General features: G+C 66.9%; 107 protein-coding genes (1 of these 107 running past the window's edge). 49 read left to right on the forward strand and 58 right to left on the reverse strand.

Annotated elements, in window-relative coordinates:
- A partial coding sequence (locus AC1D1G_RS03220; RefSeq protein WP_477951113.1) for an alpha/beta hydrolase family protein occupies nt 1-1,248 on the reverse strand: 1,248 nt, incomplete at its 3' end.
- Between the two features lie 215 nt (nt 1,249-1,463).
- Here AC1D1G_RS03220 and AC1D1G_RS03225 point away from each other — a divergent pair.
- Entirely contained in the window at nt 1,464-2,141 is a 678-nt protein-coding gene (locus AC1D1G_RS03225; RefSeq protein WP_283331992.1) for a GntR family transcriptional regulator, read from the forward strand.
- 63 nt (nt 2,142-2,204) lie between these two features.
- Here the strand turns inward: AC1D1G_RS03225 and AC1D1G_RS03230 are convergent, their stop codons facing one another.
- On the reverse strand, nt 2,205-3,392 hold the full coding sequence (locus AC1D1G_RS03230; protein WP_283331993.1) for a serine hydrolase domain-containing protein: 1,188 nt from the start codon (nt 3,390-3,392) through the stop codon (nt 2,205-2,207).
- Between the two features lie 225 nt (nt 3,393-3,617).
- Here AC1D1G_RS03230 and AC1D1G_RS03235 point away from each other — a divergent pair, with 225 nt between their 5' ends.
- From AC1D1G_RS03235 to AC1D1G_RS03255, 5 genes are all read left to right on the forward strand, one after another.
- Nucleotides 3,618-4,133, forward strand: a complete 516-nt coding sequence (locus AC1D1G_RS03235; protein ID WP_283331994.1) for a YlcI/YnfO family protein — start codon at nt 3,618-3,620, stop codon at nt 4,131-4,133.
- 73 nt (nt 4,134-4,206) lie between these two features.
- Nucleotides 4,207-5,052 carry a DUF4097 family beta strand repeat-containing protein gene (locus AC1D1G_RS03240; RefSeq protein ID WP_005260956.1) on the forward strand — a complete coding sequence of 282 codons (846 nt, stop codon included), beginning with the start codon at nt 4,207-4,209 and terminating at the stop codon, nt 5,050-5,052.
- Between the two features lie 30 nt (nt 5,053-5,082).
- A complete protein-coding gene (locus AC1D1G_RS03245; protein ID WP_283351436.1) occupies nt 5,083-6,039 on the forward strand; it encodes an ATP-binding cassette domain-containing protein in 957 nt (318 codons plus the stop codon).
- Nucleotides 6,036-6,866, forward strand: a complete 831-nt coding sequence (locus tag AC1D1G_RS03250; RefSeq protein WP_280781331.1) for an ABC transporter permease — start codon at nt 6,036-6,038, stop codon at nt 6,864-6,866. The genes AC1D1G_RS03245 and AC1D1G_RS03250 overlap by 4 nt, the downstream gene beginning before the upstream one ends.
- Nucleotides 6,867-6,908: 42 nt before the next feature.
- Nucleotides 6,909-8,135, forward strand: coding sequence for a cytochrome P450 (locus AC1D1G_RS03255; RefSeq protein WP_477951116.1), 1,227 nt, complete (start codon nt 6,909-6,911; stop codon nt 8,133-8,135).
- Here AC1D1G_RS03255 and AC1D1G_RS03260 read toward each other — a convergent pair.
- Entirely contained in the window at nt 8,110-8,928 is an 819-nt protein-coding gene (locus tag AC1D1G_RS03260) for an alpha/beta fold hydrolase (protein ID WP_283351434.1), read from the reverse strand. The two genes, AC1D1G_RS03255 and AC1D1G_RS03260, sit on opposite strands and share 26 nt — an antisense overlap.
- Nucleotides 8,929-9,005: 77 nt before the next feature.
- Between AC1D1G_RS03260 and AC1D1G_RS03265 the strand changes: the two genes are divergently transcribed.
- Nucleotides 9,006-9,917, forward strand: a complete 912-nt coding sequence (locus AC1D1G_RS03265) for an amidohydrolase family protein (RefSeq protein WP_283351433.1) — start codon at nt 9,006-9,008, stop codon at nt 9,915-9,917.
- Between the two features lie 80 nt (nt 9,918-9,997).
- Nucleotides 9,998-10,888 (forward strand): alpha/beta fold hydrolase, encoded by an 891-nt coding sequence (locus AC1D1G_RS03270; protein WP_283351432.1) that lies wholly within the window; start codon nt 9,998-10,000, stop codon nt 10,886-10,888.
- A gap of 9 nt (nt 10,889-10,897) precedes the next feature.
- Here AC1D1G_RS03270 and AC1D1G_RS03275 read toward each other — a convergent pair whose 3' ends face one another.
- The 4 genes from AC1D1G_RS03275 to AC1D1G_RS03290 form a co-directional block, all read right to left on the reverse strand.
- Entirely contained in the window at nt 10,898-11,350 is a 453-nt protein-coding gene (locus AC1D1G_RS03275; RefSeq protein ID WP_477951119.1) for a hypothetical protein, read from the reverse strand.
- A gap of 5 nt (nt 11,351-11,355) precedes the next feature.
- Nucleotides 11,356-13,302: a primary-amine oxidase gene (locus AC1D1G_RS03280; RefSeq protein ID WP_477951121.1), complete on the reverse strand. Its 1,947-nt coding sequence runs from the start codon at nt 13,300-13,302 to the stop codon at nt 11,356-11,358.
- Nucleotides 13,299-14,783 carry an APC family permease gene (locus AC1D1G_RS03285; RefSeq protein WP_477951123.1) on the reverse strand — a complete coding sequence of 495 codons (1,485 nt, stop codon included), beginning with the start codon at nt 14,781-14,783 and terminating at the stop codon, nt 13,299-13,301. Before AC1D1G_RS03285 ends, AC1D1G_RS03280 begins: the two co-directional genes overlap by 4 nt.
- A 169-nt stretch (nt 14,784-14,952) precedes the next feature.
- Nucleotides 14,953-16,458, reverse strand: a complete 1,506-nt coding sequence (locus tag AC1D1G_RS03290) for an aldehyde dehydrogenase family protein (protein ID WP_283332001.1) — start codon at nt 16,456-16,458, stop codon at nt 14,953-14,955.
- 422 nt (nt 16,459-16,880) lie between these two features.
- Between AC1D1G_RS03290 and AC1D1G_RS03295 the strand changes: the two genes are divergently transcribed.
- Nucleotides 16,881-18,335 (forward strand): APC family permease, encoded by a 1,455-nt coding sequence (locus AC1D1G_RS03295; RefSeq protein WP_477951126.1) that lies wholly within the window; start codon nt 16,881-16,883, stop codon nt 18,333-18,335.
- Nucleotides 18,332-19,087 carry an IclR family transcriptional regulator gene (locus tag AC1D1G_RS03300; protein ID WP_283332002.1) on the forward strand — a complete coding sequence of 252 codons (756 nt, stop codon included), beginning with the start codon at nt 18,332-18,334 and terminating at the stop codon, nt 19,085-19,087. Before AC1D1G_RS03295 ends, AC1D1G_RS03300 begins: the two co-directional genes overlap by 4 nt.
- A gap of 35 nt (nt 19,088-19,122) precedes the next feature.
- Here the strand turns inward: AC1D1G_RS03300 and AC1D1G_RS03305 are convergent, their stop codons facing one another.
- Entirely contained in the window at nt 19,123-20,481 is a 1,359-nt protein-coding gene (locus tag AC1D1G_RS03305; protein ID WP_477951129.1) for an LLM class flavin-dependent oxidoreductase, read from the reverse strand.
- Between the two features lie 221 nt (nt 20,482-20,702).
- Here AC1D1G_RS03305 and AC1D1G_RS03310 point away from each other — a divergent pair, with 221 nt between their 5' ends.
- From AC1D1G_RS03310 to AC1D1G_RS03320, 3 genes are all read left to right on the forward strand, one after another.
- The gene (locus AC1D1G_RS03310; protein ID WP_477951261.1) at nt 20,703-21,560 is read left to right on the forward strand and encodes an SGNH/GDSL hydrolase family protein; all 858 of its coding nucleotides are present in this window, start codon (nt 20,703-20,705) and stop codon (nt 21,558-21,560) included.
- A gap of 84 nt (nt 21,561-21,644) precedes the next feature.
- Nucleotides 21,645-22,628: an ABC transporter substrate-binding protein gene (locus AC1D1G_RS03315; RefSeq protein WP_477951131.1), complete on the forward strand. Its 984-nt coding sequence runs from the start codon at nt 21,645-21,647 to the stop codon at nt 22,626-22,628.
- A gap of 242 nt (nt 22,629-22,870) precedes the next feature.
- Nucleotides 22,871-23,176, forward strand: a complete 306-nt coding sequence (locus tag AC1D1G_RS03320) for a WhiB family transcriptional regulator (protein ID WP_477951132.1) — start codon at nt 22,871-22,873, stop codon at nt 23,174-23,176.
- Nucleotides 23,177-23,197: 21 nt separating this feature from the next.
- Here AC1D1G_RS03320 and AC1D1G_RS03325 read toward each other — a convergent pair whose 3' ends face one another.
- A complete protein-coding gene (locus tag AC1D1G_RS03325; protein ID WP_283351426.1) occupies nt 23,198-23,740 on the reverse strand; it encodes a PadR family transcriptional regulator in 543 nt (180 codons plus the stop codon).
- Between the two features lie 46 nt (nt 23,741-23,786).
- Here AC1D1G_RS03325 and AC1D1G_RS03330 point away from each other — a divergent pair, with 46 nt between their 5' ends.
- Nucleotides 23,787-24,353, forward strand: a complete 567-nt coding sequence (locus AC1D1G_RS03330; protein ID WP_477951135.1) for a peptide deformylase — start codon at nt 23,787-23,789, stop codon at nt 24,351-24,353.
- Between the two features lie 82 nt (nt 24,354-24,435).
- Here the strand turns inward: AC1D1G_RS03330 and AC1D1G_RS03335 are convergent, their stop codons facing one another.
- Nucleotides 24,436-24,744 (reverse strand): hypothetical protein, encoded by a 309-nt coding sequence (locus tag AC1D1G_RS03335; RefSeq protein ID WP_280781315.1) that lies wholly within the window; start codon nt 24,742-24,744, stop codon nt 24,436-24,438.
- A 315-nt stretch (nt 24,745-25,059) separates the two neighbouring features.
- Between AC1D1G_RS03335 and AC1D1G_RS03340 the strand changes: the two genes are divergently transcribed.
- A complete protein-coding gene (locus AC1D1G_RS03340; RefSeq protein ID WP_477951137.1) occupies nt 25,060-26,679 on the forward strand; it encodes a protein kinase domain-containing protein in 1,620 nt (539 codons plus the stop codon).
- Here AC1D1G_RS03340 and AC1D1G_RS03345 read toward each other — a convergent pair.
- Nucleotides 26,657-27,091: a response regulator gene (locus AC1D1G_RS03345; RefSeq protein ID WP_283351424.1), complete on the reverse strand. Its 435-nt coding sequence runs from the start codon at nt 27,089-27,091 to the stop codon at nt 26,657-26,659. The genes AC1D1G_RS03340 and AC1D1G_RS03345 overlap by 23 nt on opposite strands.
- Before the next feature lie 54 nt (nt 27,092-27,145).
- Entirely contained in the window at nt 27,146-28,687 is a 1,542-nt protein-coding gene (locus AC1D1G_RS03350) for a GAF domain-containing sensor histidine kinase (RefSeq protein ID WP_477951263.1), read from the reverse strand.
- 257 nt (nt 28,688-28,944) lie between these two features.
- Here AC1D1G_RS03350 and AC1D1G_RS03355 point away from each other — a divergent pair, with 257 nt between their 5' ends.
- Nucleotides 28,945-29,178 carry a hypothetical protein gene (locus AC1D1G_RS03355; RefSeq protein WP_280781313.1) on the forward strand — a complete coding sequence of 78 codons (234 nt, stop codon included), beginning with the start codon at nt 28,945-28,947 and terminating at the stop codon, nt 29,176-29,178.
- Here the strand turns inward: AC1D1G_RS03355 and AC1D1G_RS03360 are convergent.
- The 7 genes from AC1D1G_RS03360 to AC1D1G_RS03390 all read right to left on the reverse strand — a co-directional run bounded on the left by AC1D1G_RS03360 (nt 29,175) and on the right by AC1D1G_RS03390 (nt 36,239).
- Entirely contained in the window at nt 29,175-29,774 is a 600-nt protein-coding gene (locus AC1D1G_RS03360; RefSeq protein ID WP_283332011.1) for a condensation domain-containing protein, read from the reverse strand. The genes AC1D1G_RS03355 and AC1D1G_RS03360 overlap by 4 nt on opposite strands.
- Before the next feature lie 19 nt (nt 29,775-29,793).
- Nucleotides 29,794-30,456: a TetR/AcrR family transcriptional regulator gene (locus AC1D1G_RS03365; protein WP_283351423.1), complete on the reverse strand. Its 663-nt coding sequence runs from the start codon at nt 30,454-30,456 to the stop codon at nt 29,794-29,796.
- An 89-nt stretch (nt 30,457-30,545) separates the two neighbouring features.
- On the reverse strand, nt 30,546-31,688 hold the full coding sequence (locus AC1D1G_RS03370; RefSeq protein WP_283351422.1) for an acyl-CoA dehydrogenase family protein: 1,143 nt from the start codon (nt 31,686-31,688) through the stop codon (nt 30,546-30,548).
- 11 nt (nt 31,689-31,699) lie between these two features.
- On the reverse strand, nt 31,700-33,379 hold the full coding sequence (locus AC1D1G_RS03375) for a class I adenylate-forming enzyme family protein (RefSeq protein ID WP_477951141.1): 1,680 nt from the start codon (nt 33,377-33,379) through the stop codon (nt 31,700-31,702).
- On the reverse strand, nt 33,376-34,140 hold the full coding sequence (locus tag AC1D1G_RS03380) for an SDR family NAD(P)-dependent oxidoreductase (RefSeq protein ID WP_477951143.1): 765 nt from the start codon (nt 34,138-34,140) through the stop codon (nt 33,376-33,378). Before AC1D1G_RS03380 ends, AC1D1G_RS03375 begins: the two co-directional genes overlap by 4 nt.
- Before the next feature lie 29 nt (nt 34,141-34,169).
- Nucleotides 34,170-34,964, reverse strand: a complete 795-nt coding sequence (locus AC1D1G_RS03385) for an enoyl-CoA hydratase-related protein (protein ID WP_283332016.1) — start codon at nt 34,962-34,964, stop codon at nt 34,170-34,172.
- 123 nt (nt 34,965-35,087) lie between these two features.
- Nucleotides 35,088-36,239, reverse strand: a complete 1,152-nt coding sequence (locus AC1D1G_RS03390; RefSeq protein WP_283332017.1) for an acyl-CoA dehydrogenase family protein — start codon at nt 36,237-36,239, stop codon at nt 35,088-35,090.
- Between the two features lie 141 nt (nt 36,240-36,380).
- On the opposite strand from AC1D1G_RS03390, the gene AC1D1G_RS03395 reads away from it, so the two are divergent.
- From AC1D1G_RS03395 to AC1D1G_RS03435, 9 genes are all read left to right on the forward strand, one after another.
- A complete protein-coding gene (locus AC1D1G_RS03395) occupies nt 36,381-37,331 on the forward strand; it encodes a hypothetical protein (protein ID WP_477951145.1) in 951 nt (316 codons plus the stop codon).
- A gap of 313 nt (nt 37,332-37,644) precedes the next feature.
- On the forward strand, nt 37,645-38,712 hold the full coding sequence (locus AC1D1G_RS03400; protein ID WP_283332019.1) for a beta-keto acid cleavage family enzyme: 1,068 nt from the start codon (nt 37,645-37,647) through the stop codon (nt 38,710-38,712).
- Nucleotides 38,713-38,847: 135 nt separating this feature from the next.
- Nucleotides 38,848-40,185: an MFS transporter gene (locus AC1D1G_RS03405; RefSeq protein WP_477951148.1), complete on the forward strand. Its 1,338-nt coding sequence runs from the start codon at nt 38,848-38,850 to the stop codon at nt 40,183-40,185.
- A 14-nt stretch (nt 40,186-40,199) separates the two neighbouring features.
- On the forward strand, nt 40,200-40,799 hold the full coding sequence (locus tag AC1D1G_RS03410; RefSeq protein WP_477951150.1) for an RBBP9/YdeN family alpha/beta hydrolase: 600 nt from the start codon (nt 40,200-40,202) through the stop codon (nt 40,797-40,799).
- Nucleotides 40,796-41,563, forward strand: coding sequence for a CoA transferase subunit A (locus tag AC1D1G_RS03415; protein ID WP_317569032.1), 768 nt, complete (start codon nt 40,796-40,798; stop codon nt 41,561-41,563). The genes AC1D1G_RS03410 and AC1D1G_RS03415 overlap by 4 nt, the downstream gene beginning before the upstream one ends.
- Nucleotide 41,564: 1 nt before the next feature.
- Nucleotides 41,565-42,227, forward strand: a complete 663-nt coding sequence (locus AC1D1G_RS03420; RefSeq protein WP_283332023.1) for a 3-oxoacid CoA-transferase subunit B — start codon at nt 41,565-41,567, stop codon at nt 42,225-42,227.
- A 30-nt stretch (nt 42,228-42,257) separates the two neighbouring features.
- Complete coding sequence (locus AC1D1G_RS03425) at nt 42,258-43,835, forward strand: long-chain-fatty-acid--CoA ligase (RefSeq protein ID WP_283332024.1); 1,578 nt, start codon at nt 42,258-42,260, stop codon at nt 43,833-43,835.
- A gap of 31 nt (nt 43,836-43,866) precedes the next feature.
- Nucleotides 43,867-44,253, forward strand: a complete 387-nt coding sequence (locus AC1D1G_RS03430; RefSeq protein WP_283332025.1) for a carboxymuconolactone decarboxylase family protein — start codon at nt 43,867-43,869, stop codon at nt 44,251-44,253.
- Nucleotides 44,254-44,336: 83 nt separating this feature from the next.
- Nucleotides 44,337-45,161, forward strand: coding sequence for an SDR family NAD(P)-dependent oxidoreductase (locus tag AC1D1G_RS03435; protein WP_477951154.1), 825 nt, complete (start codon nt 44,337-44,339; stop codon nt 45,159-45,161).
- Between the two features lie 231 nt (nt 45,162-45,392).
- On the opposite strand, the gene AC1D1G_RS03440 is transcribed toward AC1D1G_RS03435, so the two are convergent.
- The 3 genes from AC1D1G_RS03440 to AC1D1G_RS03450 form a co-directional block, all read right to left on the reverse strand.
- Nucleotides 45,393-45,515 carry a hypothetical protein gene (locus AC1D1G_RS03440; RefSeq protein ID WP_477951156.1) on the reverse strand — a complete coding sequence of 41 codons (123 nt, stop codon included), beginning with the start codon at nt 45,513-45,515 and terminating at the stop codon, nt 45,393-45,395.
- A gap of 132 nt (nt 45,516-45,647) precedes the next feature.
- Entirely contained in the window at nt 45,648-48,935 is a 3,288-nt protein-coding gene (locus AC1D1G_RS03445) for a protein kinase domain-containing protein (protein WP_477951158.1), read from the reverse strand.
- 336 nt (nt 48,936-49,271) lie between these two features.
- Nucleotides 49,272-50,339, reverse strand: a complete 1,068-nt coding sequence (locus AC1D1G_RS03450) for an AraC family transcriptional regulator (protein ID WP_477951160.1) — start codon at nt 50,337-50,339, stop codon at nt 49,272-49,274.
- Between the two features lie 274 nt (nt 50,340-50,613).
- Between AC1D1G_RS03450 and AC1D1G_RS03455 the strand changes: the two genes are divergently transcribed.
- Both AC1D1G_RS03455 and AC1D1G_RS03460 read left to right on the forward strand, forming a co-directional pair.
- A complete protein-coding gene (locus AC1D1G_RS03455; RefSeq protein ID WP_005250938.1) occupies nt 50,614-51,225 on the forward strand; it encodes a TetR/AcrR family transcriptional regulator in 612 nt (203 codons plus the stop codon).
- Nucleotides 51,226-51,316: 91 nt separating this feature from the next.
- Nucleotides 51,317-51,967, forward strand: coding sequence for a TetR/AcrR family transcriptional regulator (locus AC1D1G_RS03460; protein ID WP_477951163.1), 651 nt, complete (start codon nt 51,317-51,319; stop codon nt 51,965-51,967).
- Here AC1D1G_RS03460 and AC1D1G_RS03465 read toward each other — a convergent pair.
- The gene (locus tag AC1D1G_RS03465; RefSeq protein ID WP_477951165.1) at nt 51,964-52,431 is read right to left on the reverse strand and encodes a DUF6069 family protein; all 468 of its coding nucleotides are present in this window, start codon (nt 52,429-52,431) and stop codon (nt 51,964-51,966) included. The genes AC1D1G_RS03460 and AC1D1G_RS03465 overlap by 4 nt on opposite strands.
- Before the next feature lie 181 nt (nt 52,432-52,612).
- Between AC1D1G_RS03465 and AC1D1G_RS03470 the strand changes: the two genes are divergently transcribed.
- Nucleotides 52,613-53,152 (forward strand): nitroreductase family deazaflavin-dependent oxidoreductase, encoded by a 540-nt coding sequence (locus AC1D1G_RS03470; protein WP_283332063.1) that lies wholly within the window; start codon nt 52,613-52,615, stop codon nt 53,150-53,152.
- Here AC1D1G_RS03470 and AC1D1G_RS03475 read toward each other — a convergent pair.
- A complete protein-coding gene (locus tag AC1D1G_RS03475; RefSeq protein ID WP_283332301.1) occupies nt 53,130-53,690 on the reverse strand; it encodes a TetR/AcrR family transcriptional regulator in 561 nt (186 codons plus the stop codon). The two genes, AC1D1G_RS03470 and AC1D1G_RS03475, sit on opposite strands and share 23 nt — an antisense overlap.
- 250 nt (nt 53,691-53,940) lie before the next feature.
- On the opposite strand from AC1D1G_RS03475, the gene AC1D1G_RS03480 reads away from it, so the two are divergent.
- From AC1D1G_RS03480 to AC1D1G_RS03495, 4 genes are read left to right on the forward strand one after another with little or no spacing between them, the layout of a single operon-like run.
- Nucleotides 53,941-55,179 carry a cytochrome P450 gene (locus AC1D1G_RS03480; RefSeq protein ID WP_477951168.1) on the forward strand — a complete coding sequence of 413 codons (1,239 nt, stop codon included), beginning with the start codon at nt 53,941-53,943 and terminating at the stop codon, nt 55,177-55,179.
- Between the two features lie 26 nt (nt 55,180-55,205).
- Nucleotides 55,206-55,832 (forward strand): TetR/AcrR family transcriptional regulator, encoded by a 627-nt coding sequence (locus AC1D1G_RS03485; protein WP_025433299.1) that lies wholly within the window; start codon nt 55,206-55,208, stop codon nt 55,830-55,832.
- 33 nt (nt 55,833-55,865) lie between these two features.
- Entirely contained in the window at nt 55,866-57,575 is a 1,710-nt protein-coding gene (locus AC1D1G_RS03490) for an AMP-binding protein (protein WP_477951171.1), read from the forward strand.
- Nucleotides 57,572-60,793 (forward strand): acetyl-CoA carboxylase family protein, encoded by a 3,222-nt coding sequence (locus AC1D1G_RS03495; protein WP_477951173.1) that lies wholly within the window; start codon nt 57,572-57,574, stop codon nt 60,791-60,793. Before AC1D1G_RS03490 ends, AC1D1G_RS03495 begins: the two co-directional genes overlap by 4 nt.
- A gap of 21 nt (nt 60,794-60,814) precedes the next feature.
- Here AC1D1G_RS03495 and AC1D1G_RS03500 read toward each other — a convergent pair whose 3' ends face one another.
- From AC1D1G_RS03500 to AC1D1G_RS03545, 10 genes are all read right to left on the reverse strand, one after another.
- Nucleotides 60,815-61,816 carry an MDR family oxidoreductase gene (locus AC1D1G_RS03500; RefSeq protein WP_477951175.1) on the reverse strand — a complete coding sequence of 334 codons (1,002 nt, stop codon included), beginning with the start codon at nt 61,814-61,816 and terminating at the stop codon, nt 60,815-60,817.
- A gap of 88 nt (nt 61,817-61,904) precedes the next feature.
- Nucleotides 61,905-62,975 carry an L-idonate 5-dehydrogenase gene (locus AC1D1G_RS03505; RefSeq protein ID WP_477951177.1) on the reverse strand — a complete coding sequence of 357 codons (1,071 nt, stop codon included), beginning with the start codon at nt 62,973-62,975 and terminating at the stop codon, nt 61,905-61,907.
- Between the two features lie 35 nt (nt 62,976-63,010).
- Entirely contained in the window at nt 63,011-63,949 is a 939-nt protein-coding gene (locus AC1D1G_RS03510; protein ID WP_283332070.1) for a sugar kinase, read from the reverse strand.
- The gene (locus AC1D1G_RS03515; protein WP_477951180.1) at nt 63,949-64,563 is read right to left on the reverse strand and encodes a bifunctional 4-hydroxy-2-oxoglutarate aldolase/2-dehydro-3-deoxy-phosphogluconate aldolase; all 615 of its coding nucleotides are present in this window, start codon (nt 64,561-64,563) and stop codon (nt 63,949-63,951) included. The genes AC1D1G_RS03510 and AC1D1G_RS03515 overlap by 1 nt, the downstream gene beginning before the upstream one ends.
- Nucleotides 64,560-65,939: an MFS transporter gene (locus AC1D1G_RS03520; protein WP_280781293.1), complete on the reverse strand. Its 1,380-nt coding sequence runs from the start codon at nt 65,937-65,939 to the stop codon at nt 64,560-64,562. Before AC1D1G_RS03520 ends, AC1D1G_RS03515 begins: the two co-directional genes overlap by 4 nt.
- Nucleotides 65,940-65,989: 50 nt before the next feature.
- A complete protein-coding gene (locus AC1D1G_RS03525; RefSeq protein ID WP_477951182.1) occupies nt 65,990-67,525 on the reverse strand; it encodes a mannitol dehydrogenase family protein in 1,536 nt (511 codons plus the stop codon).
- 5 nt (nt 67,526-67,530) lie between these two features.
- Nucleotides 67,531-68,748 carry a D-mannonate dehydratase ManD gene (gene manD, locus AC1D1G_RS03530; protein ID WP_477951184.1) on the reverse strand — a complete coding sequence of 406 codons (1,218 nt, stop codon included), beginning with the start codon at nt 68,746-68,748 and terminating at the stop codon, nt 67,531-67,533.
- Nucleotides 68,745-69,749 (reverse strand): 2-hydroxyacid dehydrogenase, encoded by a 1,005-nt coding sequence (locus AC1D1G_RS03535; RefSeq protein ID WP_477951186.1) that lies wholly within the window; start codon nt 69,747-69,749, stop codon nt 68,745-68,747. The genes manD and AC1D1G_RS03535 overlap by 4 nt, the downstream gene beginning before the upstream one ends.
- Nucleotides 69,750-70,766: a LacI family DNA-binding transcriptional regulator gene (locus AC1D1G_RS03540; RefSeq protein WP_005250920.1), complete on the reverse strand. Its 1,017-nt coding sequence runs from the start codon at nt 70,764-70,766 to the stop codon at nt 69,750-69,752.
- Nucleotides 70,767-70,879: 113 nt separating this feature from the next.
- Entirely contained in the window at nt 70,880-71,854 is a 975-nt protein-coding gene (locus AC1D1G_RS03545; RefSeq protein ID WP_477951188.1) for an MsnO8 family LLM class oxidoreductase, read from the reverse strand.
- Between the two features lie 141 nt (nt 71,855-71,995).
- Here AC1D1G_RS03545 and AC1D1G_RS03550 point away from each other — a divergent pair, with 141 nt between their 5' ends.
- The gene (locus AC1D1G_RS03550; protein ID WP_477951190.1) at nt 71,996-73,123 is read left to right on the forward strand and encodes a nitric oxide synthase oxygenase; all 1,128 of its coding nucleotides are present in this window, start codon (nt 71,996-71,998) and stop codon (nt 73,121-73,123) included.
- Here AC1D1G_RS03550 and AC1D1G_RS03555 read toward each other — a convergent pair.
- On the reverse strand, nt 73,111-73,581 hold the full coding sequence (locus AC1D1G_RS03555) for a group II truncated hemoglobin (RefSeq protein ID WP_164060417.1): 471 nt from the start codon (nt 73,579-73,581) through the stop codon (nt 73,111-73,113). The genes AC1D1G_RS03550 and AC1D1G_RS03555 overlap by 13 nt on opposite strands.
- 70 nt (nt 73,582-73,651) lie before the next feature.
- Between AC1D1G_RS03555 and AC1D1G_RS03560 the strand changes: the two genes are divergently transcribed.
- Nucleotides 73,652-74,230 (forward strand): helix-turn-helix domain-containing protein, encoded by a 579-nt coding sequence (locus tag AC1D1G_RS03560; protein WP_283332081.1) that lies wholly within the window; start codon nt 73,652-73,654, stop codon nt 74,228-74,230.
- Between the two features lie 8 nt (nt 74,231-74,238).
- Here AC1D1G_RS03560 and AC1D1G_RS03565 read toward each other — a convergent pair whose 3' ends face one another.
- Nucleotides 74,239-75,663, reverse strand: a complete 1,425-nt coding sequence (locus AC1D1G_RS03565) for an MFS transporter (protein ID WP_477951193.1) — start codon at nt 75,661-75,663, stop codon at nt 74,239-74,241.
- Nucleotides 75,660-76,112 carry a MarR family winged helix-turn-helix transcriptional regulator gene (locus tag AC1D1G_RS03570; RefSeq protein ID WP_280781284.1) on the reverse strand — a complete coding sequence of 151 codons (453 nt, stop codon included), beginning with the start codon at nt 76,110-76,112 and terminating at the stop codon, nt 75,660-75,662. The genes AC1D1G_RS03565 and AC1D1G_RS03570 overlap by 4 nt, the downstream gene beginning before the upstream one ends.
- 259 nt (nt 76,113-76,371) lie before the next feature.
- On the opposite strand from AC1D1G_RS03570, the gene AC1D1G_RS03575 reads away from it, so the two are divergent.
- The 6 genes from AC1D1G_RS03575 (at nt 76,372) to AC1D1G_RS03600 (ending at nt 83,107) form a co-directional block, all read left to right on the forward strand.
- Complete coding sequence (locus AC1D1G_RS03575; RefSeq protein WP_477951195.1) at nt 76,372-77,568, forward strand: L,D-transpeptidase; 1,197 nt, start codon at nt 76,372-76,374, stop codon at nt 77,566-77,568.
- Nucleotides 77,569-77,577: 9 nt separating this feature from the next.
- On the forward strand, nt 77,578-78,987 hold the full coding sequence (locus tag AC1D1G_RS03580) for an FAD-binding oxidoreductase (RefSeq protein WP_477951197.1): 1,410 nt from the start codon (nt 77,578-77,580) through the stop codon (nt 78,985-78,987).
- 61 nt (nt 78,988-79,048) lie between these two features.
- Nucleotides 79,049-80,029: a quinone oxidoreductase family protein gene (locus AC1D1G_RS03585; RefSeq protein ID WP_477951198.1), complete on the forward strand. Its 981-nt coding sequence runs from the start codon at nt 79,049-79,051 to the stop codon at nt 80,027-80,029.
- A gap of 111 nt (nt 80,030-80,140) precedes the next feature.
- Nucleotides 80,141-81,061, forward strand: a complete 921-nt coding sequence (locus tag AC1D1G_RS03590) for an LLM class flavin-dependent oxidoreductase (protein WP_317569067.1) — start codon at nt 80,141-80,143, stop codon at nt 81,059-81,061.
- A gap of 7 nt (nt 81,062-81,068) precedes the next feature.
- Nucleotides 81,069-82,397 (forward strand): PucR family transcriptional regulator, encoded by a 1,329-nt coding sequence (locus tag AC1D1G_RS03595; protein ID WP_477951201.1) that lies wholly within the window; start codon nt 81,069-81,071, stop codon nt 82,395-82,397.
- Complete coding sequence (locus AC1D1G_RS03600; protein ID WP_477951202.1) at nt 82,394-83,107, forward strand: SDR family NAD(P)-dependent oxidoreductase; 714 nt, start codon at nt 82,394-82,396, stop codon at nt 83,105-83,107. The genes AC1D1G_RS03595 and AC1D1G_RS03600 overlap by 4 nt, the downstream gene beginning before the upstream one ends.
- Before the next feature lie 4 nt (nt 83,108-83,111).
- Here AC1D1G_RS03600 and AC1D1G_RS03605 read toward each other — a convergent pair whose 3' ends face one another.
- The gene (locus AC1D1G_RS03605) at nt 83,112-83,909 is read right to left on the reverse strand and encodes an SDR family NAD(P)-dependent oxidoreductase (protein ID WP_169693966.1); all 798 of its coding nucleotides are present in this window, start codon (nt 83,907-83,909) and stop codon (nt 83,112-83,114) included.
- Nucleotides 83,910-84,031: 122 nt separating this feature from the next.
- On the opposite strand from AC1D1G_RS03605, the gene AC1D1G_RS03610 reads away from it, so the two are divergent.
- Nucleotides 84,032-85,072 carry a phosphotransferase family protein gene (locus AC1D1G_RS03610; protein ID WP_477951205.1) on the forward strand — a complete coding sequence of 347 codons (1,041 nt, stop codon included), beginning with the start codon at nt 84,032-84,034 and terminating at the stop codon, nt 85,070-85,072.
- Between the two features lie 10 nt (nt 85,073-85,082).
- Here AC1D1G_RS03610 and AC1D1G_RS03615 read toward each other — a convergent pair whose 3' ends face one another.
- Nucleotides 85,083-86,075, reverse strand: coding sequence for an NADPH:quinone oxidoreductase family protein (locus tag AC1D1G_RS03615; RefSeq protein ID WP_477951207.1), 993 nt, complete (start codon nt 86,073-86,075; stop codon nt 85,083-85,085).
- Nucleotides 86,076-86,093: 18 nt separating this feature from the next.
- Entirely contained in the window at nt 86,094-86,546 is a 453-nt protein-coding gene (locus AC1D1G_RS03620; protein ID WP_169693963.1) for a MaoC family dehydratase, read from the reverse strand.
- 150 nt (nt 86,547-86,696) lie between these two features.
- On the opposite strand from AC1D1G_RS03620, the gene AC1D1G_RS03625 reads away from it, so the two are divergent.
- The 3 genes from AC1D1G_RS03625 (at nt 86,697) to AC1D1G_RS03635 (ending at nt 90,373) form a co-directional block, all read left to right on the forward strand.
- Complete coding sequence (locus tag AC1D1G_RS03625) at nt 86,697-87,938, forward strand: acyl-CoA dehydrogenase family protein (RefSeq protein ID WP_317569073.1); 1,242 nt, start codon at nt 86,697-86,699, stop codon at nt 87,936-87,938.
- 129 nt (nt 87,939-88,067) lie between these two features.
- Entirely contained in the window at nt 88,068-89,360 is a 1,293-nt protein-coding gene (locus tag AC1D1G_RS03630; protein ID WP_477951209.1) for an MFS transporter, read from the forward strand.
- On the forward strand, nt 89,357-90,373 hold the full coding sequence (locus AC1D1G_RS03635; RefSeq protein ID WP_477951211.1) for an Rv3169 family protein: 1,017 nt from the start codon (nt 89,357-89,359) through the stop codon (nt 90,371-90,373). The genes AC1D1G_RS03630 and AC1D1G_RS03635 overlap by 4 nt, the downstream gene beginning before the upstream one ends.
- A 48-nt stretch (nt 90,374-90,421) precedes the next feature.
- Here the strand turns inward: AC1D1G_RS03635 and AC1D1G_RS03640 are convergent, their stop codons facing one another.
- Nucleotides 90,422-90,973, reverse strand: coding sequence for a TetR/AcrR family transcriptional regulator (locus AC1D1G_RS03640; RefSeq protein ID WP_064080329.1), 552 nt, complete (start codon nt 90,971-90,973; stop codon nt 90,422-90,424).
- A 45-nt stretch (nt 90,974-91,018) separates the two neighbouring features.
- On the opposite strand from AC1D1G_RS03640, the gene AC1D1G_RS03645 reads away from it, so the two are divergent.
- Nucleotides 91,019-91,540 (forward strand): thioesterase family protein, encoded by a 522-nt coding sequence (locus AC1D1G_RS03645; RefSeq protein WP_477951214.1) that lies wholly within the window; start codon nt 91,019-91,021, stop codon nt 91,538-91,540.
- A gap of 42 nt (nt 91,541-91,582) precedes the next feature.
- Here the strand turns inward: AC1D1G_RS03645 and AC1D1G_RS03650 are convergent, their stop codons facing one another.
- From AC1D1G_RS03650 to AC1D1G_RS03700, 11 genes are all read right to left on the reverse strand, one after another.
- On the reverse strand, nt 91,583-92,911 hold the full coding sequence (locus AC1D1G_RS03650; RefSeq protein WP_317569078.1) for an MFS transporter: 1,329 nt from the start codon (nt 92,909-92,911) through the stop codon (nt 91,583-91,585).
- Between the two features lie 138 nt (nt 92,912-93,049).
- Nucleotides 93,050-93,571, reverse strand: coding sequence for a hypothetical protein (locus tag AC1D1G_RS03655; RefSeq protein ID WP_054245972.1), 522 nt, complete (start codon nt 93,569-93,571; stop codon nt 93,050-93,052).
- A 1-nt stretch (nt 93,572) separates the two neighbouring features.
- Entirely contained in the window at nt 93,573-94,739 is a 1,167-nt protein-coding gene (locus tag AC1D1G_RS03660) for a phosphotransferase family protein (RefSeq protein WP_477951217.1), read from the reverse strand.
- 65 nt (nt 94,740-94,804) lie between these two features.
- Nucleotides 94,805-95,824 (reverse strand): DUF7064 domain-containing protein, encoded by a 1,020-nt coding sequence (locus AC1D1G_RS03665; RefSeq protein ID WP_477951219.1) that lies wholly within the window; start codon nt 95,822-95,824, stop codon nt 94,805-94,807.
- 57 nt (nt 95,825-95,881) lie between these two features.
- Nucleotides 95,882-97,330 carry an aldehyde dehydrogenase gene (locus tag AC1D1G_RS03670; RefSeq protein ID WP_477951221.1) on the reverse strand — a complete coding sequence of 483 codons (1,449 nt, stop codon included), beginning with the start codon at nt 97,328-97,330 and terminating at the stop codon, nt 95,882-95,884.
- Between the two features lie 30 nt (nt 97,331-97,360).
- On the reverse strand, nt 97,361-98,488 hold the full coding sequence (locus AC1D1G_RS03675; RefSeq protein WP_477951223.1) for an NAD(P)-dependent alcohol dehydrogenase: 1,128 nt from the start codon (nt 98,486-98,488) through the stop codon (nt 97,361-97,363).
- A gap of 160 nt (nt 98,489-98,648) precedes the next feature.
- On the reverse strand, nt 98,649-99,410 hold the full coding sequence (locus AC1D1G_RS03680; RefSeq protein ID WP_477951225.1) for an IclR family transcriptional regulator: 762 nt from the start codon (nt 99,408-99,410) through the stop codon (nt 98,649-98,651).
- Between the two features lie 109 nt (nt 99,411-99,519).
- Entirely contained in the window at nt 99,520-100,533 is a 1,014-nt protein-coding gene (locus AC1D1G_RS03685) for a DUF7064 domain-containing protein (protein ID WP_477951227.1), read from the reverse strand.
- 5 nt (nt 100,534-100,538) lie between these two features.
- Nucleotides 100,539-101,870, reverse strand: a complete 1,332-nt coding sequence (locus AC1D1G_RS03690; protein ID WP_477951229.1) for an MFS transporter — start codon at nt 101,868-101,870, stop codon at nt 100,539-100,541.
- Between the two features lie 36 nt (nt 101,871-101,906).
- Nucleotides 101,907-102,455, reverse strand: a complete 549-nt coding sequence (locus tag AC1D1G_RS03695) for a hypothetical protein (protein ID WP_477951231.1) — start codon at nt 102,453-102,455, stop codon at nt 101,907-101,909.
- The gene (locus tag AC1D1G_RS03700) at nt 102,455-103,699 is read right to left on the reverse strand and encodes a phosphotransferase family protein (protein ID WP_477951233.1); all 1,245 of its coding nucleotides are present in this window, start codon (nt 103,697-103,699) and stop codon (nt 102,455-102,457) included. The genes AC1D1G_RS03695 and AC1D1G_RS03700 overlap by 1 nt, the downstream gene beginning before the upstream one ends.
- Nucleotides 103,700-104,047: 348 nt before the next feature.
- Here AC1D1G_RS03700 and AC1D1G_RS03705 point away from each other — a divergent pair, with 348 nt between their 5' ends.
- From AC1D1G_RS03705 to AC1D1G_RS03720, 4 genes are all read left to right on the forward strand, one after another.
- On the forward strand, nt 104,048-104,854 hold the full coding sequence (locus AC1D1G_RS03705) for an enoyl-CoA hydratase-related protein (protein WP_317569090.1): 807 nt from the start codon (nt 104,048-104,050) through the stop codon (nt 104,852-104,854).
- An 86-nt stretch (nt 104,855-104,940) separates the two neighbouring features.
- Nucleotides 104,941-106,077 carry an acyl-CoA dehydrogenase family protein gene (locus AC1D1G_RS03710; protein WP_317569091.1) on the forward strand — a complete coding sequence of 379 codons (1,137 nt, stop codon included), beginning with the start codon at nt 104,941-104,943 and terminating at the stop codon, nt 106,075-106,077.
- Nucleotides 106,078-106,105: 28 nt separating this feature from the next.
- Entirely contained in the window at nt 106,106-107,002 is an 897-nt protein-coding gene (locus AC1D1G_RS03715) for an SDR family oxidoreductase (protein WP_477951235.1), read from the forward strand.
- 60 nt (nt 107,003-107,062) lie between these two features.
- Nucleotides 107,063-107,911 (forward strand): PaaI family thioesterase, encoded by an 849-nt coding sequence (locus AC1D1G_RS03720; RefSeq protein ID WP_477951237.1) that lies wholly within the window; start codon nt 107,063-107,065, stop codon nt 107,909-107,911.
- A 67-nt stretch (nt 107,912-107,978) separates the two neighbouring features.
- Here AC1D1G_RS03720 and AC1D1G_RS03725 read toward each other — a convergent pair whose 3' ends face one another.
- From AC1D1G_RS03725 to menB, 6 genes are all read right to left on the reverse strand, one after another.
- On the reverse strand, nt 107,979-109,013 hold the full coding sequence (locus AC1D1G_RS03725) for a phosphotransferase family protein (protein ID WP_477951239.1): 1,035 nt from the start codon (nt 109,011-109,013) through the stop codon (nt 107,979-107,981).
- A gap of 36 nt (nt 109,014-109,049) precedes the next feature.
- Nucleotides 109,050-109,901 (reverse strand): enoyl-CoA hydratase/isomerase family protein, encoded by an 852-nt coding sequence (locus AC1D1G_RS03730; protein ID WP_317569100.1) that lies wholly within the window; start codon nt 109,899-109,901, stop codon nt 109,050-109,052.
- Nucleotides 109,902-109,906: 5 nt separating this feature from the next.
- A complete protein-coding gene (locus AC1D1G_RS03735) occupies nt 109,907-110,716 on the reverse strand; it encodes an enoyl-CoA hydratase/isomerase family protein (RefSeq protein ID WP_005250880.1) in 810 nt (269 codons plus the stop codon).
- Nucleotides 110,717-110,797: 81 nt separating this feature from the next.
- Complete coding sequence (locus tag AC1D1G_RS03740) at nt 110,798-111,985, reverse strand: CaiB/BaiF CoA transferase family protein (RefSeq protein WP_317569101.1); 1,188 nt, start codon at nt 111,983-111,985, stop codon at nt 110,798-110,800.
- A 119-nt stretch (nt 111,986-112,104) separates the two neighbouring features.
- Nucleotides 112,105-112,890: an enoyl-CoA hydratase-related protein gene (locus AC1D1G_RS03745; protein WP_477951242.1), complete on the reverse strand. Its 786-nt coding sequence runs from the start codon at nt 112,888-112,890 to the stop codon at nt 112,105-112,107.
- Nucleotides 112,891-113,006: 116 nt separating this feature from the next.
- On the reverse strand, nt 113,007-113,693 hold the 3' portion of the coding sequence (menB, locus tag AC1D1G_RS03750) for a 1,4-dihydroxy-2-naphthoyl-CoA synthase (protein WP_477951244.1). Its footprint extends 171 nt past the window's final position; the window shows 687 of its 858 coding nt (coding positions 172-858); its start codon lies beyond the right edge, outside the window; the stop codon is at nt 113,007-113,009.

Consider the following 113,693-nt stretch of genomic DNA (forward strand, 5'->3'; position numbering starts at 1 on the left):
GAGGTAGAGCGAATAGTCCTGGCCTACCGCGATATCCGAGGATTCGGCGTACGCGGGTGCGGCGTTGCCGGTGTAGTCGACCCAGTTGCGGAAGTAGCTGAACACCGGCCCGGTGTCGACCGCGCGATCCTTCAGGTAGTGGTCGAACCAGTCGACCATCCGGCCCGTCTCGTACTGGGTGTCGGGGTTCGGATCCTTCATGCTGATCTCGCCCTCGGCGGGAGTGAGATCGGAATGCCCCCAGCTGTGCCAGATCATCTTCACGTCGTTGCCTTGCGCCTGCAGGGTCTCGAACGTGGCCGTCGCTTCGTTGAGGTCGAAGAGGGTGTCCTGCTGACCCTGCATGATCAACGCCGGAATCTTCACCCGGTCCGCGTACGACACCACGGACGACTGGCGCAGGAAGTCGACGGACCCCGGGTCCGGGTAGCCCTGCACCGCTGCCTGCGTCAGCGCGGGGCACGCGGGGTCGGCGAAATTGGGGCAACCCAACGCCCGCACAGGGTCCTGCGCGTAGCCCTCGGCCCGGGGGTTGGTCACGCCGATGGCCCCGAACATGAGCGACCACACCACCTTCGACGCACCGGGAACCGACGTGCTGACCCCGGTGATCTGGTCGGTGCCGTTGGGCGCGAGGGAGTAACTGAGGTCGTTCCACGTGATCATCGGGATAATCGTGTCGATCCGGGGGTCCACCGAGGCCGCGGCGAACTGTACGGCCCCGCCGTAGGAGCCGCCGACCATGCCGACCCGCGGATCGTGCGCCGCGGCGACGCCGTGGTGAGCGGTCCGGTCCTGCACCACGTAGTCGAGTCCGGGGACGGGGACGGTGTGCGCGGGATCGACGAACGCCATGCCGTCGCGTCCGCCGAGGAAGCTCACCAGTTCACTCGCGGCGCGCCCGTCGTAGTCGGGGTTGTCCATGTGAATCTTGCAACCGGAACCGCCGAAGCCCAGTCCGGAGTACGCGAGCACCGCGTAGCCGCGGGACGCGAGGAACGACGCGATGCCGGCCTGATCGTTCTTGGAACCGCCGAAGCCGTTGGTGGTGAGCACGGCGGGCACCCGGTTCGACGCCGACGCCGAGTCGGGCTTGTACACGTCGCCGATCACGTCGCACGGCTCGTCCCGGTTCGGTCCGACGAGAACCTGGAAATGGAGCGTGGTCTTCGTGAACCCGAGCGGATCGGCTGTCACCGGGGCCGACGCCGCGATCGGTGTCAGTACCGCGGCCGCCGCCGTCACCACCGCCAGAGTCGATCTACGCGCCCTGTGTTTCACAGCCCACCCGCCGTCCGTCACTCCGCCCCGAGCACCTCCGACGAGCGTAAACGCTCTGGACGCACGACCAACTCAGGCTGCCGGTGTGTCGCGGCACCGGTGTGCGGCGCGGCGCGCAGACTCGCGCAGGTCGTCTGGCGCACGGCTGCGCCCCTCGTGCGGTTTATATTTGAGCTGTGGTAATGACCAAGCGCGCCGAAACGTCCCTGTTGACCGACCAGGTCTACGAGACGATGCACGAGGCGATCATGAACGGCGATCTGCCTGCAGGCTCCCGCCTGCGCATTCGCGACATCGCCGCGCAGGTCGGGACGAGCGTGATGCCCGTGCGCGAGGCGATCCGGCGGCTCGAGGAAGCCGGTCTGGCCGAGCGCGTCCCCCACAAGGGCGCGGTCGTGAAGGGCTTGACCTTGGCCGAACTGGTCCACGTCTACGACGTGCGACGGTTGCTCGAAGTGGAAGCCGCACGATTGGGCGCCCAGCAGATCAGCCCGGCGGACGTCGACCGGATGCACGCCGAGTACGAACTCATGCAGACCGCCATCGCCGAACGCCGGGTGGTGGCGCTGCTCGATCACGACGAGGCGCTGTTGACGATTCTCTACGAAGCATCAGCGAACCCCGTGCTGGTCGACTCCATCCGTACCCTGTGGCAGCACTGCCGTGCCTACAAGATCGTCGGTGCGCAGGGCACCCTCGACACGCCGGGGGACGACTCGTTGTGGAGGTACCAGGAACGTCTCGTCGAGGCCGCCCGCAAGGGCGACGCCGACGCTGCGGCCGCCGTCAACAACGAGTCGTTGATCAACGCGACGTCGCGGATCAGGGTGCAGCTCGCCGCCCAAGAGGATGCCGGTTAGCCCGTAGCGACAACGGTTTTCGCGGACCCGCCGGGTGCAATCCGTCCACCTCCACGGTGAGCGTCAGGGCACCTTCGGCGGGTTGTCGGGGAAGAGGAGGGCGCCGATCTCCTTGCCGATCGGCACCGTGTTATTGGCGTTGGCATTGGCCGTCGGTCCGAGCGTGGCGTAGACGACGATCGTGGTCTTCGACTCCGTCTCGTAGAGGGCGATGCCGTTGTAGCCCCCGAACGCCGGGTTCATGAGCAGCCAACTGCCCAGGTGAACGGTTCCGAATGCGAAGTACTTGTCCGCAGTCAGCGGGCCCAGCCCGGCGGTCTTGTCCGCCATCATCTCCGTGAACGCCGTGTCGGACAGGAGTTCGCCGGTGCCGAGCGCACGAACCCACCGCGCGACTTCGGCCACCGTCGAGTTCATGTTGCCGCTGTTGAGGAACGCCGTGGGATTCCAGAACGTGGAGTCCTCGAAGACGCCACGTTCGTTGGTATAGCCGTGCAGGATCGGTTCACTCATCTGAGGTGTCAGCACCACGCTGCTCGCGTCCATCCCCAGCGGCGTGAAGATCCGCTCCTTCAGGAGGTCTCCCAACGGCTTTCCCGCCGCCTTCTCGAGTACCACACCGAGCAGGCACAGGTCGCTGTGCGCGTAGGCAAAACTGGTCCCCGGTTCGAACAGCGGCGGGCGGGCGTTCGCCAAGTCGAAGATCTCCTGAGACGTAAAGCCTTTGATCGGATTTGCGTAGAAGATCTTCAGGAAATCGGGGTTGGTCACGTAGTCCGAAATGCCGGTGGTGCTGTTGGCGAGCATCCGCGGGGTGATCTTGTCGGCTCGCGGAAAGTCGGGCACCCACTTGGCGATCGGCTCGTCCAGGCTCAGCGTTCCGGCCTCGCCCAGCTGCAACAGAATTGTCGACAGCATCGGTTCCATCGGCTGGCCGACTCGCAATTGCATGTCACGCGTCGCGGGAACGCCGAGCGGAGACTCCCCCACCGCCCCGGCGGCGATCTCCTCGTCGCCGCGCCACACACCGAATACGGCGCCGCTGAGATCGAGCTCCGTCAGCTTGTCGCGAACGATAGCGGCGATCTTGTCGGCGTTGGGATCATCGGTGTGCGCGACGTCGGGACCGTTTTCCGCTGATTGCTGTTCGCCGCTGCGACCGTCCGATCCGCACGAAACGGTGGCGAGGGCAAGAACGATGCTGAGCGCGGTGGCCGTTCGACGCAGCCGGCTACGAGTCGACAAGCTCATGGGGTCGATCCCTTCGTACGCAGAGGTCGAGTGGGAGTCGCTGCTCACTGGGATTCTAGGCGCAGACCGTCGTTGCCCAGGGAGGTTCCGGCCGTTATCCGATCGGCTGGTCGAGCGGCAACAACCAGCACTTTTCATCCGAGAACGGCCAGGTGGTGCCATGTGGCACCACATTTGAGCCACTAAACCCTTGCCATGGTGCCATTGCTGTGCCACGATGGCACTATGGATTTGACACCGTATGTGAGCAACCTCGGACGTGAATTCGCCACCCTCGCCGAAGCCGGCGGTGACGAATCCCGTGCGTTGGTCGAGCGCCTGACCGGGTCGCTCGAGTCTGCGATCCGGATGACGTTGCTGGACGCACTGTCCGCCGCCACGGACGAGATCACCCAAGATCTGGCCCCGGGATCGGTGGAGCTGCGCCTGCGCGGACGCGACCCGAACTTCGTCGTGACCGCACGGCCCGCCGAGCCGATCGAAGACGCGACCGAGGACGATGCCGCACCGGCGGACGGCGGCACACCGATCGCCGAGGACGGCCCGACCGCGCGGATCAACGTGCGCCTCCCCGAACAGCTCAAGGCCGCGGTCGAGGAGGCCGCAGCCAAGGAGGGGCGCTCGGTCAACGCCTGGCTGGTCCGCGCGGCCTCGACCGCGCTGCAGCAACCGGACCGCGTCCAGCACGCCCAGCAGCGCGGCAAACAGACCAAGCAGAGCCTCACCGGCTGGGTGCGCTAGCCGCACCGCCTCACCTCACACCACGTCCCCGACCTGCGGGGATGTTTCACCAACTCATCCCGAGGGGACAGCTATGCCCAATTTCGATACACCCGAACCGATTTCCGTCACGCTCGAACTCGGCGTCGGCAATGTGCGGATCACCGCGAGCGACCGCACCGACACCACCGTCGACGTGCGCCCGAGCGACGCATCCGATGAGTCCGACGTGCAGGCCGCCCAGCGGGTCCGCGTCGACTACGCGAACGGCGTGCTCCAGGTCATGGGACCGAAAGCGCGCGTACTCGACTTCTCCCGCAAGTCCAGGTCGGTGGAGGTGTCCATCGACCTGCCCAGCGGTTCGCAGGTTTCCGGCGAGGTGCAGGTGGGAGACCTCAGCGGCACGGGCCGGCTCGGGCAGTGCCGGTTCAAGACCTCCACCGGGAACGTCCGGCTCGAGCAGACCGGTCCGTTGCGTGTGGACACCGCGGCCGGTCACGTCACCGCGGACGGCGTCGCGGGCAACGCCGAGATCCGCACCGGCTCCGGGAAGGTCCGCATCGGCGAGATCGAAGGCTCCGCAATCGTCAAGAACTCCAACGGTGACACCGCGATCGCCGCGGTCACCGGCGACGTCCACGTGCGCTCGGCGAACGGCGACATCTCCGTCGACCGGGCCGGCGCGAGTGTCGAGTCGAAGACGTCCAACGGCAGCATTCGCCTCGGCGAGGTGGCCCGCGGTTCGGTCGAGCTCGGGACCGCGATGGGCGACCTGGAGATCGGCATCGCCGAAGGCACCGCCGCCTGGCTGGAGGTGAACACCAAGTTCGGGCAGGTACGCAATCTGCTGGACAACACCACCCGGCCCGAGGCGTCCGACGAGACCGTCGAGGTCCGCGCGCACACCTCGTTCGGCGGCATCACGATCCGTCGTTCCTGATCCACTTCTGGACCTCGAGAAAGGGAAACCATGACCACTAGGCAATCTCAGCCGGCCATCGCGGTGACCGGGTTACGCAAGTCGTTCGGCGACCACGTCGTGCTCGACGGCATCGATCTGACCGTCCCGCAGGGAACGGTCTTCTCCCTGCTCGGCGCGAACGGCGCCGGGAAGACCACCACGGTCAACATCCTGTCCACCTTGATCAGCGCCGATGCCGGTTACGCCCGAGTCGCCGGCCACGACCTCACCCGCGAATCCGACGCGGTGCGCGCCGCAATCGGTGTCACCGGCCAGTTCTCGGCGGTGGACAACCTGCTCACCGGTAAGGAGAACCTGCTGCTGATGGCGGATCTGCACCACCTCGCCCGCAGCGACGGCCGGCGGCGCGCCGCCCAGCTGCTCGAACGGTTCGACCTGGTCGACGCGGCCTCGAAGCCGGTCTCGACCTACTCCGGAGGCATGCGGCGGCGGCTCGACCTCGCGATGACCCTGGTCGGCAGCCCGCGCGTGATCTTCCTCGACGAGCCGACCACCGGCCTGGACCCACGCAGCCGCCGGGCAATGTGGCAGATCGTCCGGGACCTGGTGGCCACCGGCGTCACCATCTTCCTGACCACCCAGTACCTGGAGGAAGCCGACGAACTGTCCGACCGGATCGCGGTCCTCGACCACGGCCGCCTGGTCGCCGAGGGAACCGCGGACGAGCTCAAGCGCCGCATCCCTGGGAGCCACGTCCGCCTGCAGTTCGCCGACCCACGCGGCCTCGAAGCGGCCGAGCGCGTCCTCGACCAGGTCTCGCGCGACCCCGACGCACTTGCCCTCCGCGTGCCCAGCGACGGCGGCCTCCGCTCGCTCAAGACCCTGATCGACCGGCTCGACGATGAGGCCATCGAGGTCGACGAGCTGTCCGTGCACACCCCCGATCTCGACGACGTCTTCCTCGCCCTCACCGGCAACCCCCACAACGAGAAGGTGACCTCATGAGCGCCCCCGCCCCCACTCTCGCCGGGCCGGCCCCGGCGGACCTCCGGTTCCACCCGCTGCGCGACTCGGCAACGATGCTGCGCCGCAACCTCAATCACATGCTGCGGTACCCGTCGATGACCGTGACTCTCGTCGGAATGCCGGTCGTCTTCCTGCTGCTGTTCGTCTACGTGTTCGGCGGGACGTTGGGCGCAGGGCTGGGCGGGGTGTCCGGCGGGCGCGCCGAGTACGTCAACTACGTTGTGCCCGCGATCATCCTGATGACCGTGACGGCCGCGGTGCAAGGGACAGCGATCTCGGTCGCGATGGACATGACCGAGGGCATCATCGCCCGGTTCCGCACCATGCACATCGCACGCGTCTCGGTGCTGACCGGACACGTGCTGGGCAGCGTGATCCAGGCGATGCTCAGCGTCGCGATCGTGATCGGCGTGGCACTGCTGGTCGGCTTCCGGCCCACCGCGGGGGTGGGCGCGTGGCTGGCCACCGTCGGCTTCCTGGTGGTGGTGACGTTCGCGCTCGTCTGGCTCTCCGTCGCGCTCGGCCAGGTGAGCAAGACCGTCGAGGCCGCGAGCAATGTGGGTATGCCGCTGGTTCTGCTGCCCTTCCTCGGCAGTGGGTTCGTCCCCACCGACTCCATGCCTGCCGGATTGCGCTGGTTCGCGGAGTACCAGCCGTTCACCCCGATCATCGAAACCCTGCGCGGCCTGCTGATGGGTACCCCGATCGGGAACAACGCATGGATCGCGCTCGGCTGGTGCGCCGTCATCGCCCTCGGCGGATACCTCTGGTCGAAAAGGCTTTTCAACCGCGAGTACTCGCGATAGCGGCACGGCCCCGCAACTGACACTGCCACGAAAGGACATCCGATGAGTAACACGGTCGCCGTCCCGTACGGCCTCCCTATGGAACGCGATGCGGGCCCCTTCGACCCGCCCCGGCAGATCACCCGGCTGCGCGAGACTCGTCCCGTCAGTCCCATGGTCTTCCCCGACGGTCACGAGGGCTGGCTCGTCACCGGCTACGACGCGGTCCGCCGGCTCATGGCCGACACCCGGTTCAGCTCCCGCCAGGACATCGGCATTCTCCACGTGCCGTACGAGACCCCCGGCATGCCCACCGCCACCGAGCCGTCCCCGCAGATGCCGGGCGTGTTCATCGCCATGGACCCGCCGGACCACACCCGGATGCGGCGCACACTCACCGGCGCCTTCACCGTCACACGCATGAAGCAGCTCGAAGACCACATCATCGACGTGGCCGAGCGGCAACTGGACGAGATGGCGCGCCTGACCCCGCCGGTCGACCTGGTCAAAGAGTTCGCGCTGCCGGTGCCCTCGCTGGTGATCTGCGAACTGCTCGGTGTCCCCTACGCGGACCGGGACACCTTCCAGGTCAACTCCGCCAAGTTCCTGATCAAGGACCAGCCTCTCGACGAGAAGATGGCCGCGTACGGCGCACTGAGCACGTACCTGGCCGAACTGGTCACGCACAAGCGCGCCGCCCCCGGAGACGACATACTGTCCGATCTGGCCCGCGATGACGACCTCACCATCGAGGAGCTGACCGGCGCCGCCTTCCTGCTGCTGCTGGCCGGCCACGAGACCACCGCCAACATGCTGGCGCTGGGCACCTTCGCGCTGCTGGAGAACCCCGAGCAGCTGGCGGAACTGCGCGCCGACCCCGACCTGCTCCCCGATGCCGTCGAGGAACTCCTGCGCTACCTGTCCGTCGCCGACATCTTCTATCGCTACGCCACCGAGGACATCGAACTCGGCGGCGAAACAATCGGCGAGGGATCGACGGTCGTCGTCTCGTTGCTGGCCGCCAACCGCGACCCCCAGCGCTTCGACAACCCCGACACCCTCGACATCCGCCGCAAGGCCCGCGGTCACCTGTCCCTGGGCCACGGCGTCCATCTGTGCCTGGGCCAGCAACTGGCCCGCCTCGAGATGCGCGCCGGATTCGAGGGACTGCTGCGCCGCTTCCCGACCCTGGGGCTCGCCATCCCCGCCGGCGACGTGAAACTCAGGACCGACATGAACATCTACGGCGTCCACGACCTGCCGGTCACCTGGACGGAAGCGTCCCGGTAGAACCGTCGGCCGAGCGCGTCAGCCGATCCAACCAGTCGCCGAACAGAGCGGCAAGTAGTTCGGGCCGCTCGTGCATGAGTGCATGACCGACGTCCTCGACGACGGCCAGGGTGGCGTGCGGGTAGCGCTCGAGCAATTCGGCCGCGTCGGTGTACCCGACGACCGAATCGCGGCGGCCCGCCACGATCAACGTCGGCCCCGGGAACGCATTCGATCCGACGTCGACCGTCCACCCGGCGAAGATGCGCCCGAGAGCGTCCTCGTCGACGAGCGTCGTACCCGGCAGAACATGGTCGCGGTAGCGGCGAGCGGTGGCCGGCGTGCGCACGACGAAGTACTCGTCGAACCCCGCCCACTGTGCACGTTCGAGTTCGTCGTAGGCATCGGCGTCCTGGCGAACCACGGCGTGGTCGGGCACGTGTCGTGACCGCTCGGTGACCGGGCACAACAACGCCAGGCCGAGCACCGTGTCCGGTCGCTGTGCGGCCACCCCGCGTGCCAGGTAGGCGCCGTAGGAATGTCCGACCAGCATCACCGGGCCCACGCCCAGGCTGTGGATGAAGTCGCCGAGCAGCGTCACCACATCGTCGTTGCAGGTCAGGCCGTCGGCTGTCGACAGGCCCATCCCCGGCAGGTCCGGGTAGATCCGTCGGTATCCCGTGCCGGGAACGACGGCCTCGATTGCCGCCTCGATCTCACGATGATCGACGCCGGCGCCGTGCAGAGCCACGAGCGGCACGCCGGTGCCGTGCTCGACGTAATGGACCAGGGCTTCGTCGATCCGGCGTTCCATGTCGACACCTTAACGATCCACGCGACTACAGGAGCCGCGCTCGACCAATTGCCCGATCCCCCGTCGACGACTGAAATATGCTGCGTGAGGTGGACATTGTCGATGCTCATCATCATTTCATCAACCTGCCCGATCTCGCGTACCCGTGGATCGACAGTCGCCCACCCGCGCTCACCGCCTTGCTGCCGAACTACTACGACGCTGCGCACCGGTACCTGCCGCACGACTATCGGGCACAGCTCGAGGGGACGCCCGTCACGGCCTCGGTCGCGTGCGAGTTCGGTGCTGCAGACGGAGTCGCGGAGGCCATCTGGGTTCAGCATTGCGCCGACCGCGTCGGTGTTCCGAACGCCTTCATCGCGGCCGTGCAGCTCGATTCAGGCGATCTGACAGGCGTTCTCGCGCAATACCGGGATCTCCCGGTGGTCCGGGCTGTGCGTCAGCCGCTGTACTGGGCGGCCGACCCGATCAAGCGCCTGGGTGCGCGCGGCGACTACCTGTCAGACCCGGCCTGGTTGCATGGATTCGAGCAGGTCGCCGATGCGGGGCTGGTGTGGGATCTGCTCGTCTACGACGAGCAGTTACCCGCCACGCACGAACTCATCGCCGCGTTTCCCGACACCACGTTCGTGCTGGAGGCGGCCGGTTGGCCGGTCGATCTCACTGCCGAGGGCTTCACCCGGTGGGAAGAACGCCTCACGGCGGTGAGTCAGTTTCCGAACGTCGTCCTCAAGTTGCAGGGAATCGCCCTCATTTTCGGAACATCCCTGGAGGCGATCGGTCGGTGGGTCCGGACGGCCCTCAGCATCTTCGGCGCCGGGCGATGCATGTTCGCCTCGCATTACCCGATCGACCATCTGGTGTGGGATACCGAAACCATGGTGTCCACCGTCCAGGCAGCACTCGGCGACTTGTCACCGTCAGAACAAGCGCGCTTCTTCGGCGAAACCGCACGACGGGTGTACCGCCTGCACGCCGGTGACACCTAGTATTAGGGAGATCGGAGTACCTGCAGTTTCGACGCCGCCAATCCACTTTCGGCGTCCGGCCCACACTGTGAGGAGTCCACGTGACGCAAGAGGGCAGTATCCGGGTCGGCGACCGGACCATCACGTATCTCGAAGCCGGTGACCCGGGCGGACCGCTCGTGCTGCACAACCACGGCGGACCCTCGAGCCGGCTGGAGGCCGAACTGTTCGATTCGCATGCGAAGGCCAATGGACTGAGATTCGTGTGCGCGGACAGGCCGGGCATGGGCGGGTCCGATCCTCAACCGGGCCGCACCTTCGAAGGCTGGACCGATGACCTCCTGCTGCTGGCCGACTCCTTCGGCGCACAACGATTCGCGGTGACCGGCTGGTCCGAGGGTGGACCGTGGGCACTGGCGGCCGCCGCGTATCTGGACCCCGCGCGCCTGGCCGATGTCGTGTGCATCGCCGGTGGCAATTACGGAACGTTCGGATCGAACTGGGCCGCGAAGTATCTCAGCAGCGTCGACGCGCTGGGCGGCCGCCTGGCACTTCACTTCCACCCCGGTTTCACACTGATGTACGACGTGCTCGGTATCAGTGCCACCCACTTCGCGGATCGCTACGCTAAGGCGATCACGCAGTCGGCGTGCACCGCGGACCGGGAGGTGCTCGCTGACGAGAAGGTCCTCGACGCGTTCCTGAGGGCAGGGCGCGAGTGCTTTCGGCATGGCGCGGACGGACTCGTCGTCGACGCCACGATGCTCTACAAGGCCTGGCCGTTCGACATGACGAAAGTGACGCGCCCCGTGCACTTCTGGCAGGGCAGCGCCGACACCCTGGTGCCTGAGATCATCAACAAGACGGTAGCGGACAAGACCCCGGGCGCCGTCTGGCACCCGATCAGCGGTGGTGGTCATTTCATTGCCGTCAGTCACGCGAACGACATTCTCGCACTGGTATCGAACGATCTTGCGCCAGTGCAAAACTGACCCTCTAGGTCAGGCCGGGATTTCTCGGGCGTCGAACCGAGTCTGATAGAACAGCACCGTCACGGCGACGATCGCTTCGAGTGCGGCCGTCGCGAGTGCCGCCGCCATCGGAGTCGACATCGAATGACCCATCGGAGCCGACGCCGCTGCGTGCATCGCGTGCCCGTGGTGACCGCCACCGGACCCGGGACTCATCACGGTGACGTGCAACGCGATCATGCCGACGTTCATCAGCGCGACGAGACCCCAATCCCGTTGTGAACCACGCATCCACAAGTGCCGGGCGCAGTACAGGCATCCGAAGATCATCGCGGCGGTCACCATGCCGACCATCGGCGACGACGTCGCATGCTCACCGAGCGACGCGGCGTGGAGCGCTGCCGCGGCAACCGCGAGGGCCGCGGCCGCCCGCCGCAACCAATGACTGGCGCGGCGGGCGATCGGAGAGAAGACGGCGGACACGACTTCTAGCCTTCGCAGCAGTGCGTCGCGGTGCTCGCCGGCACGTCGAGCGCGGGGTTGCGGTCGAAGAATCCGACCGGCTTCAGCGTGAACCCGGCATAGTCGACCGGCATGACCGGCCAGTCCTCGGGCCGGGGGAAGTGCGTCAGCCCGAACGTGTGCCACAGCACCAGGTCTTCGCCCTCGATGTCCCGGTTGCCCGCCACGAACGTCGGCAGACCCGCCTGGCCTGGGTGCTGGTTGACGAAGTCGCCTGCGGGATAACGCTCGGACTCGTCGTATTGCGTGACCCACAGGTGCTTGGTCGCGAACGCGGCACGGGAGGCGATCGAACTGGACGGATCCGCCAGGAGCACCGGCTGACCTTCGGGGTGCAGCGCGTACCCGACGTCCTGCCCCAGCCGGTTCTGCTTGGTGGGATTGGTGATGTGCCAGACCCGGGCCTTGAGGTTGTCGGCGGTGCGTTGCCCCTCGGATTCGGTGGTCAGCTTGGTCTTCTGGCAGCGGAAGGCATTGCCCCACGGGTTCTCCGGACCCATCGGGACGGGCACGGCATCCACTTCCTCGACGGTGTTCACATTGCCGTCGACGGCCATGTCGAGCCGGGCGGAGAAGAGGTGCTGGTGGAACGGGGCGCCGAGCCCGGGCGCCATCTGGGTGGAGAATCCGTCGGCACCGCGGTAGGCGGAGGTGAAGACGATTCCGGTGGCCTTCGCCTCGAGTTCGATGGTGCCGTCGAGGTAGAGGTACCAGTAGAAGCCGTAGTCGTAGTTGCCGATGGTGAGGAAGAACGAGATGACGAGGCGGCGCGAGCGGCGGGTCTCGGTCATGCCGTTGAACATGTCCGTGTGCTTCCACAGGACGCCGTAATCCTCCTCGTGGAGGCAGATCGCGTTCTTCATGACGCGCGGGTCACCGGACTCGTCGGCGATCGTGACGTCGAAGTACTGGATCTCGCCGAGGCAGTCGCAGCCGAGTTCGAGCGAGTTGGTGTACCGGCCGAACAGGTACTCGCCCTGGTCGAAGTAGTTCTGCCAGTACCGGACCGGGGACGGATCGGCGTAGGGAACCACCATCTCGGCGATCGAGGCACGATAGATCACGGGACGTTCCACTCCCCCGTCGTCGAACGAGAGCTGGTGCAGCGTCAGACCTTCGCGCACGTCGAAACCGAAGCGGAACTTCCAGTCGGCCCAGGTGATCTCGTTGCCGTCGACGGAGAAGCTTGCTCCTTCGGGTTGGGTGATCTCGATCGGCTTGAGGTCGGTGCGGGTGGGTGTGGCGTGCGGTTCGGCGTTCCATTCGCCGCGCTCGGCTGGGACGGGTAGCTCGATCTCGTCGACCACCTTCACGACGCGACGCTCGGTGAGGTCGACGTAGGCTACGACCCCGTCGATGGGGTGAGCCCACGGCAGGTCCGCCTTGTCCTCCTGGTGGAAGGCGAGGACGCGGACGATGCGGTGCCCGACCTCGTCCTCGTGACCGAACACGCCCGCCGACAGGGGAACCGCCCGGACCTTCGACGGCTCGATGCCGCGCTTGGCCATCGCCGCGAGCCAGTCGGAGCTGCCGAGCAGGAACGCCTCGATGTCCTCGAACTCCTCGTCKAGGATCGGCACGTGGCCGTCGGTGGCGGAATCGACGGTGGCCCTGCTGATCACGCGGTTCTCCGTCACCGACACGACGAGGTCGGTGCCGATGCCGGTGGATCGGTCGAGCAGCAGGATCCGGGCGCGTCGCTCGATCGGGTCGCCCGGTGTGAACGCGAGGACCGTCGACTTGTGCGGCTCGGCGAGCGCGACGAAGACGAAGCGCACGTTCTCGCCGATCAGTCCCTCGTCGGTGAGGAGTGCCTTCGCCGAACGGATCTCGTCCGCAGACAACGGGGTGAGCGGATGATCCGGGGCGGCGGAACCGACGGTGGCCGGGGTCTCGGTGGTGGCGGTGCTCATCGTGCGATCTCCTTGTCGATGATGGTGTCGTGCTGCGGTAGAGCGGTGTCGTGGCGTGCGGCGTGGGGTCGGAGCACGGCGACGGCTGCTCCGCCGGCGAAGGTTCCGACGAGCAGGATCCCGATGACGGCGGCGAGAGTGCTCGACCCGCCGACGAGAAGGGGAAGGTTGGCGACGGTCATGATGAGAAGCCCGGCCAGGCCGACGAGGCCGAGCAGGGGTGCGATCACGGTGTTCCACACCCGCCGGTCCACCCGGGTCCGGCCGAAGTAGACGAGGACGGCCACGGAGGTCAGGGTCATCAGTGCAACGATGCCGACCGAGGACACACCGGCGAACCACGCGAACACCTCGGTCACCGGGTCGAGTCCGGCAACGGCGGACGCGACGATCAGGACGAGAGCCGATGCCGTCTGCACGACGGACGCGATGTACGGCGACGCGTGCTTGACGTGCGAGCGGCCACATCCCGCGGGCAGGGCCGCACTGTTCCCGAGGGAGAAGATGTACCGGGACAGCACGTTGTGGAAGGACAGCAGGGCCGCGAACAGGCTCGTGATCAGGAAGATCTGGACCAGGTCGCCGGCGATCGCGCCCACGTAGCGGGTGGCGGTCTCGGTGATCATCCCTTCCGGATTCTCGGTCGCGATGGCCACGGCACCCTCGTCGCCCCACGCACTGACCATCGCCCAGCTCGACAGTGCGTAGAAGCCGCCGATGACCAGCAACGCCAGGTAGGTGGCCCGGGGGATGGTGCGGCCCGGGTCCCGGGCCTCGTCACGGAAGACGGCGGTGGCCTCGAATCCGATGTACCCGGCGATGGCGAAGATCAGTGCGATGCCGGGTGCTCCGGAGAAGAACTCGGCGGGGTGGAACGCCGCCGTCGAGAATCCTTCGTCGCCGCCGCCGCCGCGGACGATGACGGCGGCGTCGATGACGAGGACGATTCCGACCTCGCAGACGAGTAGTACGCCGAGCACCTTGCCGGACAGGTCGATGTGCCGGTATCCGAGGATCGCGACCACGGCCGTCACGGCCAGGGCCCACACGTACCAGGGAAGTTCGGGGCCGCCGTGAGCGGTGACGAAATCGTTGACGGCGGCTCCGATGTATCCGTACACCGCGCCCTGGACGGCCGTGTAGGACACGAGCGCGAGGAACGCGGAGCCGAGACCGGCATGCCGGCCCAGGCCCTGCGTGATGTAGGTGTAGAACGCGCCGGCGCCGGGGAGGTGCTTGGCCATCGCCGTGAATCCGACGGCGAAGAACAGCAGTACCACCGTGCAGACGATGTACGACGCGGGGTAGGCGGCGCCGTTGCCCGCTGCGATGCCCAGAGGGACGGTTCCGGCGATCACGGTCAACGGGGCCGCCGCTGCGACGACCATGAACACGATGGCACCCGGACCGAGGGTGCCTGCCAGTCTGCGAGGGGCGCCGTCGCTGACCGCACTCGAGTGCGTGGGGGCGTTGGTTGTCATGGTTTCCTTCGACTTTCACGAGGAGAGGGCCTGCGTGGAGGCTCCGCGGTGAGCTCTGGGACGAGCATGCGACTGCGGGTTGTCGGCGCAGTTGCCGAAGCGTCACAGTCCGTCGACAGCAAATGAGAACGCACGCAGGACGATTCTCATTCGGGTCCGGTCGAGGAATCTAGAGGGCGATGTTGACGGACTTGCTCTGGGTGTATTCGGCGATGGCGCCTTCACCGAGTTCGCGTCCCCACCCGGACTGCTTGTAGCCGCCGAACGGAAGCGCCGTGTCGAAGGCATTGTGGCAGTTCACCCACACCGTGCCCGCCTTGATCTCGGCGGCCACCTCGTGGGCGCGGGACACGTCCCGGGTCCACACGCTGGCGGCGAGGCCGTAGGGGGTGTCGTTGGCGGCCGCGCGGACGCCTTCTTCCCGGTTGAACGGCACCGCCACCGCGACCGGTCCGAAGATCTCCTCCTGGTACACGCTGAAGTCACGGTTCACGTCGACCAGCAGGGTGGGCTCCACGTAGAAGCCGGTGTCGCCGTGCCGCTGCCCGCCGGAGAGCGCGCGAGCACCGTCGGCGAGTCCGGCGTCGATGTATCCGGTGACCTTGCCCAACTGCTCCTCGGAGATCAGCGGGCCGATGTCGTTGGTGGGGTCGAGTCCGGGTCCGATCTTCTGGGACTTCGCGAAATCGGCGACACCGGACGTGAATTCGTCGAAGATCCGGTCTTCGACGAGCAGGCGCGTTCCGGCCGTGCAGGCCTGGCCGTGGTTGAACAGGAAACCGCCGGCCACGCCCGGGATCGCGGCCTCGAGGTCGGCGTCGGAGAAGATCACCTGCGGGCTCTTGCCACCCAGTTCGAGGGACACCTTCTTCAGGTTCCCCGATGCGGCAGTGACGATCTTCTTTCCGACCTCGGTCGAACCGGTGAACGCGACCTTGTCGACGTCGTCATGGCTCGACAGCGCCGCGCCGATGTCGCCGAAACCGGTGAGCACGTTGAACACGCCGTCGGGGACACCGGCCTCGGCGATCACCTCGGCGAGGAGCAGCGCGCTGAGCGGTGTCTGCTCGGCAGGCTTGAGGATCATGGTGTTCGCGCAGGTCAGCGCGGGTGCCACCTTGAACGCGGCCATCACCAGCGGGAAGTTCCACGGGATGATCTGTGCGCACACACCGACCGGTTCACGGGTGGTGAAGGCGTGGAATCGGGCTCCGGGCGCCCACGGCACCGACACGGGGATGGTGCGGCCTTCGATCTTGGTGGCCCAGCCGGCGTAGTAGAAGAAGATCTCCGCCGCCCACGTCACGTCGACGGCCTTTGCCACCGCTACGGACTTGCCGTTGTCGATCGACTCGAGCTGTGCGAACTGATCGGCCCGGGCCAGAATCCCCTCGCCGATCTTCCAGAGGATCCGCTGACGTGCCGCGGGGGTGAGCGAGCGCCACGGCCCGGACTCGAAAGCCCGCCGGGCCGCCGCTACCGCCCGGTCCACGTCTTCGATTCCGGCGTGCGGCACTGTCGTGATCACCTGTCCGGTGGCGGGATCGACCGTCTCGAACGTCCTGCCCGACGCGGAGTCCACCCATCGGCCGTCGACGAACATGCGCTTCGGCGACGAAACGAAGTCGACGACCCGGGGGTCGAGTCCGGCGGGGGTGTGAACGACTGCAGTCATCATGTCCTCTTCGATGGAGTGAACGAATCTGTGAATGAATCCGGCTTCTGCAGAACACTTTTGGCGGAAGTTTTCGCCTCGTCGCGCTGCGGCCCGAACCCACGATAAACCCCGAATGTGTCGCCGGTCACTACTAAATCCGGATGGGAATCAGCGACTGCGGCATTCTCATTCGACTTTTCCGGCCACGACGGCGCCGATTCTCATTCCGGCTTTTCGGGTCGGTGCAGCTGATCCGCCGTGTACGCCGGCGCAGGCTCCGGAATCGGGAACGAATTCTCCGGCCATTCTCATTCGAGGTGATCGAAAATTAATTCCGATCGGCGCATCGCGCTCGTCTGCTGCGCTAGCGTGCAACTCATGCAGCCCCGGGTTGATCACTCGCGCGGGGCCGGCCGGAAAGTGTGGAGAGCAGGTGCGTGGTGTCCGGTACACCGAGAATCAGAAGTAGATCACCGGTCGCCGGTCTCGAGCGGGCGCGTCTGAGTTTCGTCCAGGTGCTCGGGCAGTCCGTTTCCGCGGTCGCACCGTCGGCCGTGATGGTCACGCTGCCTGCTCTCGTCATACCCGACGCGGGCCGGGCGACCATTGCGGTGTTCGTCGCGGCGGCGATTCTGATGACGGCGGTCGGCTACTGCATCGGACAGTTCGCCACCCGGATGGTCGCCGTCAGCGGTCTCTACAGCTACATCGTCAAGGGACTTGGGGCGGTGCCCGGTTTCGGCGGGGGCTGGTCGCTGCTCGTCGGCTACGCGGCCGCGGCCATGGCGAGCACACTCGGTGCCGCGAGTTACCTCGCCGCGCTGCTCGGCCGAGTCGGGCTTCCGGCGGGGTCGCCCCTCATCGCGGTCCTCGCGGCGATCGTCGGACTGCTCGCCCTTCTCCTCATGGTCCGGGGCGTGCAATTGTCGGCGCGAATCATGCTCGCCATCGAGGTCTTCGCAATCGTGGCCGCCTCCGCCGCGCTGGTGGTCGCGTTCGTGCAATCGGTCCGCGAGGGCGCGACCCCGTCCGCGGGCGGCGCGAAGTCAGGATCCGCGGTCGGGTTCGCCGTGCTGCTCGCGATCACGTCGTTCGTCGGATTCGAGAGTGCGGGCACGGTGGCGCGGGAAGCCCGCAACCCGTTCGTCGCCGTCCCCCGCGCCATCCGGTGGACCCCCATCGCGCTGGGCGTTCTGTACGTGTTCGCGGCCGCCCTGCAGTTGCCGGAGCCGGTGCGGCAGGGAGTCGACTCGCTGCCGATCGTCCTCACGCTGCCCGACACGTCCGGCGCAGGTTCGTCGACGCTGTCGATCGTCATGGAACTCGGCATCACCGCCTCCTGGTTCGCGTGCGTCCTCGGTTCGACGACGGCGCTGTCGCGCACCCTGTTCGCGATGGGCCGCGAAGGGGTGGTTCCGAGCGTGTTCGGCCGGACGCACCACCGGTTCCACACTCCGCACGTGGCATTGACGGCGGCGATGCCGATCGTGGTCGCGGTGCCCGTCCTCTACCTGTTCGTCAGCGGTTCGAGCCGCGACGTCCTGATCGGACTCCTCGCCGTGTCCGCCCACGGTTACGTCCTCGCGTACGTCCTGCTGTGCGTCGCGACGCCGGCGTTCCTCCGGCGGATCGGCGAACTGACTCTACTTCCCCTGATCGTCGGCGTGCTGACGGCGACCGCGATGGTCGCCCTCGTCGGGTGGGCGGCGTTCTCGCGCACATATGTCGCGGGCGCGGCGACCGCCGTCTACGTGCTTCTGATGCTTGTCGGCGCCGCGGTCTTCGCGATCCGCGCCAGGAGATCCCCCGGAATCGGAGAACGGATGGGTGTGTACGACGAGGCCGTGGCCGACGACCTGCTGGGCCGGTACCGCCCGTGGGAGGTCCGCCGGTGAGCCCCGACGACAGGGCCCTGTCGGGGCGGCAGCCGAAGGCCGTCACCAGCGCGCTGCGGGTGCTCGAGGAAGTGGCCCGCGCCGGCTCGGGTGTGACCGCGAAAGACATCGCGGCCCGCCTGTCGATGCCGTCGGCGACCACGTATCGACTGCTCAACATTCTCGTCGGCGAAGGCTATGTGGTGCGGCTCCCCGATCTGTCCGGGTTCGCGCTGGGCCAGAAGATCGGGATCCTCGTCGACGCCGCCGTCGTGCCCACCGTGTGTGCGGCGGCGCGTGAGGTTCTCGCCGAACTACGACTGTCGGTGCGCTTCGGGGTCCACCTGTTCTACTACACCAACGTCGCCGTCCGCACGGCCGACGCCGACCCCGAATACCCGCCGCCGGAGGACGAATCGTTTCTCAACCAGCACCTCTACGCGTGCGCGGTCGGCAAACTCCTTCTCGCGGAGAAGTCGGAACTCGAATCCGTGATTCCGCGTTGGGAGCCGCGGGCGCTGACGGCCCGCACGATCGTCGCGCGGAGCGAACTCCTCGCGAATTTGGACCTGATCCGAAGCCAGGGCTTCGCCACCCAACTCGCCGAGCTCCGGGACGCGTCGGCCTGCGTGGCCGTCCCCGTCCGGTCCGGAACGGGGTCGCTCGTCGGCAGTCTGGCCCTGTCGGGACACGTCGATCACGAACACCTCATGCTGCGCCACGTCCCGTCGCTGCGGGAGCATGCGGAGCGGCTGGCCCCGCTGATGGCCTAGCGCTCAGATCCCACCCGGCGAGGTAGCCGCCGACGTCAGGCGCCGACGGCCACTCCGCGCGGTGCGGGAGTGAGACTCGCGCCGCCCAGACCGAGGTGGTCACGCAGGGTACTACCGGTGTAGTCGGTGCGGAAGAGTCCACGCCGCTGCAACTCGGGAACGACGAGGTCGACGAAGTCGTCGAACGACCCCGGCGCCTGGGCCGCGGACAGGATGTACCCGTCCGCCTCCCCGCCGAGGAATCCTTCCTCGATCTGATCGGCGATCTGCGACGCCGTCCCGACGAACTGCGGCAGCAGCACACCCTGGGCATACAGCTTGCCGATGTCGCGCAACGTGAGGTTGTCCTCGACGCTGAGCCGGCGCGCGACGTCGAACAACCCCTGGGTGCCCGGCACGACGACATCCTCGATCGGGGCGTCGAGGTCGTACTGCGAGAAGTCGTGATCGGTGTGCACCGACAACGTGATCAGGCCGGAGATGGGGTCGGCGAGTTCGTTGTGGAACGCCTGCTTCTCCCGCGCGATCGACTCGGTCTCCCCGACGAACGGCACGAACGACGGGAAGATCTTGATGTCGTCGGGGTTGCGCCCGAAGTTCGATGCACGCGACTTCACGTCGTCGTAGTAGGCCTTGCGGCCCTCACTCGTCGGGTCGATCTCGAGGATCGCCTCCGCCCAGCGGGCAGCGAAGTCCTTACCGACCGAGGAGGACCCGGCCTGGATGATCACGGGACGGCTCTGCGGTGAGTGCGGCACCGTCAACGGTCCGCGCGTCTTGAACCACTCGCCCTCGTGGTCGACGGTGCGCACCTTGTCGGGATCGGCGAACACACCCGACGCCTTGTCCTGCACCAGGGCGTCACGATCCCAGCTCCCCCAGAGCTTGAATGCGACCTCGAGGAATTCCTGGGCGCGGTCGTACCGCTCGTCGTGACCGAGGTGGTTCTCGATGCCGAAGTTCTGGGCCTCCGCCTGATTGAGCGAGGTGACGACGTTCCAGCCCGCCCGGCCCCGGGACAGGTGGTCGAGGGTGGCGAAGATCCGCGCCACCTCGTACGGGTGGAAGTAGGTGGTGGACTTGGTGATCGCCAGACCGATCTTCTCGGTTACGTTGGCCAGGCCCGCCGCCACCAGCGAGGGGTCGATGGTCGCCGACGCCTGCGTTCCACTGCTCAGCGGGACACGGATGTCGTTGCCGTATCGAACGGGTGTGGCGAGGAGATCGGCGAAGAACAGGAAGTCGAACTTTCCGCGTTCGAGTGTCTGCGCCACGCGCCGGTAGTAATCGGGTCCGAGGTAGTCGGTCTCCGACGCCGGGTGCCGCCACGCGGCGTGGGAGTGGGTGACGTGCGAGGCGATGAGGAAGCCGGCGAGGTGCAGTTCACGAGACATGGTGTGGCTCCTTGATCGTCGGAAGTCTTAGTTCAGCCTTCAACAACGCGGCGATGGATGTCACCGATTGGACTCAGCGTGACGCGAAGTCCGCGACTTTCGCAGACTCGCATGGAGCCGAGTCCGTCGAAGTCAGGCGATATCCGGTGCGCGGAAATATGATGAGTGATGACGAAAAACCCGCCGGTCCCACACCATCCGGTCGTCCTCGAAGCGTTCCCGTGAAGTCGGCGCTGTCGGCGGTCCTCGCCGGGTGCGTGGTGGCGCTCGCACTCCCGTGGTCGCACGTCGCCATTGCCGACGCCGCGCCGGACTCCGCCATCCGGTACGTCGCGTTGGGTGATTCGCGGGCCACTGGGTCGCCTCACGACCCGCTGTCGATTCGAGACGGCTGTTTCCGCACAGCCGACGCGTACCCGCAGATCGTCGCCGACACCCTGCACGCGGAATCGTACGTCAGCAGGGCGTGCGCGGCAGCAAAGACCGAAAACATCACGGAAACACCACAATTCACCATCACCGGACCGCAACCACCGCAGATCGGGGCACTCCGGCCGGACACGACGTTCGTCACCGTCAGCATCGGGGGAAACGACATCGCGTGGTCATCGTTGGTGGAGCCCTGCTACACGCTCGCCCCGGGGCTCGACGCGACCTGTCGCTCCGACGCCACCACGGCCCGGCGCATGAACGACGCTCTCACCGTGCTCGGCCCGAAGGTGTCCGCCACCCTGGCTGCGATCACCGAGAAGGCCCCCGCTGCGACCGTGCTGCTGGTGGGGCACGGCGGCATCTTCGGCGACCGCGGTTGCTGGCCCTATATCCCCACGAGCGATGCTGACGCCGCCTTCGTGGTGCAGTTCTTCGTGAGTATGAACAGCGTTCTCGCCGGCGCGGCACGGAGTAACGGCGCGTACTTCGTCGACGTGGCCGCCGCCGCGGTGGGGCACGACGCGTGCGCTGGATCCGATCTACGGTGGTTCGAAGGCCTCGTCCCCCGATCGTTCACGATGCCCCTGCACCCCACGCACGAAGGACTGAGGGCGATGGCATCGCTCGTCGTCGCGGCCCGTCCATGACCTGCATCGCGGAATCCGGCTTGCGCCATTCCCCGGAGCGGTTAGCCTGCCCTTACAACGTCGTGGCGAGGTGAGGAGTGACGGATGCGGGTTGCAGGGATCATGGCGGCGGTTCTCTTGGTCGGAACGGTGGTCGCCGGGTGCGCGTCATCCGAGACGGACTCACCCGCGACCTCCGCGAGCAGTGATGCCTTCCCCGTGACCACGACGGGCGCGCTGGGGTCGGCGACGATCGACGAGCGCCCGGACCGCGTCGTCGCGTTGAGCTGGACCGACGCCGACATTCTGCTGTCGCTCGGCGTGACTCCGGTCGCAATCGGGAAGGCGCCGAACGAGTCGGGCGTGCAGCCGTGGACGGCGGATAGTCTCGGGGACGCCCACCCGGCCATTCTCCAGGGTGTCAACACCAGTGTCTCGGTCGAAGAAGTCGCCGCACAGGCTCCTGATCTCATCGTCGCCACCAAGTCATTCGGGCTCGACAATCAATACAGCCAACTCTCGGAACTGGCTCCCGTCGTGCACTATGCCGACACCCCCTCGGCCGAGACCTGGCAGGACGCGACGCAGACGATCGCCGCCGCGCTCGGTATCTCCTCGCAGGGAGACGACGTGGTGGCGCAGACCGAATCGGCTATCGACGACGCCGCCGCCGCCCACCCCGCCCTCGACGGCAAGACCTACACCTTCTTCGTGGGACCGCAGCCCGACTCGACGTACGTCGTCAACTCGACCGACGACGCCGGAGCGAAGTTCCTCGACCAACTGGGGTTGACGCTGACCCCGTTCGCCACGGCACAACCTGTCAGCAATATCCCCGGGCGTGCCCAGATCAGCACTGAACTACTCGCCGACACCGATGCCGATCTCATCCTGGCAACGAGTTCCAATGGCGCGTTGGAGAGTGTGGAACAGCAGCCGGCATTCCAGTCGCTCGGCGCTGTCGAGCGCGGCGCATACGTGCCGCCGGCACCGACGCTGGCGCAGTCGATCGCCTTCCCCTCACCGCCCAGCCTCGATTGGGCACTGGGACAGGTGGTTCCACTCCTCGACTCCGCCGTGCAACGCTAACGACCTCGGAAGCCACTCCCGACACACTCGTCAATCCGTCCGCAAGCACGTCGATGCACCGCCGCACCACTGGACATCCGACCCAGTGGCGCAGTCGTGTGGTCGTCCGGTATACCCTTAAACAGGCCGTCCGGTTTGTTAACGGGATAGCTCGTAACCGATACCGACGCTCACACGAAGAACATCGATATCTGTTTCCCGCCACGCGGTTCTGTTCCACGGGCGGGAACGGAAGGACCGCAGTGCTGTTGGCAGAAACGTCACGAACACCGGCCCCCGTGGCTGCACCCGATGCCGAGGACTGGCGCGAGCTGGCCTCATGCCGCGGAGTCGCATCGTCGGTGTTCTTCTCCCCCGACGGCGAACGCGGTCATGCGCGAGCCCGTCGCGAAGCGAACGCCCAGCAGATCTGCCAGGACTGTCCTGTGCTCGCCCAGTGCCGCGACCACGCCCTGGCCGAGGACGAACCGTACGGGATCTGGGGCGGGATGACCGAAGCCGACCGCCGACGGCACGCCCGCCGACTCCGTTCCGGCAGCCGCCGTTGACCGGTTCCTCCCCTCCGCGGATCACCGTGCCTCCAGCTTGTCGATGTCGGCGAGCACTTTCTTGTGCCAGGCGATCTCGGTCTGGATGCGCATCTTGGCGTGGGCGACGATGAGATCGTCCGCCGCACTCTGGTCGGGCCATCGACGATCGAGCTGGTGATCGAACTGCAGCTCGCGTGCCGCGAGGACTGCGATGCGGTCCTCGACGTAGCCGCGAAGTACCTCTCGGTCGAGATCCGCGCTCACAGCCAGGGCGAGGTCGACGGGGTCCGGTTTGAGTTCGAACTCGGTGAACGCCTCGTCACGAAGCGCTCGAAGCTCCCTGGCGCCTTCCGCCGTGATCTCGTACACGGTTCTGGCGGGCAGCGCACCGTCCTGCTCTGTTCGCAACGGCCGGATCAGACCCTCGTCCGCGAGCCGATGCAACGCACCGTAGAGCGACCCGGGCTTCACCTGTGACCACAATTCGGCTCGATCCAGACGCGCGTCGCGACGCAGCTGGTGACCGTGCATGGGTCCCCGCTTGGCGAGAGCGCCGAGGACGAACAGCCGCGTGGGATTCATGCCATCAGTTCTACCGGAGTACTCATATTTGAGTACTCTCTTTCGCATGGCTATTCGACCGATCCTCATTGCCGGAGACAACAGACTGACCACACCAGCGGTGCCGGTCACCGCGTTCGACAGCGCACTCGCCGCCTTGATCGACGACCTCTACGAGACCAACACCGCAGCTCACGGGGCCGGCCTGGCCGCCAACCAAGTCGGAGACCCGAGAGCGATCTTCGTGTACGACCTGATCGACGACACCCGACGGCATCGAGGGCACGTCATCAATCCGGTACTCGAGACTTCACCTCCGCCCGAGACCATGCCCGACCCGGACGACCTCGAGGGATGCCTCTCCGTTCCGGGCGAGCGTTACCCGACGGGCCGGGCCGACTGGGCGCGAGTGGTCGGCGTGGACATCGGCAACAACCCGATCTCCGTCGAGGGCACCGGTTACCTGGCCCGCTGCCTGCAGCACGAAACCGACCATCTCGCCGGGCATCTCTACCTCGACCGGCTCGTCGGACGCAATCACCGGGCCGCCCGCAAGATGATCAAACGGCGTCAGTGGACCGGCCCCGGCAACACGTGGGTACCCGGGGCGGACCGTGATCCTTTCGGTTGGTGACAGGCATGCCGTCCGTCACGAGGTCGATGGACTTCAGCGCCGCGGCGGCGATGGGCACGATCCGGCCGGGCGCCGAGGCCGGCTAGAACCCACCGTGGCCGCCGAAGTGACCGAAGTGACCGAAGTGACCGAAGCCGCCGAATTCGCCGAACCCGCCGTGGAAGGGCCCCACATCCTCGCGTCCGGGTCCGATAGGCCCGGTCGTTCCCGGCCAGCCCCACGGGAAACCCGAATCCGGAAGGTCCGTCACAGGACCCGCATCCGGCACGACGCGGGCGGCAGGAGTAGCCACATCGGGTACTGTTGCGGCGGAAGCAGTTCCGGCACCGAGGGCGACCAGGGGTGCGATTGCGGCTACGGCGACCGCCGCGCGGAGTGCGAACTTGCTCATTGTTCTCACCTTCATTTTCTTTCTGTGCCGCACCGACTTGTGCGGTGCAGGTGATGGGTTGATGATCGAACGACCATTGATGTAAATCGTCGTGGAAACGGGGCCCGGCGTCGCCACTGCCAGCAGGAGCTTCCGGATGCCACCAGCGCCAATCTCGGTCTTCCAGGTAGCTGCAATTCCATGACCGCTCGATGTGTGCGAGGCCGCGTCATGGCATGTCGGGCCCGGCACCGATGACGTATTCTCGAAGTCGGTCACTTCGACGGTGATCGCGCGCTTTTCTTTTCTCACGGACGGCGAAACTCGGGGTCGACGATGGCCGAATTCCATCCTCCGGCGACGCGGTCCGATCCGCTCGGGACGATTGCGGTAGAGCTGGCCGCGGCCGGCTTCGACGATGCCCACGAAGTCGGACGTGGCGGTTTCGGAGCGGTCTACCGCTGCTGGCAGCGCTCCCTCGAGCGCACTGTTGCCATCAAGGTGCTCACTGCCGCCGCACTCGACTCGGACAATCTCGACCGATTTCTCCGCGAACAGCACGCCATGGGCAAACTGTCCGGGCATCCCAACATCGTCAGCATCTTCCAGAGCGGCACCACGGGATCGGGCGCACCCTACATCGTGATGCAGTACCACCCGCGCGATTCCCTCAACGCGCTGATCCGCGAGGCGGGCCCGCTGAGCTGGCAGGAGTCGCTGCACATCGGGGTCAAGATCGCCGGGGCACTCGAGACGGCACACCGACGAGGCACCCTCCACCGCGACATCAAGCCCGCGAACATCCTGCTCACCGAATACGGGGAGCCTCAACTCACCGACTTCGGCATCGCGCGAATCTCGGGTGGCTTCGAGACCGCCACCGGCCTCATCTCCGGTTCCCCCGCGTTCACCGCACCCGAGGTACTCCAGGGACAGACCCCCACACCGGCGTCGGATCTCTACAGCCTCGGGGCCACGCTGCTGTGCGCGCTCAACGGTCACGCCCCCCGAGCCGAGCAGACGGCCACTCAGGTGCCGCAGACCACCGACGGAACGTTGCCCGGTGCCACGCAGACCGACATACCCGCCGACGTGCGCTCCGCCGTCAACCATGCGATGGCGGCCAACACCGAGGATCGTCCCGCGACCGCCGCCGAGTTCGGGCAGGAACTGCGGCGGATCCAACGCCGCCACGGCCTGACCGTCGACGACATGGCCGTGCCCACCGACACCGGCGACGACCACGCCCGCGAACACCCACAGTCGGCTCGGGCACCGGCGAGTTCGGCGAGCGGCCCGGTGACGACCCGCCTGCGCGTGATCCTGGCCGAAGACGACGTCCTGCTCCGCGAGGGTGTGGCGAGCCTGCTCACGCGCTCCGGCTTCGACGTCCTGGAACAGGCGGGCGACGCAACCACACTCCTCGACCTGGTCCGGGAGCGAGCGCCCGACCTGGTGATGGTCGATATCCGGATGCCCCCGACCCACACCACCGAAGGGCTCGACGCGGCCCGGGCGATCCGCGACGAATTCCCCGAAGTCGGAATCCTGGTCCTGTCGGCGCACGCCGACGTCGAACACGCGATGGAGCTACTGGCCAGCGGCCGGGGAATCGGCTACCTGCTCAAGAGCCGGATCACCGACGTGGACGATTTCATCGACACCCTCCAGCGCATCGCCGCGGGGGCCTCCGTCGTCGACCCCGCGCTGGTGCAGGAGTTGGTCTCCGCCCGCAGGCGCAATGACCCGCTCGCCGCACTCAGCGCGCGGGAGCGGGAGGTACTGGCCCTCATGGCGGAAGGACGTTCCAATGCCGGCATCGCCCGCCGGCTGTGGGTCACCGAGGGCACCGTCGAGAAACACGTGCGCAGCATCCTCACCAAACTGAACCTCCCGGAGACCGGCGACGATCACCGACGAGTACTCGCGGTCGTCACCTTCCTCGAGGCCCGCTGACCGGGGCCACCCGCTCCCCTTCGGTTCCGTCACCGGCGCGGAGCACATCCCGGATGGCATCGAACGACAGATCGGACTTCGACACGAAGCCCACCGCGGGGCTCCCGGAGATCAACTCCGCCAGGTCCTGCTCGGCGTGAGTGGAAATCAGGATCACCGCGGCCGGGTGCGCCTCGTCGTGGAGCCGCTCCGCGAGGTCGAATCCGCTCTCCGGTCCGAGTTCGACGTCGACGAGGATGACGTCGGGCTGCAACTCCGTGGCCGATCGGACCGCCTCGGCAGTGTTCGACGCCGTACCGACCACCGTGATCCCCTGCTGCTCGAGCAGTCGCCGGGCAATGTCCAGAAAACGTGGGCTGTCGTCGACGATCACGCACCGTAGACGACCGAGTTGCAACACCATGTGGTCCATGGTCGACCGGGTACCTGCCGGTACGCATTCCCGCTAGCAGGTAAATCCTCCCGGTCACTCGCCGGCGACCGGGATGGTGATGTCCAGCGTGGTCCCGTGACCGGGCGGGCTCGTGATCTGCATGTGGCCGCCGAGTGCCTCGACACGGTCCTGTAGTCCGATGAGCCCGGAGCCCGCACCGGACGAGGCACCGCCGACGCCGTCGTCCCCGATCACCACGTGCAGAGTGCCGTCCTCCGCCCGCAGGGACACTTCGACCTCGGAGGCGTGGGCGTGCTTGGCGGCATTGGTGAGCGCCTCGGCGACCACATAATAGGCGGCCACCTCGACCGATTCGGTGAACCGGCCCTCGATCGCGACATCGAGAGCGACGGGGACTGCGGAACGACGAGCCAGCGTCCGCACCGCCGATCCCAGCCCGCCCTTCGACAGGATCGCCGGATGGATTCCGTGCGAGAGTTCCCGCAGATCCTCCGACACGCCTGTGAGCCCCGACGCGATGGCCGACAGCTGCTCCCGCACGTCCACCCACTCGGCCGGCACCGACGCCTCCGCCAGCCGCACCTCGAGTCCCAGCGACACCAGCCGCTGCTGGGCCCCGTCGTGCAGGTCACGTTCCAGGCGACGCCGCGCGTCGTCGGCGGCTGCGACGATCCTGGCCCGCGAGGCGATCAGTTCGGCACGGGTCGCAGCATTGGCGATCGCGGTCGCGACGAGATCGGCGAAGTCACCGAGTCGGGTCTCGGTGTCCGCGGGCAGCGGCTCGGTGCGCCGCGATCCGACGATCGCGGCGCCCCACACCCGTTTGTCCACGACGATCGGGACTCCCACGATCGATCCGAAGCCTTCCGCACGAATGCGGGTGGCAACTGCCCCACCGACGTGTGCGTGGTTGTCGATCCTGGCGCCGCGGCCGGTGCGCAATACGATCGCCCCGACGTCGTCGCCCTCCGTCGAGATCGTGTCTCCGGTGACGGGCATCCGAGTTTCCCTCGGCTCGTATCGAACAGCGACCAATGTCCCGGTTCCGTCTCCCTCGTAGCGAATCAGCACGGCGTCGACCACATGCAGCCAGAGCGCGAGTTCTTCGGCCACCGCCGTGAACACCTCGGAGGGGCTCTCCCCACGGGCCGCCAATGTCGCCACCCGGCGCAGTGCGGCTTGGTGTTCGGCGAGGATCGCGAGTTCGTCCCGGCTCGCCTCCGCCTCCCGGCGGCGCAGAACCGCTTCCGCGGTGCGCAATCTGGCCTGGCCCGCCATGAGGTTGGCCACCAGCGCGACGGGCAGGAACACCACGACGGCTACCCAGTCGCCGGGTTTGGCCGGAAGCAGCGTGCCCTCCACCTGCAGGTGAAAGTAGACGTAGATGACGGCGCTCACCACTGTCGTCAGCACCGACAGCGCGAATCCCCACCGAGCCGAGACCACCAGAACCCCGAGCAGGAACACCGCACCGAAGGCGTTCTGCGGTGCCACCTTGTTCAGCTGATGCACCACAACGGTCTCCACGGTGATCACGGTGGCGGCGACCACGATCCCCAACCACAACGGAGGGGTGGTCGGTCGCACCAGGAGCGATATCAGACGCGCAGGCAGTTGGCGCGCGTCCGAATCGAAAGCTGCCCGGGGGGACGCCGCGCCGCGCCGGGACAGCGCTCCGATTGACCGCCGTGACCACTTTCGCGTCATCGTGCATGCTCGGATCAGTCGTGGGGTTCGCGGACAGACCTCGATGAGCATCATATCGAGCTGCCTGTCCGGTCTCACCCGATCGAGTTCCCGTCACTCGGCTGACACCCGCCGATGTCGCTACGCTGGGCCTAGGCCGATGCAGTAAACCTTGGGAGGAAGCGGTGGTAGCCGTACAGATACAGGTGGGCGATCTGGTGCAGGCGTCCGGTCACGCCGGTCCCTGGCTGGTGGTCGAGCTCAGCAAGGGCATGGCGTCGCTGCAGCATCCCGACGGACATCGGCTCTCGGTTCGGACGACCACCCTGTCCGTGGTGCACAAGGCGACGAGCCCGGCCGGCGAGGTCGAACCGGCCGACCGGGAACAGCCGGGAGAGGCCCCCACCCTCTTCGACTAGTCGACGATGGTGGTGACGATCGAGGTGACAGCCGGGGTCCGCGGCGTCGAGCCGAACCCGAAGCGGACGGGCGGATCCACGGGCCGCAGCGGGCCGAGGTCCCGGCCGCGCCAGGATGCGGACATTCCCACCAGCCGCCGCTGATCGACGGCGCCGTAGTACTCGCGACGCCCGTTGCCTGCGGTGCCACGGGTGCGCACACCACGGAGAGCGGCGCGGGCGATCGGGTCGCTGACCACACAGAACCACGGTGCACTCGCGACGGCCCGCGGGATCAGGTTCAGCAGGCGCCCGAGCGCGGTGCGGGCGCCGACCTCGACGCTCACGCGCAGGTCCCCGGCCTCGACTGTCCGAGTGCCGCCGGACCGCGAGCGCCGCACAGGCGTGATCACGGTTTCGTCGAAGACGTACGTCGCGGTGACGAAGTCGCGGACCGCGTCCGACGGGGCGAGGAGCACGCGGTGACCGTCGGCGAGTTCGACCATGACATCCGTGAACTCACCGAGCGGCGATCGCGACCAGTGTCCGACGACGATGCGCACGCCCGAACCGGTGCCCAGGCCCGTGATCTCCCCGTCGAACCGCCATCTGGTCATCCGGCCAGCGTATGCGCGGTCACTCCGTCAGGTGTCGGTACGCGGCGGCGCTCCGGTCCGACAGCACGGTGCGGAGAATGAATCGTGTTTGCGCCGTAACGTATTGGTCCACCGTGTAGCGGGCAGCGAAGTGCCAGTGCTTGAGCGCCCACCCGTGCGCGAGCATCATCATGTCGAACGTCGTCAGGTCGACGTCGAGATCGCTCGCGATACCCGCGGCAATCGCGGCGTCGAGGGCGTCGTGGAGCGGCTTGGACGTCGCCACCTCGAGTTCCTTGATCCGCTCACGCCCATCCTGGTCGAGTGTCCGACTCTCCCGGTACGTCAGCACGACGGCATCCAGATTCTCGTCGACGATCTCCACATAGCGCCGGAACCCGGCCACCAGCCGCTCGACGGGGTCGGTGCCCGCTGCGTCCATCGCGGGCTCGAGCTGATCGCGGAAGGCGTCGAGGATGTCGACGATCGTGGCGAGGAGGATGTCCTCCTTGCCACCGAAGTACTTGTAGATCAGTCCGACACTCACCTGGGCCTCGTCGGCCAGTGCCTGCATGGACATCTGGTGGAAGCCGGTCCGCTGCATCACCGTGACCGCGGCGTCGAGCACCTGGCGTCGCCTCGAGCTGACGCGGACGGCGCGGACGGCTTCGTCGAGTGAAACGGCGGACGTGTCCTTCGCCATGACAGATGACCTCTCCTTGCTGGCAGAACCTGCGGTGAACGAGTATTCACAGTATCCCGCGCGGGGCCGGAACCGCAGTCCGGCCCGGGTCAGATACCGAGATCCTTCGCCACGATGGTCTTCATGATCTCGGTGGTACCGCCGTAGATCGTCTGGATCCGGGCGTCCACGAACGCGCGCGCCACCGCGTACTCGCGCATGTACCCGTAGCCGCCGTGCAGCTGCAGGCAGCGGTCGGCGACGCGAACCTGCAGTTCGGTGGTCCACCACTTGAGCCGCGCCGCACGGGCCGGGGTCAGCTCTCCGCGTACGTGCTGCCGGATGCAGTCGTCGAGATACGTGCGGGCCAGATCGAGTTCCGTGGCCAGTTCCGCGAGAACGAACTGGGTGTTCTGGAAACTGGCGATCGGCTTTCCGAAGGCGCTGCGTTCCTTCACGTATTCCAGGGTCTGCTCGAGCACACCCTCGGCGGCCGAGACCGCGCCGACGGACAATGACAGGCGCTCCTGCGGCAGATTGTGGACGAGCTGATAGAAACCCTGCCCCTCCTCGCCGAGGAGGTTGGCGACCGGCACGCGCATGTCGGTGAACGTCAGCTCGCTCGTGTCCTGGGCGTGCAGCCCGATCTTCTCGAGGTTGCGGCCCCGGGAGAACCCCGGTGTGTCCGATTCGACGACGAGCAGCGAGAGCCCCATGTGTTTGTCCGCAGACGTGCGCACGGCGACGACGAAGAGCGTGCCGTTCTGACCGTTGGAGATGAACGTCTTGCTGCCGTTCACCACGTAATGGTCGCCGTCGCGCACTGCCGTGGTGCGGATCCCGGTGAGGTCGCTGCCGGTGCCCGGCTCGGTCATCGCGATGCCGAGAATCGTTTCACCGGTGACGGTTCCGGGAAGCCAGCGTGCTTTCTGCTCCTCGGTCGTCATGTCCGTCAGGTATGGCAGCACGACGTCGTTCTGCAGGGAGAACGCGATGCCCGCGGCGGCGGCGCCCGCGCGACTGACCTCGTCGACGACGATCGCGTTGTAACGGAAGTCCTCGACGCCGGGGCCACCGTAGGCTTCGGGAACCGGGAAACCGAGCAGCCCCTGCTTACCCGCGTCGGTGAACAGTGCCGGGTCGAGGCAGCTTTCACTTTCCCACTGCTCGTGCCGCGGGACGATCCGCTCGCGCACGAAGCTGCGGACACTGTCCCGGAACTGGTGGTGCTCGGACTCGAATTCGATGGTCATGACGGTGTCCTTTACGAACTGAGGGTGTGGGGTGCGCGGGCACTCGGGACCACGAATGCCCCGCTCTCGAATTCCCGGCGCGCGGTATCGGTGGCCTTGTAATGCAACTTCTTTCCCGTCGCCGACATGGGCAGTGACTCCACGAAGCGGTAGGCGCGGGGGCGCTTGAACTGCGACAGCATCGGGTGCCTGCGGCAGAAGTCGTCCAGATCGTCCGCGGACGGGACCGGTGCGGTGGTGACGACGTACGCGACGACGACCTGCCCCCACTTGTCGTCGGGAACCCCGACCACCAGCGAATCCGTGACCGACGGATGTTCGCCCAGTGCTTCCTCGATCTGCACGGGGTGCACGTTCTCGCCGCCGGACAGGAGCATGTCGTCCTTGCGGCCGACGATCGTCACGAACTCCTTGTCGTCCCACGTGGCCAGATCGCCGATGTGGAGCCAGCCGTTCCGGAACTTCCGTTTCTCCTGCTCCGGGGCGTCGAAGTAGGCGTTGGCGCCTTTCGGTGAGCGGACGATGACCTCACCGATCTCGGTGCCGTCCTTGGCTACCGTCTCGTGAGCGTCGGCGAGGCGGTCGTCGAACAGCCTGACCACGGCGACGTCGTCGTCGATGCAGGCCCGCCCGGCGGTCCCGGCCATCTCCGGCAGATCGGTGGGCCGGAGAAAGGTGTTCCAGAATCCCTCGGTGCTGCCGTACCCGTTGAAGATGCGGGGATTCAGCACCTTCTGATAGTGCAGTGCCGCTTCCCGTTCGAGGGGCGCGCCCATCGTCACGATGCCGTCGAGGGTCGACAGGTCCCGGGGCTTCTTCTCCTGTGCGCGAGCGAGCATCGCCAGGTTGGTCGGGGCACCGATCAGGAACGTCAGCCCGTATTCCTCGACATAGTCGAGGGTCACGTCGGCGTCGAAGCTGCGCTGCGCCACCAGCGAGGCGCCGAGATAGAACGTGGGATTCGGCCCGGCGCAGTACAGTCCGCCGCGGTGGAACCACGGAGTCATGTTCAGGGTCTTGTCTTCCGCGGTCAGCGGGAAGTGCATGATCACGTCGTGGGCGCTGAAGATCTCGATCATGCTGTTCAGCGGAACACCCTTGGGCATGCCGGTGGTTCCGGACGTGAAYAGCCGGGTGGTTTCGTCCCACACCGTGCGACTCACGTCCGGCGGCGACGCCGACTCTGCCACGAGTTCGTCGAAGCGAATCACCTCGAAACCGTTTCCCGGCAGCGGTTCTCCGGGTCCGACGGCAACGACGAGAGCGGGCTTGTGTGTGGCGCGCGACAAGGCATCCCGCACCATCTCGCCGATCTCGGTGTCGTAGACGAACACCGTGGGGCGGTTCGCGTCGAGGATGCACGCCGTCTCCCCGGATGCGAGCCGGAAGTTCATCGGCGCTCCGACCGCATCGCAGGCCTGCCCGGCCAGGTACAGCTGGGCGAATTCGGGACCGTTGAACAACTGGTAGGCCACGACGTCGCCCGGTGCGACGCCGGCGCGGGCGAGCCCGGTGGCGAGCCGGTCGACGCGATCGCCGAGTTCGGCGTACGTCCAGCTCTCGCCGGTCGACGGGGACTGCATCGCGAGTCGATCGGCATACCGGTGGGTGTTGCGCCGGAAGCCGTTCAGATAGGTGAAATCGTGCTCGAAGTACTGACGATAGGCGTGGGCATCGTATGTGTACGTCATGATGAGTCCTCCGTCCCGGTACCCGGTCRGCCGGCCATGGTGAGGCCACCGCTGACGCTGATCACCTGGCCCGTGATGAACGATGCGGATTCGGACGCGAAGAACAGGACCGGCGCCGCCACTTCCTCCGGGCGGGCGAGCCGCCGGAACGGAATGGACTTCACCAGAGCCTCTTTGAGCTTGTCGGCCTGAGCCTGGAACAGCGGGGTGTCGGTCGGGCCGGGGCACACGCAGTTGACGTTGATGCGGTATCGGGCCATCTCCCGGGCGAGCGACTTCGACAGCGCGATCACGCCCCCCTTCGCACCGGCGTAGATGCTCTCCCCCGCACTGCCGACACGGCCGGCATCGCTCGCGAGGTTGACGACGCGCCCGCCGTTCCCCGCCTCCACCATGCCGGGGAGGAACGCACTGCACATGTGCACGGGCCCGAGGTAGTTGATGGCGACGACCTTCTCCGCGAATTCGGTCGTGGCGTTGAGGAACTGGTCGGTGCGGTCCCATCCCGCCGCGTTGACGAGGACGTTCGCGACGCCGACCTCGGCCGTCACCCGGTCGCGCAGGGCGTCGACCTGCGCCCGGTCGGCGACGTCGACGGTCATCGGAAAGAGCCGGTCGGGCCGTTCGGCTGCCGTCTTCTCCGCGGCCTGCAGGTCGAGGTCGGCGACGACCACCGTGTCGCCCTGCTCGGCGAGCGCGAGGGCGATGGCCCGGCCGATGCCGGAGCCTGCGCCGGTGACCACTGCGATGGTGTTGCTCATGGTTTTTCCCACTTCCCGTGCTGTCGGACTCAGGCGTTCACGTACTTGGTGAAATCGGGCTTGCGCTTCTCCGCGAACGCCGCCGCACCCTCGAGACCCTCGGGCGAGTGCGTGAACAGGTCCAGCGCAGACATTGCGAGGTTGCTCAGTCCGGCCTGGTGATCGGTGTCGGCGTTGAACGACTGCTTCAGGAAACGCAGGGTGGTGGGGCTCTTCTCGGCGATCTCCGCGGCGACGGCCTTGGCCTCGTCGAGCAGTCGGTCGGCGGGGACCACCCAGTTGACCAGGCCCCAGCGTTCGGCGGTGACGGCGTCGTACTGGCGGCAGAGGTACCAGATCTCCCGGGCGCGTTTCTCGCCGACGACTCGCGCCAGGAAGGCGGACCCGAAGCCTGCGTCGAAGGAGCCGACGCGGGGACCTGCCTGGCCGAACTTCGCGGTCTCGGACGCGATGGTGAGGTCGCAGAGCACGTGGAGGACGTGGCCGCCGCCGACCGCGATGCCGTTCACCGCGGCGATGACGGGCTTGGGGACGTCGCGGATCAGCTTGTGCAGGTTGCCGATCTCGAACATTCCGCTCTCGGTCGGGCCGTAGTCGCCAGTCTCCGCGCGCTGCTTGACGTCGCCGCCGGTGCAGAACGCCTTCTCCCCCGCACCGGTGAGGATGATCGCCTGCACCGCGTCGTCGGCCCACGCCGAGCGGAAGGCCTTGATCAGCTCCTCGACGGTCTTGCCGCGGAAGGCGTTGTAGCGCGCGGGGCGGTTGATCGTCACGACGGCAGCCGGGCCGTCGACCTCGTAGGTGATGTCTTCGTAGTCGGTCACGGTGATTCCTCTCCTGGACTGTGCAATGAGGGTGTGTTCATGAAATATGAGTATCTATTCGATGAAAATGAACGTACATTCACGCCGAAGTGTGTGTCAAGGGTCACTCGACGCTCGGTGGCGCTAGAGGAAAGCGCTGACCCCGGTCTCCGCACGGCCGATCAGCAGTTTCTGGATCTGACTGGTGCCCTCGTAGAGAGTCATCACCCGCGCGTCACGCATGTATTTGGCGACGGGATATTCGTCGACATACCCGTACCCCCCGAAGATCTGAATTGCGTTGTTGGCGGCACGAACCGCGGCCTCGCTGCAGAAGTATTTCGCCTTGGACGCTGCCGTCCCGAACGGTTCACCGCGCTCGATCAGGTCGGCCGCCCGCCAGGTGAGCAGCCTCCCCGCGTCGGCGTCGACGGACATGTCGGCGATCAGATCCTGCACGAGTTGGAACGAGGCGAGCGGACGGTCGAACTGCGTGCGCTCGCGGGAATAGTCGACGGCGGCCTCGAGACAGCCCTGGATGATTCCGACGCAACCCGCACCCACCGAGACGCGACCCTTGTCCAGCGAGTGCATGGCAATTGAGAAACCCTGCCCCTCGGATCCGAGCAGGCAACTGGCAGGCACGCGCACGTCCGTCAACGACAACTCGGCCGTCGCCTGCCCACGCAGCCCCAGCTTTCCGTGGATCTCGCGCGAGTCGAATCCCGGGGTGTCCGTCGGAACCAGAAAGGCCGAAACCCCTTTGGGCCCCGGACCTCCGGTCCGCGCGAACACCAGGCACAGCTTCGCCCACGTGCCGTTGGTGATGAAGATCTTGGAACCGTTGATGACGTAGTCGTCGCCGCTGCGTACCGCCCTGGTCTTCAGGTTGCCGGGGTCGGAACCGTTGTCCGGCTCGGTGAGCCCGAAACAGGCGAGCGCCTCACCGGACGCGATGCGGGGCAGCCATTCGTGCTTCTGATCCTCGGTGCCGTGCGACAGGATCACCTTGCCCACGAGCCCCATCGACACCGACACGATGCCCCGGACCGCGGAGTCCGCCCGGCCGAGTTCCTCCATGCCGAGGCAGTACGTGATGTAGTCGCCGCCGAGGCCGCCGTACTCCTCCGGAATGGTCATGCCGAAGAAGCCGATGTCGGCGAGCTTCTCGACGATCGCGGTGTCGACCGATTCGGCGCGGTCCCACGCAGCGCGGTGTGGGACGACCTCCTTGTTCAAGAAGTCGCGGGCCAGCTGCCGGAACTCCTTCTGCTCCGCGGTCAGTGTCAGGTCCATGGATGCTCCTCGATGCCGTGTTGAATACACGATCACTATTTGTGAGTAACTACTCACTTCAAGTGAAGCTATATTCACTCCGGGGTGTCGTCAACCCCCGAGCACTGGCCCGGTGCCGCATCGGCTGAGTAGGCTCGACTCATGCCGGTCACCTGGTCGGACGAGGTCGATGACGTCATCGGCGGCGATCTGACCTGCGGGTTCACGTACATCACGCCCGCAGGCGGGGCCGTGGTGACAGCGGTGGCGCCCCTCGGGCTGCGCGACCGCGAGCGGGGAACGGTCGGCTTCACCACCTCACTGGGGTTCGGCCGCAAGCTCGAACGCATCACCGGTGAGCCCCGGGTCGCGCTCGCCTACCACGCCCGCGAGCACGGGATCGGCGACTCCACCAATCAGCGCTACGTGCTCGTGCAGGGAGACGCGACGTTCGACCCCACCCCCGACCCAGAACTGCTCGAAGACATCGGCCGGCGCTCGACCCCCTACACGGGCGAGCCACGCCGCGGCGTGTTCTGGGACCGGTGGCTCAGCGCGTACTACGCCGACCGGGTACCGGTGACCGTGACGGTAAGACGAGTAGTCGCCTGGCCCGACCTGCACCTGACCGACCCGCCCGAGGTGTTCGGCGCACCGCTACCCACGGTCGACGCGGAACCACAGACCCCACCGAAGAAGGGCACCGGCCCCCGCGTGGATGCGACCAAGACCGGGGAGCGCGCGGCGAAGCTGTCGCACCGGCTGCTCGCCTACCGTCAGGTGGACGGCTATCCGGCCGTCGTTCCGGTCGACGTGAGCTCGGCGAGCAGCGAGGGCGTGCGTCTGACGGTGCCCGCCGGAGTGCCGCAGGGCGGCCGCCGCGCAGGGCTGCTCGCCCACGCCTATCGCGCCGAACTCGTCGGCCCGGAGTCGCGTCAGAACACCGGCTGGATCGAGGTCACGGGCACCGAGGCGCTGTATGCACCCCATACCCAGGCCGGGTTCGCGGCGCCGCCCAACAAAACCCTCCTGCTCCTCGCCAACGGCTTTCTGGCCCGGCGCGGGCTGGCGAAGGCCCGCAAGGAGGGTCGGACCCAGGCCACGGGCGCCTGATTCAGATCCCGCCGTTGGCGAGACGACCTCGCCGCTGCCCCAGCACGCCGGGCCTGCGAGGAACGACACGACCTCGGCGATATCGGTTGACACGCCCACCAACCGCCCCAAATGGTCAAGTTTTCTGTCCCCTTTGGTCAAAAATCACCGTCCGGCGCCAGCTATCGTGACATCCATCACCTCAAGTGGTCTGGGCCGGGCAGGTCGCCGGAGATCGAGCATGAGTGGGCCGCTCCGATCTCCGCTGGAAGACGTCACCGGTGGCATCCAGCCGGCCCGTGCCAACCCTCACCCCTCTCGATTGGAGTTCTTCATGCATTTTCACGATGATGCCCTGTTCCCGGAGAACCAGGACAAGCTCGTTATCACTGTCGCGCCGTACGGCCCGGAGTGGGAGGTCGACGACTTCCCCGAGGACCTGCCGTTGTCGATGGACGAGCATGTCCAGCAGGCTGTGGACTGCTTCGAGGCCGGCGCGACCGTGCTGCACATCCACGTCCGCGAGCTCGACGGGAAAGGCTCCAAGCGGCTGTCGAAGTTCAACGAGCTGCTGGGCCGGCTGCGCGAGGCCGTGCCGGAGATGATCCTGCAGATCGGCGGCTCGATCTCCTTCGCCCCCGAGGGCGAGGGTGCGGAGGCGAAGTGGCTCAGCGATGACACCCGTCACATGCTGGCCGAGCTCGATCCGGCGCCGGACCAGGTGACGATCGCGATCAATACCGGCCAGATGAACATCATGGAGTTGATGACCGAGAACGACACGCGGGGAACGTCGTTGGAGCGTCCGGAACTGGTCGAGACCTACCGGGAGATGACTGTCCCGGCCGGCCCGACCTGGGTGGAGGAGCATCTGCGCCGTCTGCAGGCCGCGGGTATTCAGCCGCACTTCCAGCTTGGGAGCATTCCGCAGCTCGAGACCGTGGAGCGGTTGATTCGGCGGGGCTTCTACACGGGCCCGCTCAACATCACGTGGGTGGCGATCGGCGGCGGGCTGGACGGGCCGAACCCGTACAACATGATGGAGTTCATCCGCCGAGTCCCGGACGGCGCCTCGCTCACGCTCGAGACGTTGATGCGCAGCGTGCTGCCGGTGAACACGATGGCGATCGCGATGGGCCTGCACACCCGGTGCGGCAACGAGGACAATCTGTGGGCGCCGCGGGGCGGCAAGATCACTTCGGCGGAACAGGTGCGCCAGTTGGTGCGGGTTGCCGGTGAGCTCGGCCGGGACGTGGCCACCGCCAAGGAGGCCCGCGAGATCTACCGGATCGGTGAGAGCTACGCGGATGCGGACGAGACTCTGGCGCAGGCCGGTTACGCGCCGAATCGCCGGCCGGGGCAGGTCGGATTCACCCACTACGCCCAGCACCAGAACGCGTAGCACCACATCACCAGACGTTGGGGCATGGTGATTGCCCGTGCCCCCAACGCGCTCCCGGTCCGAAGGACCAGCCGATCGGCCCCGCGCTTTCGACACAATCTCGAACTTCTCGAAACAACCCCAAGGAAGTAGGCCATGGTGCTGCAAGATCAACCTGTCGAGGTCGACACCCCAACTCGCACACCCAGCCGGAAGCGACGGATCTTCCCCTGGGTGGTCTTGGCATTGACCTTCGGCCTACTGCTGTCGGACTACATGTCCCGCCAGGTGCTCAGCGCCGTCTTCCCAATTCTGAAGGCCGAGTGGGACTTGTCCGACTCGCACCTCGCCTCCCTGAACAGCATCGTTGCGCTGATGGTGGGCTTGCTGACCTTGCCTCTGTCGATCTTGGCGGATCGCTGGGGCCGGGTCCGGAGCCTGGTCCTGATGGCCGTGCTGTGGAGCGTCGCGACGCTGCTGTGCGCGATCGCCACCAGCTACGAGCAGATGCTCGGCGCCCGCTTCCTCGTCGGCGTGGGCGAGGCGGCCTATGGCAGTGTCGGTATCGCCGTAGCGCTCACCGTCTTCGCGCCCCGCGTCCACGCGGCCCTCGCCGGAGCTTTCATGTCCGGCGGATCGTTCGGTTCGGTGATCGGCGTCGCGATCGGCGGGTTCATCGCGGTCCAATTCGGCTGGCGCTGGTCCTTCGCCGCCATGRCGATCTTCGGCCTGATCCTGGTGGCGCTGTTCCGCGCCCTGGTGTCCGAGGGCAAGCTGGCCCGATATGCCATCGAGGGCCCGCCGACCGCGATCGGCGACCCACACAGGCCCGACGGTTACCGCGCCCCCCTCTCCAGCCTGTTCACCAACCCCGCAGTCGTGTGGACCTACGTGGGCAGCGGACTGCAGATGTTCCCGGCAGCGGTCCTGCTGGCCTGGATGCCGAGTTTCTTCAACCGGTACTACGGCCTGGCCCCAGACAAGGCCGGAGTGGTCGCGTCCGTCTTCGTGTTGCTCATCGGCAGCGGCATGGTGGTCTGCGGTGTCATCACCGACCGGGTCAGCCGCGAGACCCCGGCCACGAAGTGGACCTCGGCGATCATCTACTGCGTCATCGCGCTGGGCTGTCTGGGGCTTGGGTTCAGCATGAGCAACGGCCCCGTCCAGCTGGTCCTGATCGGCATCGGCGCTTTCTTCTCGGCGGGCTCCTCCGGCCCTGCCGCCGCGATGGTCGCCAACCTCACGCACACCACCCTCCGCGCCTCCGCGATGGGTGTGGCCACTATCGCGAACAGTCTTCTCGGCCTGGCCCTGGGCCCCTTCGTCATCGGGATCCTGGCGGACCACCTGGGCCTGCTCGACGCACTCAGGCTCTCGCCGCTGGCATACATCCTCGCGGCCTTGGCACTGCTACTGGGACGACGCCTCTTCCCCGCCGGCCTACGCAAGCTCCAGCAGCTGCGGCCCGGCGGCGTCTCGAACATCACCAACTAACTCCGGAGACCGCAATGGCCAACCCTGTCCCCACCGACCCCTCATCCCCCACAGTCGTGATCGTGCCCGGACTCCGGGACCACGTCGACGAGCACTGGCAGACCTTACTGGCGAACAAGCTCGACCGGGTCCGCATAGTGCCTCCTCTCGAGAACAACAAGCTCAGTGTGAGCGCGCGCACAGCGGCCCTCGACGCCGTCATCCAGGACATCGACGGTCCGATCGTGCTCGTCGCCCACAGCGCCGGCGTCATGATCGCAGTGCACTGGGCTCAGCAGACGACCCGGCCGATTCTCGGCGCCCTGCTGGCGACGCCCCCCRACCTGGAACAGCAACCCCCCGAAGGGTATCCGACACTGGAGGACCTCGACAGCAACGGCTGGCTACCCATCCCCCGCCGTAAGCTGCCCTTCCCGAGCATCGTCGCGGCCAGCACGAACGATCCGCTGGCCAGCCGCCGCAGAGTGGCCGGCATGGCGGAGTCCTGGGGCGGCCGACTGATCGACCTCGGTGAGGTGGGACACCTGAATCCGGCCTCCGGATACGGGAATTGGCCACACGCGGAGGAGCTCATCGAGGAGCTGCTCGAGGTTCGGAAGGTAGCCACCTCATGAGCAAGGTATTCGGCACAGCCTCCGCCGCGGTCGCAGACATCGAAGACGGAGCGTCCCTGGCGGTCGGCGGATTCGGCGCATGCGGCATTCCTGACGCGCTGATCAAGGCCATCGACGCGGCCGGAGCCACCAACTTCGAGGTGTTCACCAACAATTGCGGAGTGGAAGGCGTCGGTCTGGGAATCCTATTGGGGGGAAGAAAGATCCGCCGTGTAACGGCATCCTATGTCGGAGACAACAAGGACTTCGCCCGGCAGTATCTCTCCGGAGAGCTCGAGGTGGAGCTGACCCCACAAGGCACCCTCGCAGAGAAACTGCGCGCCGGCGGCGCCGGGATCCCGGCCTTCTTCACCCCCGCGGGCGTGGGCACCCCGGTCTCGGACGGCGGCCTGCCCTGGCGCTATCACGCTGACGGATCCGTTGCGCTCGCATCGCCGCCGAAGGAGGTCCGCGAGTTCGCGGGCCGGCAGTATCTGCTCGAGGAGTCCATCAAGGCGGACTATGCGCTGGTGCACGCGCTCGTCGGCGACACCGCGGGCAACCTCGTCTTCAGCAAGGCCGCGATGAACTTCAACCCTCTCGCGGCGATGGCCGCCAAGGTGTGCATTGCGCAGGTCGAGAGACTCGTCGCGCCCGGTCAGCTCGATCCGCACCACGTGCACCTGCCGGGAATCTTCGTCGACCGGATCGTGCAGACCGGGCCGCAGGAAAAACACATCGAAAAACGCATCGTAACCACCGCCAACGGCAGAAGGACCGCCTGAGATGACCACGATTGTCGACCCGGCGACCCCCGAGGTCGTCGGCTGGACGCGCGATGAGATGGCCGCTCGGGCGGCGCTGGAACTGTCCGAGGGACAGTACGTGAACCTGGGCATCGGGTTGCCTACGCTGATCCCGAACTACCTGCCGGCCGGTGTGACGGTCACCCTGCACAGCGAGAACGGCATCCTCGGAACGGGCGCCTATCCCACGGAGGACCAGGTCGACGCGGACCTGATCAACGCCGGCAAGGAGGCGGTGACCGTCAACCCCGGCGCCTCATTCTTCGATTCCGCGACCAGCTTCGGGATGATCCGCGGCGGCCGTATCGACGTCGCGGTACTCGGCGGCATGCAGGTCTCCACCACCGGCGACCTGGCGAACTGGATGGTCCCGGGAAAGATGGTCAAGGGCATGGGTGGTGCCATGGACCTGGTCCACGGCGCCGCCAGAGTGATCGTACTCATGGAGCACACCGACAAATCCGGCGCGCCGAAGATCGTGCCGGCCTGCACTTTACCGCTGACCGGGGCAGGCGTGGTACACCGCATCATCACCAACCTCGCTGTCATCGACGTCACCGACACAGGTCTCGTTCTGCGCGAATGCGCTCCCGGCGTGACCCAGACCCAAGTCCGTGCCGCCACCGCCGCCGCGATCGCGTGACCCCCGATTCGAGTCTTGAAAGTGGGCCTGATGCTCAATTTGTCTGTTTTGCTGGAAGATTCGGTCCGGCGATACCCGGACCGCGATGCACTCGTACTCCGCGAACAGCGACAGTCCTATGCAGAGCTGAATCGCCAAGCCAATAAGATCGCGAACCTGCTCGTGGCCCGCGGCGTCAAGCCGGGCGACAAGGTCGCGCTGTCCTGCCCGAACCTCATCGAGTTTCCCACGGTGTATTACGGGATCCTCAAGGCGGGCGCTGTCGTGGTGCCGCTCAACATCTTGCTCAAGGGCCGCGAGGTCGCCTACCACCTCAACGATTCCCAGGCGAGGGCCTACTTCTGCTTCGAGGGCGGCCCCGACCTGCCGATTGGCGAATACGGCCACGACGGCTTCCGCGATGCCCACGGTTGCACGGACATGTTCCTGCTCACCGCGGACCCGCACGCGCCCTCTCCGATCGCCGGCGTCGAGACAGCCGCCCAGGCCATCGCAGGGATGTCCGGTGAATTCGAGACGGTGGTGCGACAGCCCACCGACACCGCGGTGATCCTCTACACAAGTGGCACCACCGGACAGCCGAAGGGCGCGGAGCTCACCCACTCCAACATGGTGCTCAACGCGCTTTCGGCAAACCGTCTATTAGACAGCACGCCAACGCAACTCGATGTCTGTCTGGTCACGCTCCCCCTGTTCCACTCCTTCGGCCAGACCATCAGCATGAACTCCGCGCTCTGTGTGGGCTCGACCCTGGTGCTCATCCCGCGGTTCGAAGCCGCTGCCGCACTCGCCGTCATGGAGCGGGAGAACGTCACGGTTTTCGCCGGCGTGCCCACTATGTACTGGGCACTGCTCGGCGCGCTCGAAGGCCGCAACGCCGACGCGGACGTCGACAAGATCTCGCGGAACATGCGCAAGGCGATCTCCGGCGGCGCCGCGCTGCCGGTGGAGATACTCACTCAGTTCAAGACCAAGTTCGGCGTGCAGATCCTCGAGGGCTACGGGCTGTCCGAGACGTCCCCGCTGGCGCTGTTCAGCGACCCGGAACAAGACCCCCGCCCCGGCTCGATCGGATGCCCGGTCTGGGGCGTCGAGGCGCGGCTGGTGGACCAGAACTGGAACACGATCTCCGGCGAAGGCCAAGTGGGCGAGATCGCGCTGCGCGGGCACAACGTGATGAAGGGCTACTACAACCGGCCCGACGCGACCAACGAGGTGATCGACAACGGCTGGTTCCGCACCGGGGACCTGGCCCGCGTCGACGAGGACGGCTTCTACTACATCGTTGACCGTGCGAAGGACCTGATCGTGCGCGGCGGGTTCAATGTCTACCCCCGCGAGATCGAGGAGGTGCTGATGACCCACGCGTCCGTCTCGCTGGCAGCGGTGGTCGGACTGCCCGACGAGCGGCACGGCGAGGAGGTCAAGGCATTCGTCATCCTCGCGCCCTCGGCGCAGGTGACAGAGGACGAGCTGATCACCTGGTCGAAGGCACAGATGGCCAGCTACAAATACCCGCGCCGAATCGAATTCGTCGCGGCGCTACCGATGACAGCGACCGGAAAGATCCTCAAGCGCGAACTCGTCCGCGTTGAGGCTGCCCACTGATCCCGCACCACCCCACCGTTTCGGAGGAATGATGACCCAGAATGAAAACAGCTATCCCGTGGTGGAGGCGATGAAGGCCGGCGGCGGCTGGAATCCCCTCTGGGATGGGCTCAATGAGATGGACCCGGAGTGGACCGAGCTCTACATGAAGATGGCGATGCAGCCGTACCGGAGTGGAGTTCTCTCACGGAAGGTCATCCAACTGCTGTGCATCGCCGTCGACGCCGCCGCCACCCACATGTACGCGCCGGGCACCAGACGCCACATCCAGGCCGCCCTGGACATGGGGGTGACACCCCAGGAGATCCTCGAGGTGCTCAAACTGTGCACCGTCGTAGGAATCCACTCCTGCAACCTCGGCGTCCCGATACTCGTCGAGGAGATGGCCGCGCACGAACGCCGTCAGGCGGCCAGCTGAGAAACGATTGAGTGCCGCGGCGCGGCAGGGTCTTCCGGCTTCGAGGATTTACGAGAGCCGGCCATGGACGAGAGGAAATCGAGATGAAACTGCAAGGCAAGGTGGGGGTGGTGACGGGGGCGGCCCAAGGGCTGGGGAGAACCATCGCGGTGGCGATGGCCGAGGAAGGTGCGGACATCGTCGCGTGCGATATCCAGGAGGACAAGTTGGCCGACGTGGCGGGAGAAATCGAAGCACGCGGCCGGCAGTGCCTGCCCGTGAGCTGCGACGTCTCCGACAGTGCAGCGGTTCGAGAGATGTTCGCCCGAACCGCAGCCCGGTTCGGCTCCGTACACATCCTGGTCAACAACGCGGCTCGGGTACCGAACTCCCGTGCCGAGGAAGAGCGGCGCAACCGGCAATACGCACACCTGACCACGCCTACGCCGCGGCGGTCCCTCGGTATCACCAGCGACCTCACCGACGAGGACTGGCTCAAGTGGTGGGATGTCAACGTCCACGGAACCTTCTACTGCACGCGCGAAGCGTTGAAGTTCATGCAGGCGCAGCAGTACGGCCGGATCATCAACATCGCGTCGATCGCCGGCGTTTCCGCAGCCAGCACCCACAGCCCGGGATACTCCGCGAGCAAGGCGGCGGTCGCCAGCTTCACCAAGACCGTGGCACTCGATGTCGCCGGTGCCAACATCTGTGTCAACGCGATCGCCTGCGGGGCAGTGATGACACCATCGTTCGAGGAGTATCTCGCCCGAGCGACCGAACAGCAGAAAAATAGCCTGTACCAGATCATCCCGCTCGGCCGTCTCGGGCGCCCGGAAGAGTACGCCTCTCTCGCCGTCTACCTCGCCGAGGACTCTCACTACCTGGTGGGCCAGGTCATCAGCCCCAACGGCGGCGTGGTCATCTGACGGACGGTCCGCCTGATCTCGCAGGCGCAGAAGAAGTCCGGGTGATAGAGGTGGTTGAGTGCCGTACTCGTTTTTGCTGCGCTGAGGTTGGCGGTGTTCGTCGACCTCAACGGGTGCTGGGATATCGTCTACCTCGCCGCAGCGCTGGTGACGATCGTCGTCTTCTTCGTCCGAATACCCCTGGGAACCAACGAACACAGGTGCGGCACGGGCCGAACACACCCGGCATGTTCAGTCCGGAGTGAAGAACAGCTCCATCGACATGAAAATCCACGCCACCAACGCCACCACCGGCAGGAACGCGCACACCAACGGCAGGGCGAACTGGCGGGCGGCGCGCCAGGGAACCGTCATCAGTCCGCACGCCACCACCACAACGGCTGGTGATGCGGAACGTCCCCGTAGTGCTGCCACCGCAAAACCGCCGGCAGATAACAGAAAAACCACAGCAGCAGGCCCGCGATGACGCCCAAAGAAATCCGCCTGTCAGTGCTCGCTTCCCGCCTGCTCCGCTACCCAGGCGGCGATCTGAGCGCGGGAGGTGAAGCCGAGTTTGGCCAGGAGGTGCTCCACGTGGCCTTGTGCAGTGCGGGGTGAGATCACGAGTCGGGCCGCGATCGCCTTGTTGGTCAGTCCCTCGGCGATCAGGTCGGCGACCTGCCGCTCCCGCTTGGTCGCTTTCGCCGAGGTCCCGGTCGCCGAGGCAGGAGGGGCCGGAGGGGCCGGGGCGCGCTCGCCGAGGGCGAAGGCGATGGCTGCGTCGAGGCCCAGGCGTTTGCCCTCGCGGCGGGCCGCCTCGAGTCCTCGCTCGCCGAGTGCCCGGCGACTCGATCGCTCGCACTGTTCGTGGTAGGTGCGCAGGGTGGGGAACACGACCCCGACACTGCCGATAGAGTGCCCCAGCTCCTCGGCGGCCGCCACCAAGACGGTGGCACGGTGTGCGTCGTGCTCGTCGGCGGCGATCCAGCCCAGTGCGTCGAGGCAGGTGGCGACGGTGCGGGGATTGTTCACCTGGCGGGCCAGCCGCAGCGACTGCTCGAGCAGCCGAGCGGCCCGCACTGCGTCGCCCTGTTGCCACACGGCAATGCCCATGGCCGCCAGCGTGTACGCGCGATACATCGATTCACCGCGTGCTGTGGTGATGGTGAGCACCTGCTCGTAGCAATCGATGGCCTGGTCGATTTCGTCGAGGAGGTCGCGGGCCACGCCGAGCATGTATAGCGCCCCGACGTGCAGTGGGTGGCCCGTCCAGGTGGCGAATGTTTCGAGGGCGTGTTCCAGGTGCGAGGGTGCACGCCGAGGGTCCCCGCGCAGGAGTGCGAGTGTGCCATCGGAGTAAGCGACCAGGGCGTGGATCAGTGGGTCGGTCGACTGTTCGGCGAGCGTGCGCCCCTCCTCGACCAGTGCGGTCCCGTTCTCGAAGTCTTTCTGCATTGCGGCGAGCACGCTGTCGGCGTACAGCGCCTTGACCCTCTCGACGGTCGGTCGCCCGGGATCGTGGGCCAGGAGGCGGTCGAGGTGGTGCCGTCCCTCGCCGAACCAGCCCTGGGAGAGCCAGAACGGGAACAGGGCGGCGGCGATGCGCAGCCCGGTCTCGGGATTGTCCGTCGTGCAGAACTCGAGCACCTCCCGCAGATTCGATTCCTCCCGCCCGAGCCGGGCGATCCAGTCCAGCTGCCGCGAACTGATCCACTCGGTCTCCGCCGTGAGCGCCAACTGCTGGTACCAATCCCAGTGCCGCCCAAGCAGTTGCAGATATTCACCGCTCTGCTGCAGCTTCTCGCGCCCGTAGTCGCGCAGTGTCTCGAGCATCCGGAACCGGACCACTGTGCCGTGTTCTTCCCGGATCAGGATCGACTTGTCCACCAGTGAGGTCACCGTGTCGAGGAGCTCCTCCGGAACCAGGTCGCGACCACAAATCTGTTCGGCGGCATCGAGTTCGAAGCTGCCGGCGAACACCGACAGCCTCGACCACATCCGTTGCTCCCCCGGTGTGCACAGGTCGTAGCTCCAGTCGACACACAGCCGCAGAGTTTGTTGCCGGGACGGTGCGACCCGGCTGCCGCGCGTCAGCAGCGCGTACCGGTCGGTGAGCCGGTCCAGGATCTGCTCCGGCGACATGGCCCGCAGCCGGGCCGCCGCCAACTCGATCGGCAGCGGCAGCCCGTCCACGCGGTGGCAGATCCCGGCCACCGCGGTCTGGTTGTCCTCGGTCAGCTCGAACCCCGGGACGGCGGTGGCGGCGCGGTCGGCGAACAACGCCACCGCGTCGTAGCTGGGCAGTCCGGACAACGACGACTGCCGATCCGGGTCGGGCACCGTCAGCGGCGGTACGCGCAGCACCGCCTCCCCACCGATCCCGAGGGGTTCGCGGCTGGTCGTGAGAATCCGCAGGCCCGGGCAGGCTTGTAGCAGTGTTCCGGTCAGTTCGGCCACGGCGTCCACGACCTGCTCGCAGTTGTCGAGGACCAGCAGCAACTCCCGGGCGGCGAGGAACTGCAGGACCTCCTGCAACGGGGTCGCCGACCGGTCACGCAACCCGAGCGCCGCGGCCACCACATCGGTCAGCAACGACCCGTCGGACAGCTCGCCCAACTCCACCAGCCACACACCGTCGCCGAACGCTCGGTGCACGCTGTCTGCCGCCCTCACCGCCAGCCGCGTCTTACCGACACCGCCGATCCCGGTCAGTGTCACCAGATGCGAGACCGACAGCAATGCCTTGGCGTCGGCGAGTTCCCCCCGCCGTCCGACAAAACTGGTCAGCTCGACCGGCAGATTCCCGGCGGCGCCCCGAATGGCAGGCGAGGTCGGCGGGCGCTGCCCCACCGCGACGCGTGCGGATGAGGCTGGGGGAACCGAGGGGTCTTGCTGTGCGCCTGGTTCGGCATGCAGGGCCATCTCGTCGACGGGGAAGCCGTTGCCGAGCTGGATCCGCCGTAATTGGTCACCGAGTTCCGCAGCCGAGGGCCGGTCCAGCGGGTTTGCGGCCATTGCGCGTCCGATCGCCGCCGACACGTCGTTGTCGATGCCGTGTTCGCCCAGGCCCGGTACCGGCTCGGTGGTGATCCGCAGGAGCGGGGCCTGCTCCTGTTCGCCGCTTGGGCGCTCGGCGGCGGCGGGCCCGGTCAGGGCGCTGAACAAGACGGCACCGAGCCCGTAGATGTCCGACGCCGGGCTCGGTGGATCGCCCCGGAGCACCTCCGGGGCGATGTACGCCGGGGATCCGGTGCCGGTCCCGATGCTGCGGGAGATGTGCGCGATACCGAAGTCGCTCAGCGCCGGTCCGTCGTAGTCGGTGAGCAGAATGTTCGTCGGCTTGATATCGCGGTGCACGATCCCGAGTTGGTGCGCGGTCTGCACCACACCTGCTATTTTCACCCCCAGCTGCAGCGTCTCGTCCAGCGGGAGCGGGCCGTGCCGGCGGATCCGCGCCTCCAGCGAGTCCCGCGGGTGGTACTGCATCGCAATGTACGGCCGACTGGCCTCGGTCGCGCCGACCTGCAGGACGGTGACAATGTTCGGGTGCCCGCTCAACCGGCCCACAGCCCGCTGTTCCCGGAAGAACCGAGCCCGGTTCATCTCGTCCAGGTCGCGGGTGAGAACCTTCACCGCCACCAACCGGCCCAACTCGGCCTGAACGCACCGGTAAACGACACCGAAACCACCACGCCCGATCTCCTCGGCATCCTCGAACCCCGCCGCTGTCAGCTCCGCAGCGACCGCTGAGTCCACGCGGTGCTGCGTTGGGAGTCGATCATCATTTCCGGCCATCGGCCACCCAGCAATTCATCCGGTCCGCGACATCTTCACGGTCGAAACCGTGCGTACTCACCTCTCGAGGTGTGTCCTCAGGATATCGCTGCCCACACCCTGTCCCCCTGATCCTCGTATTCCATCAGCAAAACATCGTCGAGGCGCCCGCTGAACGACGCCTGGATGTGCCGGGTAGAAGCACCGCAGCCGCAATAGTCACTCGTCGAGGTGTGTCGACCGCGGCGACCTTGTACGGCCCCGCCGTGGGTAGGTCTACGACGCCAGGGTCTTGGCTTCTCGGCGGTGAACTCGTTTCTCGGTGAGCACGCTTTGAGCCCGGAGCTCTGCGAGCTGCTAGTCCGCCGGAAGTCGGGGGATGAGGGTGACGACCGCGGGAGACGTCGAATCCTGCGCTGCCTTCCATGCTTTCGGGCTGCACCCGAAGCGGTCTTTGAACCATCGCGAGAACGAACTGAGCGCGGAGAAACCGAGTTCACCGGAGATGTCGGTCAAGGATCGGGTCTGGCGGGCGACATAGCGTTGCGCCAGGTCGATCCGCACCGAATCGACCAGCGACGAGAACGTCTCGTCCGACCGGGCGAGGTGCCGGTGCAGCGTTCGCCGATCCATGCCGAGGCTGCGGGCGACATACGCGGCCGAGCACCTCTCGGTCGGCAGGAGCGACTCGATCATCGTTCGGACGCGATCAACGGTGGTCGTGTCCTCAGGCGGGACGAGGGCCTCCAGGTACTGCCGGGTGTACGGCCGCAGCAAAGGGTCGGACATCGCGTTGTCGGCATCGAGGTCGCGCGCGTAGACGACGATCCCGTTGAGTGTGTGCCCGAACTGGATTCGGGAGCCGAGGATACGGTGGTGTGTGCCGAGGACCGCCGGGGCGTCGTGCACGAAACACACCGTCAGCGGCTCCCAGTCGTCGTGGAGCAACTCCCGCAGGATCCGGCAGACCGAGGCGACGGCGATCTCGATGCCCTGCCGACCGAACGTGACACCCGGGGCAGTGTCGACCTGCACGGTGGCCAGCCCGTTCGCTTCGACCAGCCGGGCGCGCAGCGCCTCGTTGTGCAGATTGACATGCCGCAGAACCATGCCCAAGGCGCTGCGCACGTCCGGTTCCTCTCGCGCGATCAACCCCACCGGACCGAGGTTGGACATCCCTCGGGCCGCCGCCAGCCGAAGCCCGAAATCCTCGCACCGGGTTTCGGCGGCGGACAACTCGAACAGCCGCGACACCGAGTCGACGGACAGCCACCCGTCACCGGAACCGAGCGCGGCCGGATCGATCCCGACCGAGCGCATCACCGGGAGAGGGTCCTGCCCCAGTGTCAGCATGAGATCGACATAGCCGTTGAGCACGGCGTTCCGCACCAGATACTGCATCCTCACCCTGTCCCGAACAGTCAAGTCTCCTGACCCGTGAGGTCAATTGTAGTCGTTCTTGCTGGCTGAACTGGACCCGAACACCACCATCATCCGTTTCGACGTGCCCGGGTCGACGTCCCCGGAGCAGGCGGATCCTCGCCCTCGTGCGTGCGTGCCCTACCTGGTCGAGGCCGGCACGTGGTTCACCGCCGACGCGTCCGTCGCGGTATTCTCACCTCAACCGAACCTTCGGTTGGCTACCGTGGATAACGGCTCACCGATGCGGCGGAGTTCTGCACCTGGAAGGATTGCGCGCATGACTACGGCACGCCCCGCACGGAAGACCGGATCGCCCGGACGTCCCGGCTACGACCTCGACTCGCTGCTCGCCGTCGCTGTCAAGGTCTTCAACGACAAGGGTTACGACGGCACCAGCATGGAGGTGCTGGCCCAGCGCCTGGGAATCACGAAGTCGTCGATCTATCACCACGTGTCCGGGAAGTCGGAGCTCCTCGAACTGGCACTGTCGCGGGCGCTCAACGCCCTCTTCGCGGTCACCACCGAGGAGAAGGCCACAAGCGGCAGGTACATCGACCGTCTCGAATACCTCGTCCGCCGCAGCGTCGAGGTCCTCGCCGCCGAGCTTCCCTACGTGACGCTCCTGCTGCGCGTTCGCGGCAACACCGCGGTGGAGCGTCGCGCGCTCGCCCGCCGCCGCGAGTTCGACGCGTTCGTCAGCGATCTCGTCGTCGCGGCGGCGGAAGAGGGAGACCTGCGGCCAGGCATCGATCCCGCGCTCACCAGCCGGCTCGTGTTCGGCACGGTCAACTCGCTGATCGAGTGGTACCGTCCGCGCACCGGCGGGACGGTCGCCGACCTGGCGGACGCCGTCGTCGAGCTGACGTTCGACGGGCTGCGCCGCACCTGACCTGTCAGGCATTCCAGTCCGGCCTGCGCCCGAGGTACCGCAGGACCGGGGCCTCCCCGATCGCTACCCGGATCGATGAGACGATGACGAAGTGACCGACAGCGACAACCCTCGTGGAGCGCCGCGCAAATGGCGTGGCCGGGAGCCGGCCGACCGCCGCGCCGCGAGGCGTGCGGCACTGATCGAGGCCGGCCTGCAGATCATGGGAACCGAGGGAACGGCAGCGACGACGATGCGCGCGACCTGCCGACAGGCAGGCCTCACCGAGCGCTACTTCTACGAGAGTTTCGACAATCGCGAGGCGCTGCTCGTCGCACTCCTCGACCACGTCGTCCTGGGCGCGAGGGACACCCTGCTCAGGGCTCTCGAGACGGGTCCCGACGATCCGGGCGAACTCGTCCGCCACGTCGTGAAGGCGTTCACCGGCTACATCGCCCAGGACCGGCGGCGGGGACGCATCATGTTCGTCGAGTCGCAATCCGTGCCGGAATTGGCCCAGCGCGGCGAACAACTCGTCACCGAGTTCACCACTCCCATGACGGCGGCACTGACAATGCTGGGTGTCGACGGCGCACCCCGCGACGCCGTCAACACCCAGCTGAACGCGATTGCCCTGTTCGGGGCGATCGCCTTTCTGTACCAGCGCTGGCTCACCGGCAGCCCGAAGATCTCGCAGAAGCGGATCGTCGAGCACATCGCACTCACCATCGAGGCTCATGCGCCGGTGAACAGCACCCCCTAGACGTTCGCGGCGCGAACCAGCGGTCGCCGCATCGCTTCCAGGCCCGCGACGACCGCCACGGCGATCACCACGTGCATGACCGAGAGCGCGATGGTGCTGGCGGTGTCGAAGTCGGCCTGAATGGTCAGGGCGATCGTCGCGAGCGGCAGCAGGGCGCCGATCACTTCGGCCGGCCGGATGACGGCCACCCATTTCAGCGAGATCAGCGCGGCCAGTGTCATTCCGATCAGTATCGGAACGACCGTCAGGATGACGACACCGCCGGGCGCCACGCTGCTGGTCTTGCCGGCATCCGTCATCTCGAACGAACCGCCGGCAGCCAGTCCCAGCAGCCAGATCACCAGGTTGGGGACAAGCGCGCCGATCGTCGTCGCGGCGATCGCCCACGGGCGGCTCAGTTCGAGCGTCATCGGGTTGATCCGTGAGGTCGTGGTTGCAGAAATCGTGGTTCCGGTGCTGGACATGTTCGTTTCTCCCTGTCGAGTGGCTCGAAGTGCTACTGACCGATCCTGCAACCTCAACCATTGTTTGGGTCAAGGCTTGAAATCGAGGTCTTTTCGGTGAGACCCGAACAGGTAGACCCGGGCGGTACGCAAAACTCATCGCGGTCGGCCCCGGTCGGTCATCTGAGGGAAGATGGCGACTATGAACTCTGCCCCCACCACACCCTCCCGACCGCGGGGGCTCCGCAACCCCCTCCGCATACTCGCGCGCTGGCTCGGCACCCGCGAATGGGTGATGCGGATGGCGCCGATCATCATCTGGCTGGAGTCGCACCTGCGCGGGTGGACCGGCAACCGGGTGAGCCTGATCGGCATAGCCGGACTGCAGTCCGTGCAGGTGACGGTCCCGGGACGCAAGAGCGGCACCCCGCGCACGACGGCCCTTCTGTGCATTCCGTACGGGGACGGGTACATCGTCACCGGCTCGAATTGGGGACGTCCCGAGCATCCGACGTGGTCGGTCAATCTGCGTGCGGCGGACGAGGCCCAGGTGAAGGCCGGGTCGCACGAATCCCGGATGAGCGTCCGGATGGTCACCGGGGACGAACGCGAGAATCTCTGGAAACTGGTGGTCGACTACTGGCCCGGCTACCTCATGGAGCATCGACGGTCCGGCGGACGTGAGTTCCGGCTGTTCGTGCTCGAGCCCACGCGACCGACTACGGAGTTTCGCGAATCCTGAAGACCGGCTCCACGAAGCGTTCGACGGCGTGACGCTCGGCGGCCGCGTCGCCCAATGGCCAGGTCAACAGCGACAGGACGATGCGCACGATCCACCCCGCCGCCTCCTCGTCGGGCGCGATGCGGGTGAGCGAGATCGCCACCCGGCCGAGTTCGGGTGCGCGGGCCAGGTACTCGTCCGTACTTCTCGACCGTGACCCGGTGAACCACCGGGCCAGTGTCGGCTCGGCGCGGATCGCGGTCACCGACGCGAGTATCGCCTCGACGATCCGCTCCGAGTTCTCGAACGGTTCCAGCGACTGCTCGACGTGGTCCGCCACGGCTCCGGCGGCGCGGGACATCACGGCGTCGACGAGCGCCCGCTTGCCGCCGACGTAGCGATAGAACGTCGCGCGCGAGCACCCTGCCCGCGCGGCGACCTCGTCGACACCCACGCCGTCGATGCCCCGCTCGCGGATGAGGTCGGCCGCGGCGGCGTGAATCCGCTCGACGGCGAGCACCCGCCGGTTGCCGCCGGTCAACCAATCCGCGTGTTCCACCCGCTCCACCGTTCGACACGTCATTCTCACTTTGTCTCACCATGAGACGGATCTCCACACAATTCTAGAACATGTTCTTCAATTTGCATCCGTGATCAGCGACGATGTTTCCGGATCCACTCGTGGTGAGACATCGGGAAATTTGCGGCTGAACAGCGGCATCGCAGTCTTCTGGCCACCCTTGACAGCACCCTCCTTCGGCGCGAACTGTGATCATCTGTAACAGGTTCTCGTCAACAAGGAGTCCTCGATGGCCCACTCGCCGACCCACGGAATCGACATCTTCGATCCCGTCCATCTCGACGAACCGAACGAGCTCTACCGGATCCTCCGCGAACACTCCCCCGTCCACCGGGTCGCCGGCACCGACTTCTTTCTGGTGTCGACGTGGGATCTCGTGACCGAGGCGGCGAACCGCACCGACGTCTTCTCGTCGAACCTCACCGGTGTGCTGGTGCAGCAACCGTCGGGACCGCCCGCGACGTTCGACTTGGACGGCGGCGGTCAGGCCCTGCACGTGCTGGCCACCGCCGACGACCCGGCGCACCTGCACCACCGCACACTCGTGCTGACGACGCTCGGCCGCCGCATCCGCGCCCTTACCCCGACCGTGCACTCTCTCGTCGACACGCTGTGGGACGAGGGCCTCCGCGACGGGCAGATCGATTGGGCGTCCGCGATGGCGGACCGGCTGCCACTGGCGATGGTCGCACATCTCATCGGCCTGCCCGAGTCGGACGTACCCCAGCTACTGACGTGGGCCTACGACAGCACGGAGATGCTCGGCGGGGTCGTCGCCGCGGATCGCCTCGGCCCCCTCGTCACCTCCGCGGCCGAACTGGCCGGCTATCTACGGGCCGAACTCGTGCGCGCGAGGACCGACCCACGCGAGGATCTCCTGGGCGTCCTCGCGCACGCATGCAATGCCGGTGAACTGTACGAGGACGTGGCGACACTCGTCCTGGTCCAGCTGGTCGGCGCCGGCGGCGAATCGACCGCGGGGCTGATCGGGGGCGCCGCACGCCTCCTCGCCACCCGCCCCGGACTGCAGTCCCGGCTCCGGCAACAACCCGCACTCGTCGACGCGTTCCTCGACGAGGCACTTCGTCTCGAGTCCCCGTTCCGCGGGCATCACCGGCACGTGCTTGCCGACACCACGCTCGGCGGCGTCGAACTGCCCGCCGGTAGCCATCTACTCCTGCTGTGGGGTGCGGCCAACCGGGATCCGGCCGTGTTCGAGCGTCCGGACGAGATAGTGCTCGACCGGCCGCACATCCGTTCGCATCTCGCATTCGGCAAGGGCGTCCACTTCTGTGTCGGATCGGCGCTCGCCCGCATGGAAGCGCTCGCCGCGACCACCGCATTGCTCGCGCGCACCGACAGCTTCTCCCTCGCCGCCGACGCCGAGCCACGGTGGGTCCCCAGCCTGTTCGTGCGGCGCCACAGCGCGCTCCCGCTCCGACTCGAGCAGATGACACGCAGTGATTGACATTGACGTCAATATCAACACATACTGTGACCGTGACCACAAGCGAGGCTCAGGAGCGGGCGCGGTCGGCGCGGAAAGACAACGACGGTCCCCGCCGCCGCGAACTCCTCCGGGCCGCGAGCGCCTGCTTCGCCGAACTCGGTTACGACCGGACGACCGTCGAGGTGATCACCACCCGGGCCGAAGTGTCGCGGGCAACGTTCTACGCCTACTTCTCGTCGAAGGACGAGGTGTTCCACGCCGTCGCCGCCGACGTGTGCGAGGAATTCCTCGAGTCGCAGCACGTGGAAGGACCGGCGAGCGAGGACCTGCGAGAGGTGCTGCGCACCACCACGAAAGCGTTCGTGGAAGCCGTGTACGCCAACGGACGCGTCCTCGAACTGATCAGGCACCGCGCCCGGCTCGACCCCGAGGTCGGCCGGAGCTGGACCACCGTGCAGACCCGGCTCATCCGCCGCTACACCCGGTTCATCGAGCGCATCATCGCCACGTGCGACGTCACGCCGTGCGCCCCACCCGCCCGCATCGCGCAGACCCTTGCCGACGCCCAGCTCGCGGGTGCCGCCCGGCTGGTCGATGCGACCGCCCGCGAACAACGCCGGTACACCGCCGACCTGACCGCCATCTCCGAAAGACTCATCGGCTTCGCCTAGCAACGACAATCCGCACAGAATCGGGAGTTCGGTATGCCCACTTCGCCTTCGAGTGACCCCGCTGCACTGGAATCGGCCCTCGCCGAGATACGCGAACTCCAGGACGCCGCGTGGCCACCGCAGGTACCGCGGACAGTCGAGTACCCGATCGAGGGCCGCACCGTGATCGACTACCTGCGGCACTGGGCGACGGAACGACCGCAGACCGTCGCGATCGACTTCTACGGTCGTGCCATCACCTACGCCGAACTCGACGAACTCTCCGACCGCTTCGCCGGCTGGCTCCTCCAGCGGGGTGCGTCCGCCGGCGACCGCGTCGGCGTCCACCTCACCAACTGTCCGCAGTTCCATGTCGCGATGCTCGGGATCCTGAAGATCGGCGCCGTCCACGTCCCGATCAATCCGCTGTTCCGGGAGCACGAACTCGCGTACGAACTCGACGACGCTTGCGTGGAGGTCCTGCTGACGCAGGATTCGTTCGCGGCCATGGTCGACTCCGTGCGCGACCAGACCGCGTTGCGGCACGTCGCGATCACCGCCCTGTCGGACCTGCTGCCCGCCGAACCCAGCGTCGCACCGCCGTTCCCCCTCACCTCCGCGCCCACCGACTGGGCGGAGATCGTGAACTGCGCACGCGCCGAGCCTATTCCGATGGACCCCGATGCGTTGGCGGCACTGAACTACACCGGAGGCACCACCGGGATGCCGAAGGGCTGCGAACACACGCAGGCGCACATGGTCTACACCGCCGCCACCGCGACACTGGCCGGCGGCAGGCAGGTGGGCGAGGCTCCCCCGGTGGTCCTCGGGTTCCTGCCCATCTTCTGGATCGCCGGCGAGGACTTCGGCATCCTGTATCCGCTGATCAACGGCGGCACCGTCGTGCTCCTCAACCGCTGGGACCCGGACGCCGCGGCGACCCTCGTCGACAGTCGTGGGGTGACATCGATGGTCGGGACGGTCGACAACTATGTCGAACTGATGGATTTGCCCGGCTTCACCGAACGTGATTTCTCCACGCTGGACAACGCGATGGCCGTGTCGTTCGTGCTCAAGCTCGACCCCGCGATTCGCGGCCGCTGGCGCGACGCCACCGGGCACGTGCTGCGGGAGGCCAGCTACGGGATGACGGAGACGCACACCGCCGACACCATCACACTCGGTTTCCAGACCGACGACGAAGACCTGCTCAGCGAACCCGTGTTCTGCGGACTTCCGGTTCCGGGCACCGACGTGCTGATCGTCGACGAGGCCGGGGCGCCCGTGCCGGTGGGGCAAGCCGGACAGATCGTCGTGCGCAGTCCGTCGCTGCTCACCGGTTACTACGGCAAACCCGACGCCACCGCTGCCGCGCTCCGCGACGGGTGGCTCCAGACCGGCGACGTCGGCAAGCTAAACGATAAAGGCGCACTGCACTATCTGGCGCGCAACAAGGAAATGATCAAGACCAACGGAATGAGCGTGTTCCCCTCCGAGGTCGAGGCACTGCTCATGCTGCACCCCGACATCCAGTCGGCCGCGGTGGTGCCGAAGCCCGATCCGGGCAAAGGCCAGGTGCCGTTCGCGTTCGTTCAGCTCCTGCCCGACCGTGAGATCTCGGGCGAGGAACTGCGAGAGTGGGCCGCCCGGAACATGGCCACGTACAAGGTGCCCACCGTCGAGGTGATCGACGCACTACCCATGACGGCGACCGGGAAGGTCCGCAAAGCCGACCTGTTCGCCCTGGCCGAGGAGTACAAGTGACCCTGCTGGTCGCCAATCGTGGCGAGATCGCGCTCCGCATCATCCGCACCGCCGAGGAGATGTCGGTCGACACCGTCGCCGTCTACGCGGAGGACGACGCGGACAGCCCCCACGTGCGCGCGGCAACCGAAGCGGTCGCGCTCCGCGGTTCCGGCCCCTCCGCCTACCTGGATCCTCGGGCCATTCTCGACGCGGCTGCCGAGTTCGGTTCCACGGCAGTGCATCCCGGATACGGATTCCTCAGCGAGAACGCCGCTTTCGCACGCGCCTGCGCCGAGGCCGGACTGGCCTTCGTCGGTCCGAGCCCCGACGTGCTCGACATCTTCGGCGACAAGTCGTCGGCGCGTGAGGCCGCGGTGGCCGCGAAGGTGCCGGTGCTCGCCGCGACCAACGGTCCCACCGACCTGGACGGCGTCCGCGCGTTCTTCGCGGAACACCCGGGCGGCATCATGATCAAGGCGCTCGCGGGCGGCGGCGGTCGCGGCATCCGTGCCGTCCGCAGCTCGGACCGGATCGAGGAGGAGTACCGGCTGTGCGCGTCCGAGGCGCAACTCGGATTCGGCAACCCCGCACTGTTCGCCGAGGCACTCCTCGACGGCGCCCGGCACATCGAGGTGCAGGTGGTGGCGGCCCCTCAGGCGGGCGTGACGCGGGCCCTGGCCGTCGGTGACCGCGACTGCAGCGTGCAGCGCCGACACCAGAAACTCGTCGAGATCGCCCCCGCGCAGGGGCTCGACCCGGGACTGCGCAGCGAACTGCACGAGGCCGCGGCCCGGCTGTGCGCCAGTGTCGGGTACCGGGGACTCGCCACCGTCGAATTCCTGGTGTCCAGGGATGGTTTCGTGTTCCTGGAGGTCAATCCCCGAATCCAGGTGGAGCACACGGTCACCGAGGAGGTGACGGGGATCGACCTCGTCGCCGCGCAGATCGACATCGCCCGGGGTGCGGACTACGCGGATCTGTCGCTGCCCGAGGGCGTCAGCGCCGTGGGGCTCGACACGTCGGGCACCACCGCTGCCGCGCGCGGAATCGCCGTCCAGGCCCGCGTCAACATGGAGACGATGCGCCCCGACGGTCAGGCCGTTCCCGCCGCGGGCACCTTGTCCGTCTTCTCGCCGCCGACGGGACCGGGTGTGCGCGTCGACACCTACGGCCGGCCCGGACTGTCGCCGAGCCCGCGGTACGACTCGCTCCTCGCGAAGGTGATCGTGCATTCGCGGGGCCCGTCGTTCTCGGCCGCGGTGCGCAAGGCGGATGCGGCTCTCGCCGAGTTCGTCGTCGAGGGCGTCCCCACCAATATCGGCTTCCTCCGGGCGATTCTGGCGGATCCCGGCTTCGCCGACGGCGTCGTCGGCACCGACCATCTGACTGAGCGGATGAGCGCGCTCGTCGACGCCGCGCACGTGCACCAACCGGCGGAGGTGGCGTCGGAAACACTCGAGTTGCGGGCGGGTGAGGACGTGCTGCGCGCCCACATGGCCGGGACGGTCGTGGAGGCGGCCGGCGACGGTGCAACGGTGGAGTCGGGTGCCCAGCTCGTGGTGCTCGAGGCCATGAAGATGCAGCACGTGATCGCCGCGCCCGCCGGTGCGGTGGTCGAGCGGAATCTCGTGTCGCCCGGGCAGAACGTCAACGCCGGCGACCCGCTGGTCGTGATCCGCCGCACGGGATCGGAGGCCGGCGACGTCGCCGACAGCGCAACCGATCTGGATCGTGAGCGCGCGGACCTGGCGGAGATCCGGCAGCGGCACGAGGTGACCCTCGACGCCGCCCGGCCCACCGCGATCGCGAAACGCACGAAACTCGGGAGGCGCAGCGCACGCGCCAACATCGACGATCTGGTCGACCCCGGCAGCTTCGTCGAATACGGACCGCTCGTCCTGGCCGCGCAGCGCAGCCGCCGATCCGAGCAGGACCTGATCGAGAACACCCCCGCCGACGGTCTCGTCGCCGGGCTCGCCACCGTCAACGGTGACGTGTTCGGTTCGCGCGACGCCCAGGCGGTCGTGCTGTCGTACGACTACACGGTGCTCGCCGGAACCCAGGGCATGCGGAACCACGCGAAGACTGACCGGGTGATCGAACTCGCCGGCCGCAAGCAGGTTCCGGTGGTCTTGTTCGCCGAGGGCGGCGGCGGACGGCCGGGCGACACCGATGCCGGCCCGGCAGCAGGGTTGGACCTGCACACCTTCCGGTCGCTGGCGGCCTTGAACGGGAAAGTTCCGCTGGTGTCAGTGGTCTCCGGGCGCTGCTTCGCGGGGAACGCCGCCCTCGCCGGAGTCTGCGACGTCCTCATCGCCACCCCCGACGCGAACATCGGCATGGGCGGCCCGGCGATGGTGGAGGGCGGCGGACTGGGTGTGTACCGGCCGGAGGACATCGGGCCCGTCGACGTGCAGCGGCGCAACGGCGTCATCGATCTGCTCGCCCGCGACGAGGCGCACGCCGTCGAACTGGCCAGGAAGTACCTGTCGTACTTCCAGGGCGCGCTTGCCGACTGGGAGGCCCCCGACGAGCGGCTCGCACGCCACGTCGTCCCGGAGAACCGGTTGCGCGCCTACGACGTTCGCAGTGCCGTGGAATCCATCGCCGATGTGGGCTCTGTCCTCGAACTACGCCGCGACCACGGCGTCGGCATCGTCACCGCGCTGATCCGGGTGGAAGGGGCGCCGTACGGGCTGGTCGCGAACAGCAGCCACCACCTCGGCGGCGCGATCGACGCGGTCGCGGCAGACAAGATGGCCCGCTTCCTGGAGCTGTGCGAATCGTTCGGTCTGCCCGTCGTCTCGCTGTGCGACACACCGGGATTCATGGTCGGCCCCGACTCGGAGAAGGAGGCCACGGTTCGCCGGTTCGGCAAGCTGTTCGTCGCGGGCGCGCGAATGACCGTGCCGTACGGGACCATCATCCTGCGCAAGGGGTACGGCCTCGGCGCGATGGCCATGGCGGGCGGCTCCTTCCACGCGTCCGAGTTCACGGTTGCCTGGCCGACCGGCGAGATCGGGGCCATGGGGTTGGAGGGCGCGGTGCGGCTCGGATTCCGGAAGGAACTCGAGGCCATCGACGACCCCGCCGAGCGCGACACCGCGTTCGCGCAACTCGTCGACGCCGCCTACCAGCACGGGAAGGCCTTGAACGCGGCGACGATCTTCGAACTCGACGACGTGATCGACCCGGCCGACTCCCGTGCCTGGATCGTGCGCCTCCGGCACCCGTGAGTACTTATTAACCGCGGGACGTTAATAAGTACTCACAGGGGCGACGCCCACGACGGCCCGGCCGGAGTAGGTGCCTGCGCGCACCTGGTCGATCACCGAGACGACGTCGGCGATCGTAACCTCGTGGGTGATCGACTCGAGCCGGGACGGCGCGAGGTCGGACGCCAGACGGCCCCACAGGCGGCGGCGCTGCTCGATCGGGTACTGCACCGAATCGATGCCGAGCAGGCTGACCCCGCGCAGGATGAACGGCAGGACCGTGGTCTCCAACTTCGGTCCGCCGGTCAGCCCACTCGCCGCGACCGCGCCCCCGTACTCGATGGTGCTGAGCACGTGGGCGAGGGTGGCGCCGCCGACGCAGTCGACGGCGGCGGCCCACTGGGCCTTGCCGAGCGGACGCGGTTTCGTGTCGGGCTCCGGGAGGCGGCCGATCACCTTGCTTGCGCCCAGTTCGGTGAGCAGTTCCGCCTTCTCCGGCTTTCCGCTCGACGCGACGACCTCGAAGCCCGCCGCGGACAGCAGGTCGACGGCGACGGTGCCGACGCCGCCACTCGCACCGGTCACGAGCACCGGACCGTTGCCCGGCTCGACTCCGCGGGACAGCAGCGCCTCCACGCTCATCGCGGCCGTGAAACCGGCGGTCCCGATCGCGGCAGCGGTGCGGGTGGACATGCCGTCGAGTTTCACCACCCAGTCGGCCGGGACGCGGGCGAACTGCGCGTACCCGCCGTGACGGGCGGTGCCGATGTCGTAACCGTGCGCGACGACCGTGTCACCGACGGAGAACTCCGGGGACTGCGACTCGACGACCGTGCCTGCCACGTCGATGCCGGGCACGATGGGGTACTCGCGGACCACTCCACCCTTCGGTGTCAGCGCCAGGGCGTCCTTGAAGTTCACGCTGGAGTACTCGACCTGGATGGTGACCTCGCCCTGCGGCAGGAACGACTCGTCGACCGTCTCCTGGGAGAGGCCGATGGCGCCCTCGTTCTCGCGAGCGATCCAGGCGGTGAATTCCTTCATCAGCTTGCTCTCCTGACCTCGGGGGTGCGTCGAGACCATCATGCGACAGCCGTGTCCCGCAGACGAGGCCGGGGCGACGATCCCCGGATCAGAACCGCAAGAGCACCTTGCTCGACGAGGACGCATCCCTGGCTGACGCGAAGGCGGTGAGCGCATCGGCGACGTCGTACTCCGCCGTGATGATCGGATCCACCGCGAGGGAGCCGTCGGCGAGGGCGGCCACCACCTCGTCGATCTCGTCGTTGAACCGGAACGAGCCGACCAGATCGAGTTCCCTGGTGATCGCGATCGACACGGGTACCGGCTGATCCCCCGAGGGAAGCAGACCGACCATCACGACGCGGCCACCGCGGGCCGTCCCGTGGATCGCCGATGCCAGACCGCGATGGTTGCCGGAGCATTCGATGGTGACGTCCGCTTCCACCGCCGCGACTGCGTCGGCATCGGCGGCGGTGAGCGTCGCGTCCGCACCCACGGCACGCGCGATCCTCAGCGGGTACTCGTGCATGTCCACCGCGGTGATCTTCCCGGCGCCCGCCCGCTTCAGCACTGCCACGACGAGCGCGCCGATGGGTCCGGCACCGATGACGAGGACCGACCGGTCCTTCACCTCCCCTGCCCGCGCGACCGCGTGCCACGCCACGCTCGCCGGCTCGGCCAGTGACGCCAGACGAAGATCGAGACCGTCGGGAAGGACCCGGAGCATGCGGGCCGGGACGGCGACGTGGCTGACGAACAACCCGTCCGCGTGCGGGAAATGTGCCGCGCTGCCCAGGTACGTGCATCCGGGCGAGATGTTGGGGCGATCGGCCGGATATTTCGCGCTGTCGCCGCCGGGGGTCGCGGGATGGATGGTGACGGGGGTGCCTGCGCCGGGACCGCTTCCGTCTTTCGCGCCGATCAGGACGGTTCCCGACGCCTCGTGTCCGAGCCGCATCGGTGCGCGAAGGATCGATTCGCCGGCGGCGCCGTGCTGCCAGTAGTGGAGGTCGGATCCGCAGATCCCGCCGTAGGCTATGCGGATCACCGCTTCGTCCGGTTTCGGTGCGGCGATCGGCACCTCCTCCACGCGCAGGTCCTGCGCACCGTGGGCGACGACCGCCTGCGCGTGCGTAGGAACCTCGGTGGCGTGTGAAGCGGTGGTCGGGCTGGTGTTCATCGGTGAAGTCCAGTTCTGTCGGAGGTCGGAGCCTGTCATCTGGTGACGGGTTCCGCGGTGGTGAGGAGCCCGAGTTCGTCCCGGCGCGGCATGCCCTCCCAGTCGCCGGACACGGTGCACGCGAACGCCCCGACCGTCACAGCGGTTCTCAGGCGGTCGGCGGGTGCCTCACCGGCCAGTCGTTCCGCGAGGTAGCCGGCGACGAAACCGTCTCCGGCCCCGACGGAGTCGACCACGCTCACCGGCACCGCGGGCAGGGAGTACGTCTCTCCGTCGACCATCGCGAGGCATCCCTGGTCGCCCAGCTTCAGGATGCTTTCGCGTGGTCCGAGGTCGCGGACTCGGGCGACGAGTTCGGCGGGGGTGCCCTCGCCCACCGCGATCGCAGCCTCGTCCTCACCTGCGAAGACGATGTCCGACAACGCGATCAGCTCACGGAAGACGGGGGCCGCGTCGTCCGGCGACCACAGCGCGCGGCGATAGTTGAGATCGAACGACACCGGAATGCCCAGTGCGCGCGCCCGTTCGACGCAGTGCAGGGTGGTCTTCCTGGCGGTGTCGGACAGGGCAGGGGTGATGCCGGTGACGTGCAGCAGGGACGCCGACTCGAGGTGGTCGTCCGCGATGTCCGACATCGTGAGCCGCGACCCCGCGCTGCCGGTCCGGTAATACCAGACGCGGGTGGCGGTGGCGGTTCGCCGCTCCTTCACCATCAGTCCGGTCGGAGCATCCGGATCGCGGATGACGTCGGCGGTGATTCCCTCGGCCCGGAGTTCCCGTTCGATCAGGTCACCCAAACTGTCCTGGCCGACGCGCCCGATCCAGGTGACGTCGACGCCGAGTCGCCGCAGCGCGATCGCGAAGTTCGATTCGGCGCCGCCGATTCCCAGGTGGAGCGTGGCGGTGTGGGCGAGCGGTCCGGTGTCCACCGCCCTGGTGAGGGCCATCGTCTCGCCGAATGTCAGCACCGTCATCACGCGACCTCCAGTTCGGCGACGACGTCGCCGAGGCGCCGGCATCGTTCGGCCAGCTGCCCGAGGTCGCCGCCGCGGAGTGCGTCCCCGATCAGCGGTCCGCCGAGGCTGACCGCCGCCGCTCCGGCCGCGAACCACGCGGGGACGTCCTCGATGCCCACCCCACCCGAGGGAACCACCTGGATGTCGGGGAAGGGGCCGCGCAGGTGCCCGATGTACTCCGGCCCGACCACCGACGCCGGGAACAGCTTCACGGCAGTCGCACCCGCGTCCCATCCGTTCCACAGTTCGGTCGGGGTGAATCCGCCGGGGTAGATCGGAACTCCGGCACGGACGGCCGTGGCGATGACGTCGAGGTTGGTCGTCGGCGTCACGAGGAAGTCGGCACCCACGTCGAGGGCGGCGCGGGCCTGGTCGACGGTGGTGACCGTCCCGACCCCGATCTCGACGCCGTCGGGTGCGGTGCGCCGGATGCTGCTCAGGGACTCGAGGGTGCCGGGCGTGCTCATCGTCAGCTCGACGGCGCGCACCCCGTTCTCGGCGAGGACGGTCACCACGGGGGCATACCGGTCGGCGTGCGCGGCGCGCAGCACCGCGATGACGGGGGCGATCATGCCGCCGTCACCTCCCGGTCGGTGGAGTTGGCGGCCAGCGTGAGGTCGCGGTCGCGGGTTTCCGGTGCCATCGTCGAGGCGATCAGAACGGTCACGGCCATCACGATCATGTAGACGGCCACGGGGATCCACGAGCCGGAGAAGGCCGTGACGAGGGCCGCGCAGATCAGTGGTGCGACACCGCCCCCGAAGATCGAGGCGAATTCACGGCCGAGAGTGACGCCGGCGTAGCGGTAGCGGGAGCCGAAGATTTCCGGGAAGTAGCTCATGGTGACGCCGACGGCGCCCTGGCAGGCCAGGATGAAGCCGACGATCATCGCCATCGTGATCAGCAGGTGTGAGCCGGTGTTCAGGGCCAGGAAGGTCGGCACCGGCAGGATGATCAGGGCGATCACGATCGAGATGTAGACCGGCTTGCGGCCCACCCGGTCGGACAGACGCCCGAACCCGTATGCCGCGATGCCGCCGCAGATGGCCCCGACCAGCAGCACCTTGGGAATGAACGTGGGGTCGACGTGCACGTCGTTCTTGAGGTACGACGCCATGAACACCTGGTACGTGTACGACTGCGCGCTGATGCCGATGGTCATGAACATGACGATGAACAGCGGCTTCTTGCCGTTCGCGAAGATCTCCTTCACCGGCGTCTTCGGAACCTGGTGCTGCTCCTTGAGTTCCTGGAACACCGGGCTCTCGTTGAGCTTGCGACGAATGACGAACGCGGCGACCGTGACGAACAGACTGCTGATGAAGACGAGACGCCAGCCCCAGGACATGAGCTGCTCTTCCGGCAGGAGCTGCGCGGCGATCCACGCGACTGCGCCGAGCGCCGTGCCCAGTGCGGCTCCCGTCATCACCAGGGCGGCGAGCCTACCTCGCCTGCCTATCTGCGCCGTCTCCGTCAGAAGGGTTGCACCGCCGGACTGTTCGGCTCCCGCTCCGAACCCCTGGAAGAATCGGCACGCGACGAGGAGAGCGGGTGCGAGCAGCCCGACCTGACTGTAGGTGGGCAGCAGGCCGATACCCAGTGTCGCGCCGCCCATCAGCATCAGCGTCGCGACGAGCACCCACTTGCGGCCGAGACGCTCTCCGTACCGCGAGAAGAACAGGCCGCCGAGCGGCCGGGCGAGAAACCCGACGGCGTAGGCGCTGAAGCTCGCGAGGATGCCCGCCGCGGGCGAGATGTTCGGGAAGAACAGGGTGTTGAAGATCAGCGCCGAAGCGGTGCCGTAGATGACGAAGTCGTACTGCTCGAGCGTGGTGCCGATGAGCCCCGCCCACGCCGCCCGGCGGACCGCGGACGGGTCTGTCTGAGGTGTACCGCCACCGCGGCCGGGAGTTTTCGGGTTCACCGTGGGGTCGAGTGTAGTGTCCATGGATTCCTCCATTGGTGGTCCCGGAATAGTCCGGGCAAGGGGTGAGGGAGTCAGATGGTCGCGCTGGACCGCAGCGACGTGATCGTGTCGAGGTCCGGGACCGGGTCGGATGCTTCGCCGGCGGCGACTGCCGGCCCGTGACGGACGATGATGTCGACGAAGTCGGCGATCCGCGAGACGAAGTCGGTGTGCGAAGCGAGAGTGCTGGGAAACAGACCTCCGTCGACGAAGACGGAGCGAACGAATTCGGTAGTGGACGCGGCGTTGTCGGCCATTCCTGCCAGGCGCGGTCGAGCGGGGTCGGTCATGGATCGTGCGTGGGGGCCGGGATCGAACCCGGGCGGCGGGGCGATGCAGCAGAGGTATGCCGCCACCGTCAGAGAAAGGTACTGCGGGACGGTACCGCGGCCGAGGTGTTCGAGCGCGGGGATCGGGATGCGCTGCGCCAGTTTGACCGATCCGTCGGATCCGACCTGCGAGGTGCGATGTCCCAGAGCGGTATTGGACCAACGCGAGAAGAGTTGCCGGATGTAGTCGTCCGTGTCCACCGATGCGGGAACGGTGACCGTCGGCAGGTACTCGTCGCAGAGGATCCGCCGCGCTGCGGCCTCGACGAACGGTTGCGCAACGGACTCGGGGATGGTGGCGCGCCCGTCGAGTGCGCCGAGGTAGGCGATGAGCGAATGTGTCCCGTTGAGCAGCCGGACCTTCATCAGCTCGTACGGCTCGACGTCGTCGGTGAACAGCGCGCCACCGTGCTCCCAGGCGGGACGGCCGGCGGGGAACCGCTCCTCCATGACCCACATCGTGAACGGCTCCGCGGGGACGGCGATCGTGTCGCGCACGCCGAGGTGTGCCCGTGCCGTCTCGTTGTAGCGGTCCGAGCCGGACGGCACGATCCGGTCCACCATGGAGTTGGGGAACGTCACGGACGAGTCCATCCAGGACAGCAGGTCGTCGCGGAGAGGTGGGGCGAACGTGCCGACGAACTCGCGTACGAGTCTTTCGGTCTGGCGCCCGTTGGACAGCAGGTTGTCGCAGCTGAGGATCGTGACCGGGGCGGCGTGTGTGCTCGCCCGCAGGGCCAGTCCGCGGGCGATCTGCCCGATCGTGGTGCGGGGCGTCCGCACCTCGCCGAGGTCGTGGCGAACGACGTCGGAGTCGAGGTCGAGGGAGCCGGTCTCGGGTGACACCGTGTATCCGTGTTCGGTCACCGTGATCGTGACGATCTTCGTCGCCGGGTCCGCGATCGCGCGGACGACGGACTCCGGGTCCTGCTCGGCCACCAGGGTTCCGGTGTGTGAACCCGGGACGCTCACACGAGAACCGTCCGGCGAGATCTCGACGACGCTGTACAAGAGGTCCTGCGCGTTCATCGCATCGGCGACGGTGCTCGAGCGGCTCGCCACACCGAGGATGCCCCACGGTCCGGGTTCGCGTTCCATCGCGAGCGCGGTGTACACCGCCTGGTGTGCGCGGTGGAAGTTGCCGAGGCCCAGGTGAACGATCCCGGTCCCCTCCGGTACCCGCCGGTGGATCAGTGCCGCGGCGGGAACGTTTCGGCGCGAAAGTGTCGGTTCGGACATGCTCGTCACCAATCCGTCATAGAGCCGTCGCGGCGCCGGGCGACCGGGAGATAGGCCTGCTCGTACGGATATTGCTCCGCGAGTTCCTCGTTCATGCTCACTCCGATGCCCGGAACGTCGCCGGGGGTGAGGTGCCCGTCCGAGAACGACCACGCGTGGGGGAAGACCTCGCTGACGAGCGGGTCGTAACCCATGTATTCCTGGATTCCGAAGTTCGGCGTCGCGAGACCGAGGTGCAGACTCGCTCCCAGGGAGATCGGCGAGACGTCCGACGGGCCGTGCGGTCCGCCGCGAATCTGGTACACCTCGGCGAGCGCGAAGATCTTGCGGACGTGGCTGATTCCGCCCGCGTGGACGATGGCCACCCGGATGAAGTCGATCAGCTGTTCGGTGATCAGGTGCTGGCAATCCCAGATCGTGTTGAAGACCTCCCCGATCGCCAGGGGTGTGGTGGTGTGGTTGCGCACCAGACGCAGTGCGTCCTGGTTCTCGGCCGGCGTGACGTCCTCGAGCCAGAACAGGTCCACGTGTTCGACCGACTTCCCCAGCCGCGCGGCCTGCTGCGGGGTGAGCCGATGGTGGGCGTCGTGCAGCAATTTGAGGTCGGGGCCGACGTGTTCACGGACGGCTTCGAGGATCCGGGGTGCATGGTTGAGGTACGCGTCGGTGTCCCACACTTCCTCGACCGGGAGGGCGCCGCGGCTCGCGGGCTCGTATCCGGTGGCGCCCTGGTGCACGCCGTACACCGAATCCAGTCCGGGTACCCCGGACTGCACTCGAATCGCCTGGAAGCCCATCGCGCGCTTGGCGTCGACCGAGTCGAGCAGCGCGGGCGCGTCCCACCCGGTTGCGTGGGTGTAGGAGAGCACCCGGTCGCGGACGGCACCGCCGAGCAACTGGTAGACGGGCTGACCGAGGGTCTTGCCCTTGATGTCCCAGAGGGCGACGTCCACGGCTCCGATCGCGGCCATCGTGACGGGCCCGCGCCGCCAGTACACGCCGCGGTAGAGGTATTGCCAGGTGTCCTCGATCCGCGCCGGGTCACGCCCGATCAGCAGGGGCGCCACATGGTCCCGGAGATACGACGCGACGGACAGTTCACGGCCGTTGAGCGTGGCGTCACCGTAGCCGACGACGCCGTCGGCCGTGGTGATCTTGAGGGTGACGAAGTTGCGGGTGGGGCTGCAGACCAGCACGTCCGCGGAGATGATCTTGTCGGTCATGCCCGTGATCCTTTCGAGCCGACCGCGGGTGCGACGACGTTGCGCAGTTGCTCACCGCGAGCGAGTCGAGTGATGTTGTCGGCGATGTCGTCGACGCGGCCGACGAAAGTCTGCTGTGAGACTCCGGAAGAATGCGGTGTCATCAGGATGTTGGGGAGTTCGGAGAACGGCAGAGCGCTGGGCCTCCCGCGACCGTCGGGTCCGGGATAGTCGTACCAGACGTCGATGGCCGCAGCGGCGATGGTCGACGAGGACAGTGCGTCGAACAGGGCCTGCTCCTGGACGAGAGGTCCGCGGCCCACATTCACCAGCACACCGTCGCTGCCGAGTGCGCGCAATTCGTCGGCGCCGATCATCCCCCGCGTCCGGTCGTCGAGCGGTGCGGACACCACGACGACATCGGATTCGACGAGGAGACGCCCGAGCTGGGACACGTCGGCCGCCCAGTCCAGTCCCGCACTCGGCGCGTCGACGTTGCCACGACCGGTCACGGCCGCTCCTGTCGCGCCGAATGCTCGGAACAGAGTCCACGTGGCATGGCCGATGTGGCCGAATCCCACGAAGCCCACCCGCGCGCCCTGCAGCGAATTCGACTGCGTGAGAAGGTCGTCGTAGACCGAGGTCGCCCAGACGCCCTGCCGGAGCGCCGTGTCCTGCGCGACGAAGCCGCGCCGGAGCATCACCGCGGCCGCCACGACGTATTCGGMGATCGACTTCTCGTGATGGAAGGTGTTCGCCACCAGCACGTCCGGTGCCAGGGCATCGAACGCGATGTTGTCCGTGCCGGCACCGGCGACGTGGACGAGACGCAGCCGCTCTGCAGCCGACGCCATGGACGGTGTGAACTTTCCCCCGACGTAGACGTCGGCGTCGCGCAGATCGTCGATCAGGGCGGCCTCGTCGAAGCTGTCGTGCCAGGACAACCGTGCATCGGACGGAACTGCGGCCTCGAGCCGGGGTCGGTGCGGGATCAGGGTGCTGTCGGCAACAACGATTTTCATCTAGCGGCTCTCTTTTCCGGGGCGAAACACCCGATCGTGCGCCGGTCCGGCCGAAGCCCGGACGACCAGTTGAGTGGGGAGATGGATTTCTCGGATATCGGAGTCCGGCTCGTTCGCGCGCTGGAACACCAGGTCCAGACTCAGCACGCCGGCTCGCGCCATCGGCACATTGATGCTTGTGAGCGCGGGGCTGGCGAGTTCGGCCAGCGGCGAGTCGTCGATGCCGACGACGCTCAGGTCCGCTGGCACCGAGAAGCCCATTGCGCGGACGCCGTTCATCACTCCGATGGCCATCGGATCGTTGTGCGTGATCACGGCGCTCGCGCCCGTCGCGATCACGCTCGCCGCTGCGGCGTGACCACCCGCGAGGGTTTCCTGCTGCCAGCCGAGCAGACTCAGCTGCACGTCGCGGGCCTTGCAGAATTCCTCGACCGCGGCGACGCGGCGCTGGTTCGACCAGGATTGAGGCGAGCCCTGGACATACGCGAGGTGCTCGTGTCCGAGGGCGACGAGGTAGTCGATGGCCTGGCGAATTCCGTCTTCCGAATCCGCCACGATGCAATCGCATTCGGGTGACGAGCGGTTGACGAGCACCAAGGGTGTGTCGCCGGCGAGCTGCACGATGTCCGATGCAGGCAGCCGCGGAGCGCAGACCACGAGTGCGTCGACGCGCCCCTGCAACTCGCCGAGAACCTCACGCTCACGGTCGGCGCTGCCGTCGGTGTCGGTGAGGAGCACGGTCTGGCGCCGGTGCCACCCCTGCGCCTGCGCCGCCTTCACGAAGCTCGCGAACACGGTGTGCCCGATGTCGGGTACCACGACCGCGACGGTGGTGGCGGTGGGGCGCACGACGTCGGTGCGGGTCGGTGACGCCGCCCGGTAGCCGATCTCGTCGGCGACCGCGATGATCCGCGCGAGCGTGTCCGGTCCGATCCGGTCCGGGGCACTGAATGCCCGTGACGCGGTGGACAGGGATACCCCTGCGCGTTGTGCGACCTCGGTCAAGGTGGGTGCCACGGTGCTACCGCCTCGCTGTTCGTTGTGACTGCCGACACACACTATCCACCTGCTTGCGCAAGGTTGTCAATAGTTGCGCAAGGCTTGCAGCAAGCCGTGTGCGTCGTGCGAGTTCACACGTCCAGGAGCGACAACTGCCGATCGGATTCGAACAGCGCGGCCCGGTCGAACGTCGACGTCGAGGCCAGTAGTTCGTCCGCACCGGTACGCGCGGCCAGGGCCTCGAGCGAGACCCTCACCTGCTCGGCGGTGCCGTGAATGGAGTTCGCGATCGAGGCGTCGACCTGTTCGCGCAGCCGCGGAGTCCACGCCTGCCCCCGGATGTCCGCGACCGATTCGAGCGGCGGGAACTCGCCGGTCCGGCTCGACTGTGCCAGCGCCCACGCCTCCGGAAGCAGCAGTTCACGGGCCCGGTCTGCGTCCTCGGCGATCATCACCTCCAGCGAGACGACCACGTACGGGGACCGGTTTCCGGCGGACGGGACGAAGCTGTCGCGGTACCGGTCCAGTTCCGGGACGTTGGCGCCCGACCCACCGAGTACCGGACCACCGACCACCACCGGCAGACCGGCCTTCGCGGCGAAGTCGAGCCCGCGCCGGGTAGCGAGAACGAACATCGGCGGTGGACTCGTCACGTGGGGCCGGGCCGTCACGGCGCCCTTGCCCTCGAGGTAGCTCCGCACCTCGTCGAGGTCGCCGGCGAACGTGTCGGGGGCGTTGCGGTCGCGGCGCAGCGCCTCGCGTACGGGCTTCGTGAATCCCAGCGACCGTCCGACGCCCAGGTCGATCCGGCCCGGGAACATCGCCTCGAGCATCAGGAACTGTTCGGCCACCACGAGAGGCTGGTGATTCGGCAGCATCACACCACCCGAGCCCAGCCGGATCCGGGCGGTGCGGGCGCCGAGGGCAGCGAGCAGAACCGGCGGCGACCCACTCGCGATGCCTGGCACGGCGTGGTGCTCGGCCACCCAGAACCGATGGAACCCCAGTTGCTCGGCATGCACCGCCCGCTCGATCGTCCCGGTCAGCGCGGCAGAGTCCAGCGCACCCCGGCGCGTGCGGGACCGGTCCAGAATCGAGAGTTTCACCCTCGGGAGAACCGCCGTCCTGCCGGCGGTATTTCCTCACCCCGTCCGCACTCGGTGGACGAGTGTGCGCGCTTCGCTGACATACTGACCGCCGCACAGTCCACGATCGCCGGGAGGTCAATGGTGAGCAGCACAGGGACTATGTCGTCCTCGCTGGACGTCACGTCGCGGTCCGCAGCGCAGATGCGGGAGTGCGCCGAGTTCTTCAGCGAGCCCGAGCTGGCCCACCTGCCCACGGCCCGCCTCGCGGACGCACTGGAGGCGCTGGCGGAGACGGGCCGCTACGAGCACACCGTGGAGGAACTGGAAGTCGGCTCGCAGCTGGCGTGGCGCAACCACGCCCGCTGCGTCGGGCGCAAGCACTGGCGCACGCTGAAGCTGATCGATGCCCGGCACGTCACCACCGCGGACGAGATTGCGGAGGCGTGCTGGGAGCACCTGCGGGTCGCGACGAACGGCGGCGCACTGCGCTCGGTCATCACGGTCGGTCCCCTGCCGCTGGCGGACGGACGCGAGTACAAGATCGTCAGCCCGCAACTGATCCGGTACGCGGGCTACCGCCACGCAGATGGAACGGTGACCGGGGACCCCGCCCAGGTCGGAATCACCGAGGCGGTGACGAAGATGGGGTGGCGGGGCGCAGGCACGCCGTTCGACGTGCTGCCGCTGCTGGTCAGCACACCCGACGAGACGCTGCGCTGGTACGAGATTCCATCCGAGCTGGTGCTCGAGGTCGAGATCGAGCACCCGGACTACGCCTGGTTCGCCGATCTCGGTCTCAAATGGCATGCGGTTCCCGCCGTGTCGAACATGGGTTTCTCGGTCGGCGGGCTGACCTACCCCCTCGCCCCGTTCAGTGGGTGGTACGTGAGCACGGAGGTCGGGGCCCGCAACCTCAGCGACCAGGATCGATACGACATGCTGCCCGCCATCGCCGAACGGCTGTGCCTGGACACGACGTCGGAGCGCACGCTGTGGCGCGACCGCGCACTGGTCGAACTGAACCGCGCCGTGATCCACAGTTACCGGCAGGCCGGTGTGCACATGGTCGACCATCACACCGTCGCCAAGCAGTTCATCAGCCACGTCGAACGCGAAGAGTCACTCGGCCGGAAGTGCCCGACGGACTGGTCGTGGATCAACCCGCCGATGTCGGCGGCGCTGACCCCCACGTTCCACCGCCTCTACGACGCACCCGACATGGACATCCGCCCGAACTTTCTCCCGGCCGCCAGCTCGGGTTGCCCGATCCCCGGTCAGCCGCGATAGGGCGGGGCCACGCCCCAACCCCAGTGCGGCACCGGCGCGTGCTCGACCACCTCGGCGCCGGGGCTCGAGTTCTGCAGCGCGAGTCTGGTCCCCCACTCGACGTAGGCCATGAATGCGGAACGGAATTCGGGATCCGACGGGAGGTCGGCGTCGTCGGCGGCGAGGCTCATCGTTGCCGCGAAGCGGTGCCGCTGCTCCGGGCTGATGGCGAGGCCGATGTGGTGGCGCAACATTCGTTCATATCCGCCGAGTTGTTCGGTGTAGCCCGGCGGGCCGCCGAACACCTCGCACCACCACAGCGTCACGTTGCGGCGATGCTCCTCGTGCACTCCGCCGGGGAACATCGGCGACAACAGTTCGTCGCCCTCCACCCGGTCGTAGAAGGCGTCGATCAGCCGCCGGAACGACTGCTCACCGCCCGCCCACTCGTACAGGGACGGTGTTTCCTGATCACTCATGGGAGCTCCCGATTTCCATCGTCTGTCCATTACAATACACATCAGTATTGGATTGAAAAGAGGATCGAGCATGAGTGTGGCCGGGCGCAGTCGCGACACCGATATCGACACTCGCGTGCTGAAAGTGGCGGGCAGGCAATTGTCCCGGGCCGGATACGACGCGATGTCGATCGCCGCGATCGCCGCGGAGGCCGGCACCACCCGGCAGGCGCTGTACCGGCGGTGGGCGTCGAAGTCGGCGCTCGCCGCGGCAGTCGTGGCGCAGCTGGCCGACGAACAGTCGGGGCGGTCGTCGGCCGATCCCTTCGGGGATCTGGTCCGCGAGCTGACCGACTTCCAGCACGGGGTGTCGCGGAGCGGCCGGTTGTCCCTGGTCGGCACGATGCTGCAGGACACGACGGACGCCGAGGTCCGCGCGCAGTACCGCGCCCGGGTGGTGGCGCCGCGCCGGCGCCGCATCCGCGACATCCTGGACCGCGCCGCCGAACTGGAGCTGATCGACGCCGACGCCGATCTCGACGTCGCCGTCACCATGACCACCGGCAGTTGGTACGGCCGGGCGCTGGCCGGTGACCGCCCACCCGCCGACTGGCCGGCCCGGACCGCGACACTGATCTGGCGGGCCGTCGGCGGGGTGCCGCCGACCTGACGCTATTGCTACGCCGTCGACGCGCTCGTCGACCGCCGGTCTCCCATGTTCCGTGACATCAGGACGCCGATGAGGAGGAGGACGCCCGCGACGGCGATGAACCAGCCCGTGCGGTGCAGTCCGTCGTCGCCGATGACGTGACCGGCGGTGGTCTGCAGCACGACGGCCGACAGGTTCGCTCCGATGTACTGCACGGTGCGGTACATCCCGATCGCCGTGCCCACTTCCTCGACGGACGTGACCGAGCTGATCAGGTTCTGATTGCCGATATTGTTGAACCCATTGGGAATTCCCAGTACTGCGGCCACGAGGAGAAGCACGACGATCGGGGCCGTACTGCTCTCCACCGACGCCAGGAGCAGTCCTCCCACCAGGAGCGCACACGTTCCGACGGTGAGCGTTCGGCGCACCCCGTGTCGCCGATACGTCCGTGACGCGAACAGCGTGGAGCCGATGCCGACGACGGCGACGGGCAGCATCGTCAGACCGGCTTCGGTGGCGCTCATTCCGCGGGAGTACTGCAGCCACTGCGGGATTCCGAAGAAGATGCAGTAGAACGCCGTGTAGGTGAGGAGGGTGCGGGCGAGTGTGGCGCTGAGCGCACGGTTCCGGGCCAGGGCCCGAACGTCGATGAACGGTTCGTCCGCGCGTCGTTCCCAGTGGACGAACAGGGCGAACACCAGCGCCCACACCGGGATCAGCCACCAGACGGGATCGGTGGTGAGCGACAACAGGAACAGCATCGTCGACGAGACGAGCCCGAGGAACAGCAGGACCCCGGCCACGTCGAGCGCGTGCAGCAGTTGCCGACCGCTGACCGAGATGCCGCCGACGAATCCGACCTTCGCGAATTTAGTGACCGCCACCGCGCTGAACGCGACGATCGGCAGGTTGATCCACATGATCGACTGCCAGCCGAACGCCCCGACGAGCAGTCCGCCGAGCGTCGGGCCCAGTGCCACGACAGCCTGGCTGCAGATCGCGAGGGTCGTGATCGCGGTGCGCGGCTGCGCGCCGTGTCGTTCCGCGTATCCGCGAATCATCGTCATCGCATTGGGATACTGTGTGGCGGTTCCGATTCCGACGAGGATGCGGGAGAAGATGAGCCAGCCGACGCTGGGTGCGAGCAGACCGGCGATCGAGCCCAGCGCCACCAGGGCGAGGCCCCCGAGGTAGACCTTCCGGGCGCCGAGCAGCGCGCCGAGCTTGCCTGCCATCGGGGCGGTCACGGCCGTGGCGATGTAGAGCCCCGAGATCACCCACGTGATCCCGGACGAGGAGCCGAACTGGGCGGCGATGCCGACGATCGCCACCGCGATCATCGACGAGTTCAGCGGTTGGAGGATGCTCCCGGTGGCGACGGAGCCGCTGACCCGGAACGGTACGGACGGGGACTTCTGCGCGAGGCCGGTATCGGCGACGGTCGCGCTCACGAGTTCATCAGTGACTCCTGCGGCGCCGGCTCGGGAGTTCCGGCGAGCCGGCGGAGTAGCCGTCCGGCGATGAAGAGGAGGTCACGTTCGGCGTCGGTGCATTCGGCGGCGAGTGCGGCCGTCAGCCACTCGCTACGCCGCGACCGATCGTCGACGAGCGTCTGCAATCCCAGCGCGGTGACCGCGACGATGCTCGCGCGCGCATCGTGGGGGTCCACGGTCCGGGAGACCATTCCGGACTCCTCGAGGATCGAGACGGTCCGCGCGATGGACTGCGGCGCGACCTGCTCGAGATCGGCGAGAGCGCGTGCGCTCATCGGACCTTCCCGGTCGAGGTGCGCGAGGGCTTGGAGTTGCGAGGGGGTGAGCAGGTGCCCGGAGCGCTGGGTTCGGATACGTCGGTTGAACAGAACGACGTCCTCGCGGAGCTGATCGACCTTCTGGTCCATGTGGCTGCCTCCCTCTCACTGGTCAGGTTCATTAGCCAGTCTAGCTGTTTTATTTGCATTCCTCAATGATTCATCTACTGGGGATAATGGTTGTTCTGAGGCCGAATTTCGTCAGCACTGCTGCCTAATGGTCGCGGGGGAGGCGTCGCGCGCTCGAATTCCTGCAGGTGGGGCGGGCTGGGCACGCGTCTCACAGGAAACTCCGAGGCTATCGCTGGCAGTATGAGGACGGCGAGCGCTGATCCAGATCCGAAAGAAGGTGGTCGTGACTCTTCGCACACGGACAGCCGGCATTGTTGCGGTGGTGGCCCTGACGTTCCTGGCCACGGCGTGCACCATCGGAGACACCGGCACGTCGGAACCCCCGGCCACGTCACAGTCCGCGCCCGCCTCGATTGCCGTCCCCGCTGCCGACGGGGCGCCGATCAATCCGACCACCCCGATCGTGGCCACCGCGTCGGGCGGCAAGCTGACCGCCGTGACCGTCACGAATCCCGCGGAGCAGAACACCCCGGTCGCCGGCAATCTCACACCCGACGGCACGAACTGGACGAGCAGCCAACCACTCGGCTACGGCTCCACGTACACAGTCGTCGCGGACGCAGTCAACCCCGACGGCGCCCCGGTCGAGCAGACCTTCACCGTCACGACGTTGACGCCCGGCACCACCGCCTACGCGAACGTCGTCCCGGCACCCGAGGTCGTCGCCGACACCGGCATCGGCGTCGGCCAGCCGATGGTCTTCCAGTTCACCGCACCGGTCGTGAACAAGGCCGAGGTCCAGCAGCGACTGCACGTGACGACGACACCGCCGCAGCCCGGCGCCTGGTATTGGACCGACGACCAGAACGCGCACTATCGCGCGGCGGGATACTGGGCGCCCGGCACCAAGATCCACATCGAGGCCGACGTGTACGGCGTCGATCTGGGCGACGGCGTCTTCGGCGCCGAGAACAACTCTGCCGACTACACCGTGCACGACTCGTGGGTGGCCAAGGCGGACGGGGCGAGCAAAATGCTCACCGTCTTCCACAACGGCGTCCAGGAGAACGCGATGCCGATGAGTCTCGGCACCCCCGACCACCCCTCGCACGAGGGTCCGCACGTGATCTCCGACAAGCAGCAGAGCATCGTCATGGACTCCTGCACGTACGGGGTCTGCGCCGGCGATCCCGACTACTACCGCGAGAAGGTCGATCTCAACCTGCGGATCTCCAACGACGGCGAGTTCGTCCACTCGGCGCCGTGGTCGGTGGGTGATCAGGGCAGCAGCAACGTCTCCCACGGCTGCGTCAACCTGGCACCCGCCAACGCCCAGTGGATGTTCGACCATTTCGGTATCGGCGATGTCGTCGAGATCACCAACTCGGGCGGACCGCTCCTGCCCGTGTGGGACACGTACGGTGACTGGGAGGTCCCGTGGGATCAGTGGCAGGCAGGTAACGCAACGGGATAGGAGGCGCTCGTGAATTCACCATCCGCGGAGTGTGTCGCGCAGTTGAAGGCGGTCCTCCCGCACCGGGTTCATCTGCCGGACACCGGCGACTACCGCACCGCGCTGGGCAGAGTGTTCTTTCCCGATGCCGCGAGACGCCGGCCGTCCTGCGTCGTCCAACCGGTGTCCGTGGAGGAGGTCTCCACCGTCATGAGGGTCGCGCATCGGACGGGCGGCACCGTCACCGTCCGCGGCGGCGGGCTGAGTTCCAACTGCGTCGCCGACGATGCCGTCATGCTCGACCTGTCGGCGCACCTGAACACGGCCCGACCCGAGGACGACCGGGTGGTCGTCGCCGGCGGCGCCACCGTGGGAACCATGCTGGACGCCCTCGCACCCACCGGCCGCGTGGTTCCGGTGGGGATCGTGGGCCACGCCGGATTCGGACTCGTCACCCGCGGCGGCGTCGGATACCTCACGCGCAGTCTCGGATTGACGATCGACCAGCTCGTCGAGGCCGAACTGGTGCTTCCGTCCGGCGAGGTCGTCCACCTGTCCGATGCCAGCACCGGTGACGAAGCGGACCTGTGGTGGGCGGTCCGGGGTTGTGCACCGTGCTTCGGCGTCGTGACGTCGGCGGTGCTGCGCACACACCTGGTGGGTCCGGTGTGGGTCGACCGGATGGTGCTCGGACTCGAAGCGCTCGCCACCTACTTCCGTGTCGCACCGACGCTTCCGCGGGACACGACGATGGGCGCGGTACTCGGTTACAGCGCACTGTCTCCCGACGAGCCCGTCCTCTTCGTGTACACCGCGTGCGCGACCGGGGACGAGTCCGACATCGACCGCGCCCGATCCGCCGCCACCACGGTCGCCGAAGTGTCGGGCACCGTGCTGTACCGATCCGAGACGTCCGGCACGTACCTCACCGGGTTACCCGAATTCGCACCCCCCGGCGCCGACGGCGAAGAACCCGAACCGATCCGGCTGCCCGAACCGGGCGAGCGCCGAGGGTCGTTCTTCGGGAAGGCCGTCTTCACCGGACCGACCCTCGACTCCGAACTCGCGGAGGCCCTGGCCACTCAGATCCGTGGGGCGCCGACGCGGGAATGTCGTATCGACTTCCAGCACACCGGCGGCGCCCTCGCCGACGTCGGTGACGGCGACACCGCATTCTGGGGCCGAAGCGGCGAGTGGAACATCCCGCTCAACGCCATCTGGTCCGACCCCTACGACGGCGCCGCCTGCCTGTCGTGGGCGGGCGGCACCCTCGACGCGCTCGCACCCCACACGATCGGCGTCTACAGCGTCGAAGTCCGGCCCGGCTTCCCCGAGACCGGCGCCGAGATCGACGCGGCCTACGGCGGAAACCTTCGCCGACTGCGCGAACTGCGGCAGAGGCACGATCCGACGGGGGTGCTGACGCACTATCCGCTCTAGCCGTGCTCACCACTCGGCCAAATCATGCTACTTTTCGAATGGTACGACCGAAAGGATAGCTGTGGACGCCGTAGTGTTGCGAGAGTTCGGGGAGCCGGACGTCTTGAAAGTGGAGTCGGTCCCCGATCCCGTCGCGAGTGCCGGCTGGGTCACCGTCCGACTGAAGGCCGCCGCGCTCAACTGGCACGACGTGCTCGTCCGCCAGGGTAAATACTCGTCGCCACTGCCACACGTCCCCGGCGCCGACGGCGCGGGTACTCGCGCGGACACGGGCGAGGCGGTCCTTGTCCTGCCGTCGTTGTGGTGGGGTGACCGAGAGGCCGCCCCGGGGCCACGGTGGGAAATTCTCGGCGACCACCACAGCGGCACCTACGCCGAGTTGGTACGGGTTCCCGAGGATTGCATAGCCCCGAAGCCCCGCGGCCTCACTTGGGAGCAGGCCGCCGCGCTGCCACTCGTCGGACTCACGACCTACCGCGCCTTGTTCACGCGCGGCCGCCTCCGCGCCGGCGAGAACCTCCTCGTCCTCGGCGCGGGCGGCGGCGTCGCGACGATGGCAGTGATGCTGGCCTCCGCGGTGGGCGCGAACGTCACCGTCACGTCGTCGTCGATCTCCAAGATCGCGCAGGCGCAGGAACTGGGTGCGGCGAACGGCGTGCTGTACGACGATCCCGAATGGCCGGACGAGGCTCGTGGGCTTACCCCGGATGGGCAGGGATTCGATCTCGTCCTGGATTCGGTGGGGACCTGGGAACGGTCGATCGCCGCACTGCGTCCGGGTGGCCGCCTGGTCGTGCTCGGTGCGTCGCGGAGCGAACTCGCCACCCTCGACGTTCGCCAGTTCTACTTCGGCCAGTACGAGCTGATCGGGACCACGATGGGTAGCCCGGGGGACTTCGCGGGCCTCCTGACACTGTTGGACACCGAAACCGTCCCGCCCGTACCCATCAGCGCGGTGTTCCCGCTCGCGGAGGCAGCGGCCGCGCACCAATACCTCGAACAGGGCAGCGGGTTCGGCAAGGTCGTCCTGTCGCACGGCTGACACGTGCCCCACTACCGAACGGGAACGATCGTTATCAATATTTCGCCCAGCCCTTGCCACCGTCGGGGTGAGAAGTTTATGGTCAGTCCATTCGCATGAGAGGAGATCAGCGTGTCGATCAGAGTGGGATTGTCGGTCACGGACGCACTCCTCGTCCCGAAACCCGCGGATCGGCGGCTTCTGCTCGATTCCGCGGCAGAGGCCGGGCTCGATCACATCACCGTCGGTGACCACATCAGCTTTCACGGCGGGACCGGGTTCGACGGCATGGTCTCGGCCACGTCCGTCCTGTCCAGCCACGACACGCTGTCGGTGATCATCGGCGTTTACCTGCTCGGCCTGCGTCATCCGATGCTCGCCGCCCGCCAGATCGCGACGCTGTCGCAGATCGCGCCCGGACGATTGGTCCTCGGTGCCGGCGTGGGTGGTGAGGACCGCTCCGAGATCTCGAACAGCGGGGTCGACCCCAGCACCCGCGGCCGTCGCCTCGACGAGACCCTCGAGGTGCTGCGCGCCGTCCTCACCGGCGAGGAGGTGACCCATCACGGTGAGTTCTTCACCCTCGACCGGGCACGCATCCTGCCGGCGCCGCAGCCGGCGGTGCCGATCCACATCGGCGGCCGCGGCGAATCCGCCATTCGCCGCACCGCCCGCTACGGCGACGGCTGGCTCGGAATCTTCTGCACACCGCGACGTTTCGCCGAGACCCGCATCGCGATCCTCGAGGCCGCCGCGCAGGAAAATCGTGCACCCGACTCGTTCGGCGTCAACGTATGGTGCGGGCTCGACAAGGATGCCTCGGTCGCGGAACGGCTCGTCGGCGAGAAGATGCAGGCGCTGTATCAGTTGCCGCGCGAGAAGTTCCGCCATCTGGCACCGGCCGGAACACCCGAGCAGGTGGCCGAGTGGCTGAACTCGTTCGTCGAGGCAGGCGCCGACAACATCACCCTGGTGCCGGCGACGACGTCGATGGAGTCGGCTATCGAGCATGCGGCGTCCGTCCGCACACTACTGCTGACCCATCACCGCTGACCGCGTGATGTCCATCCCCGACGAACGCACCGGCCGAAGGCACCTGCCGCTCAGCGTGTTGGACGAGCTTCTCGACGACGCCGCGGTGGCCGTCGACTGTCTGTCCGCGATCGTCCGGGTCTGTTCGGAGGCCACCGGCAAGGCCGTCACCCTGTTCGATCGTCAGGGACACGTCGTCGCGTCCTCACGGCCCGAGGCCGGTAGGCAGACCACGTTCCCACCACTTCGCGAGATCGTGCGCGGGCACACGACCACCCCCACCAGCGCGGATCCCGTGCTCTTGCCCGCCGAACTGGGCCCCGGGTTGTCGCGGCGCAAGATCCTCAGCGCGATCGTCGAACGCGGCGAACACCTCGGATGGCTCGTCGTCGACGAACAACCCACGCCGTTCCACCCCACGGACGAGTACGTGACGCTGCGCTGTGCCCGCCGCATCGGCGCGCAGTTCCTCACCCAGCGTCGCATCACCCGGGTCGCGTGGAATGCGCGGTCCGCCCTGGCCCGCCAACTCGTTCGCGGTTCCGGTGCGTGGGCCGATCTCGCGGCGGGCGCCGAGTACCTCGGCGTGAACGTTCACGCCCACCGCGCCCTGGTGTATGTCCGCGAATCCGAAGGGACGCCCGAGGATCTCGACCGTTCCCTCGTCGAGCACACAGAGCGGGCTCTCGGTATGGAGGTGCTGTCGACTCGTGGTTCCGAGGGAATTCTCCTGCTCATCGAGGCACCCGGGCACGTTGCGTCCCCGACCGTCGTCCGGCGCATCACCGCGAGCCTCGAGACGGCGGCCGCCGAGCTGAACCCCACCGGCGGGCTGATCGCCGGGGTGTCGTCCGTGTACGAACCCGAATCGTTCGCCCGCGCCTACCGGGAGGCGCGGGAGGTCGTGCGCTGTATCGACCGTTTCACCCATGGAACGGGGAATCGCGTTCTCGCCGTCGACGATCTGGGGCCGGCCCGCCTCTTCCTGGCGAACGGCGAGGTCTCGGCCATCCGGCACTTCATCGACGACATGCTCGGTCCGCTCCTGGACGAGGACGCGGCGTCGACCGAACTGATTCGCACACTGGCCGTCTGGTTCGAGCAGAATCGCGGCATGCGCCGCACCGCCACCCGTCTTGGTGTGCACGAGAACACGGTGCGCCTCCGGTTGTCGCGAGTGCACGTCCTCACCGGCCTGAACGTCACCGGTGACGCATCGCATCAATTGAGCATCCATACCGCGCTTCTCGTCCTCCGGCTTCGCGACCATCCGGCTTTCCACATCGAAAGCCGCTGCGCTGAAACAGACGAACCGAAGCGCATCGACACACTGCCCGACGAACGGAGATCCGCATGACCGACCCGCGCCGCCGCAAGGCCCTGGTGACCGGTGCCGCACGTGAGGGCGGTATCGGCAAGGCCATCGTCGCCCGGCTCGAAGCCGACGGGATGGAGGTGGTCACTCTCGACCGTGCACCGGGGTGTACGTACCGGGCCGACATGTCCACCGACGAACTGCCACCCCTCGGCGACATCGACGTCTACGTGGCCAACGCGGGTCTGACGACGATGTTCGGTGCCGCACACAGTCTGTCGATCGACAAGTGGCGGAAGGATCTCGATGTCAACCTCACCGGGACCTTCCGCGTGCTTCAGCAGTGCCTGCCGGGGATGCGCGAACGGCAGTATGGCCGCGTGGTCGTGATCTCCAGTACCGCAGGCACGCAGGGCATGCCGGCCCAGGTGTCGTACAGCACCACGAAGGCGGGCCTGCTCGGTCTGGTGAAGACCGTTGCGGCCGAGAACGTCGCCCTCGGCATCACCGCCAACGCCGTCCTGCCCGGGATGACGGCCAGTTCCGGCATCCTGTCGATGCCACAGGACATCCAGGACGCGTGGCTCGCGTCGATGCCCAACGGATTCGTCGACCCGGCCGACATCGCCGATGCCGTCGCGTTCTTCGCCTCCCCCACCGCTCGCAGCGTCACCGGCCAGTTCCTCACCGTCGACGCGGGCGACGGTCTCAACACCCGCACGGTCACCTCCTCGATGGCGCAGCACCGATAGAGCGTCAGTTCACCAGCACGCCGCCGTCGACGGGCAGGCTCACCCCGGTGAGATACGCGGACGCGTCGCTCGCCAGGAACACCACCACCGCGGCGATGTCCTCGGGATCGCCGATGCGTCCGAGGGGTATCCGGGCGTCGATGATCTTGCGCTTGTAGTTCTCGGTGTAGTGCGCGGTCGCCTCGGACGGAAAGACACCCGGCAGAATGGCATTCACCCGGATTCCGCTCGGTCCGAGTTGCGCGGCGAGGTCGCGGGTCAGCCCGAGGACGGCGGCCTTGCTCGCGCTGTACGCGGCGGCGGGCATCTTCGCCGTCGTGAGCGCCATGACGCTGGAGACGTTCACGATCGAACTGCCGCGGCCCATCACCCGCGCGCATGCCTGGATCATCCAGTAGGAGCCGTGCACGTTCACGTCGACGACGGACCGGAAGTGGTCGGGTGGATCCTCCGTCACGTGGTGGTACTCACCGCCGGTGCCTGCGTTGTTGACGAGGACGTCCACCCGGCCGAATGCCTCGACGGCGGCTTCGACGAGGCGATCACACTGGTCCACCTGCGTCACGTCGGTCTCCACCGCCACCACGCGGGGGTTGTACTTCCGCACCTGCTCCGCGGTCGCGGCCAGTTTGTCGCCACGCCGGGCCCCGAGGACGACGTCGGCACCCGCTCGAGCCAGCGCGAGCGCGTACGCCACGCCGAGACCGGACGACGCCCCGGTCACCACCGCGACCTTGCCGTGCAACGAGAACCGCTCCAGCCCAGCATCGTTCCGGGACCGATATCCGCTGATCGATGTCATAGGCAAGCTCTATCACGCACCGGAGATCACCCGAAGCAACCACCGAGGGGCCACTGTGGATTTCTTCAGCGACGGTCGTGCGCGTGTTTGCGGTACCGGCCGACCGGCCCGATCGTGGAGACGTGACGGAATTCGACGTGAACACGCTGACCACACGCGCGACGGCGGCCGCGGGTCGCCGATGGCCGGGAGCCGTGGTGTCCGCGCCGTCGGCGCTGCCGGGTGGGGTGTCGAGCCTGACCTACCGGGCCACCCTCACGCGGCCGGAGCGGCCCGACACAGCGGTCGTCCTCAAGATGGCACCGCCCGGCCTCGAGCCGGTCCGCAACCGCGACGTGCTCCGGCAGGCGCAGATCATCGGACTTCTCGGCGCTGCCTCCGGCGTCCGCGTCCCCACGATCCTCTTCGAGGAGAACGGGACACCCGAACGCCCACCCCTCTTCGCGATGACCCTCGTCGACGGGCAGTCCTACGAACCGCTGCTCGACGTCGTCGACTCACCGCCCGAACCCGACACCGTCGCCTCCCGCGCCCGCGCGGCCGCCGGGATGCTCGCCCGGATGCAGAACCTCGACCCCGTCGCGCTGGGTGTCGGGAACGAGCCGGTCGTCCCGGTCCCGGAGGAACTCGCCCGCTGGGCGCGTCTACTCGACACCGTCGACGACGACATCGTGCCTCGCCACGCCGAATTGCATGCAGCGCTGGCGGACCGGATCCCGGCACCGGTCGCCCCCACTCTGCTGCACGGCGACTACCGGCTTGCGAACATGCTGTTCGCCGGCGAAGACCTCGCCGCGATCATCGACTGGGAGATCTGGTCGGTCGGCGATCCCCGCACCGATCTGGCGTGGTTGCTGATGCACACCGACCCGGTGCACCGGTTCCGGCGGTCCCGTCCGGCCGCCGATGTCGCGGCCGGCGCCGGGATGCCGTCCCCCGGCGAACTCCTGGCCGCCTACCGCGCCGAGCGTGACATTCCGGTTGCCGACCTGGACTGGTTCCTGGCCTACTGCCACTACAAGACGGCGTCGACGATGTCGGTGTTCGTCAAGCGCAACCGGAGGCGGTCCGACCCGGACCCCGCCCTGGTCGTCGCCGCGGAAAGCCTCGCCGAGGTCGTCGAACGAGGGCTGGCCGTCCTCGGCGCCCCGGCGGTTCGCTGAGTCTGTGCCGTCAGGCCGGCGGCACCACCTCGACGACAACCTTGCCGAGCGCGGCCCGGTCGTCCAGCGCGCACAGTGCGGCCGCCGCCTGTTCGAGCGGGAACGTCGCGCCGACATACGGTCGTATCCGCCCGTCGGCGGCCAGTGATTCGACGGCGTCCCGGACCATCCGTAATGTCCCGGGATACTCGGTTTCCATGTTGTCCATGGTGATTCCCGTGACGGTGAGGTTGCGGTGGAGCAGTCGGTTGACCTTGACGGTGGGGATAGAGCCACCGGTGAATCCGACGACGACGAGCCTGCCGCCCTGGCGCAGGGCGCGGAGCGAGTCGGTGAACCGGTCGCCGCCCACCGGATCGATCACCACGTGCACACCGCGCCCGTCGGTGAGACCGCGCACCTCGTCGAGCCACGGCCCGTCCGACCGCACCACCGCATGCGCTCCACACTGGCGCGCGACCGCTTCCTTCCGGTCGCTGGAGACCACGGCGATCGCCTTCACCCCGAACGTCACTGCGAGATCGAGGGCGGCGGTGCCCACCCCTCCCGCGGCGCCGTGGACGAGTACGTATTCGCCCGGCTGAACCTGCGCCCGGTGGAGTGCATACCAGGCCGTCGAGTAATTCATGTAGAGCGCCGCACCTTCGACGAACGACATCGACGCCGGAATCTTCACCGTGTACTCGGGCAGTGCCAGCGCACGGTCGGCGAGGGCACCGTGCCAGACGATTCCCCCGACCCGGTCGCCCGGTCGGAAGTCCGCGCCTTCCGGCGCCTCGACGACGACACCTGCGTACTCGCTGCCACATACGTACGGAGTCGGCACACCGTTCTGGTATTTGCCCCAGGTCTGCAGCGGGTCGATGAACGACAGCCCGGCGGCGTGCACGTCGACGAGCAGTCGCTGCCCGTCCGCCTGGGGGTGGGCGCCGTGCGGTTCTGGTATCTCCACCAGCGTCGCGGCCTGCGGACCGGTGAGCTCTTCGACGACGACTGCGCGCATGAACGTCTCTCCTTCTATTCAGTGGAAGTAGGCCACGACCGCGTCCGCGACGCAGGCTGCCTTGTCGTGACCCTCGATCTGGAACGTCTGCCGGATCGTGAACCGGTATCCGCCGTCGATCGGCCGCGCGTCGAGCAGTCGCGCCGTCATGCGGATCCGGGAACCGACCCGGACGGGGTTCAGGAACCGCACCGTGTCGAACCCGTAGTTGAGTCCCAGCGAGTGCCCGGTCATCTCGAAGATCTCGTACAGGAACTTCGGCCCGAGGGACAGTGTGAACAACCCGTGGGCGATCGTGCCGCCGAATCCGGCCTCCCGGCCTCGCTCGGGGTCGAGGTGGATGCGCTCGAAGTCGTCGGTATCCCGAGCGAATGCCGTGATGCGGTCCTGCGTCACGTCGTACCACTCCGTCGTGCCCAGGTCGGCGCCGACCCTCGCGACCAACTCGTCGATCCCGTTCAGCTTCAGCATGGCCGCATGCAACCACGACGACCGCCACGTAACAGGACGAGCCGCTCCGGGCACTGGAGAAATCAACAGTGCACCGCGGCGACGTCGTGGCCGAGCACCCAGGTGCTCCCTACCGTCCGACGCATCGGATCCCGAACCGGAGGACGCCTTATGGACTGGACCATTCCCGACGACGTGCAGCAGTTCGTCACCGACCTCGACGCGTTCATCGATCGCGAGATCGCGCCGCTCGAGGCCAAGCACCCGCAATTCTTCGACCATCGACGCGAGTACGCCCGCACGGACTGGGAACGGGACGGGTTCCCGAAACAGGAATGGCGCGAACTGCTGCTCGAGGCCCGACGTCGATCCGACGCCGCCGGATTCTTCCGGTTCCCGCTTCCGCAGGCCCTCGGCGGGAACGACGGCAGCAACCTCGCGATGGCCGTCGTCCGCGAACACCTCCTCACCAGGGGTTCCGGTCTGCACTTCCCGCACGCCGACGAGGCGTCGGTGGTCGCGAACCTGCCGCTCGCCCTCGTGCTGCACGAGTACGGCACCGACGAGCAGCGGGAGCAGTACCTCGAACCGCTGATCCGCGGAGACCTCGAGATCGCGTTCGGCCTCACCGAGCCCGGACATGGCAGCGACGCGACCTACCTGGAAACGACCGCCCGACGGGACGGGGACGACTGGATCATCAACGGGGCGAAGCGCTTCAACAGCCTCGTCGACTGCTCTGAGGTCGACCTCGTGTTCGCCCGCACGTCCGGGCAGGCAGGCAAGGCGGACGGGATCACCGCGTTCTTGGTACCAACGAACGCACCGGGCTTCTCTGTTCCGTTCAACCACTGGACGTTCAACATGCCCAGCGACCACTCGGAGGTTCATCTCGACGACGTGCGGGTCCCGGTGGGTGCCGTGGTCGGGGAGGTCGGGCGCGGTCTCGACTGCGCGCAGCTGTTCGTCCACGAGAACCGGATCCGGCAGGCGGCGTCGTCGCTCGGTGCCGCGCAGTACTGCATCGACGAGAGCGTGAGGTACGCGCAGGAACGCGTCGTCTTCGGGAAACCGCTGCACGAGCATCAGGGCATCCAGTGGCAATTGGTGGAACTCCAGACCGATGCGGAACTGATCCGCAACACGATCTACAAGACCGCGGCGATGATGGACGAGCTCGGGAAGACGGCCGTCACCGACAAGGTCGCGATGGTGAACCTGCGTAGCAACCAGCTCGCCTGCCGGGCGGCCGACCGCGCGATCCAGATCCACGGCGGCGTCGGATACTCCCGTCACAAGCAGTTCGAGCACATCTACCGCCACCACCGTCGCTACCGCATCACCGAGGGCACGGACGAGCTGCAGCTGCGCCGCATCGCGAGCAGGATGTTCGACTTCTCGTCCCCCCGCTAGTTCCATTTTGGACTGTCCTTTACTTTGGACTGTCCATATGGTGTTATCTGTGACGGAGACCACTGGCCGTGGGATCCCCTGCGCGGCATCGCCGCCCCCGACTACCGATATCAATCGACAGGAGCTTCCATGAGCGCAGTCGGCACGACTGGGTTGCAGGCGCCCACGCGGCATCTGAACCGCTGGTGGTATGTGGTGACAGGCTTTCTGACTCTGTTGTTCGGCACGACCGCGGTGAACGTCTTGTTCAACATCCTGGGCAAGCCGATGACCGCGGAATTCGGCTGGGAACGAAGCGTCATCAGCAACGGTCTGTCCATCGAGACGGTGCTGGTGGGTATCAGCATCGTCATCCTGGGCTTTCTCATCGACCGGTACGGTCCCAAGATCCCGTCGGTTCCGATGTCGCTGGCGTTCGGAATCGGCCTGATGCTGATGGCCGCCCTGCCGAACAACCAACTCGTCTTCTACCTGCTCTGCGTGGTGATCGGTGCCGGAGCGGGCGCCGTGAACCCGGTGGCGCACTCGACCGTGGTGAGCGCGTGGTTCCAGGACCGTCGCGGCATGGCGCTGGGCATCCTCATGGCCGGCCTCGGCTCGTGCGGGGTACTCATGCCGTATCTGGCCAACTGGATGCTCGGCATCGGCGGATGGCGCCTGGCGTTCCTGGTCATCGGCGCACTGTGCACGGTCATTCCGGCCGCGGTCTACGCCTTCGTCACCCGGATGCCCGCCGAACACGAAGCCGAGCGCAAGGCCGCGCGTCTGGAAGGCCGGATGGCCGGGGAATCGCTGCTCACCGTGGCGAGGAAGTACCGGCAGTTCTGGTTGCTGTCCGTCGCCATCTTCCTGGTGTCCTCGGCGACGTTCGGCTTGATGTCCCAGGTGGTGCCCATGACCACGGACAAGGGCATCAGCCAGGGCACCGCCGTCTCGATCCTGTCCGTCCTGAGCCTGGCGTCGATCGGCGCACGACTGTTGGTGGGCTACCTGCTGGACCGGTTCTACGCCCCCGCCATCGGCTCGATCATCTTCGCACTGTGCGGGGTCGGGGTCTTCGTCATGATCACGTCGTCGCAGACCGGCCTTCTGTTCGTCGGCGCGGCCCTGATCGGCCTGGGCCTGGGGTCCGAGGGTGATCTCGCCGCCTACATGGTGAGCCGATACTTCCCCAAGCACTCCTACGGCCGGGTGCTGGGATTCATCTACTTCCTCTACGCGCAAGGGTCGGCGTTCGGCATCTTCCTGCTCGGACAGGTCTACAGCGCCACCGGTTCCTACAGTGCCGGCGTGCTGCCGATCATCGTGCTGGTCGGAATCGCCATCGCCTGCCTGCTGATGATGGGTTCCTACCGCTTCACCCTGGACCATCGCGAGATCGGCGTCGACAATGTCATCGTCGAAGAAAAGGAGCACGTATGACCGACGGATTTCACGACGCCTTGGTGACTCGCGCCACCGAGGACATGCCGGAGAAATTCTTCGACCGGTTCATGTTCAACCTTCACCCGGACGGGCGTACCGCGCCGTCGGTGATCCTCGGCGCCGGGGTCTACCCGCCCCGCAACGTCGTGGACGGTTTCGTCGTCCTCACCACCGGGACCGAGCAGCGCAACCTCCGCTACTCCACCGAACACTCCGAGACCGACGGCGCCTCCGTCGGACCACTGAGGTGGGAGACGGTCGACGACAATTCAACCTGGCGAATCCAGCTGGGCGAAAACAAGACCGGCCTCGAACTAGATTTGCTCTGGCACGCCCGCGCACCGTATTGGCTCGGGTCGGTGGACGTGGAGAACACCGACGGAAACGTCACCTCGTTCGATCATCTGTTCCAGCCCGGGCGGTACGAGGGCACGCTCACCCTCGACGGAACCACCACCGACGTCGGCGGCTGGTACGGACTGCGGGACCGTTCCCGCGGGGTACGCACCATGTCCGGGGGCCAGGGTCTGCACATCTGGTACCAGGCGCAGTTCCCGGACCGCACGTTCGGGTTCCTGCTCGTCGAGGATCGAGATGGCGGGCGAATCCTGTTGGAAGGCGCCGTCATGCACGACGACGGCCGACTCGACGACATTACCGACGTCCGGCACGACCTGGTGTTCACCTCGGGCAACGACCTCGTCAGCGGCGCAGTGGAGGTGGTAACTACCGGCGGTGCGACCTACCGCGTCGACGCGGACGCCTCCGCAGGCGGCGGCTACATGGCAGGCGGCGGCTATGGCGGACACCACGGCAAGGTTCGTGGCCGCGACCACGAAGAGTTCGACGTCTATCCCCTCGACGGAACCGTGGGCCCGAAGACTCTCGACTCCGCCCTCACCGACCGTTGCTGCACGTTCGGGTGGAACGGCCAGACCGGGTACGGGATTTTCGAATTCGCGCTGTCGCGGTCATCCTCCTACACGTACCGCCCCAGCCTCGCACCATAATCCGAAGTAGTACTGCCTCTGCACCTATCGGTAGGTGCAGAGGCAGTACTACTTACGGAAAGCGTCCAGGCCCTCGGTCGCCATCCGCACCATGTGATCGGCCAGCCCTGCGGTGCGGGTCACCTTGGCGGGCCAGTACGCGATCGAGAAGATCATGCCCAGGCAGGACTGGGTTGCCACCGAAACCTCCGCCGGCGACGCGGCGGGGATCGACCGCGTCACCGCGGCCTCCCACCCCTGGACGTACTGCTTGCGCCGGCGGTTGATCGCCTTCCGCCACGGATCGACCAGCGACCGGTCCTCCCGCTGGCTGACGTTCACGAGATGGCGGTGCCGGGCAGCGTAGAGAGCGTGGTGGCGGATCATCCGCTGGAGATCGAGATCCGCGTCCTCGTGCACCGGTTCGGTGGCGCCGATCAACTCGTCCATCGCCTCGTCGAACAGGGTGGCCAGAATCTCGTCCTTGCCGGAGAAATGGCGGTAGATGGCAGGACCGCTCAGACCGGCGCGGGAGCCCAATTCATCGACACTCGTTCCGTGAAAGCCTTTTTCGTAGAACAGCTCTGCGGCGGTGTCGAGGATCTTCCTGTTCCGGTCCACAGTTGCATTCTAGCACTCGCTGTTAACGATCGTTATTATGGACCGATGACGTCACCAGCCGGAATCCCCTCATACCACCAGGTGGTTGCACTACCCCGCGAGTGCGGGCCCGTGCTCGTTCCGTCCGCCTACGAGGACGAGAACGGCCACATGAACATCCGCCACTATTTCGATCTCGAGGCGCAGGCGATCGCGGAAGTGTTCGATCGGATGGGCATAACCGACGACTACCGCACCACCCGTGACCAGGGATTCTTCACCGCGGAGCATCACATCCGCTACCACGCGGAAGTCCACGTCGGCGATCGCGTGTCGGTGCACGCGCGGATCGTGGAACGCTCCGACAAAGTCGTCCACGCCATGGCCTTCCTCGTCGACGACACCACCGAGCGCCTCGCCAGCACACTCGAGGTCACCGCGACCCACGTCGACCTCACCAGTCGCCGGGTCGTGTCCTTCGCGGACGACGTCGCCGACGCCGTCGACCGGGAACTCGCCCGCACCGACGTCGACTGGCCCGCCCCCGTGTGCGGTGCGATGGGCATCCGCGCCCGGGCAGCGGGATGACCGAGACGAGTCCTCCGGCCACCGCGCCACCGGACGGCGGCCTCATCGTTCGACGAGTCGCCGGTTGTGCGTCTCGGGACCGATTGCCGACCCGACACCGAACATGACACACAGGGCCGCGATCAGGCCGAACGTTCCGGCTTTGCCAACTCCGTCGTACACGTATCCGCTGACAACCGGTCCAAGCGCGGAGCCCACGACGAGTCCGACCGTGATCGCCGTCCCGGATCCGAGAGCCCGGATCCTCGTGGGATACAACTCCGGCAGATATGTCCAGAACGTTCCCGACAACATCTGCAGCGAGAACGCGAGGAAGAACGCACACACCAACGCCGCCCACGCCCAATCTGTCCACGCAATCGCCAGCGCCAAACCGATGTTCACCGCAGTGCAGGCGAATCCAACGTTGCGCCGCGGTAGCCGATGCGCCCCGACAACACCGAGCACACCTCCGAGTAGACCTCCGAGGTTGATCAGGGTCGACAGTCCTGCACTGGTGCCGGCGTCGAAGCCCAGCGATGTGAGTATCGTCGGCATGAAGATCGTCGAGACAGTGACTGCACCGAAAAGACTGATCACCAGCGCCCACGACACGAAGGTTCGTCGCCGCATCGACGCGTGGAACAGCTGCGCCGCCGACGACTTCTCCTCGGACACTCCCTCCCCTTCTGCTGAATCGAAGTACTCGAGGACCTCAACCGACTTGCCCGGCCGAAGTCGATCCTGGGAGATGAGCGTCAAGGTCCGATTCAGCTGCGTGTACTTACCGGCGCGGATCAAGTAGCGCGGAGATTCCGGAACGTACATCCGGACGAACACAGCGAGAAGCGCAGGAAATACCATCACTCCCAGCAGAATTCGCCACGCACCGGCCTCGGCGCCGACAACACCTGCGAGCGGCCCCAGGATGACGGCTCCGAGGCCCGCAGCGGCGAAGATCCCCACACCGCCGTGCGTCAGACTCATCGCGCCAGTTGCTGCACCGCGGCGTCTCGTCGGCATCAACTCCGCGACCACGGTGTATCCGAGAGCCATCTCACCGCCGAGTCCGATCCCGACGACGACACGCGCGATCAGAAGCCATTCGTAGGTCGGTGCCAGCGCACAGAACAGTGCGCCCATGGAATAGATGAGAATGTTCGCCGTGAAGATCATCTTCCTGCCGTAGCGGTCGGCGACCCGACCACACACGAGCGAGGAAAGTGCCATTGCCAGGAAGGTCGCCGTCGAGAGAAACCCGACCTGGGCGTTGGAGATGCCCCATTCGGCCATGATTCCCGGCGCGGCGAATCCGATGTTGTATTGCTCGATGATATTGAACAGTCCGCCCAGCGCGATGAGCCCGAGGATCTTGTAGTGAACGGACTTCATGCCGATACCATCCACTATCTCGGACAGCCTCGAATAGACCATATCGGCGGTATCGGCCTTCCCGCCTGTCAACTCGTCGTTGTGTGACAATCTTCGTCTCGATTCTGCTCGCTGAGGCTTGACGGAAAGGCGCCGCGTCTAGGGTGCGAATACCACCCGAAGGCTGCGCACCGAGCTCGGCTCGGGATCGAACCCGAGAGGCAACAGCCATGCCCGGTCGACGTCGGCTCGGCGAAGACTCGCAGCGACGACTGCCCGCTCGATCCGGCTCCGCGCCGCATCGTCCAGGACATCGCTCTCCCGGACCGCCCGACTGATGGCCGACGCCAGTTCCTCGGTCACCTGCCGCTGCTGCTCCCCCGTCACTGCGGCGTCCTCCGACACCCGCGCTGCGGCATCGAGTGCGCTCTCGAACGCCTCCGATGACGGCAGCGAGGAGGTGTCAGTCCGGATTTCCCGTCCGAGTGCAACCTGTTCGCGCAGCTGACGACGTGTCCGATCCCCGATCCAGTCCACACGGTCCTGGATGAAACGGACGAAGTCGGTGACGAGCCGGACCTGTTCGATCGCCTGGGCATCACCGCCGGCATCGACGACCGGGGTGATCACCTCGGTCAACGCTTTGACCGACGCGATCGCCGTGTTGGTCGTGTAATCCATGTCAGACCACCTTCTCGAGGAGTTGTCCCAGCTCGCGGGTCAGGACGGGGACAACACCCTCGAGCCGGGCGAGCAGTACATCCTGGTGCGAGCGGCCGAGTCGTGCCACGCGGTACGAGGTCGCCAGAGTTTTCACGATCGCGTAGTAGCTGCAGAAGACCGAATACCACGTGATGCGAGCGGGATCGACCGCCAGGCCGGATGCCTTCTCGTACTCCTCGAACAGGGCTTCCCTCGGCAACATCCCACTCGCCAGGAACGTCTTCCCGTCCTCGGCATAGTGACCGTAGAGAGGCTGGGTGCAGTACGCGAGATCCGCGTGCCGGTCGCCCAGGTACCCGAGTTCCCAGTCGAGCCAGGCCGTGATGGTCGCCGACTTCTCGTCGAAAAGGAAATTGCCGCTGCGGAAGTCGCCGTGGACGACACTGACACGCTCCGTCACCGGGAGATTCCGTTCGAGCCACCCGGCGGCGACATCCATCAACGGAACGTCCTCGCCGCGATCCTGCTCCCAGATCTGCCGCTCGAAGTTCAGCCTCCACAGCGCACTCTGACTGGTGCCGGCGTCGGGACGGACCAGCGCGTCCGACACGACGTCGGATACGTCCAGGGAATGGAGAGCGGCGAGGTGTTTCACGAATTGCGGTGCAAGCTTGGCCCGTAGTTCGGGACCGAAATTCGTTCCGAGGCCGGATACCTGCCCGGTCCGTGTGGTCTGCGGCTTCGTGACACCGTCGACGAAGTCGCACACCAGCGCCGGCTCGGGGAACTCGTCACCGTACGCATCGAGCCAACGGACCGCCGGTACCGGCAACACCCCGCTCGCCGCGGAGATGAGTTCCGCTTCGGTCTGTTTGAACGTCGCATTCAGCGTCTCGGGCGGATCCATCCGGAGCAGCATGCGGTCCGCGACCGCACCGCGGCCGGGATCGGACCAGTTCAACGTGAACGCCATCTGGATTTTCGACGCACCGCCTGTGAGCCACCGGGTTTCCGTGACCGTGAAGTCGCTCGCAACTCGCTTCTCCAGGAAACTCGTCAGCGCGCTCGTCAACTCCTCCGGGGTCGACCGAGACCAGGGCGGACCACTCCGTCGACGGAACTTCATGTCGAGTGCGATCTGACTGGCTGGATCCGTCGGGAATTCCTGCTTCCCAACGTCGATCATCGCTTCCGTCGGGTGGTCACTTCCTCTTTCCGAACCCACGGTCTCGACTGTCGTCGCCATCGCGCTCACCGACCCCTCGTTCCGGCAGCAAGTCGTCGTGCTGCTCTACCGTGCCGAGAGGTCCGCTCAGCCAGGTACTCGATCCCCCAGGTGTCGGCCATCAGGCCGTAACCGACTCTGCCGTCGAGCTCGTACCGCATCAGAGCCTGGAAGGTCACATAGGACGGGCTGAAGGTGTACCACGGCGCGCTGGCCACCGCCGATCCGTACACCTCGTAGGTCCGACCACGTTCGTCGGTCACCCGGATGCGATTGGATGTCGGAAGCAGGTCCACCTGGCTCCCCTCCATCTCCGCGCTGGTGATCCCGTGCACCTTGCCGGCCTCGTAGACGTATCCGAACCGCAACGGGCCGTAGCTCACCTCGTCGTCGTCATGATTCAGCGCCATCACGAGGTGGATGCCGAAGTTCTCGTCGAAGGGGATGTGCACGTACGAGATCGCGGCCTGGCCGAGTTCGGTTCGGGTGCCCCAGCTGCGGTCCATGCCGCCCATCGAGTCGATGGTGTACTTCTTTCCGCGCAGTTCGAGGGTGCCGGAGACGCGACCGAGGAAGTCGAGATGCCCACCTGCCCACGCATCACCGAGCCCGAGATCGGAATGCTCGGGATCCACCGACAGCAGAGGATTCTCGGATGGGTCGTTCGGGTCCCATGCCGGCATCGAGCCTTCGATCCGCATGTCCATCGAGCACACACCCGCCAGGCTCTCGTACTCGAAGTGGTAACCGGTCGGCGGTGCGTCGACCTCGACGGACAGTCCGTTCTCCAAGGAGAATTTCACCATCGAGTCCGGGCACGGCACGTGCATGTGCGGATCGGTGAAGTCGACGCTGAACGGATCGGAATTGTGGCCTTGGACCACATTGATCGACGAGATCGTCGCGCCTACGTTCGGTCTTGCCAGAACGTAGATGTTCCCGTAGATCCTCTCCTCCGGGATTGCGAACCAGAATCCGATCGTCTCGGCCCACCTCTTCTGCGCGGGGTCGTTGGGATGGAAGTCGGCATCTTCGGGCTTGATCATATTTCCTGCCTCGTGATTGAAAGTTCTCGGTGTCAGGACATTCGGAGCCGAGGGCGCTCACGCACCCCGGTAGATCGACTTGACGTTCTGGAAACTGCGGAGACCTTCGGGACCGAGTTCGCGGCCGAGGCCACTCGCCTTGACCCCGCCGAACGGCGCCCAGGGATCGTTCGAGTAAGCGTTGATACCCACCGTTCCGGTGCGTATTCGGCACGCAATCTCCTCACCGCGTGCGGGGTCGGAGGTCCACACGGACCCACCGAGTCCGTACACGGAGTCGTTCGCGATCGCGATGGCGTCGTCCTCGTCGCGGTACGGGATCACCGTCAGGATCGGTCCGAAGATCTCCTCCTGAGCGATGGTCGCGGAGTTGTCAACGCCGACGAACACAGTCGGTTCGACGAACCAGCCCGTGTCCAGATCACTCGGCCGTCCGCCACCGGCGGTTACCTCGAAGCCGTCGGCCCGGCCCTTCGCGATGTACCCCTCGACTCTGTCCCGTTGTCTCGCGGATACCAGCGGCCCGATGTGGGTGCTCGCGTCGAGAGGGTTCCCGATCTTCAGTGACTTGACCATGTCGGTCACGCTGTCGACCACTGCGGTGTAGTTCGACTCGGGCACCAGGATGCGGGTATTGAGCCAGCAGATCTGGCCGTTGTTGAGGAGTGTCGCCGAGAAGAAGGCCTCGGAGTGCTCGGACAGGTCTGCATCGTCCAGCACGATGGCGGCGGACTTGCCGCCGAGTTCGAGAGTCACCTGACGCAGGAGCCGTCCACAGGTCTCGGCGATCGATCGTCCGGCCGCGGTCGAACCGGTGAACGACACCTTGTCGACGCCCGGATGTGCGACCAGGTAGGCACCCACCTCACGTCCGGCCGGCACGATGTTCAGTACACCGGGAGGAAGACCGGCAGCGATCGCGGCCTCGGCCACCGAGAACGCGTCGAACACCGTTTCCTCGGCCGGCTTGAGAACGACCGTGCACCCGGCGGCGAGAGCGGGCGCGAGCTTGAGGAATGTGATCCCCTGGGGAACGTTCCACGGCACGATGGCCGCGACCACGCCGGTGGGGTCGTGGACGACGCGGGTGCTCCCTCCCGTCATGCCGGGGCGTACCTCGTCGGCGACGCCGCCTCTCATCAGGTCCGCGTAGTAGCGCACCAGAATCGCCGGGAAAACCGCCTCGATGCCGTGGGCGACAGTGGTGGGCATACCGTTCTGGATTGTCACCCGGCGCGCGGTCTCGTCGCCGCGTTTCTCGAGTTCGGTCGCGAAGGCGTCCAGGACTTCGCCGCGCCGCTCCGGCGACCAGGTACTCCACCCCTCGGGGTCGTCGAAGGCCCTCCGGGCGGCGGAGACAGCGGCGTCGATGTCCGCTTCCGTGCCCCGAGGCACCGACCCGATGTGCTGTTCGGACAGCGGTGACCGCACTGCGATCAGGTCGTCGCCCTGTGGCTGCGCCCAGGCACCGTCGATGTACAACGTGTCGTAGTGAATTTCTGTCACTGTCTTCGTTTTCCCTTCACGAATGGGCGGCTACACGAAGAGCCGCAGGTCCACGTCCGGGACGAGAACGGCCTTGATGACGTCACCACGGTGTTGCGCGGCGATTGCCTCGTTGATGCCCGACAAGGGAAATCTCGTGATCATCTTGTCGAACGGGAATCGGCCGGCCCGATAGTGCCCGATCAGTTCTGGGATGAACTCGGACGGATCACTGTCCCCTTCGACGATCCCCTTCACCGTCAGCCCCGTTTGCATCGTGCTGACGATGTTCAGCGGAAGGTCGACGGAGAAATCCGAAGGGACACCGACGAGACCGAGGACGGCGTTGCAGCCGACTGACGCGATGGCGCCGTTTATGACGTCGACGCGGCCGGTGGTGTCGAACACGTAGTCGGCGCCGTCGGGAACGATGCCACGGATCCGTTCGGCCAGGTCACCGTCGACGGTGGGGTCGATGGTGTGYGTCGCCCCCATCTCGGTCGCCATCGCCCGCCGTGCCTCGTGCGGTTCCACGACCATGATCGACGAACAGCCCTGAATACACGCCGCCATGACCGCTGCGAGGCCGACAGGTCCGGCGCCGAGGACCACCAGGCTCGACCCGGCGTGGCATCGCATCGACCGCATGACCGCGCCCGCCCCCGTCTGAAGCCCGCATCCGAGCGGACCCAGTTGCGCCAGGTCCAGGTCGGGATCGACGGCGACGACGTTCCGCGGATTGACCACGGCGTGTGTCGCGAAGGAGGACTGACCGAAGAAGTGGCTGTATACCGGTCCGGCCTCCGACTCGAGCACCCGGGACCCGTCGGGACGCGTCCCGATGTAGTTCTCGACGGCAAAGTCGCGACAGTAGGCGGGGTTGTCGGACTTGCAGGAAGTGCACCGTCCGCAACTCTTGAACGACAGTACGACGTGGTCGCCGGGCGCCACGGTCGCCACCTCGGCGCCGACAGCAGTCACGATTCCGCTGCCCTCGTGCCCGAGCACGATCGGATACGGAAGTCCGTAGATGCCGTCGCGTGCCGCAATGTCGGTGTGGCATATTCCGACACCGCGAATTTCGACGATGATCTCGTCCGGTCGAAGCTCCGCGAGGGATACTTGCTGGAACTGAAATTTCGAATGCGGCTCGCGTGCGAGCGCTGCGATGATGGTCATCTCGCTCCTGATTTCGGGACTATCGCCCTGTGATGCCGATCATACTATAGAACTATCGGACCAAAAAGAGAAATGTGGAAATCCCGGGTGAATCAGTACATCGTTGGCGCGAAATACTTTTCGGATAAAGGCCTGTCGGGAGCGAGGTTCGCGACACGACTTACACAGCGTCGGACGGCCTGAGATCACGAACACAAGACTCGATTTTGTCTGCTGCCCTGCGCATCTGGGTGACGACTCCCGATTCCAGGCCGGCCTGCAGTCGGGTTGTGGGCATCGCCACGACCAGAGCGCCGAGAGCCACACCCTCGCCGTTACGCAGGCAGACCGCGACGGAGGACAAGCCGACCTCGACCGTGTCGACCGCTGTCGCGTAACCCTTCTCGGCCACCGCTCGCAGTTCCCTCTGCAGCTGAGCGAACTCCGCCGGCGACAGCCGGGCGGCCGAGAGCGCATGGTCGGACCGATAGAGATCGGCGAGTGCAGTGTCGTCGAGTTGCGCGAGCAGCACCCGGCCGCCGGCCGACGTTCGTGCAGGCGGGACGTGACCCTGACGATTACCGACCCGGAGCAGCCGCTCCGACTCGACGGCTCCGATCACTCGCGACTCGACCCCGGTCCGCACGACCAGATTCACGGTCTCCCCTGTCAGAGAGGACAGTTCGTGCATCGAGTCGAGGCAGGCGTCGCGGAATGTCCGGGTCCAGGACGAACCGGTGGGCCCGACTCCCATCGACGGCCCTGGTAGGTACCGCCGTGATTCGTCCTGGACGACGAAGCCGTGGTAGACCAACATGGCCAGCAGTCGGTGGGCAGTCGATTCGGCCACGCCAATCTCTTCGGCGGCGTCCTTCAACCGGAGGCTGCCGTGGTCGCGGACTGCGTTCAGCAGCAGAAGCGCATTGTGCACGGACTCGATCATGTAAGTCGGCTTACTGATCGGCCTCGTCCTCATACCGGGATGATAGTCCGACTTCGCAGCATCCGAAAAGGGTCTCCAGCACGCCGCACCCGAGGTTCCGGCGGGTCGCTCAGACGCAGACAAGTCCGCGTGTCTCGGCCTGGAATCGCCCGAACTTCCGATTCAACTCGGACAGGTGCCGAGTACTCATGACGACCCCGTAGCCCTCCCGGCCCGCGCAGGTCCAGCGCATCAGGGCGTTGTGCACCATCGCGGTCGGCGCCGCGATCCAGGGCGCCCCGATGTGGGGCGTGGCCTGGAGTCGGAACTTCTTCCCGCGCACATCGGTGACCGTCATGTCGATGCCGGTACACACCATTCCGAGGTGCGTGCTGGTCATCTCCAGTTCGTCGGTGAGGCCGTAGACCTCGCCGTCGTCCAACACGTATCCGTGCGAGAGCTGGAAAGCGTTCGGGTTTGCCGCCTCGGGATTCCAGGGACAGATCATGTGGAAGGCGAGGTCTTCACCGAAGGTCGCCGACACGATGTGGTTCGGCTTTCCGGCCTTCATGGGGTCACGCGGTCCCCAACTCCGATCCATCCGCTCGATGGAATCCACGATGTACTCGCGGCCGCGAACGATCATCGTCCCGGTCGCACGCCCGGTGGCATCGCCGTGCCCGACGGACTTGTGCGCACCGACCTCCAGGTCGGCGTGGATGTCCGAGGCCGCGCCGGCCTGCGGGCTGTGCTTCGGATCGTGAATGTCGAACGGGTCCATGAGATTCACCCAGTCGACGTGGATCTCGGTGCCGTCGTCGGCGACGTAGTCKATGCGGAACTTGCGCGGTGCGTCCACCGCATCGATCGACAGTCCGATCGGCGAATCGATCCGCGTGAAGGATGCCGGCGCAGGGAGATGCGGATTCTCGTTGTAGTGCAACAGTTCCGCGCGGGTGTCGGTGAGCGAACCGCAGACCATGACCTGGTTCCACATCACCCCGAGACTGGGGCGCACATTCGTGTAGATCAGGGTGTAGAGATTCGCCTCCGGAATGACGATCGGAAACAGGATCGTCTCGACCCACAGATGGTCGGCCGCAGGGGGATTCTGGTACTCGAAGTGTTCGGCGCCAAATGCCATTGTTCTCATTCCTCAGTTCTGAGTGGTTGGTCTAGAGGGCTCGGGATCGTGCAGCCGCGCGCCGCGAAGATGCCGGCGATCACGGTGAGTGCGACGACGGCCATCGCGTAGAAGGCCGGGACAGTCGCTCCACCGAGCCCGGCGAGGGCGGCAAGGATGATGGGGGTGGGACCGGCGAAGAGGGTCGTCGACATCTGCCAGCCGAGAGACAGGCCCGTGTACCGGGTGTCGGTCCCGAACATCTCGGTCAGCAGGGGTGTCACTGCGGCGATGTTCGCGGCCACCACGGGGGTCACGACCACCATCGCGGCGACCGCGAGCGCGAGTACACCGCTCGAGAGCATCACGAGGGACGGATAGATCAGCACGATCAACGTGGCCGACGAGACGAGGAGTTGCGGTATCCGTCCCACTCGATCGGACATCCGCGCAAAGGGGAGCACTGCAACGCAATACGCCACCAGTCCGACGAACGTGATCAACTGGGCGTCGGCGGCGGAGAAATCCGTGAACTCCTTCAGCGCGGACGGCATGTAGATGAAGTACAGGGCCATCATGCACGAGTTGGTCGCCGCGATACCGATGCCGATGAGAACCGAGCGGTAGTCCCGTCTCAGCGTCGTGAGCAGCGGCGACTTCTGCACGCGCCCCTCCCGGGAAAGAGCGGTGAATGCCGGGGTCTCCTCGAGCCGGAAGCGGATGTACAGACCGATCAGCCCCAGCGGCAGTGACAGCAGCAAGGGCAGCCGCCACCCCCACGCCGCCATCGACTCGGCTGACAGCGTCCTGGTCAGCACCATCGCCGTTCCCGATCCGAACAACATCGCCCCGCCGACGGTCAGCGAGATGAATCCGACGAAGAACCCGCGCCGCGAAGGCGGCGCGAACTCGGCGATGAGTGATGTCGCTCCACCGTATTCGCCGCCCGCGGAGATTCCCTGCACGAGTCGAAGCGTCATCAGGAGAATCGGTGCGGCGACACCGATCTGGTAKTACGTGGGCAGCAGCCCGATGCCCGCCGTGGCGAGGGTCATGAGAATGATGACGACGGAGAGGACAGTCCGCCTGCCGTACTTGTCCCCCAGCGGCGCGAAGATCACCGCACCGAGGGGGCGTGCCACGAAGCTGGCGGCAAAGGCACCGAAGGTCAACAGCAGGCTGACGAACGAGTTCCCGGTGGGGAAAAAGGCTTGCGCGATGTAGGTCGCCACGTAGCCGTAGATGACGAAATCGTAGTACTCGACAAAGGTTCCGAAACTAGCGGCGGAGATCGCGCGCCGACGCACGGCTGTCGAGACCGTACTGTCGGGGGCGGTGGTGATCACCTCGGATGACATGTTTTCTCCTGATCCATGAGGCAGACGCTGCGTTGGCTAGTGCGCGAGAGGCGTGGCGGCGGTGTCGCCGAGCAGAGAGCGGAGCGGCGGGACCTTATGCGGGTCCGGATCGACACCCTGAGGGAGGAACCACGACCGCTGCAACTCGACGAGTGGTCGTGAGTGTTCGAGCACGATGCGGCTGACCTCGGCGCCCGTGGCCGGGTCAGTGGTTCGCGCCGATCGGATGATCCCGGCAATCGCACGCGTCAACTCGTCCGTGGCCCGGTCGAGTTGTCCGTACTCGGGAACGGCGAGCCGATCGGTGCGGCGCGCATTCTCGAGTGCGTCCGCGAGCAGTGATCGGGCAGTGCGATCGACCTTCTCGTAGCCGCTGAGCCGTTCTGCGAGAGCGAGATATGTTCGGAACTCGTACTGCTTCCGCGGATACTCGTGGTGTGCGCGGTCGCGATAGAAGTCGAGGACGCCGGCGATGACCCTCACCTGCTCTGCGGCCAGCGAGTTCGATTCGCCCAGCGCCGGTGTCACCGTCATGCGGAGGGAGCGGGCGGCAGCGTCGAACGTGTTCGCGGACTTGTTCGCCATCACAAAACCTCCTCGAGATCCTGGCCGAGTTGATGGGCCATCAGGTATCCGGTCGCCTCGAGTCCTGTCAGTAGAACGTCCTGGTGGGTCTTCCCCAGCTTCGAGACGCGGTAGGCCGAGCCCAGCGCGGTGACGACGGACTGGTATTCGTTCAGAATCCGGTAGAACGTCAGTTTGTCCGGATCGACGGTCAGGCCGGATGCCTGCTCGTACATCTCGAAGAAAACGGCGGTCGGCAGCAGTCCGGTCGCGAGGAATTCGGAACCGTCCTCGGACGGATGGCCGAACGGGTACAGCGTCGCCCACGCCAGGTCGCGGTGGCGGTCGCCGAGGAAACTGCGCTCCCAGTCGAGAATGGCCGTGACGGATCCGGTGTTCTCGTCGAACAGGAAGTTTCCGCCGCGGTAGTCGCCGTGGACGAGACTGACACGGTCGAGAACAGGCAGGTTGTCCTCCAGCCAACCCGCCGCCACATCGAGCAGCGGAAAGTCTTCGCCGCGGTCCTCCTCCCATACCCGCCTCGCCCGATTCAATTGCCACAGTGCGCTCTCGGTAGTGGCAACGGCGGGCTTCTCGTAGTGATCCAGCTTTGCCGCCGTCACGTCGAATGTGTGAATGCGTGCCAGAAGATCGACGAACTGCGGTGCCAAGACTTCTCGGAGTTCGGGACCGAAGTTGATCCCGATGCCGGCGATCCGGCTCTGGGCGCGGCTGGGCTTCGCGGATCCGTGCACCCACGTATAGACGAGCGCCGGCTCCGGGAACCACCTGGCGTCCTCGTCGACCCACCGGACCGTCGGAACGGGAACCGTTCCGGCGAGGGCGTTGATCACCTCGAATTCCCGCATCCGGCTGGTGGCGTTCAGTGACTCGGGCGGCTCCATGCGCAAGACCAGATCCTCGGTCACCTCACCGGCTACGGAGTCGTCGTAGCGCAGCGTGAAACCCATCTGAATTTTCGACGCCCCACCTGTCAGCCACCGCGCGTTTCGGACCTCGAACCGCGAAGACGGCAGTACTTCCCTCAGCATGTTCTCGAGCGCCGCGGTGAGAAGGTCGAGATCGAGGCTGCGATAACCCTCCCCCGCCCGCCGCTCCATCTTGCGGGTCAACATCCGATCGTATTCGGTTTCGGTGGGGAACCGCGCGCGAATCCCCTCTATGACGTCGGGCGTGGGCTCGTCTCGATCGGAGTCTGCGATCAGTCCGGGTATCTGCCGATCCCGTTGGATGGTTGCACTCATGATTTCCTCATCACGCTCATGGCGGGACACGCCGTGACCGGAGCGCTACAGCACGGCTCTCCGGGAGTTTGGGCTTGCGAGTCGGGTGGTCGTCATCTCGACGACCCGAACACTAATGTGACCGGGCGCACACGTACAGAAGGTTCTGCTGTGCAGAGGATGGGGACGCGACAACCAGAAATCGGACGGATATTGCAGACCTTGCTCCGATATCACTGCAGGTCACTGCATTATTCACCGTCGCTCTTGAAAACGCTCGTTATCAGCGCTACCTTCGTCATAAGGTAAGACCAAAAGAACTTCGCGGGGCTCACGTCCCGCGGGCAACACGAAAGGACCAACAGGTCGATGAGTGACTTCACGAGTGACTTCACGGATGTGACGTACGAGGTCGAGAACGGACTCGCCTGGATCACGATCAACCGGCCCGACCGGTACAACGCGTTCCGTGCGCGGACTGTCGACGAGTTGGTGAAGTCGTTCAAGAAGGCGTGGGGCAGCTCCGAGGTCGGCGCGATCGCTCTCACCGGCGCCGGCGAGAAGGCGTTCTGCTCGGGTGGCGACCAGAAGCAGCGGATGGAGACCGGTGACTACGGCCCGTCCGACAGCGGACTGTTCGAGGTCGAGGCACTCCACCGCGTCCTCCGGGACGTCCCCAAGCCCGTGATCGCCGCGGTCAACGGTGTCGCGGTCGGTGGCGGTCACGTGCTGCACCTGCTGTGCGATCTGTCCATCGCCGCCGAGCACGCAATCTTCGGGCAGAACGGCCCGCGCGTCGGGTCGTTCGACGCCGGACTCGGCACCGGCTACCTGGCGCGGGCAATCGGCGAGAAGCGCGCACGGGAGATCTGGTTCCTGTGCCGCCGCTACAGCGCCGAGCAGGCCCTCGACTGGGGCCTGGTCAACAAGGTGGTGCCCGGTGACCAGTTGCGGGCGGAGGTCCGGGCCTGGGCGGACGAAATCCTGCAGCTGTCGCCGACGTCGCTGAAGGTACTCAAGCAGTCCCTCAATGCCGACACCGAGCACTTCATCGCGCAGGGCAACATGGCCTACTCGACGCTCAAGCTGTTCGGTGAGTCCGCCGAGGCGATCGAGGGTATCAGCGCGTTCAACGAGAAGCGCAAGCCCGACTTCTCCAAGTTTCGCGGGGCCTGACAGATCCGGGAGGCGGGGCGTACGCGCCCCGCCTCCCGCCGGCCGCGTCGACCCGAACCCCCTCACGCGAGAGAGCAGCCGCCGCTATGCGTTTCACTAGAGAGCAACAAGAGTTCGCGGTCGCCGTCCGCGAGTTCTGCGCCGCCGAATGCAAGACCCTCCAGCAACGCGACCTGCTGACCGAGGGCGGCACACTGGCGAACAGCCCCGTCATTCTCGACAAGTTCGCCGGCCTCGGCTGGCTCGCCGTGTCGCTGCCGGAGGAGTAYGGAGGTGGCGGCGCCGGAATGGTCGAGGAGTGCATCTTCCTCGAGGAGTCTGCACGCGGCCTCGCCCCCATCACCGCCTACTCCACCGGTCTCACCGCCGCCCAGACGTACTTGCGCTACGGCACCGAGGAACAGAAGCGCACGATCGTCGGCAACATGGCGTCCGGCAAGCTCGAGGCGATCGCCCTCAGCGAGCCCGGTGCGGGTTCCGACCTCGGTGGTGTCCGGATCAAAGCGGAACTGGTCGACGACCACTACGTCATCAACGGGCAGAAGACCTGGATCTCCGCGGCCCATATCGCCGAGCACATCCTCCTCCTCGCCCGGACCGACACGACCGGTAGCAAACACCAGGGCCTGACCCTGTTCATGGTGCCGACCGACACACCCGGCCTCGAGATCCACGAGATCAAGACCATGGAGGCCCGGACCTGCAACGACCTGTACTTCACCGACGTCGCGGTTCCGGCGAGCGCTGTCGTCGGTACTCCGAACCAGGCGTGGCGTCACCTCATGCGGGGGCTCAGTGTCGAGCGCCTCATCATCGCGACGATGGCACTCGGCGGAGCACAGCGATCGCTCGACGACGTGATCGCCTTCGTCACCGAGCGTGAGCAGTTCGGTCACAAGATCAGCAGTTTCCAGGCCATCCGTCACCGCATCGCGGATCTCGCCACGGAGATCGCCTTCGCGAAGTCGTTCGTGTACGAGGTGGCCGAGCGGATCGATGCCGGCGAGGAAGACAACCTCAACCGCGAGGGGTCGATGGCTAAGCTGAAATGTACCGAGATCGCGAAGAAGACCGCACTCGAGGCGATGCAGATGATGGGTGGCTACGGCTACACCCGCGAATACGGCATGGAGGAACAGGTTCGCCGCTCCCTGGCTCCGCCGATCTACGGCGGCACCAACGAGATTCAGCGCGAGATCATCAGTAAGAGCCTGGGCCTGTAGCCCAAGTTCCCGACCATAGGACCACCGCATGACCACTTCTCCCTTCGCGTCCGACGCCCTCGCGGGCAAGCGCGTGCTCATCACCGGCGGCGGCACCGGCCTCGGCCGCGGCGTCGCCCGGCACCTCGTCGACCACGGCGCCGAAGTCCACCTGTGGGGCCGGCGGCCCGCCGTCCTCGAAGAAGCCGCGGCGGAAGCGTCGGTCTCCCGACCCGGCTCGGTCCACTGGCAGACCGTCGACGTCCGCAACGCCGACCTGGTGTCGTCGGCGATGGACGAGATCTGGACGCTGCACGGCCCGCTCACGGGCGTGATCAACAACGCCGCAGCCAACTTCATCGCCCCCACCGAATCGCTCAGCCCACGCGCCTTCGAGGCCGTCACCTCCACCGTGATGAACGGATCCTTCAACACCACCCACGCCGCGGGCCGCCGCTGGATCGACGGCGGCACCAAGGGCGTCGTCCTGTCCACCCTCACCACCTGGGTCTGGAGCGGCTCCGCGTTCGTCGTCCCGTCCGCGATGGCAAAAGCCGCCGTGCACTCGATGACGATGTCACTCGCCGTCGAATGGGCCCGCTACGGCATCCGCCTCAACGCGCTGGCCCCGGGTCCGATCCCGACCGACTACGCGTGGGAGATGCTCAACCCGACCGAAAAGAGTGCCGTCGGCGCGACCCAGGCCGACCAGGTACCGATGGGCCGGATGGGCACGATGGAAGAACTCGCCAACCTCACCATCTTCCTGCTGTCGGACGCCTGCGACTACCTCACCGGCCAGACCATCGCCATGGACGGCGGCCAGATGCTCGCCGGCCCCGGCACTTTCGCCGGACTGACATCGATGACCAACGAGGACTGGGCCACCGCCCGGGAGAAGAGCAAGGCCGCCAGCGAAGCCGCAAAAGCGCAGCGCGGAGTCTGACCCCCACATACGAGGCCTGCCTGCCGGTGACGACACAGTCCCGGCCGGCAGGCCTTCGCCATGTGCCACGCATTTCGCATCGCACCAGCTGTCCAGGAGAGACATGAGCATCGAGAACACCACCGCGCTGCCGTCGTCGAAACCGGCGTCGAAGCGCTGTTCCGGGTAGCTCCCGTCACGGGCGACGCGGCCCATGGCAGAACCCACATGCCGACCGGACCGTGGCTGTCCGACCACCGCGGACTGCCGTGCCGCGGCGCACTCGGCGTCCTGATAGACGACGTGACCGGCTACCCGATCACCGCATGTTGTCAGGACGGACAATGGGCCGTCACGACGGAACTTCACCTCGACTTCACCCGCAGCCCCGCCCTCGACGGCTCGATCCTGCGGGCGGACAGCACTGTCGTCGCCGTCAACGGGGACGGCGGCGTAGCGACCGGTCGGATCCTCGACGAGAGCGGACAGATCGTGGCCCTCGGGAGCGCCCGACTGCGATTCATCGCCGCGGCGGCGCCTTCGGGATCCGTGCCCGACGACGTCCGCGCACGGGCGACCGCCACGTCGATCGTCGAACTACTCGGCGCCCATCACCGACGGGACAACGCCGCCGCAGGGCTGGAACTGGAAGCCGCGGAGGCGCTCTGCAATCCGCTCGGCAATATCCACAGCGGTATCCTCCTGTGCGCTTCCGAGATCGCCGGCCACTCCGCGGTAGCACCGCACACGGAATTCCAGACGACGTCGATCGCAATGGCATTCGTGCGGCCGTGCCCCGGCACCGAGCCGATCACCTTCGCACCCCGGGTGATCTACCGTGGCCGCAGCTTCGCCGTCGTCCAGGTCGTCGCGCGCAATCGATCCGGAAAAACCTGCACCACAGCGACGGTCACGTGCCATCGGACGTGATCTCGACATGCACGAGGCGGTCGGTACGTCGAGGTCCACTCGCGTACCGACCGCCTCACCCGCGTCGTCACACTACCGACGGTGCCAACCCTGCCGCCCGGTGCGCGGCGTCGAGGAAGGAGCGCACGAGTGCCCCGTCGCGGTAGTACTCGTCGCCGACTCCGGCGACGGCCCGCCGACGTCCATACTCGTACAGTACCGCCAGTTTCCACAGGGCCAGAGCCGTGTACCAGTTCAGGTTCGACAGGTCGGCGCCGGTGGCGGCCGCATACCGCTGAGCCAGTTCGTCGCGGGTGGGATACCCCTCCTCGAGCACGGCCACACCCAGGTCCTCGGTCGGCGTGCGCTGTTCCCCCGCGACGGGATACGACGTGAGGAAGTAGCCAAGATCGAACAGGGGGTCGCCGATCGTCGCGAGCTCCCAGTCCAGCACCGCGGCAATACGTCCCGGGGAGTCGGGGGCGAGGATGACGTTTCCGATGCGGTAGTCGTTGTGAATGATCGCCGCACCGGATTCGGCGGGCACGTGGGCGCCGAGCCATGCGTCGATGTCCGCGAACTCCGGCGGCGGCGTCCCGTCCTCGGCTGCCACCAACCTGCCCATGCGGCGCAGGTGACGTTCGTTGAATCCGTCCGGGCGGCCGAGATCACCCAGTCCGGCGGCCTGCCAGTCCACCGCGTGCAGCGCTGCGAGGGTGTCGATGAGTGCCTCACCGATCCGGCGACGATCCGCGGGCACGCTGAGCGCCGGCGGTGTCTTGATGGTGACCACCGGACCGGCAACGTAGTCCATCACGTAGAACGGAACGTCGAGCACGTCGCCGGTCTGGCCGACGGCGAGGACGTCCGCCACGGGCACGCCACTGCCCGCGAGGCCGCCGACGAGGCGCGCCTCCCGCAGCATGTCGTGGGCGCCCGGCGGAACCGGGGGAGGCGGCGGTCGGCGGACGATCACCTGACGGACCCCGTCTGACACGAGGAACGTCAGGTTGGAATGTCCGTCGCCGATCCGGGCGGTCGTGAGCGGGCCCTCGGTGATCCCGCGCTCGCGCAGGAACGTCTCCAGCGCACCGAGCGTGTCGGGCGTCCATTCCCAGGTCATGCGCTCGCCTCCATCCGTGTCGTCATTCGTTAATTCCTACTGCCCGGTGAAGCGCGGCGCCCGCTTCTCCTTGAACGCCGCGAGCGCCTCCGGCATGTCGGCGCACCGGGTCAGCAGCGCCTGTCCCCGGTTCTCCAGCTCGAGCGCCGCCGCGTACGACGTCACTTCCTGGTTCCGTTGTAGAGCACGCTTCGACATCCGGACGCCACCCGGGGAGTTCGACGCGATCGCCTCGGCCACCGCGACGGCCTCGTCGAACAGGTCCTCGCTCGGCACCACCCGGTTCGCCAGCCCGATTCGGGCGGCTTCCTCCGCGTCGACGAAGCGTGCGGTGTACGCGATCTCCGCGGCGCGGCCCGGTCCGACGAGCCGGGTGAGCTTCCACGATGTGCCCAGCTCCCCCACGGACAGGCCGACTTTGACGAACGCCGCGTTGAACTTCGCGGTCGGCGCCACGAGGCGGATGTCGGCGGCGAGTGCGAGTGCCATCCCGCCACCCGCAGCAGCACCGTGAATCGCCGCGATCACGGGGAACGGCAGGTGGTACAGCGCTGCCAACCCACCGGTCGCGGTCTCCTGGAACCGCAGGAACTCGCGCACACCCATTTCGGTGATGACGTGAATCTCGTCCAGATCGAACCCGGCACAGAACACCCGGTCGCCCGCGCCTCGGATGATCAGGGCCCGCGCGTCGGTATCGCGCAACGCGTACGCGACGGTGTTGAACTCTTCGAACATCTTCACGGTCATCGAGTTCATCCGGTCGGGCCGATTGATCGTGAGGACGGCGATCTTGCCGTCGAGCACATCGAGGGTGAGGGTGTCCAACTGGGGCGGCTCGTAATCGCTCAGCACCGCCGTATTCTCCCGCACTTCGGTCTGCGTCATCTGGCTCACCTTCCCGTGAACTTCGGGCTGCGCTTCTCTTTGAACGCGGCCAGCGCCTCGGGCATGTCGTCGCCGCGAGTGAGCAGCGCCTGACCGCGGTTCTCGAGTTCGAGCGCCGCCGCGTAGGAGGACACTTCCATGTTCGCGTGGAGTGCACGCTTGGACAGCTGGACTCCGGCAGGTGAATTCGCGCTGATCAGGCGGGCCATCGCGAGCGCCTCGTCGAGCAGCGACTCGGCGGGCACGACCGCGTTGAGCAGTCCGAGGGACTCCGCCTCGACGGCTTCGATGAAGCGGCCGGTGTAGGCGAACTCGGCGGCCCGCGCCGGACCGATGAGCCGGGGCAGGTGCCACGACGCCCCCAAGTCGCCGGCCGACAGTCCGATCCGCACGAACGCCGCGTTGAACCGCGCGGCAGGCGATCCGATCCGGATATCGGCGGCGAGAGACAGGGACAGCCCGCCACCGGCGGCCGCACCGTTGACGGCCGCGATCACCGGGACCCGGATGCTGCGGATCGCCGAAAGTGCCCGTGCGGCCAGTTCCTGCTGGTCGAGCATGCCCATCGGTGTCATCGACGACAGTTCGTCGGCATCGTCGAGGTCGAAGCCACCGCAGAAGGCCTTGCCGGCACCGGTCAGGATCACGACGCGCAGGTCATGCTCGTGGTCCAGTTGCAGCGCGACCTTCTCCAGTTCGACGAACATGGTGTTCGTCATCGAGTTCATCCGTTCGGGACGATTCAACGTCACGACGGCGATGCCGGGTTCCGGCCGCTCGAGCGTGAACGTCTCCCATGTCGTGGGCTCGGTCACGAGTGCACTCCTTCTCAGTTCGGCGACCCCAGGTGGTCGCCACACGTTTCGTGGTGGTCCGGACGTCAACGGCCCGGCGGGTCAGGTCTCTGCTGCGGCCTCGCGCACCGCCCCCGAGCGCAGCCAGTCGGCGCTGCGGCCCGGGTCGATTCCCCAGTCGGTCAGGATCTCGGTGGTGTGTTCCCCCGGCATCGGCGGACGGCGGTCCACGGTGGCCGCCGTCCGGCTGAATCGGGGCGCCGGCGCCGGTTGGACGAGACCGTCGACGTCGACAAATGCATTTCTGGCGACGTGGTGCGGGTGCGACGGCGCCTCGTCGACCTCGAGGACGGGCGATATGCAGGGTGTGAGTCCCTCTCCCGCCTCGAGCCATTCCGTGAGTGTGCGGCCGCGCACGGCGTCGGCGAAGACCTTCTTCATCTGAGGCCATTGCGAGCGGTCGTTCTGGTCCGGCAGGTCGTCGGGCAGTTCCAGCAACGCGACCAGGTCGGCGTAGAAGTGCGGTTCCATCGCACCGACGGCCAGCCACTTTCCGTCCGCGGTCTCGTAGGCGTCGTAGTAGGGCGCACCGCTGTCAACGATGTTCGTGCCGCGTTCGCCCCACACCCCGGTCTGCGCAAACCCGAAGAACGGCGTCGCGAGGAGTGCGGCGCCCTCGACCATCGACGCGTCGACCACCTGTCCGCGTCCCGAGCGTTGCCTCTCGAACAGCGCCGACAGGACGCCCATCGCGAGAAGCATTCCTCCGCCGCCGAAGTCGCCGATGAGGCTGAGCGGCGGGGTGGGCGGTTGGCCGTTGCGCCCGATCAGCGACAGGGCACCGCTCAGCGCCACGTAGTTGATGTCGTGGCCGACGTGCTGAGCGAGTGGGCCGTCCTGACCGAAACCGGTCATGCGGCCGTAGATCAGCTGAGCGTTGCGTTGCGCGCAGTCATCCGGTCCGATGCCGAGCCGCTCGGCGACCCCGGGGCGGAAGCCCTCGATCAGGACGTCGGCGTCCGCGACGAGCGAGAGCACCACGGCGGCGCCGTCGGGATGCTTGAGGTCGACGGCGAGCGAGCGACGTCCGCGGTGCAGCAGTTCCGTGCGGAAGTCGGCGTTCGGCCCCACCAGCCCCGAACCCGTGGCGCGATCCACGCGAATCACGTCCGCGCCGAGATCGGCAAGGAGCATGGCGCAGAACGGACCCGGTCCGATCGAACCGATTTCGATCACCTTCATGCCCGACAGCGGCCCGGTGAACGAGCGTTTCGAGTCGTCCCGCATCATCTACCCACCTCCTGCCGGTCTTTGGTCCGATAAAAATATCTTGAACCGCCACGTGGAGGAATCCCTGACAGTGCCCCACCGTCGCACATGGGCATGTGCACTGACGACCGACATGGCGTTCAGGAGAAGCGCGGGGCGCGCTTCTCCAGGAAGGCGGTGATGCCCTCCTTGGCCTCTCCGTTCTCGAACAGATCTTGTTCCTGGGCCACCTCGAACCGGAAGCCCTCCTCGAGTGGCGTGTCGAACGACGCGTCTACCGTGCGGATGACGGCGCGCTGCGCGGCCAGCGACATCGTGCACAGCTCGGCCGCGAGCGCCAGAGCGGCATCCGTTGCGGTGCCGGCGTCGACGAGCCGGTCGATCAGGCCGATCGCGTGCGCCTCGGCGGCGAGGACCTGACGGGCACTGAGCATGATGTCGAGGGCACGACCGCGGCCCACGAGGCGCGGAAGGCGCTGCGTTCCACCGGCTCCGGGAATCAGTCCCAGCTTCACCTCGGGCAGCCCGAACTTCGCGTCCGCTCCGCCGACCCGAAGGGTGCAGGCCATGGCGAGTTCGAGGCCGCCCCCGAGCGCAAGGCCGTCCACCGCGGCGATCGTGATGCGATCGGCCGACGCGAGCCGGTCGAGGGCCCCACGGAGTCGATCGCCGTACGCAGTGAAGGACCCCGCGTCCACGGACGACATGTGCTTGATGTCGGCGCCGGCCGCGAAGAAGCCCGGAATGTCGGAGCGGATGACGATCACCTTCACCGAGCCGTCGGCATCCGCCGCGTCGAGCGCGGCGTTCAGCCCGTCGATGATCGGCAGCCCGAGCGCGTTCGCCGGCCTGCGCTGGAGCGTGATCGTCATGACGCCGGCATCGACGTCGCTCCATGCGACTGCGGGCGTTGCGGTTTCCGACATGCACACCATCCTTTTCGGTCCAATCCCACGTGAGCGGCAAAGTGTGCGTCGGCACACCGTGGCACTCACGTGAGGTATTGACCCAACCATACTAATTATCGGACCGAAATGGAAGATCAGGGGCGGCGTGGAAACTTCTCGAACTCCGGCCGCCGCTTGGCCTTGTACGCCTCCCGGCCTTCCTTCGCCTCGTCTGTCGAGTAGAAGAGCAGGTTCGCATCGTGGGCGAGCTGCTGGATGCCCGCCATGCCGTCCTCGGCCGCATTGAAACTCGCCTTCATGAGGCGGAGCGCGAACGGTGAGAGCTCGAGCATCTCGCGGCACCACTGCACCGTTTCCCGTTCGAGGTCGGCAAGGGGGACAACGGTATTGACCAAGCCCATCTCACGCGCCTGCTGCGCGTCGTACTGCCGGCACAGGAACCAGATCTCCTTGGCCTTCTTCACCCCGACCAGTTCGGCGAGCAACCCCGCGCCGTAGCCGCCGTCGAACGACCCGACCTTCGGGCCGACCTGACCGAACCGGGCGTTGTCCGCAGCGATGGAGAGGTCGCAGACCAGGTGCAGGATGTGCCCGCCGCCGATCGCGTAGCCGGCGACCATGGCGACCACGGGCTTCGGCAGGCGCCGGATCTGGATCTGCAGATCGGTGACATGGAACCGGCCGACGCTTCCCGCCTTGCCCGGTTCGGTGAGGTAGCCGGTGTCGCCGCGCACCCGCTGGTCGCCACCCGAGCAGAACGCGTCCGGCCCCTCACCCGTCAGCACGATGACGCCGACCGAAGAGTCCTCGCGGGCGTCGAC

The organism is Rhodococcus sp. P3_B8 (assembly GCF_056402775.1).

What these genes read in the sequence shown, in the direction of transcription:
- AC1D1G_RS03660 (WP_477951217.1), bottom strand. Translation starts at nt 94,739, where the DNA reads ATGATCGACGTTGGGAAGCAGGAATTCCCGACGGATCCAGCCAGTCAG.
- AC1D1G_RS03630 (WP_477951209.1), top strand. Translation starts at nt 88,068, where the DNA reads ATGAGCGCAGTCGGCACGACTGGGTTGCAGGCGCCCACGCGGCATCTG.
- AC1D1G_RS03720 (WP_477951237.1), top strand. Translation starts at nt 107,063, where the DNA reads ATGTGCCACGCATTTCGCATCGCACCAGCTGTCCAGGAGAGACATGAG.
- AC1D1G_RS03700 (WP_477951233.1), bottom strand. Translation starts at nt 103,699, where the DNA reads ATGAGTGCAACCATCCAACGGGATCGGCAGATACCCGGACTGATCGCA.
- AC1D1G_RS03740 (WP_317569101.1), bottom strand. Translation starts at nt 111,985, where the DNA reads ATGATGCGGGACGACTCGAAACGCTCGTTCACCGGGCCGCTGTCGGGC.
- AC1D1G_RS03260 (WP_283351434.1), bottom strand. Translation starts at nt 8,928, where the DNA reads ATGGAACGCCGGATCGACGAAGCCCTGGTCCATTACGTCGAGCACGGC.
- AC1D1G_RS03600 (WP_477951202.1), top strand. Translation starts at nt 82,394, where the DNA reads ATGACCGACCCGCGCCGCCGCAAGGCCCTGGTGACCGGTGCCGCACGT.
- AC1D1G_RS03230 (WP_283331993.1), bottom strand. Translation starts at nt 3,392, where the DNA reads ATGAGCTTGTCGACTCGTAGCCGGCTGCGTCGAACGGCCACCGCGCTC.
- AC1D1G_RS03240 (WP_005260956.1), top strand. Translation starts at nt 4,207, where the DNA reads ATGCCCAATTTCGATACACCCGAACCGATTTCCGTCACGCTCGAACTC.
- manD (WP_477951184.1), bottom strand. Translation starts at nt 68,748, where the DNA reads ATGACCGACAAGATCATCTCCGCGGACGTGCTGGTCTGCAGCCCCACC.
- AC1D1G_RS03235 (WP_283331994.1), top strand. Translation starts at nt 3,618, where the DNA reads ATGGATTTGACACCGTATGTGAGCAACCTCGGACGTGAATTCGCCACC.
- AC1D1G_RS03680 (WP_477951225.1), bottom strand. Translation starts at nt 99,410, where the DNA reads ATGATCGAGTCCGTGCACAATGCGCTTCTGCTGCTGAACGCAGTCCGC.
- AC1D1G_RS03555 (WP_164060417.1), bottom strand. Translation starts at nt 73,581, where the DNA reads ATGAGTGATCAGGAAACACCGTCCCTGTACGAGTGGGCGGGCGGTGAG.
- AC1D1G_RS03695 (WP_477951231.1), bottom strand. Translation starts at nt 102,455, where the DNA reads ATGGCGAACAAGTCCGCGAACACGTTCGACGCTGCCGCCCGCTCCCTC.
- AC1D1G_RS03415 (WP_317569032.1), top strand. Translation starts at nt 40,796, where the DNA reads ATGAGCAAGGTATTCGGCACAGCCTCCGCCGCGGTCGCAGACATCGAA.
- AC1D1G_RS03480 (WP_477951168.1), top strand. Translation starts at nt 53,941, where the DNA reads ATGGCCCACTCGCCGACCCACGGAATCGACATCTTCGATCCCGTCCAT.
- AC1D1G_RS03525 (WP_477951182.1), bottom strand. Translation starts at nt 67,525, where the DNA reads ATGTCCGAACCGACACTTTCGCGCCGAAACGTTCCCGCCGCGGCACTG.
- AC1D1G_RS03340 (WP_477951137.1), top strand. Translation starts at nt 25,060, where the DNA reads ATGGCCGAATTCCATCCTCCGGCGACGCGGTCCGATCCGCTCGGGACG.
- AC1D1G_RS03430 (WP_283332025.1), top strand. Translation starts at nt 43,867, where the DNA reads ATGACCCAGAATGAAAACAGCTATCCCGTGGTGGAGGCGATGAAGGCC.
- AC1D1G_RS03595 (WP_477951201.1), top strand. Translation starts at nt 81,069, where the DNA reads ATGTCCATCCCCGACGAACGCACCGGCCGAAGGCACCTGCCGCTCAGC.
- AC1D1G_RS03325 (WP_283351426.1), bottom strand. Translation starts at nt 23,740, where the DNA reads ATGAATCCCACGCGGCTGTTCGTCCTCGGCGCTCTCGCCAAGCGGGGA.
- AC1D1G_RS03225 (WP_283331992.1), top strand. Translation starts at nt 1,464, where the DNA reads ATGACCAAGCGCGCCGAAACGTCCCTGTTGACCGACCAGGTCTACGAG.
- AC1D1G_RS03560 (WP_283332081.1), top strand. Translation starts at nt 73,652, where the DNA reads ATGAGTGTGGCCGGGCGCAGTCGCGACACCGATATCGACACTCGCGTG.
- AC1D1G_RS03520 (WP_280781293.1), bottom strand. Translation starts at nt 65,939, where the DNA reads ATGGACACTACACTCGACCCCACGGTGAACCCGAAAACTCCCGGCCGC.
- AC1D1G_RS03645 (WP_477951214.1), top strand. Translation starts at nt 91,019, where the DNA reads ATGACGTCACCAGCCGGAATCCCCTCATACCACCAGGTGGTTGCACTA.
- AC1D1G_RS03605 (WP_169693966.1), bottom strand. Translation starts at nt 83,909, where the DNA reads ATGACATCGATCAGCGGATATCGGTCCCGGAACGATGCTGGGCTGGAG.
- AC1D1G_RS03725 (WP_477951239.1), bottom strand. Translation starts at nt 109,013, where the DNA reads ATGACCTGGGAATGGACGCCCGACACGCTCGGTGCGCTGGAGACGTTC.
- AC1D1G_RS03515 (WP_477951180.1), bottom strand. Translation starts at nt 64,563, where the DNA reads ATGATCGCCCCCGTCATCGCGGTGCTGCGCGCCGCGCACGCCGACCGG.
- AC1D1G_RS03445 (WP_477951158.1), bottom strand. Translation starts at nt 48,935, where the DNA reads ATGGCCGGAAATGATGATCGACTCCCAACGCAGCACCGCGTGGACTCA.
- AC1D1G_RS03620 (WP_169693963.1), bottom strand. Translation starts at nt 86,546, where the DNA reads ATGCTGAAGCTGAACGGGATCGACGAGTTGGTCGCGAGGGTCGGCGCC.
- AC1D1G_RS03455 (WP_005250938.1), top strand. Translation starts at nt 50,614, where the DNA reads ATGACTACGGCACGCCCCGCACGGAAGACCGGATCGCCCGGACGTCCC.
- AC1D1G_RS03425 (WP_283332024.1), top strand. Translation starts at nt 42,258, where the DNA reads ATGCTCAATTTGTCTGTTTTGCTGGAAGATTCGGTCCGGCGATACCCG.
- AC1D1G_RS03440 (WP_477951156.1), bottom strand. Translation starts at nt 45,515, where the DNA reads ATGACGGTTCCCTGGCGCGCCGCCCGCCAGTTCGCCCTGCCGTTGGTG.
- AC1D1G_RS03650 (WP_317569078.1), bottom strand. Translation starts at nt 92,911, where the DNA reads ATGAAGTCCGTTCACTACAAGATCCTCGGGCTCATCGCGCTGGGCGGA.
- AC1D1G_RS03470 (WP_283332063.1), top strand. Translation starts at nt 52,613, where the DNA reads ATGAACTCTGCCCCCACCACACCCTCCCGACCGCGGGGGCTCCGCAAC.
- AC1D1G_RS03420 (WP_283332023.1), top strand. Translation starts at nt 41,565, where the DNA reads ATGACCACGATTGTCGACCCGGCGACCCCCGAGGTCGTCGGCTGGACG.
- AC1D1G_RS03730 (WP_317569100.1), bottom strand. Translation starts at nt 109,901, where the DNA reads ATGACGCAGACCGAAGTGCGGGAGAATACGGCGGTGCTGAGCGATTAC.
- AC1D1G_RS03365 (WP_283351423.1), bottom strand. Translation starts at nt 30,456, where the DNA reads ATGGCGAAGGACACGTCCGCCGTTTCACTCGACGAAGCCGTCCGCGCC.
- AC1D1G_RS03655 (WP_054245972.1), bottom strand. Translation starts at nt 93,571, where the DNA reads ATGGATTACACGACCAACACGGCGATCGCGTCGGTCAAAGCGTTGACC.
- AC1D1G_RS03705 (WP_317569090.1), top strand. Translation starts at nt 104,048, where the DNA reads ATGAGTGACTTCACGAGTGACTTCACGGATGTGACGTACGAGGTCGAG.
- AC1D1G_RS03715 (WP_477951235.1), top strand. Translation starts at nt 106,106, where the DNA reads ATGACCACTTCTCCCTTCGCGTCCGACGCCCTCGCGGGCAAGCGCGTG.
- AC1D1G_RS03245 (WP_283351436.1), top strand. Translation starts at nt 5,083, where the DNA reads ATGACCACTAGGCAATCTCAGCCGGCCATCGCGGTGACCGGGTTACGC.
- AC1D1G_RS03395 (WP_477951145.1), top strand. Translation starts at nt 36,381, where the DNA reads ATGCCGGTCACCTGGTCGGACGAGGTCGATGACGTCATCGGCGGCGAT.
- AC1D1G_RS03665 (WP_477951219.1), bottom strand. Translation starts at nt 95,824, where the DNA reads ATGATCAAGCCCGAAGATGCCGACTTCCATCCCAACGACCCCGCGCAG.
- AC1D1G_RS03335 (WP_280781315.1), bottom strand. Translation starts at nt 24,744, where the DNA reads ATGAGCAAGTTCGCACTCCGCGCGGCGGTCGCCGTAGCCGCAATCGCA.
- AC1D1G_RS03360 (WP_283332011.1), bottom strand. Translation starts at nt 29,774, where the DNA reads ATGACCAGATGGCGGTTCGACGGGGAGATCACGGGCCTGGGCACCGGT.
- AC1D1G_RS03615 (WP_477951207.1), bottom strand. Translation starts at nt 86,075, where the DNA reads ATGCGCGCAGTCGTCGTCGAAGAGCTCACCGGTCCGCAGGCCGCGACG.
- AC1D1G_RS03500 (WP_477951175.1), bottom strand. Translation starts at nt 61,816, where the DNA reads ATGAAGGAATTCACCGCCTGGATCGCTCGCGAGAACGAGGGCGCCATC.
- AC1D1G_RS03550 (WP_477951190.1), top strand. Translation starts at nt 71,996, where the DNA reads ATGTCGTCCTCGCTGGACGTCACGTCGCGGTCCGCAGCGCAGATGCGG.
- AC1D1G_RS03435 (WP_477951154.1), top strand. Translation starts at nt 44,337, where the DNA reads ATGAAACTGCAAGGCAAGGTGGGGGTGGTGACGGGGGCGGCCCAAGGG.
- AC1D1G_RS03635 (WP_477951211.1), top strand. Translation starts at nt 89,357, where the DNA reads ATGACCGACGGATTTCACGACGCCTTGGTGACTCGCGCCACCGAGGAC.
- AC1D1G_RS03400 (WP_283332019.1), top strand. Translation starts at nt 37,645, where the DNA reads ATGCATTTTCACGATGATGCCCTGTTCCCGGAGAACCAGGACAAGCTC.
- AC1D1G_RS03255 (WP_477951116.1), top strand. Translation starts at nt 6,909, where the DNA reads ATGAGTAACACGGTCGCCGTCCCGTACGGCCTCCCTATGGAACGCGAT.
- AC1D1G_RS03345 (WP_283351424.1), bottom strand. Translation starts at nt 27,091, where the DNA reads ATGGACCACATGGTGTTGCAACTCGGTCGTCTACGGTGCGTGATCGTC.
- AC1D1G_RS03315 (WP_477951131.1), top strand. Translation starts at nt 21,645, where the DNA reads ATGCGGGTTGCAGGGATCATGGCGGCGGTTCTCTTGGTCGGAACGGTG.
- AC1D1G_RS03745 (WP_477951242.1), bottom strand. Translation starts at nt 112,890, where the DNA reads ATGTCGGAAACCGCAACGCCCGCAGTCGCATGGAGCGACGTCGATGCC.
- AC1D1G_RS03285 (WP_477951123.1), bottom strand. Translation starts at nt 14,783, where the DNA reads ATGACAACCAACGCCCCCACGCACTCGAGTGCGGTCAGCGACGGCGCC.
- AC1D1G_RS03250 (WP_280781331.1), top strand. Translation starts at nt 6,036, where the DNA reads ATGAGCGCCCCCGCCCCCACTCTCGCCGGGCCGGCCCCGGCGGACCTC.
- AC1D1G_RS03625 (WP_317569073.1), top strand. Translation starts at nt 86,697, where the DNA reads ATGGACTGGACCATTCCCGACGACGTGCAGCAGTTCGTCACCGACCTC.
- AC1D1G_RS03510 (WP_283332070.1), bottom strand. Translation starts at nt 63,949, where the DNA reads ATGACGGTGCTGACATTCGGCGAGACGATGGCCCTCACCAGGGCGGTG.
- AC1D1G_RS03505 (WP_477951177.1), bottom strand. Translation starts at nt 62,975, where the DNA reads ATGAACACCAGCCCGACCACCGCTTCACACGCCACCGAGGTTCCTACG.
- AC1D1G_RS03570 (WP_280781284.1), bottom strand. Translation starts at nt 76,112, where the DNA reads ATGGACCAGAAGGTCGATCAGCTCCGCGAGGACGTCGTTCTGTTCAAC.
- AC1D1G_RS03305 (WP_477951129.1), bottom strand. Translation starts at nt 20,481, where the DNA reads ATGTCTCGTGAACTGCACCTCGCCGGCTTCCTCATCGCCTCGCACGTC.
- AC1D1G_RS03290 (WP_283332001.1), bottom strand. Translation starts at nt 16,458, where the DNA reads ATGACTGCAGTCGTTCACACCCCCGCCGGACTCGACCCCCGGGTCGTC.
- AC1D1G_RS03390 (WP_283332017.1), bottom strand. Translation starts at nt 36,239, where the DNA reads ATGGACCTGACACTGACCGCGGAGCAGAAGGAGTTCCGGCAGCTGGCC.
- AC1D1G_RS03370 (WP_283351422.1), bottom strand. Translation starts at nt 31,688, where the DNA reads ATGACCATCGAATTCGAGTCCGAGCACCACCAGTTCCGGGACAGTGTC.
- AC1D1G_RS03465 (WP_477951165.1), bottom strand. Translation starts at nt 52,431, where the DNA reads ATGTCCAGCACCGGAACCACGATTTCTGCAACCACGACCTCACGGATC.
- AC1D1G_RS03265 (WP_283351433.1), top strand. Translation starts at nt 9,006, where the DNA reads ATGCTGCGTGAGGTGGACATTGTCGATGCTCATCATCATTTCATCAAC.
- AC1D1G_RS03490 (WP_477951171.1), top strand. Translation starts at nt 55,866, where the DNA reads ATGCCCACTTCGCCTTCGAGTGACCCCGCTGCACTGGAATCGGCCCTC.
- AC1D1G_RS03330 (WP_477951135.1), top strand. Translation starts at nt 23,787, where the DNA reads ATGGCTATTCGACCGATCCTCATTGCCGGAGACAACAGACTGACCACA.